73 protein-coding genes and 2 tRNA genes are annotated in these 94073 nt (G+C 60.1%); 41 read left to right on the top strand and 34 right to left on the bottom strand.

Features of this window, described 5'->3' with window-relative positions; genetic code table 11:
- Nucleotides 1-317: 317 nt before the first annotated feature.
- Nucleotides 318-391, bottom strand: a tRNA-Gln gene (locus NFR47_RS06570).
- A 135-nt stretch (nucleotides 392-526) separates the two neighbouring features.
- On the opposite strand from NFR47_RS06570, the gene NFR47_RS06575 reads away from it, so the two are divergent.
- On the top strand, nucleotides 527-1807 hold the full coding sequence (locus tag NFR47_RS06575; RefSeq protein ID WP_251214776.1) for an MFS transporter: 1281 nt from the start codon (nucleotides 527-529) through the stop codon (nucleotides 1805-1807).
- A gap of 580 nt (nucleotides 1808-2387) precedes the next feature.
- Here the strand turns inward: NFR47_RS06575 and NFR47_RS06580 are convergent.
- Together NFR47_RS06580 and NFR47_RS06585 are read right to left on the bottom strand one after the other, a co-directional pair.
- Nucleotides 2388-4514 (bottom strand): M3 family metallopeptidase, encoded by a 2127-nt coding sequence (locus NFR47_RS06580; RefSeq protein WP_251214777.1) that lies wholly within the window; start codon nucleotides 4512-4514, stop codon nucleotides 2388-2390.
- 230 nt (nucleotides 4515-4744) lie between these two features.
- Entirely contained in the window at nucleotides 4745-6889 is a 2145-nt protein-coding gene (locus tag NFR47_RS06585; RefSeq protein ID WP_251214778.1) for a M3 family metallopeptidase, read from the bottom strand.
- A gap of 107 nt (nucleotides 6890-6996) precedes the next feature.
- On the opposite strand from NFR47_RS06585, the gene NFR47_RS06590 reads away from it, so the two are divergent.
- From NFR47_RS06590 to NFR47_RS06620, 7 genes are all read left to right on the top strand, one after another.
- Complete coding sequence (locus tag NFR47_RS06590) at nucleotides 6997-7722, top strand: 16S rRNA (uracil(1498)-N(3))-methyltransferase (RefSeq protein ID WP_251214779.1); 726 nt, start codon at nucleotides 6997-6999, stop codon at nucleotides 7720-7722.
- A gap of 126 nt (nucleotides 7723-7848) precedes the next feature.
- Nucleotides 7849-9837, top strand: coding sequence for a proton-conducting transporter transmembrane domain-containing protein (locus NFR47_RS06595; protein ID WP_251214780.1), 1989 nt, complete (start codon nucleotides 7849-7851; stop codon nucleotides 9835-9837).
- Nucleotides 9838-9839: 2 nt separating this feature from the next.
- On the top strand, nucleotides 9840-10754 hold the full coding sequence (locus tag NFR47_RS06600) for a respiratory chain complex I subunit 1 family protein (RefSeq protein WP_251214781.1): 915 nt from the start codon (nucleotides 9840-9842) through the stop codon (nucleotides 10752-10754).
- The gene (locus NFR47_RS06605; protein ID WP_251214782.1) at nucleotides 10751-11380 is read left to right on the top strand and encodes a hypothetical protein; all 630 of its coding nucleotides are present in this window, start codon (nucleotides 10751-10753) and stop codon (nucleotides 11378-11380) included. The genes NFR47_RS06600 and NFR47_RS06605 overlap by 4 nt, the downstream gene beginning before the upstream one ends.
- Before the next feature lie 4 nt (nucleotides 11381-11384).
- The gene (locus NFR47_RS06610) at nucleotides 11385-12794 is read left to right on the top strand and encodes a complex I subunit 5 family protein (RefSeq protein ID WP_251214783.1); all 1410 of its coding nucleotides are present in this window, start codon (nucleotides 11385-11387) and stop codon (nucleotides 12792-12794) included.
- Nucleotides 12791-14320, top strand: coding sequence for a hydrogenase large subunit (locus tag NFR47_RS06615; RefSeq protein WP_251214784.1), 1530 nt, complete (start codon nucleotides 12791-12793; stop codon nucleotides 14318-14320). The genes NFR47_RS06610 and NFR47_RS06615 overlap by 4 nt, the downstream gene beginning before the upstream one ends.
- Nucleotides 14317-14652 (top strand): PAS domain-containing protein, encoded by a 336-nt coding sequence (locus tag NFR47_RS06620; protein WP_251214785.1) that lies wholly within the window; start codon nucleotides 14317-14319, stop codon nucleotides 14650-14652. The genes NFR47_RS06615 and NFR47_RS06620 overlap by 4 nt, the downstream gene beginning before the upstream one ends.
- 92 nt (nucleotides 14653-14744) lie before the next feature.
- Here NFR47_RS06620 and NFR47_RS06625 read toward each other — a convergent pair whose 3' ends face one another.
- Together NFR47_RS06625 and NFR47_RS06630 are read right to left on the bottom strand one after the other, a co-directional pair.
- Entirely contained in the window at nucleotides 14745-16592 is a 1848-nt protein-coding gene (locus NFR47_RS06625) for a pectinesterase family protein (RefSeq protein WP_251214786.1), read from the bottom strand.
- 215 nt (nucleotides 16593-16807) lie between these two features.
- Entirely contained in the window at nucleotides 16808-17812 is a 1005-nt protein-coding gene (locus tag NFR47_RS06630) for an ROK family protein (protein ID WP_251214787.1), read from the bottom strand.
- 179 nt (nucleotides 17813-17991) lie between these two features.
- Here NFR47_RS06630 and NFR47_RS06635 point away from each other — a divergent pair, with 179 nt between their 5' ends.
- From NFR47_RS06635 to NFR47_RS06655, 5 genes are all read left to right on the top strand, one after another.
- Entirely contained in the window at nucleotides 17992-18963 is a 972-nt protein-coding gene (locus NFR47_RS06635) for a polyprenyl synthetase family protein (protein WP_251214788.1), read from the top strand.
- Nucleotides 18964-19075: 112 nt separating this feature from the next.
- Nucleotides 19076-20326 carry a peptidase U32 family protein gene (locus NFR47_RS06640; protein WP_251214848.1) on the top strand — a complete coding sequence of 417 codons (1251 nt, stop codon included), beginning with the start codon at nucleotides 19076-19078 and terminating at the stop codon, nucleotides 20324-20326.
- A gap of 151 nt (nucleotides 20327-20477) precedes the next feature.
- The gene (gene secA, locus NFR47_RS06645) at nucleotides 20478-23771 is read left to right on the top strand and encodes a preprotein translocase subunit SecA (protein WP_251214789.1); all 3294 of its coding nucleotides are present in this window, start codon (nucleotides 20478-20480) and stop codon (nucleotides 23769-23771) included.
- A 1-nt stretch (nucleotide 23772) separates the two neighbouring features.
- Nucleotides 23773-24210: a deoxycytidylate deaminase gene (locus tag NFR47_RS06650; RefSeq protein WP_251214790.1), complete on the top strand. Its 438-nt coding sequence runs from the start codon at nucleotides 23773-23775 to the stop codon at nucleotides 24208-24210.
- Between the two features lie 14 nt (nucleotides 24211-24224).
- Entirely contained in the window at nucleotides 24225-24956 is a 732-nt protein-coding gene (locus NFR47_RS06655) for an SDR family NAD(P)-dependent oxidoreductase (RefSeq protein WP_251214791.1), read from the top strand.
- Nucleotides 24957-25032: 76 nt separating this feature from the next.
- Here the strand turns inward: NFR47_RS06655 and NFR47_RS06660 are convergent, their stop codons facing one another.
- Nucleotides 25033-25347 (bottom strand): winged helix-turn-helix transcriptional regulator, encoded by a 315-nt coding sequence (locus NFR47_RS06660; RefSeq protein ID WP_338022844.1) that lies wholly within the window; start codon nucleotides 25345-25347, stop codon nucleotides 25033-25035.
- Nucleotides 25348-25475: 128 nt separating this feature from the next.
- Between NFR47_RS06660 and NFR47_RS06665 the strand changes: the two genes are divergently transcribed.
- Entirely contained in the window at nucleotides 25476-26372 is an 897-nt protein-coding gene (locus tag NFR47_RS06665; protein ID WP_251214793.1) for a radical SAM protein, read from the top strand.
- 47 nt (nucleotides 26373-26419) lie between these two features.
- Here the strand turns inward: NFR47_RS06665 and NFR47_RS06670 are convergent, their stop codons facing one another.
- Both NFR47_RS06670 and NFR47_RS06675 read right to left on the bottom strand, forming a co-directional pair.
- Nucleotides 26420-26701: a winged helix-turn-helix domain-containing protein gene (locus NFR47_RS06670; RefSeq protein ID WP_251214794.1), complete on the bottom strand. Its 282-nt coding sequence runs from the start codon at nucleotides 26699-26701 to the stop codon at nucleotides 26420-26422.
- Nucleotides 26688-27404 carry an MFS transporter gene (locus tag NFR47_RS06675; RefSeq protein WP_251214795.1) on the bottom strand — a complete coding sequence of 239 codons (717 nt, stop codon included), beginning with the start codon at nucleotides 27402-27404 and terminating at the stop codon, nucleotides 26688-26690. The genes NFR47_RS06670 and NFR47_RS06675 overlap by 14 nt, the downstream gene beginning before the upstream one ends.
- Nucleotides 27405-28113: 709 nt before the next feature.
- On the opposite strand from NFR47_RS06675, the gene uvrB reads away from it, so the two are divergent.
- Nucleotides 28114-30156, top strand: coding sequence for an excinuclease ABC subunit UvrB (gene uvrB / locus NFR47_RS06680; RefSeq protein ID WP_251214796.1), 2043 nt, complete (start codon nucleotides 28114-28116; stop codon nucleotides 30154-30156).
- Between the two features lie 568 nt (nucleotides 30157-30724).
- Here the strand turns inward: uvrB and ispE are convergent.
- Complete coding sequence (gene ispE / locus NFR47_RS06685; RefSeq protein ID WP_251214797.1) at nucleotides 30725-31534, bottom strand: 4-(cytidine 5'-diphospho)-2-C-methyl-D-erythritol kinase; 810 nt, start codon at nucleotides 31532-31534, stop codon at nucleotides 30725-30727.
- Nucleotides 31535-31601: 67 nt separating this feature from the next.
- Here ispE and NFR47_RS06690 point away from each other — a divergent pair, with 67 nt between their 5' ends.
- The 5 genes from NFR47_RS06690 to NFR47_RS06710 are packed head-to-tail and all read left to right on the top strand — an operon-like array spanning nucleotide 31602 to nucleotide 35937.
- A complete protein-coding gene (locus NFR47_RS06690) occupies nucleotides 31602-32579 on the top strand; it encodes a GSCFA domain-containing protein (protein ID WP_251214798.1) in 978 nt (325 codons plus the stop codon).
- 37 nt (nucleotides 32580-32616) lie between these two features.
- Complete coding sequence (locus NFR47_RS06695; RefSeq protein WP_251214799.1) at nucleotides 32617-34176, top strand: alkaline phosphatase family protein; 1560 nt, start codon at nucleotides 32617-32619, stop codon at nucleotides 34174-34176.
- Between the two features lie 8 nt (nucleotides 34177-34184).
- Nucleotides 34185-34616, top strand: coding sequence for a SufE family protein (locus tag NFR47_RS06700; protein WP_251214800.1), 432 nt, complete (start codon nucleotides 34185-34187; stop codon nucleotides 34614-34616).
- Between the two features lie 3 nt (nucleotides 34617-34619).
- On the top strand, nucleotides 34620-34940 hold the full coding sequence (locus NFR47_RS06705) for an iron-sulfur cluster assembly protein (RefSeq protein WP_251214801.1): 321 nt from the start codon (nucleotides 34620-34622) through the stop codon (nucleotides 34938-34940).
- Nucleotide 34941: 1 nt separating this feature from the next.
- Nucleotides 34942-35937 carry a DUF2851 family protein gene (locus tag NFR47_RS06710; protein WP_251214802.1) on the top strand — a complete coding sequence of 332 codons (996 nt, stop codon included), beginning with the start codon at nucleotides 34942-34944 and terminating at the stop codon, nucleotides 35935-35937.
- Between the two features lie 104 nt (nucleotides 35938-36041).
- Here NFR47_RS06710 and rpiB read toward each other — a convergent pair whose 3' ends face one another.
- From rpiB to typA, 3 genes are all read right to left on the bottom strand, one after another.
- Nucleotides 36042-36476: a ribose 5-phosphate isomerase B gene (rpiB, locus tag NFR47_RS06715; protein ID WP_251214803.1), complete on the bottom strand. Its 435-nt coding sequence runs from the start codon at nucleotides 36474-36476 to the stop codon at nucleotides 36042-36044.
- Nucleotides 36477-36542: 66 nt separating this feature from the next.
- Nucleotides 36543-36857 carry a hypothetical protein gene (locus tag NFR47_RS06720; protein WP_251214804.1) on the bottom strand — a complete coding sequence of 105 codons (315 nt, stop codon included), beginning with the start codon at nucleotides 36855-36857 and terminating at the stop codon, nucleotides 36543-36545.
- Between the two features lie 10 nt (nucleotides 36858-36867).
- Nucleotides 36868-38670, bottom strand: a complete 1803-nt coding sequence (gene typA / locus NFR47_RS06725) for a translational GTPase TypA (RefSeq protein WP_251214805.1) — start codon at nucleotides 38668-38670, stop codon at nucleotides 36868-36870.
- Nucleotides 38671-38868: 198 nt separating this feature from the next.
- Between typA and aroB the strand changes: the two genes are divergently transcribed.
- A complete protein-coding gene (gene aroB / locus NFR47_RS06730) occupies nucleotides 38869-39888 on the top strand; it encodes a 3-dehydroquinate synthase (RefSeq protein WP_251214806.1) in 1020 nt (339 codons plus the stop codon).
- Between the two features lie 13 nt (nucleotides 39889-39901).
- Here the strand turns inward: aroB and NFR47_RS06735 are convergent, their stop codons facing one another.
- From NFR47_RS06735 to NFR47_RS06780, 10 genes are all read right to left on the bottom strand, one after another.
- A complete protein-coding gene (locus NFR47_RS06735) occupies nucleotides 39902-40618 on the bottom strand; it encodes a TapB family protein (RefSeq protein ID WP_251214807.1) in 717 nt (238 codons plus the stop codon).
- 95 nt (nucleotides 40619-40713) lie between these two features.
- Nucleotides 40714-41997, bottom strand: coding sequence for a malic enzyme-like NAD(P)-binding protein (locus NFR47_RS06740; protein WP_251214808.1), 1284 nt, complete (start codon nucleotides 41995-41997; stop codon nucleotides 40714-40716).
- Nucleotides 41998-42048: 51 nt separating this feature from the next.
- Nucleotides 42049-43056 carry a Holliday junction branch migration DNA helicase RuvB gene (gene ruvB, locus NFR47_RS06745; protein ID WP_251214809.1) on the bottom strand — a complete coding sequence of 336 codons (1008 nt, stop codon included), beginning with the start codon at nucleotides 43054-43056 and terminating at the stop codon, nucleotides 42049-42051.
- 31 nt (nucleotides 43057-43087) lie between these two features.
- Nucleotides 43088-43783, bottom strand: coding sequence for a NigD1/NigD2 family lipoprotein (locus NFR47_RS06750; protein WP_251214810.1), 696 nt, complete (start codon nucleotides 43781-43783; stop codon nucleotides 43088-43090).
- Nucleotides 43784-43926: 143 nt separating this feature from the next.
- Entirely contained in the window at nucleotides 43927-44415 is a 489-nt protein-coding gene (locus tag NFR47_RS06755; RefSeq protein ID WP_251214811.1) for a GtrA family protein, read from the bottom strand.
- Complete coding sequence (locus NFR47_RS06760) at nucleotides 44415-45398, bottom strand: SPOR domain-containing protein (protein WP_251214812.1); 984 nt, start codon at nucleotides 45396-45398, stop codon at nucleotides 44415-44417. Before NFR47_RS06760 ends, NFR47_RS06755 begins: the two co-directional genes overlap by 1 nt.
- The gene (gene lgt, locus NFR47_RS06765; protein ID WP_251214813.1) at nucleotides 45395-46258 is read right to left on the bottom strand and encodes a prolipoprotein diacylglyceryl transferase; all 864 of its coding nucleotides are present in this window, start codon (nucleotides 46256-46258) and stop codon (nucleotides 45395-45397) included. The genes NFR47_RS06760 and lgt overlap by 4 nt, the downstream gene beginning before the upstream one ends.
- A 15-nt stretch (nucleotides 46259-46273) precedes the next feature.
- A complete protein-coding gene (locus tag NFR47_RS06770; protein ID WP_251214814.1) occupies nucleotides 46274-47323 on the bottom strand; it encodes a sensor histidine kinase in 1050 nt (349 codons plus the stop codon).
- Nucleotides 47324-47328: 5 nt separating this feature from the next.
- Entirely contained in the window at nucleotides 47329-47922 is a 594-nt protein-coding gene (locus tag NFR47_RS06775; RefSeq protein ID WP_251214815.1) for a riboflavin synthase, read from the bottom strand.
- 5 nt (nucleotides 47923-47927) lie between these two features.
- Complete coding sequence (locus tag NFR47_RS06780; protein ID WP_251214816.1) at nucleotides 47928-48500, bottom strand: hypothetical protein; 573 nt, start codon at nucleotides 48498-48500, stop codon at nucleotides 47928-47930.
- 99 nt (nucleotides 48501-48599) lie between these two features.
- Here NFR47_RS06780 and NFR47_RS06785 point away from each other — a divergent pair.
- Nucleotides 48600-48671: transfer RNA gene (locus NFR47_RS06785), tRNA-Arg, on the top strand.
- Here NFR47_RS06785 and NFR47_RS06790 read toward each other — a convergent pair.
- The 3 genes from NFR47_RS06790 to NFR47_RS06800 form a co-directional block, all read right to left on the bottom strand.
- Complete coding sequence (locus tag NFR47_RS06790) at nucleotides 48669-48899, bottom strand: hypothetical protein (protein WP_251214817.1); 231 nt, start codon at nucleotides 48897-48899, stop codon at nucleotides 48669-48671. The genes NFR47_RS06785 and NFR47_RS06790 overlap by 3 nt on opposite strands.
- A gap of 197 nt (nucleotides 48900-49096) precedes the next feature.
- On the bottom strand, nucleotides 49097-50212 hold the full coding sequence (locus tag NFR47_RS06795) for a Wzz/FepE/Etk N-terminal domain-containing protein (RefSeq protein WP_420838565.1): 1116 nt from the start codon (nucleotides 50210-50212) through the stop codon (nucleotides 49097-49099).
- 2 nt (nucleotides 50213-50214) lie between these two features.
- Nucleotides 50215-52764, bottom strand: coding sequence for an SLBB domain-containing protein (locus tag NFR47_RS06800; RefSeq protein ID WP_251214819.1), 2550 nt, complete (start codon nucleotides 52762-52764; stop codon nucleotides 50215-50217).
- Between NFR47_RS06800 and NFR47_RS06805 the strand changes: the two genes are divergently transcribed.
- Nucleotides 52756-53103 (top strand): hypothetical protein, encoded by a 348-nt coding sequence (locus NFR47_RS06805; RefSeq protein WP_251214820.1) that lies wholly within the window; start codon nucleotides 52756-52758, stop codon nucleotides 53101-53103. The genes NFR47_RS06800 and NFR47_RS06805 overlap by 9 nt on opposite strands.
- A 361-nt stretch (nucleotides 53104-53464) precedes the next feature.
- Here the strand turns inward: NFR47_RS06805 and NFR47_RS06810 are convergent, their stop codons facing one another.
- The 4 genes from NFR47_RS06810 to lon all read right to left on the bottom strand — a co-directional run bounded on the left by NFR47_RS06810 (nucleotide 53465) and on the right by lon (nucleotide 58520).
- Nucleotides 53465-54430, bottom strand: coding sequence for a KpsF/GutQ family sugar-phosphate isomerase (locus NFR47_RS06810; protein WP_251214821.1), 966 nt, complete (start codon nucleotides 54428-54430; stop codon nucleotides 53465-53467).
- 12 nt (nucleotides 54431-54442) lie between these two features.
- Nucleotides 54443-55192 (bottom strand): 3-deoxy-8-phosphooctulonate synthase, encoded by a 750-nt coding sequence (kdsA, locus tag NFR47_RS06815; RefSeq protein ID WP_251214822.1) that lies wholly within the window; start codon nucleotides 55190-55192, stop codon nucleotides 54443-54445.
- Between the two features lie 57 nt (nucleotides 55193-55249).
- Nucleotides 55250-56014, bottom strand: a complete 765-nt coding sequence (gene kdsB, locus NFR47_RS06820; protein ID WP_251214823.1) for a 3-deoxy-manno-octulosonate cytidylyltransferase — start codon at nucleotides 56012-56014, stop codon at nucleotides 55250-55252.
- Between the two features lie 70 nt (nucleotides 56015-56084).
- Complete coding sequence (lon, locus tag NFR47_RS06825; protein WP_251214824.1) at nucleotides 56085-58520, bottom strand: endopeptidase La; 2436 nt, start codon at nucleotides 58518-58520, stop codon at nucleotides 56085-56087.
- 123 nt (nucleotides 58521-58643) lie between these two features.
- Between lon and NFR47_RS06830 the strand changes: the two genes are divergently transcribed.
- From NFR47_RS06830 to NFR47_RS06910, 17 genes are all read left to right on the top strand, one after another.
- Nucleotides 58644-61274 carry a valine--tRNA ligase gene (locus tag NFR47_RS06830; RefSeq protein WP_251214825.1) on the top strand — a complete coding sequence of 877 codons (2631 nt, stop codon included), beginning with the start codon at nucleotides 58644-58646 and terminating at the stop codon, nucleotides 61272-61274.
- 147 nt (nucleotides 61275-61421) lie between these two features.
- The gene (gene rnhA / locus NFR47_RS06835) at nucleotides 61422-61877 is read left to right on the top strand and encodes a ribonuclease HI (RefSeq protein ID WP_251214826.1); all 456 of its coding nucleotides are present in this window, start codon (nucleotides 61422-61424) and stop codon (nucleotides 61875-61877) included.
- A gap of 125 nt (nucleotides 61878-62002) precedes the next feature.
- On the top strand, nucleotides 62003-63832 hold the full coding sequence (locus NFR47_RS06840; protein ID WP_251214827.1) for an ABC transporter ATP-binding protein: 1830 nt from the start codon (nucleotides 62003-62005) through the stop codon (nucleotides 63830-63832).
- Nucleotides 63833-64046: 214 nt separating this feature from the next.
- On the top strand, nucleotides 64047-67442 hold the full coding sequence (ileS, locus tag NFR47_RS06845) for an isoleucine--tRNA ligase (RefSeq protein ID WP_251214828.1): 3396 nt from the start codon (nucleotides 64047-64049) through the stop codon (nucleotides 67440-67442).
- Nucleotides 67443-67522: 80 nt separating this feature from the next.
- Nucleotides 67523-67903, top strand: coding sequence for a TraR/DksA family transcriptional regulator (locus tag NFR47_RS06850; protein WP_251214829.1), 381 nt, complete (start codon nucleotides 67523-67525; stop codon nucleotides 67901-67903).
- A 224-nt stretch (nucleotides 67904-68127) separates the two neighbouring features.
- Nucleotides 68128-69957: a BamA/TamA family outer membrane protein gene (locus NFR47_RS06855; RefSeq protein WP_251214830.1), complete on the top strand. Its 1830-nt coding sequence runs from the start codon at nucleotides 68128-68130 to the stop codon at nucleotides 69955-69957.
- Between the two features lie 242 nt (nucleotides 69958-70199).
- Nucleotides 70200-71261 carry a ComEA family DNA-binding protein gene (locus NFR47_RS06860; RefSeq protein ID WP_251214831.1) on the top strand — a complete coding sequence of 354 codons (1062 nt, stop codon included), beginning with the start codon at nucleotides 70200-70202 and terminating at the stop codon, nucleotides 71259-71261.
- 181 nt (nucleotides 71262-71442) lie between these two features.
- Nucleotides 71443-71634: a 30S ribosomal protein S21 gene (gene rpsU, locus NFR47_RS06865; RefSeq protein WP_251214832.1), complete on the top strand. Its 192-nt coding sequence runs from the start codon at nucleotides 71443-71445 to the stop codon at nucleotides 71632-71634.
- Nucleotides 71635-71844: 210 nt separating this feature from the next.
- Entirely contained in the window at nucleotides 71845-74796 is a 2952-nt protein-coding gene (locus NFR47_RS06870) for a SusC/RagA family TonB-linked outer membrane protein (protein ID WP_251214833.1), read from the top strand.
- An 18-nt stretch (nucleotides 74797-74814) separates the two neighbouring features.
- Entirely contained in the window at nucleotides 74815-76350 is a 1536-nt protein-coding gene (locus NFR47_RS06875; RefSeq protein ID WP_251214834.1) for a RagB/SusD family nutrient uptake outer membrane protein, read from the top strand.
- 13 nt (nucleotides 76351-76363) lie between these two features.
- Nucleotides 76364-77278, top strand: a complete 915-nt coding sequence (locus tag NFR47_RS06880; RefSeq protein ID WP_251214835.1) for a DUF4984 domain-containing protein — start codon at nucleotides 76364-76366, stop codon at nucleotides 77276-77278.
- Between the two features lie 60 nt (nucleotides 77279-77338).
- A complete protein-coding gene (locus tag NFR47_RS06885; RefSeq protein WP_251214836.1) occupies nucleotides 77339-79357 on the top strand; it encodes a hypothetical protein in 2019 nt (672 codons plus the stop codon).
- Nucleotides 79358-79459: 102 nt separating this feature from the next.
- Complete coding sequence (locus NFR47_RS06890; RefSeq protein WP_251214837.1) at nucleotides 79460-82114, top strand: DUF4458 domain-containing protein; 2655 nt, start codon at nucleotides 79460-79462, stop codon at nucleotides 82112-82114.
- Nucleotides 82115-82128: 14 nt separating this feature from the next.
- Nucleotides 82129-83811 (top strand): BACON domain-containing protein, encoded by a 1683-nt coding sequence (locus NFR47_RS06895; RefSeq protein WP_251214838.1) that lies wholly within the window; start codon nucleotides 82129-82131, stop codon nucleotides 83809-83811.
- On the top strand, nucleotides 83811-85847 hold the full coding sequence (locus NFR47_RS06900) for a S8 family peptidase (protein ID WP_251214839.1): 2037 nt from the start codon (nucleotides 83811-83813) through the stop codon (nucleotides 85845-85847). The genes NFR47_RS06895 and NFR47_RS06900 overlap by 1 nt, the downstream gene beginning before the upstream one ends.
- A gap of 29 nt (nucleotides 85848-85876) precedes the next feature.
- Nucleotides 85877-86668, top strand: a complete 792-nt coding sequence (locus NFR47_RS06905) for a DUF1573 domain-containing protein (RefSeq protein WP_251214840.1) — start codon at nucleotides 85877-85879, stop codon at nucleotides 86666-86668.
- A 331-nt stretch (nucleotides 86669-86999) separates the two neighbouring features.
- Complete coding sequence (locus NFR47_RS06910; RefSeq protein WP_251214841.1) at nucleotides 87000-87446, top strand: lipocalin-like domain-containing protein; 447 nt, start codon at nucleotides 87000-87002, stop codon at nucleotides 87444-87446.
- Nucleotides 87447-87671: 225 nt separating this feature from the next.
- Here the strand turns inward: NFR47_RS06910 and NFR47_RS06915 are convergent, their stop codons facing one another.
- Nucleotides 87672-88322: a DUF1349 domain-containing protein gene (locus NFR47_RS06915; protein WP_251214842.1), complete on the bottom strand. Its 651-nt coding sequence runs from the start codon at nucleotides 88320-88322 to the stop codon at nucleotides 87672-87674.
- A 219-nt stretch (nucleotides 88323-88541) separates the two neighbouring features.
- On the opposite strand from NFR47_RS06915, the gene NFR47_RS06920 reads away from it, so the two are divergent.
- Entirely contained in the window at nucleotides 88542-89297 is a 756-nt protein-coding gene (locus tag NFR47_RS06920; RefSeq protein WP_251214843.1) for a response regulator transcription factor, read from the top strand.
- Nucleotides 89298-89367: 70 nt separating this feature from the next.
- Here NFR47_RS06920 and NFR47_RS06925 read toward each other — a convergent pair whose 3' ends face one another.
- The 4 genes from NFR47_RS06925 to rpsA form a co-directional block, all read right to left on the bottom strand.
- Nucleotides 89368-89883: a single-stranded DNA-binding protein gene (locus tag NFR47_RS06925; RefSeq protein ID WP_251214844.1), complete on the bottom strand. Its 516-nt coding sequence runs from the start codon at nucleotides 89881-89883 to the stop codon at nucleotides 89368-89370.
- Nucleotides 89884-89885: 2 nt separating this feature from the next.
- Nucleotides 89886-90692, bottom strand: a complete 807-nt coding sequence (locus NFR47_RS06930) for a purine-nucleoside phosphorylase (protein ID WP_251214845.1) — start codon at nucleotides 90690-90692, stop codon at nucleotides 89886-89888.
- Nucleotides 90676-91719, bottom strand: a complete 1044-nt coding sequence (gene lpxK / locus NFR47_RS06935) for a tetraacyldisaccharide 4'-kinase (RefSeq protein WP_251214846.1) — start codon at nucleotides 91717-91719, stop codon at nucleotides 90676-90678. Before lpxK ends, NFR47_RS06930 begins: the two co-directional genes overlap by 17 nt.
- Nucleotides 91720-92023: 304 nt before the next feature.
- Nucleotides 92024-93865: a 30S ribosomal protein S1 gene (gene rpsA / locus NFR47_RS06940; protein WP_251214847.1), complete on the bottom strand. Its 1842-nt coding sequence runs from the start codon at nucleotides 93863-93865 to the stop codon at nucleotides 92024-92026.
- Between the last annotated feature and the right edge of the window lie 208 nt (nucleotides 93866-94073).

Here is a 94073-nt window from a genome sequence, read left to right on the forward strand (position 1 = left end):
TCGGTCGTTCGCTGAGCGGGCACGGAAGACTTACGCTGTTCCGAACACCCGCTCCGGGCGCTCGCTCCCTCGACGAATGAAACCCCGCCATTTCCACGAGTGCGGGATTTCGCAAGAATCATTCGCGGGCCCGGCCGGGGCGGTCGCGCTGCAAGCGCGAGCCGGGCTCCGCGCAGAATTGTTCTGTCATTCTGAACGAAGTGAAGAATCTAATATCCACAGATGTTTCACTACGTTCAACATGACAAATACCCCATTATTCCCTATCCATTAGGAATAAAAAAAGAGAGACTTCCGTGGAAGTCTCTCTTTTTCTCTGGTTGAGCTACCAGGACTCGAACCTGGAATGACAGGACCAGAATCTGTTGTGTTACCATTACACCATAGCTCAATTTTTGTGAGTGCAAAAGTAGCACATTATTTTGCAACTGCAAAGAATTTGTCCGAAATTTTTCATATATTTGTTTTCACGCAGCTTTCCGCAAGCCGCACGCAACCCGAAAAATACTTATAAAACCAATAGCTCATGGGCATCAAATTCCGTCTCATCGTCATGAACTTCCTCCAGTACGCCATCTGGGGGGCCTACCTCACCTCTATGGGGTCTTACTTGGTCAGCGCCGACCTCTCGTCGCACATCGGCATCTTCTACGCCATGCAGGGTATTGTCTCGATCTTCATGCCCGCCGTCATCGGCATCGTCGCCGACCGTTGGATTCCCGCCCAGCGGCTCCTGGGCATGTGCCACCTGCTCGCCGCCGTCTTCATCGGGGCCGCAGGCTATTACGCCCATTCCGCGGGTGCCGGCGTGCAGTTCGGGCCGCTCTTCGCGCTCTATTCGTTCAGCGTCGCTTTCTACATGCCCACCATCGCGCTCTCCAATTCCGTGGCTTACAGCGTCCTCGAAAGCAAAGGATTCGATACCGTCAAGGCGTTCCCGCCCATCCGCGTGTGGGGAACCGTCGGTTTCATCTGTTCGATGCTCGTCTGCGACGCCGCCGGATTCCAGACCACTTACATGCAGTTCGTGCAGTGCGCCGTGCTGGGGTTGACACTCGCCGTCTACGCCATGACGCTGCCCAATTGCCCCGTCAGCCGCGGCAGCGAGAAGAAAAGCGTCGTCGAGGCGCTCGGGCTGCGGGCTTTCGCATTGTTCAAGCAGAAGAAAATGGCCTTGTTCTTCATCTTCTCCATGCTCCTCGGCGTGTCGCTGCAGATTACCAACGGGTTCGCCAATCCGTTCATCACGTCGTTCCGCGACGTGCCCGAGTTCGCGTCCACGTTCGGCGCCAACCATGCCAATGCCTTGATTTCGTTATCGCAGGTCTCCGAGACGCTCTGCATACTCTTGATTCCGTTCTGTCTCAAGCGTTTCGGCATCAAGAACGTCATGTTGATGGCCATGTTCGCCTGGGTGCTGCGCTTCGGGCTGTTCGGGCTCGGCAATCCCGGCGGCGGCGTATGGATGTTCATCCTCTCGATGATCGTCTACGGTGTGGCGTTCGACTTCTTCAACATCTCGGGTTCGCTCTTCGTCAACAACGAGACCGACACCGCCATTCGTTCTTCGGCGCAGGGACTTTTCATGATTATGACCAACGGCATCGGCGCCACCATCGGTACGCTCGGCGCACAGGCCGTCGTCGACCGTTTCGTTTATTCGCAGTCGTCGGTCGAAGCCATGACGGCCGGGTGGTCCGCTTCGTGGCTCATCTTCGCCGGATACGCCCTTTGCGTCGCCATCGTCTTCGCCTTGGTCTTCAAGTACAAGCACAATCCCGAAGCTATCGGAGAAATCGGCCATTAGTGCGGTTCCTTCCGAAACAGAGGTGCGCCGGGTCCTTTCCCCGGCGCACCTTATTTATTAGGTATCCATCCTATTCATAAAAGCAGCCCCGCAGATGCTGGACGCAGCGCACGGATTTGCCGCCTGCCCGCCACCCGTTGTTCAGCGGGTTCACAAGGCCCGACAAGAAGTCCAGAAAGCCCGCGTTCCGGTCGCCGGCCGCATAGGAGGATGACGACCAGCAGAGACCGCGGTCGCCGACTTCCGTCAAGGCTCCCGTCGCCGTGTGGCGCCAGCCCGCAGCAGGCGTGCATAGCGATCGCTCAGCTGAATATACCGAAGAGGCAAACCCGTTTCGGTTTCCGGCTCCGGCATAGACTGGATTCCACAACTGGCAGCGTGCTTTATCGTTTCAACAACCTGCTAAAACGTTTTAACATTCCGTAAAACACCGCCAGTGGACCGCTGAATCTGCCGACCGCACCGGCGGAAGCCGTGACCTCCGCCGTTCCGGGTCGTACAAGGCTGCAAAAAACCGCGCAGTCCGAAGACCGCGCGATTTTTGCCGAAGGGGACTATCCCCGACTGTGAACTGTGAAATTCAATTCGCTTTCTTCAATCCCATCTTCTCAATCAGCGCCCGGGTTTCGGGTTTGTGACCGCGGAAACGGACATACAGGTCCATCGGGTCCTCGGTGCCGCCCTTGGAGAGTACGTTGTCGCGGAACGAGCCCGAGACTTCGCGGTTGAAGATGCCTTTTTCCTTGAACAGCGAGAACGCGTCGGCTTCCAGCACCTCGGCCCATTTGTAGCCGTAGTAGCCCGCCGCATAGCCGCCCGAGAAGATATGGCTGAACGCCGGGGCCATCGCCGTGCCGTCGACAGCAGGCAGTACCTGCGTCGGAGCCATCGACGCCCGCTCGAAAGCCACCACATCGCCCTCGTAGGGTTCCGCAATCGTGTGCCATGCCATGTCGGTCATGCCGAACGACAGCTGGCGGACATTGCCGTAGGCCGCCAGGAAATTCTTCGCCGCCACGATGCTCTCCACGATTTCGGCCGGGATGGGTTCGCCCGTCCGGTAGTGTACGGCCCACAGGTCGAGGAATTCCTTTTCCGTCGCCCAGTTTTCCATGATTTGCGAGGGCAGTTCCACGAAATCGCGGTAGACGCTCGTGCCCGTCTGCGATTCGTAGCGTCCCTCGGCCAGCATGCCGTGCAGCGAGTGGCCGAATTCGTGGAGGAACGTCTCCACTTCGTCGAACGTCAGCAGCGAGGGTTTCTCCCCGGTGGGCTTCGTGAAATTCATCACCAGCGACACCAGCGGCCGCGTCTCCTCGCCGTCCACGATTTTCGTACCGCGGTATTCGGTCATCCACGCGCCCGAACGCTTCGACGCACGCGGGAAGAAGTCGAGGTAGAGCACCGCCATGAAGCGGCCTTTTTCGTCGGTCACGTCGTAGGCCGTCACATCCGGATGGTAGACGTCGATTTCCGGGTTGGGCGTGAAGTTCAGCCCGTAAAGTTTGTTCGCCAGCAGGAAGACCCCTTTCTTCACGTTTTCGAGTTGGAAATAGGGTTTCACCACTTCGTCGTTGAGCGCATATTCGGCATCGCGGTACTTCTGGCTGTAATAGCCCCAGTCCCACGGCATGAGCTCACCCTCGAAGCCGAGTTTCGCGGCATAGTCGCTGACCGTCCGGCACTCGCGGTCGGCATGTTCCTTGGTCGCCGCCAGCAGTTCTTCCAGGAACGCCTCGACCGTCGGGGTGTCCTTGGCCATGCGGCGTTCCAGCACGTAGTCGGCATAGCACTTGTAGCCCAGCAGGTTGGCTATCTTCAGACGCGTGTTGGCTATCTTTCTGACGATTTCCGTGTTGTCGTATTGGCCGCCCAGCGCGCGCGAGTTGTAGGCGCGCCAAAGTTTTTCCTTGAGCGCACGGTTCGACGAGTAGGTGACGAACGGCACATAGCTCGGTGCCTGCAAGGTCACGGTCCAGCCCTTTTCGCCGCGGGCCTTGGCGTCGGCCGCCATCCCCTCCTTGACGAAAGCAGGCAGTTCGGCCACCTGCTTCGGGTCGGTGATGTTGAGCGCGAACGCGTTGGTCGCCGCCAGCGCATTCTGCCCGAACTGAAGCGTCAGGGCCGAAAGTTCGGAGGTATACTGGCGGTAGAGTTCCTTGTCTGCGTCCGACAGCGCCGCGCCGTTGCGGGCGAAGCTCTTGTAGGTGTCTTCCAGCAGTTTCTTGTCGTCTTTCTTCAGGCAGCAGCCCGGGTGTTCGTAGACCGCCTTTACCCGCGCGAACAATTCGGGATTGAGCGAAATGTCGTTCGACAGCTCCGTCAGTTTGGGCTGCACGCGCAGGGCTATTTCCTGCATCTCGTCCGACGTGTCGGCGCTCAGCAGGTTGTAGAACACCCCCTCGATGCGGCCGAGGAGTTCGCCGCTCCGTTCCAGCGCCGCAATCGTGTTGCCGAACGTCGGCTTGGCCGGGTTGTTCACAATGGCGTCGATTTCGGCACGCTGGCACGCGATGGCCGCCTCGAACGCAGGTTCGTAGTGGGCGAGCTCGATTTTCGAGAACGGCGGCGTGGCATGGGGCGTCTCCCACTGGGCCAGCAGCGGGTTGGTGGTGTCCAGTTCGGGCAGCTGGGCCCGCGGAATCGAGTTGTCGGCGCATCCTGCCGCAAAAGCTGCAAGGGTCATTATCCAAAACGTTTTTTTCATCTTTTCAGCAATATTATTCGGATTTCTTCCATTTGTGTTTTCGAGACTCCATCTCTCCCAACGGGGCCCGCCGAGAGCGGGATCAATGAGAAAGGAAACAAGGGGAAACGCTGTCGACTATCCGTACAACAGATTCTTCACTTCGTTCAGAATGACAGAGGAAGTTCAGAATGACAGAGGAAACCTTTGTTGTGTACAAGAATGATTTTTAATTCTTAATTTTTCATTTTTCATTGCAAAGTCGGTACCGCCAGCGAATCGGCCGCAGGACGGGGCCGTTCCATCAAACCGCGGGCCACGAGCATCGCCGTCTTGTCGGGGTCCTTGCCGCGGAACGTACGGTAGAGGGTCATGCCGTCTTCCGAGCCGCCGCGCGACAGCAGCCGGCGGAAGCGTGCGGCGGTCTGCTTGTCGAACAGGTCGCCGCTCTCGCGGAAGGCCTCGAACGCATCCTTGTCCAGCACCTCGGCCCACGTATAGAAATAATAGCCCGCCGAGTAGCCGCCGTCGAAGATGTGGCTGAAGTAGGGGTAGCGGTAGCGGGGTTCGATTTGCGGAATCAGCCCGCGCTTTTCGTTGAGCGCCCGGCGCTCGAATTCCGCCGCGTCGAACGGCTCGTACTCCTCGACCGAATGGATGTCCATGTCCGAGAGCGACGCGGCAATCAGCTCGGTCGTCTGGAACCCTTGGTTGAAAAGCGAGCTGCGGCGCATCTTCTCGACCAGGTGCTGCGGCATCACTTCGTCGCTGCGGTAGTGTACGGCATAGTGGCGCAGCATCTCGGGCTCGAAAGCCCAGTTTTCCATCACCTGCGAGGGCAGTTCCACGAAATCGCCCTCCACTTCGGTCAGCCCGCGGTACTTCACGTCGTGGAACAGGAAGTGCAGCGCATGGCCGAATTCGTGGAAAAGGGTCGCCGCTTCGTCCATCGTCAGCAGGGCCGGGGTGCTGCGCGTCGGGCGGGTGAAGTTCGCCACAATGGAGACCACGGGCGCGATGCGCTTGCCCTCGTCGTCGTAGCTCTGTTCCACATAGTTGCCGCACCACGCGCCCTGGCTCTTGCCCTCGCGGGGAAAGTAGTCGAAATAGAGCACCCCGAGGTGCGATTCGTCGGCATCGAGCACTTCGTAGGCCGTCACCTCCGGATGATAGACCGGCACGGCGATGGGGCGGAACGTGATTCCGTAGAGCCTGTTGGCCAGGAAGAAGACGCCCGTCTGCACGTTCGCCAGCGAGAAATAGGGGGTCAGCATCTCCTCGTCGAGCGCATAGTTTTTCTTGCGCAGTTTCTCAGCATAGTACCACCAGTCCCACGAAGCGAACGTCTCCCCGGGATAGTCGGCCTTGAACAGGGTCTCCATTTCGGCCAGTTCCTCCCGGGCCTTTTTCAGCGCCGGGGTCCATATCTCGTCGAGCAGTCCGTAGACCGCCGCCGGGGTCCCGGCCATCTCCCCGTCGGTCACATAGGCCGCATAGGAGGGATAGCCCAGCAGGTGCGCCTTTTCGGTCCGCAGGCGGATGAAGTCGTTGATAAGTTGGTTGTTGTCGTGTTCATCGCCGTTGCTGCCGCGGTTCAGATAGGCTTTGTAGGCCTGTTCGCGCAGGTCGCGGCGCTTCGAGTAGGTCAGCAGCGGAATCAGGCTGGGTTTGTGGAGCGTGAAGACGTACTTGCCGCCGCGGCCCAGTTCCTGCGCCTTGTCGCGCGCCAGCTCGCGGGCGTTGTTCGGAATCCCTTCGAGGTCTTCGGCCGTGAGTTCAAGCACGAACTTGTTGTTCTCGGCCAGCAGGTTGGCGCTGAACTTCACCGACACGAGGGCCAGTTCTTCGTTGATGGCCTTGAGCCGCGCTTTCTCTTCCTCGCCGAGCAGCGCGCCCGAGCGGACGAACGCGCGGTAGGTCTCTTCCAGCAGGCGAGTTTCGTCGGCTCCCAGCCCGAATTCGGCACGGCGGTCGTAGACCGCCTTGACCTTGGCGAAAAGCCGTTCGTTCATCCCTATCTTGTCGTCGTGGGCCGTCAGCAGCGGCATCGCCTGCTCTTGCAGCGCGCGCAGCTGTTCGCTGCTTTCGGCCTCGCACAGCATGCCGAACACCAGCCCCACCTGTTCGAGCATCCGCCCCGAACGGTCGTAGGCCGCGATTACGTTCTCGAACGTCGGTTCGTCGTGGTTCGAGACGATGGCGTCGATTTCGGCGTCGTGCAGCGACATCGCACGCTCGAAAGCGGGCATGAAGTGCTCGGGCCGGATTTTGTCGAAAGGCGGTACGCCGTAGGGCGTCTCCCAGGCGGAGAAAAAGGGATTCTCCGCCGTCTTGTTTTGCGTGTTGCACGATGCGGACATAAGCAGGATGAATGTGAAGAAGAGCATGCGTTTCATCGGGTCGGAAGTTTTATGCGTTTTTTCGTTCCTTATTACCTATATAATGTATACCTTTGCGGCCGCGCGCGGTTATGCGTGCCAAATATACGAAATCCGACAGAGCCATGCAACTTTTTTACGATCCCGATTTCGTTCCGCCCCTCCACACGCTCGGCGAGGAGGAGTCGCGCCATTGCGTGCGGGTGCTGCGGCTCGCCGAGGGCGACTCTCTCCACCTGACCGACGGGCGGGGTACGCTCTACCGCTGCCGCATCGTCAGCGCCGACCCGCGCCGCTGCACGGTCGAGGCGGTCGAAACGGTGCACGATTTCGAGCCCCTGCCCTACCGGCTCGTCATGGGCGTCGCGCCGACCAAGAACGCCGACCGCTTCGAGTGGTTCCTCGAAAAGGCCACCGAGGTGGGGGTCACGGCCATCGTGCCGCTCGAAACCGACCACAGCGAGCGGCGGGTCTTCCGGCCGCAGCGGGGCGAAAAGGTCATCACGGCGGCCATCAAGCAGTCGCTCAAGGCGTTCCGGCCCGAGCTTCGGCCCCTCGCACCCCTGCGGGAGGTGCTCGAAGCGCCGTTCGAGGGGCGCAGGTTCATCGCCCACTGCGACCAGGCCCGCAGCCAAGCAGGCAAACGGTATCTGCCCGCGGCGCTGCATCCCGGCGAAGCGGCCTTGGTGCTCATCGGTCCCGAGGGCGATTTCTCGCCCCGCGAAATCGACGCCGCAATAGCCTGCGGGTTCGAGGAGATCACCCTCGGCACCCAGCGCCTGCGCACCGAAACCGCCGCCCTCACGGCCGTGGTCATGGCGTCGGTAGTCAATACAATTCACAATTCATAATTAAGAATTCACAATTGAATGATTTCAACCGGACGCTTTCTCTGCCATATTTGAAAAGACGAGCAGCAATTATGAATTGTGAATTCTGAATTATGCATTGAATAACAAACTTTCACCTCGCAACAGATGTTCTTCCTCTACACCCTTTTCGCCCTCGCAGGCATCGCGGCGGCCATCTGCGCCGCCCCGCTCCGGACCAAGGTCTGGACGGCGCTGGCTTTCACCGCTGCCGGAGCCGTCGCGCTCTCGGCCTGCGCCGTGGGCGTGTTGGCCGGCGGTGAGCCCCGGCCGCTCTGGGCATTCGACAGCTTGGTGCTGGGGCGCGACAGCGGGTCGCTCGACCCCCTGTCGGCGTTCTTCGTGCTCCTCATCGCTATTGGCGCCGTGGCCGCCGTGCTCTATTCGCGCGGTTATCTGAGCCACGCCCTCGACCGCAAGTCCCCGGCCCACGTCTCGCTCCACTATACCGCTCTGACCGTCATGTCGCTCTCCATGTTGGGCGTCGTGGCTTCCGACGGCGGCTATTCGTTCCTCTTCTTCTGGGAGTTGATGACCGTCGCTTCGTTCATCCTGATTCTTTTCGACGCCGAGCGGCGCGAGGTCCGGCGCGCGGCCTTGTCGTACCTCATCATGATGCACATCGGGTTCGTGCTGCTCGTCGTCGGGTTCGTCCGGCTCCACGCCGCCACCGGGTCGGCATCGTTCGCCGCGCTGGTTCCCTACTTCGCCGAACATCGGTTTCTGCCGCTCTTTCTGGTCTTCCTCGCCGGGTTCGGCATGAAGGCCGGGCTTTTCCCCATGCACGTCTGGCTGCCCGAAGCGCACCCTGCCGCTCCGTCGCACGTCTCGGCGCTGATGTCGGGCGTCATGATAAAAACGGGTGTCTATGGCATTCTGCGCGTCGTGGCCGCTCTCGATACCTCTGCCGCGCTCCACACCGCGGGAGTGATCGTCCTCGTCGCCGGTATCGCCACCGGGCTGTGGGGCGTCATCCTCGCCGCTTCGCAGAACGATGTCAAGCGCCTGCTGGCCTATTCGTCCATCGAGAACGTCGGCGTCATCCTCATCGGTGCGGGCGTCGCGCTCCTCGGCAAGGCGTCGGGGCACCCCTCCGTCGCCCTCTGCGGCATGGCCGGAGCGCTGCTCCACACCCTCAACCACTCGTTCTTCAAGTCGCTGCTGTTCTTCGGCGCGGGCAACGTGCTGACGCAGACCCACACCACTTCGCTCGACGCGCTGGGCGGGCTCGCCAAGCACATGCCCCTCACGGCCCTGCTCTTTCTGGTCGGCGCCGCCGCCATCTGCGCCCTGCCGCCCCTCAACGGATTCGTTTCCGAGTTGTTGATTTACCTCGGGCTGTTCAAGGGCATCGCCGCAGGCGGCAGCGTCCTCGCATCGGTGGCCGGAGTGGTCGCGCTGGCCCTTATCGGCGGCATCGTCGTGCTCGCCTTCACCAAGCTCTACGGCACCGTCTTTCTCGGTTCGCCCCGCACCCACGAGGTGGCCGAAGCCGCCGAGGCCGACAGCTTCCGCATCGCCGCCATGGCCCTGCCGCTCGCAGGCATCCTTTTCGTGGGTTTCTTCCCCGCGACCGCCGTGGGTATCGTCGGCCGTGCCGCCGGGTTCTTCCTCGCCGCACCGCCCGCCGTCTCCGATTTTCTCCTCTCGCCCGTCCTCTCGGCCGTAGGCCGCACGGCGTGGCTGCTCGTCGGGGTCATCGGCCTGCTGGCATGGCTCCGCGCCCGCACCCTGCGCGGCCGGACCGTCGCACAGGGGCCTACCTGGGGCTGCGGCTTCACTTCGCCCAACGTGCGGATGCAGTACACGGGCGAATCCTTTTCCGAGGGACTGCAATCCATCGTTCCGTCGCTCACCCAGCAGAAAGGCGAGGGCGACGCCGTGGCCAAAAGCGAGATTTTCCCCTCCGCCCACCGCTACGACATCCGCCGCAAGGACCGCATCGACCGGCTTTTCGCCGCCTGGTGGGTCGAAGCCCTGCGGCTGCTGAACCAGCGCGCCATGCGCCTGCGCACGGGTAAAATCAACAGTTATATCCTCTTCGCGCTGGCGTTCCTCGTGTTGGTATTCCTCTTGTCCGTTCTTCATCTGCTCTGACCATGACCTTGCTCAATACTTTTCTGCTCTTGGCGGTCGCGCTCGCCACGCCGGGCCTTATCAACCGCATCCGGGCCCGGCTCGCAGGCCGCCGCGGCATCCGTTTCATGCAGCACCTCTACGACCTGCGCCTGCGTCTGCGCAAGGGGGCTGTCTATTCGTCCACGACTACCGCGCTGTTCCGCACCGCGCCGTCGGTCTACCTGGGGGCGGCCATCGTCGCCGCGCTGACGATTCCCGTCGGCGACCTGAGGCCCCTGCTCGCGTTCGAGGGCGACCTCGTCTGCATGGCCTACACGCTCGCCCTCGGGCGCTTCGCCCTGATTCTCGCCGCCATGGACACAGGCAGTGCGTTCGAGGGCATGGGCGCCAGCCGCGAGGCGCTCTACGGCGCGTTGGTCGAGCCCGCGCTGATGCTTGCAGGCGGTACGCTCGCCCTCCTGACGGGCTGCACGTCGTTCGCCCGCATCTTCGACCCCGCCGTCATGCCCGGCGCGCAGTTCGTCATCGTCCTGCTGCTCACGGCCTACGTCCTCGTCAAAATCGTCTTCACCGAGAGCGGCCGCGTGCCCGTCGACGACCCGCGCACCCACCTCGAACTGACCATGATCCACGAAGTCATGTGTCTGGACTACTGCGGCGTCGACCTGGCGATGATCAAGATGGCCGGCTGGCTCAAAACGGCCCTCTTCTCGCTCCTGGCCGCCGACACGCTCGCCGCGGCGTTCTGCCTGCGCTGGTGGATAGCTGCTCCGCTGGCCCTCCTGCTGACCGGGGTTTCGGTCGGCGTGGTCGAATCGACGCAGGCGCGCAACAAACTCGTCCGCAACACCACTTTCATACTCACCGTCGCAGCGCTGGCCGCGCTGGCTTTCTTCACGGCCTACCTGCTGCAACTCAACATCGGACTGGCATGATTCTCCCGCTCGTAATCCTCTACGTCGTTTCGCTCGTCTACCTCTCCATCACCGAGCGGTTCCGCAACTTCGCGTCCATCATGATGCTGCAAGGGTGGCTGCTGTTCGCCATCGCCCTGCTGCGGCTGCACACCATCGCGCCCGCCGAGCTCGGGTTCATAGCCCTGGAAACCTTGATTTTCAAGGCTATAGTCGTCCCAGCCATCTTGTTCCGCATCATCCGCAAAACCAAAATCAACCGCGTCCGCACGTCGGGCACCTCGCAGTTCCACGCCCTGCTGCTCTCGCTCGCGGCGCTCGTCGTCAGCGCATCGGTGACCTATTACATCGCCGATTCGACCGTCGACCTCGTCTTCTTCGGCGTGGCGCTCTACGCCCTGCTGAGCGGGTTGATTCTCATCGTCCTGCGGCAGCGGCTGTTCTCGCATCTGGTCGGGTTCCTCGTCATCGAGAACGGCGTGTTCCTCTTTTCCACGGCCATCGGGGTCGAAATGCCGTTCCTTATCGGCATCGCCATCCTGCTCGACATCCTCATGTCGGTGCTCATGTTAGGGGTCTTCTTCACCAAGATCGACGGCAAGATCCACGCCGACGACGCCGACGCCCTCACCCACGTAAAAGACTGACGCCATGACCATTCCCATACTCACGTTTCTGCTTTCGGGGCTCGCCGCCGCTTCGGCGCTGGCAGCCCGCAGCCGCCGCGCCGTCCACTTCGCAGGGCTCGTCTTCTACCTCGTCCAGGCCGCTTTCGCCGCGTGGCTCTTCGCCGCCGGAGGTTACGGTTCGGCGGTCGGGACGCTCTTCGCGTTCGACGCCGCAGGGTCGTTGTTCTACCTGTTGCTCGTCGTCGTTTCGTTCTGGGTCTTCCACCATTCCGAGACTTACCTCTCCGAGTGCGACCTGCGGCAGACCCGCACCTACTTCGCCCTCGTGATGCTGCTCACCGTGGCCATCGCGGGCGCTTACTTCGCCGCCAACATGGCCGTGACCTGGATTTTCCTCGAAGCCACCACCCTCTGTTCGGCAGGCATCATCTACCACCGCCGCACGGCGCAGACGCTCGAAGCGGCCTGGAAATACGTCTTCGTCTGCTCCACGGGCATCGCCATGGCCTACCTCGGCATCCTGCTGCTGGCCGCCGCCACCAAGTGCGAGTCGCTCTCCTACGGGGCGGTCGCCGCCGTCGCCGCGCAGGGCAATCCGCTCTACCTCAAAATCGCGTTCCTGCTCATCCTCTGCGGTTACAGCTGCAAGATGGAGCTTTTCCCGCTCTACACCGTGGGCGTCGACGCCAATTTCGCCGCTCCGGCTCCCGCCGCCGCGCTGATTTCGACCGGGCTCGTCAACGCCGGCTTCCTGGCCATCCTGCGCGTCTACCGCCTGTTGGCCGGAACCGAAGTCTTCGGGTGGGCGAAGTCCGTGCTGCTGTTGGTGGGCGTCCTGTCGCTCGCCATTGGGGCCCTGTTCCTGCGCCGCACCAACAACTACAAGCGCTTCCTCTCCTACTCCACGGTCGAGAACATGGGCATCGCCGCCATCGGACTGGGCATCGGCGGCGCCGGGGTCTGGGCCGCCGTCTTCCATGTAGTCTGCCACACCTTCGTCAAGAGCAGTCTTTTCCTCCAGATGGGGGTCGTGCGACAGGTCTACAACGGCTACCGCATCAACCGCATCGGCGACTACATCCGCATCAACCGCGTCGGGGCCGTCGGACTGCTCGTCGGCATGGTCGTCGTGATGGCCTTTCCGCCCTCGCCGCTCTTCATCTCGGAGCTGATGATTCTGCGCGAAAGCATCGCCGCCGGCAAATGGTGGCTCGTGGGGTGCATGCTGCTGCTCCTTTGTATCGTCATCTATTCGTTCTGCCTGCGCATGCTGCGGCTCTGCTACCAGCCCAACCAGGACGAGCTGCACCCCTCCAAGGCCGACAAGGCCCTTTCGTGGTCGGCTCTCCTGCTGCTGCTGGCTGCCGTGGTGCTGGGGCTCTGGCAGCCCGAAGCACTGCGCACGCTCATCGACCAAATCGCCCTCCTATGAACTGGCTTATAACCGACAACACCGCTCCGGCCGCAGCCCTCGGCAAGATTCCCGAGGTGAGCTATGCCGACTTTTATAACGACCTGGCCGCCAAACTCGCCGACGTGCGCTACCACGTGGCCCATTATTTCGCCCTGCCGTCCGGCGACCGCCTGCGTTTCTTCTGCCTGCTGCTCGATGACAACACGGGGCAGGTGCTCCTCGCTTCGCACGCGATGGGGTATCACGACGAAACGGCATTGCCGTCGCTCACGGCCCTGCACCCGGCGCTCCATCCTTTCGAGCGCGACATCGCCGAACGCTACGGCGTGCGGTTCGACAGCATGCCGTGGCCCAAGCCGCTGCGTTTTCCGTTCGACCGCTTCGACCGCAGCAGTTCGATGGACAACTATCCGTTCTACACCATGAAGGGCGGTTCGCTCCACGAAGTCAACGTCGGGCCCATCCACGCGGGCATCATCGAGCCCGGAGCATTCCGCTTCATCTGCAACGGCGAGCAGGTGCTCCACCTCGAAATCGCCTTGGGCTACCAGCACCGCGGCATCGAACATCTGTTCGAGCACACCGACAACCTCCTGCGCCGGATGTGCCTGGCCGAGACGGTCGCGGGCGACAGCGCCGTAGCACACGCCACCGCTTTCGCCGAGGCCGTCGAAAAGCTCACCAAGCGCGAGCGGCCCGCCGAGCTGGAGCGCGAACGCACCGTAGCCCTCGAACTCGAACGCATGGCCATGCAGATTGCCGACACGGGCGCCCTTTCGATGGACGTCGGCTACCAGCTGGGACAGGTGGCCTGCGAAGCGCTGCGCACCCTCACCATCAACACCACGCAAGCGTGGTGCGGCAACCGGTTCGGCAAAGGGCTCGTCCGGCCCCACGGCACCGACCACCCGCTCACCCCCGAAAAGGCCCGCATGATTCGCCGCAACGTCGGCGAAATCGCCCGCCGCTACGCCGAGGTGTGCCGCGACATCGAGTCGTCGCCCACCCTTTTGGCGCGGTTCGAGCAGTGCGGCATCGTGCCGCGCGAGGAGATGCAGCGCATCGGCGGCGTGGGCCAGGCCGCCCGCGCCAGCGGCCTCGCGCGCGACATCCGCACCTCCCACCCGTGGGCTTCGTTCGCCAAGTGCCTGCACCACCGGAGCATCGTCCAGCAGCAAGGCGACGTCATGGCCCGCCTGACGGAGCGCTGCCGCGAAGCGGCCCAGTCGGCCGGCTACATCGACCGCCTGCTGGAACTCTACGAACAGAAATACGCCGCAGGGCCCACCCCCTGCCCGGCTCCCGACTACACCGCCGCGCTGGCCCCGTCGTCGCTTTCGTTCGGGCTGGTCGAGGGCTGGCGCGGCGAGACCTGCCACGTCGCCGTCACCGACCCCGAGGGGCGCATCGCCGCCGTCCGCATCAAGGACCCGAGCCTCCACAACTGGCTGGCTCTCGCGCTGGCCGTGCGCGGCGAGGGGATTTCCGATTTCCCCATCTGCAACAAGAGTTTCAACCTCTCCTACTGCGGTCACGACCTATGACAACCCCGGATTTCAGCCGTTGGAACGACGAACTCGACTGCGCCGTCACCGTGTGCGACACCGAAGGCGTCGTCCTCTATCAGAACCGGCGTTCGCGCGAGGTCAACGGCGATGTGCAGGGCCGCTCGCTCATCCCCTGCCACAACGAACGGTCGCAGGCCATCATCCGCCGGCTTCTGGACGAGGGCGGCCGCAACGTCTACACCATCCAGAAGCGCGGCGTGCGCAAGCTGATCTACCAGACCGCCTGGCGTCAGAACGGCGTCGTAGGCGGATTGGTGGAGTATTCGATGGAGCTTCCCGACCCGATGCCGCACTACGTTCGGGAATGATTCCGAAAGATTCTTCGCTCCGCTCAGAATGACAATGAAAGCGGGGAATAATCGGCCGATTATTCCCCGCTCTTGCTATTGGGCACTCCTCGTTACTCCGTCCACTGGGCTTTCTTGGTGTAGCCGCTCAGCACCGTCGCGCGGTCCTTGTAGTGGCTTTCCACATCTGCGGCCGTCAGTCTATAAGCACACGACAGACGCGACGTCAGATCGTAGGCGCCGCCGCTGAGCGTCGTGGTGCCGTACTCCTTCAGTCCGTGCTCGGCCGTCATGGGCGACGGCGTGAACTTCAGTTCGTCGTTCTTGTACCAGCCCTCCTTGGCAATATGGCCGTCCATCTTGCAGTCGACGAACGTCACATTGTCGTTGCTCTTGTCCTCGCCGTGACGCGCCAGCCACGAGGAACCCGCGCTCACTCCAGCGTCCTTGGTCAGCCGGCAGCCCAGGAAGACGAATCCTTTGCGGTAACCGTTTGCCTGGTTGACACGCGCGTTGACAATGTAGGCGCCGCTGTTCATCACCCGGATTTCGCACTGCTCGAACAGGGCCGCCGTGGCACCGCCCCAGATGAAGTCGACGTCGCCCGCCACCAAGCAGTTGTAGAACCAGCAGTAACCTTTCAGATTGAGCGTATCCTGATAGCCCAGGAACTTGCAGTTCACGGCCACCAGCCCGCAGTCGCCGCTGTTGTCGTTGTTGTAGAGCGCTTCGGCCTGCGCACCGGCGCCGCGGGTGTTTTCGAGCGTCAGATTCTCGAAGCGCAGGTTGTCGCACGATTCCACGAGCATCACCCCGCGGCCTCCGGCGTAGCCTATCGCGTCGCCGACCTTGGGCTTGTCGGCATCGTTGCCCGCCACGCTGGTCGAACCGCCGACACCGCCGTTGAGGTCGTCGCCGTTGCAATAGAAAATCCGCACGTCGTCGGGTCCGGCACCCATACCCTTGAGCGTGATGTTGTTGTTATAGCGCATGAACAGCTGTTCCTCGTATTGGCCCGGCAGAATCCGGATTTCGAGCGCCGCATCCTTGCCCAGCCCGTAGCCGTAGTCGAGCGCGGCCTGCACCGTGCGGAAATCGGCATTCTCAGCGCCCACGGTAACCACGGCGCCCCGCGGCTTGGCCTTGGTCGAGAAGCTCCACTCCTTGGCCGCGATTCCGGCGAATCCCTCGGCCGTCAGAGCGCCCTTGTCGATGGTCACATAGTACTCCGTGCCGTACTCCAACACGTCGTAGTGGGGACGAATCGTCACGGTGTTGCCGTCGAGCGTCACAGGTTCGTAGTTGACGATACGGTAGCGCTTCAGCCCCTTGGGACCTATCACGTCGTGCATCGTATTGATGATTTGGTTTTTCTCCATCCGTTCGTGGCCCTTGGCCACTTCCGCCATGTCGATGCGGTCTACCTCCGTATCGTCGTCGGCCCGGAAAATCCGGATTTCACCGCTCGTGCCCAGCGTCGGGGCAGCCTCGAATTCGAGCGTCAGATAAGCGTCCTTGAACGCCCCCGCACCTACCGGGGAGACCGTACACGGACCCAAATCGCCGGGTTCCGGTTCTTCCGGTTCGCCGGGCGTCCCGGTCGTCCGCACCAAGATGACGGTGCGCTCCGCCGCGTCCAACGCCAGGCGGCCGCTTCCGAGCTGCTGGATATGGAATTCGGTGTCGCCGATTCGCAGCGACGCATGCTGCACGTCATAAACATAGGCCACCGCTTCGGCACGGCCTATGGTCACCTCCGTATCGGTGAAAACCCAGAACGTGCCCACGCGGTCGGCATCGGGCGTGTCGCCCTCGATCCACGAGAGGGTTTTCCAGCTGCCCGTCAGCTCAACGGGCTCCGTGAGGGGGGGGGTAGCAGGGTCGTCCTTATCGGCGCACGAGACTGCGCCCGCACCGACGAACAACGACAAAAGCAAGGTCAGAAGTTTGAAACGTTTCATGGTTAAATAAGTATTGAATTAGGTTGTCCGATATGGGTTTCGGTTATCGGTTTACAAAATTAAACCCGGCCCGCTCTCCCGACTTGGACAAATTATTAAAAGGCAGGGATTTTTTCTCCGCACGACCCGTCAATTACCCGCCGTATCAGTTCCGTCTCCAACCAAAAAAGGGCGGGACGCCCTGCGCGCCCCGCCCCGACCGGAAATCCGGCCTTTTATTTCACCAGCTCCTGCCAAATCAGCGCCGAAGCGCCGAGGATGGCGGCGTTCTTGCTCTGAATGCCGCTCGGGAGCAGTTTGACCTTGTTCTTGAAGGTGAACATCATGTTCTCCTCCATGTACCACTGCGTAGGCTCGAAAATCAGCTTGCCCGCTTTCGACAGACCGCCGAACAGGAAAATCGCTTCGGGCGAAGTGATGGTCACCACGTCGGCCAGCGCCCGGCCCAGCATTTCGCCCGTGTAGCGGAACGCCTCCTTGGCCACGGCGTCGCCCTGCTCGGCCGCCACCGAAATCATCGAAGCGTCGAGGTCGGTGAACGCGATGTCGCGCAGCTTGCTCGGCTCGCTCATCGTAGCCATGAGCTCGAAAACCGTGCGCTTGATACCCGTGGCCGACACGTAGGCTTCCAGACAGCCGCGGCGCCCGCAGCCGCACTGACGGCCGTTGCGCTCGACGCACACATGGCCGAACTCTCCGGCAAAACCGTCGTGGCCGTAAATCATCTCGCCGTTGGAGACGAACCCCGACCCCAGGCCCGTGCCGAGCGTAATCATGACGAAATCGCGCATGCCCCGGGCATTGCCGTAGACCATCTCGCCGATAGTCGCGGCGTTCGCATCGTTGGTCATCAGCGTGCGCGCCCCGTTGAAGCACTTGGCAATATCGTCGACCAGCGGGAACACGCGGCGGCTCTCGTCGGGGTTCTTCTCGCCCTCGCGGAACTTCCACAGGTTGGCCGGATTCTCGATCGTGCCGCGGTGGTAGTTGGCGTTGGGGGCTCCGATGCCGATGCCCGTGAGCTCGTACTCGAACGACAGGCTGTCGGCCAGCGCCCGCATCGCTTCGCAGAGGTCGCGCACGTAGGCGGGATAGTCGTCGAAATAAGGATATTTTTTAGTTGAAATGACCGATTCGGCGTAGAGGTCGCCCTGCTCGTCGACAAGTCCGAAAGCCGTGTTGATGCCCCCGATGTCGATTCCGATAGCCAGTTTTTTCATGGGAAAGATAAGATTGTGTTTGGATTTGCTATTTCAAAGGTAAGCAAAAATTCGGGAACTTCAAACTTTTTCGCTATTTTTGGAGCCGATTATGAACGTTTTCGATAAGCCGAGGGCAGAGACCGCTGGCGGGCTTTGCCGAGGCGAGAAAACCTGCATGTAAATGAACCTACGGAAACATGTACACGAACGAGCAGCTGCAAACCCTTATCGAGAATTACCTGGCGCAGACCGAGTTTCCCGCCGAACCGGAACTCCTCTACGCCCCCATCGCCTATTCGCTCTCCGGCGGGGGCAAGCGCCTGCGCCCCATGCTGGTGCTGCTGGCGCACGCCGTTTTCGCCGACAACGTCCAGCAGGCCCTCCCGGCCGCAGGGGCCGTCGAGGTGTTCCACAACTTCACCCTGCTGCACGACGACATCATGGACAACGCCGCCATCCGCCGCGGCAAACCCTCGGTCTTCGCCAAGTGGGGGCAGAACGTGGCCATTCTCTCAGGCGACGCCATGCTGATCTACGCCTACCGGCTGCTGTGCGGACTGCCCGCCGACAAGCTCCCGCAGGTGCTTGCCACGTTCGACGACATGGCGCTCGAAGTATGCGAGGGACAGCAGTACGACATGGATTTCGAGAAGAAGCAGAAAGTTTCGGTCGTCGAATACATGCACATGATCGAACTGAAGACCTCCGCCCTGCTCGCCGGGTCGGTGCTCATCGGGGCCCTGCTGGGCGGCGCTTCGGAGAACGACTGCCGCAAGCTCCGGCGTTTCGCCATCGAGCTGGGGCTCGCGTTCCAGCTGCAGGACGACCTGCTGGACAGCTACGGCGACGAACGCCTGGGCAAGGCCATCGGCGGCGACATCCTGGAGGGCAAGAAAACCTATCTGATGGTCACGGCCATGAGCCGCGCCGACGAAGCCACGCGCAACGAGCTGCGCAGCCTGCTGGCCGACAGCAAGATGCCGGCCGAGCGGAAAATCGCCGCCGTGAAAGCCATCTACGACCGGCTCGACGTGCCCCATCTGACCGAACAGCAAATCGAACTGCGTTTCGAGCGGGCGCTGGCCCAGCTGGAGACCCTTTCGGCCGACCCGGCCCGCACCGCGCCCCTGCGCGAATTCGCCGCCGGACTGATGGGCAGAAACAAATAATTTATAATTAAAAATTCATAATTCACAATCAGAAGCCTGCAATTAAAACGTTTTAGCAAAGTCCGTCCCGCTAAATCATGAATTCTGAATTGTGAATTCCACATTGAACGCAATGCTGCGCAGCGACATCGAAATCATGGCCCCGGTAGGCTCCTACGAGGCCCTGGCGGCCGCCATCCAGGCGGGCGCCGACTCGGTCTACTTCGGCATCGGACAGCTCAACATGCGGTCGGCCTCGGCGGCCAACTTCACCCCCGACGACCTGGCCCGCATCGTCGCCATCGCCCATGAAGCAGGGCTGAAAGCCTATCTGACGGTCAACACCGTCGTCTACGAGGAAGAGATAGCCACCGTCCACGAGGTCATCGACCGCGCCAAGGCCGAGGGGGTCGATGCCATCATCGCCACCGACATGGCCGCCATCCTCTATGCCCGCCGCGTGGGGGTCGAGGTCCACATTTCGACCCAGAGCAACATCTCTAACTCCGAAGCCGTCAAGTTCTTTTCGCAGTGGGCCGACACGGTGGTGCTGGCGCGCGAACTGACGCTGGAGCAGGTGGCGCGCATCCACCGCGAAATCGCCGAGAACGACATCCGCGGCCCGCGGGGCGAGCTGGTCGAAATCGAAATGTTCGCCCACGGAGCGCTCTGCATGTCGATTTCGGGCAAGTGCTACCTTTCGCTCTACGAAACGGGCTGCTCGGCCAACCGCGGCGCCTGCCGCCAGCTGTGCCGCCGCAAATATACCGTCACCGACCAGGAGACCGGGGCGGCGCTGGACGTCGACGGGCAATACGTACTCTCGCCCAAGGACCTCTGCACCATCGACTTCCTCGACCGCTTCGTCGCCGCGGGGGTCCGGGTCCTCAAAATCGAAGGACGCGCCCGGGGCGCCGAATACGTCAAGCGCGTGGTCGAGTGCTACAACCGGGCCCTGCGCGCCATCGAAGCAGGAACTTATACGCCCGAATTCGCCGCCGGGCTCAAGGAGCGGCTGCAAACGGTTTTCAACCGCGGATTCTGGGAGGGCTACTACGCCGGGCGCCCCGTCGCCGAACACAGCACCCACTACGGTTCGGCCGCCACACGGCGCAAGGTCTATGTGGGCAAGGTGACGAACTTCTTCAAGAAACTCTCCGTGGCCGAAGTCCTTGTCGAAGCGGCCCCGCTGCATGCAGGCGAAGAAATCTTCTTCATGGGACCGACTACGGGCGTAGCCGAACAGCGGCTCGACGAACTCCACGGCCCCGACGGCACGCCCGTGCCCTCCGTCGTGCAGGGACAACTGTGCGCCATCCATACGCCCGGACTGATCCGCCGCGGCGACCGGCTCTACAAGTTCGAGAAGTCCGCCGAAGACTGACAATCAGAGAGTAACATAATTTTCCACCTGTCTGCCGACCTCCGCAACCGAAGTTGGCACAAAATTGCCTGTGCCTGCTTGGCGGTTTGAAAAGAAATCACTACTTTTGTAAGATTTCGTACTCCGGAAACTTCCGCAAACAGAACAACCTATGGATATAGTTGCCAGTCTTATCAAGATGGTCTTCGGCTCGAAAGCCGACAAGGACCGCAAGGAAATCGAGCCTTACATTCAGAAAATCAAGGCCGTATACCCCGAAATCGAGGCACTCTCGAACGACGGGCTGCGCGCCCGCAGCGAGGAGCTGAAGCGCCGCATCGCCGACTACATCGCCGCTGACGAAGCCCGCATCGCCGAACTGCGCGCCCAGCTTGAAAAACCAGAGACGACGCTCGGCGAAAAGGAGAAGATTTCCAAGGAAATCGACGAACTGACCAAGCGCATCGACGACCGCATCGAAGAGAAGCTCGACGAGATTCTGCCCGAAGCGTTCGCCATCATGAAAGACACGGCGCGCCGCTTCGCCCAGAACGAGACGGTCGAGGTGACGGCCAACGACTTCGACCGCGAACTGGCCGCAACGAAAGATTTCGTGCGCATCGAGGGTGACAAGGCCGTCTATGCGACCCACTGGCTTGCGGGCGGCAACGACGTGAAGTGGGACATGATCCACTACGACGTGCAGCTCTTCGGCGGCGTGGTGCTCCACAAGGGCAAAATCGCCGAGATGGCCACGGGCGAGGGCAAGACCCTTGTCGCGACGCTCCCCGTGTTCCTCAACGCGCTGGCCAAGAAAGGCGTGCACTTAGTGACGGTCAACAACTACCTGGCCAAGCGAGACAGCGAATGGATGGGCCCCATGTACGAGTTCCACGGCCTGTCGGTGGCCTGCATCGACGACACGCAGCCCAACTCCGACGCCCGCCGCGACGCCTACATGGCCGACATCACTTTCGGCACCAACAACGAATACGGCTTCGACTACCTGCGCGACAACATGGCTTCGTCGCCCAAAGACCTCGTGCAGCGCAAGCACCACTTCGCCATTGTCGACGAGGTCGACTCGGTGCTCATCGACGACGCCCGCACGCCGCTCATCATCTCGGGCCCCGTGCCCAAGGGCGAGGACCAGCTCTTCGAGCAGTACCGCCCGGCCATCGAAAACCTCTACAACCTCCAGAAGAACCTGGTCACGGCGCTGCTGGCCGAAGCGCGCCAGCTTATCGCCGAGGGCAAGAACGACGAAGGCGGCGTGAAGCTCTACCGCACGCACAAGGGACTGCCCAAGTACAAGCCGCTCATCAAATACCTCTCGGAACAGGGCATCAAGGCGCTGATGCAGAAGACCGAAAACGTCTACATGCAGGACAACAACCGCCGCATGCCCGAGATCACGGACGACCTCTACTTCGTCATCGACGAGAAACTCAACTCCGTGGAACTCACCGACAAAGGCCACGAAGCGCTCTCGAAATACTTCAACGAAGACGGGTTCTTCGTCCTGCCCGACATCGGGTCGGAGGTCGCCGAGTTGGAAAAGAGCGACCTCACGGCCGAGGAGCGGGCGCAGAAGCGCGACGCGGTCATCAACGACTACTCGGTCAAGTCGGAACGCGTCCACACCGTCCACCAGCTTCTGAAAGCCTACGCCATGTTCGAGAAGGACATCGAATATGTGGTGATGGACAACAAGGTGAAGATCGTCGACGAACAGACGGGCCGCATTCTCGAAGGGCGTCGCTACTCCGACGGCCTGCACCAGGCTATCGAAGCCAAGGAACATGTCAAGGTCGAAGCCGCGACGCAGACCTTTGCGACCATCACGCTGCAGAACTACTTCCGCATGTACCACAAGCTGGGCGGCATGACGGGTACGGCCGAGACCGAAGCCTCGGAATTCTGGTCGATCTACAAACTCGACGTCGTAGTCATCCCCACGAACCGCCCGGTCATCCGCGACGACCGTGAGGACCTGATCTACAAGACCAAACGCGAAAAATACAACGCCGTCATCGAAGAAATCGTGCGGCTCGTCGGCGAGGGCCGCCCGGTGCTGGTCGGCACCACCTCGGTCGAGATTTCGGAGCTGCTGAGCCGCATGCTCAAACTCCGCGGCATCAAACACAACGTACTGAACGCCAAACAACACCAGTTAGAAGCCCAGGTCGTGGCCGAAGCCGGACGCGCCGGGCAGGTGACCATCGCCACCAACATGGCGGGCCGCGGTACCGACATCAAGCTCACGCCCGAAGTCAAGCAGGCCGGAGGTCTGGCCATCATCGGCACCGAACGCCACGAAAGCCGCCGTGTCGACCGCCAGCTGCGCGGACGCGCCGGACGCCAGGGCGACCCGGGTTCGTCGCAGTTCTTCGTCTCGCTCGAAGACGATCTGATGCGTCTGTTCGGCTCGGGCCGCATCGCCGCCATGATGGACCGCATGGGGCTCAAGGAGGGCGAAGTAATCCAGGCAGGCATGATGACGCGCGCCATCGAACGGGCCCAGAAAAAGGTCGAGGAGAACAACTTCGGCATCCGCAAGCGCCTGCTGGAGTACGACGACGTGATGAACTCGCAGCGCGAAGTCATCTACACGCGCCGCCGCCACGCCCTCTACGGCGAGCGGGTCGAAATCGACCTCAACAACATCATGTACGACTTCGCCGACAACTTCGTGGAGACGCACGAAGGCTGCGACTTCGAGGACTTCCGGTTCGAGCTGATCCGCGAAATATCGGTCGAACCGACCTTCGATGCGCAGACCTACGAAGACGCGAAGCCCGCCCAGCTGGCCGAACTGCTCGTCGCCGACATCCGCGCCGCCTACGAACGCCGCGCCAAGGCCGTGGCCGACACGGTGCGGCCCGTCATGCAGCGCATCTACGAGGACAAGAAAGACCAGCTCGACAGCAACATCTATTTCCCCATCACCGACGGCCACTTGGGCTACAACGTGCCGGTCAACCTGCGCCGCTGCAAGGAGAGCGACGGGGCCGAAATCTACAAGGTCTTCTCCAAGGTGGTCATGTTCACCACCATCGACGACGCATGGCGCGAACACCTGCGCGAGATGGACGACCTGCGCCAGAGCGTGCAGAACGCCACCTACGAACAGAAGGACCCGCTGCTGATCTACAAGTTCGAGTCGTTCGGGCTTTTCTCCAAGATGCTCATCGAGGTCAACCGCGACGTGCTGGCCGTGCTGAACAAGGCTTATATTCCGACACGCGACCAGAACGCCGAAGCCGTGCAGCGCGAGCGTCAGCAGCGCGCCAAGGTCGACGTCAACAAGTTGCAGGCCTCGCGCATGCAGGCCGCCGCACAGGCCGGACAGGGCGAGAAGCAGAAGCCCATGCCCGTCCACGTCGAGAAAAAGGTGGGCCGCAACGACCCCTGCCCCTGCGGTTCGGGCAAGAAGTACAAGAACTGCCACGGAAAAGGGATGTAAGGTGGGTTACAACGAAGAAAAACAGCGGCAGCTGGACATGCGCTACCTGCGCATGGCGCGCATCTGGGCCGAGAATTCCTATTGCGTGCGGCGCAAGGTCGGGGCGCTGATCGTCAAGGACAAGATGATTATCTCCGACGGCTACAACGGCACCCCCTCGGGTTTCGAGAACATCTGCGAGGACGAGGAGGGCAGGACCAAGCCCTATGTCCTCCACGCCGAAGCCAACGCCATCACCAAGGTGGCCAAGAGCGCCAACAACTGCGACGGCTCAACACTCTACATCACCGCCGCACCGTGTCTCGAATGCTCGAAGCTCATCATCCAGGCCGGTATCCGGCGCGTCGTTTACAGCGAGGATTACCGTTCGGAGGAGGGGTTGAACCTGCTGCGCAAGGTCGGCATCGAATGCGTACAGTATTCCGCCGACACACTTTGACAAATTCCGCATCCATGAAGCGTATCGTCATCGTCGGGGCTACCTCGGGGCTGGGGCAGGAAGTGGCCCGGCTCTGCATCGGCGCAGGCTGGCGCGTGGGAGCCGCAGGCCGGAATGCCGAGGCCCTCGCACAGCTCAAGGCACTGGCACCCGCCCAGGTCGAAACCGCAGTCATCGACGTCACACGCGACGATGCCCCGCAGCAGCTCGCCGAGCTGGCCGGGCGTTTGGGCGGCATGGACATCTACTTCCACACCTCCGGCATCGGCAAGCGCAACACCGAACTGACGCCCGACATCGAGCTGGCCACGCTCCGCACGAACGGCGAAGGCTTCGTGCGTATGGTGACTGCCGCGTTCGGCTGGTTCCGCGCACACGGAGGCGGTCATATCGCCGTCGTCAGTTCGGTCGCAGGCACCCGCGGGCTGGGTTCGGCCCCGGCCTACTCTGCCACCAAGCGGATGCAGAACACCTACATCGACGCCCTCGCGCAGCTCGCGCGCATGGAAAAGCTGCCCATCCGTTTCACCGACATCCGCCCCGGATTCGTTGCTACACCGTTGCTTTCGGGCGACGACTATCCGCTGCTCATGCAGCCCGGACCGGTCGCCCGGCGCATTTTCCGCGCCATCCGGCAGCGCAGGCGCCGCATTGTCATCGACAGGCGTTATGCCGTGCTCGTATTTTTCTGGAAGTTGATTCCCGCCTGGCTGTGGGAGCGGCTTCCGGTTCGCAAAAACGCCTGATTTCCGTTGGACGGAAGATAGAAAAACGAGATGTGCCGGAGTGCATCTCGTTTTCAGTTGTGCGGCGGGTCCGGATTCAGCCGTTCTTCTCAGCCCATTCGAGCAGCTGCCGCAGCAGCGGCACCAGCGAACCGCCTTTCGGCGTCAGCGCATACTCCACCCGCGGCGGCACCTCGGGGTAGACCGTGCGGGCCACCAAGCCCGCCTGCTCCAGGTCGCGCACCGTGGCGGCCAGCATCCGTTCCGAGATTCCGCCCGGCACGGCCCGCGTCAGGGAACTGAAACGCAACACGCCCCGTTCGTCCAAGGTCAGCAGGACCAGCAATGCCCAGCGGCTGCCGAAACGCTCGAACAGCGCGCATGCAGGCGACAATGCAGAATTGTTTTCCATTTTTTTCATCCATACAACCGCTTCGGATTCAGCGAAACTATCCTCCGCGTAAGTAGCTGACACGCAGGTGCGTTCTTGTTTCGCACGCCGAATCGGTCTATCTTGCAGCCTACAAAATTACAAAAATTATGACCGACTTGGTACAACAGCATTTCACGGGCACCGTCTGGCGCCCGCCCTACGAAGCCCATTCCGTCCTGTTGCAGGCGACGGTCGGCTGCACGCACCACGCCTGCAAATTCTGTTCGCTCTACGGCGACCTGCGTTTCCGCCTTTCGCCCCCGGAGGAAATCGAGGCCGACCTGCGAAGCATCGCACGCTGCCAGCCGCGCGCCCGGCGTCTCTTTCTGGTCGGTGCCAACCCTTTCGTGCTGAGTTTCAACCGTCTCGTAACGTTGGCCGACCGCATCCGCGACTTCCTGCCCAGAGTGCAGACCATCGGCATGTTCGCCCGGGTGACGGACATCGCTACCAAGAGCGATGCCGAGCTGCGCGAACTGCGTGCCCGCGGCATCACGGGGCTGACCATCGGCACCGAAACGGGCGACGAACCCTCCCTCGCATTCATGCACAAGGGCCACACGGCGGCCGACACGCTGACGCAGTGCCGGCGGCTCGACGCGGCGGGCATCGAATACTATTTCACCTACATGACGGGGCTGGCGGGCGCCGGAAACGGACTGCGGGCGGCCGATGCAACGGCGGCGCTTTTCAACCGCCTGCATCCTTATATCATAGGCATCGTCTCGCTGACGCTCTTTCCCGAAGCTCCGCTGGCCGCCGACGTCGCCGCCGGGCGGTTCGTCGAAGCCGGAGAGCGGGAGCGACTCGAAGAACTCCGCGCATTCATCGCCGCCCTCACCGTTCCCGCCACCTTGATGGGCCACACCGTGTCGAACACCGTGCCGCTGCTCGGGCGCCTGCCCGAAGACCGTGCCCGCCTGCTCCGCGAACTCGACGACGCCCTGGCCCGTTTCGACGAATCGGACCTCGCCGCCTACCGCCGCGGCATCGGCCACCTGTGACCGCGGCACAAAAAAGCGCTTCCGACGGTCCGGAGCGCTTTTTCAAACTACATGTTCAGGTATTCCTTCAAGGTCTCCACATACTCCTCGAAAGCCCGGCGCCCGGCCGCGGTCACCCGGCAGAGCGTCCGCGTCTTCTTGCCGACGAATCCTTTTTCCACCTCGATATACCCGGCTGCCGAGAGCTTGTCGAGCTGGACGCTGAGGTTTCCGGCGGTGGCGCCGGTCTTTTCACGGAGATAGACGAAGTCCGCTTCGGCAAGGTTCATCAGCACGGACATGACCGCCAGCCGCAGCTGCGAATGAAGCAGCGGGTCAAGCTCTTTCATTGCCTTTGCGCGCCAGCCGCCGCATTTCCAGACCGGGAATGATCATCATCAGCACGAAACAATGGATAAAGCACGGCATGACCCACGTCATCGAGAGCTTCACCCCGGAAAAGATGCAGCCCAGCAGCACCATGCCGAAAGCGACGCTGAGGATTCCTCCGGCCACCATGCTGCGGATTTTCAGAGCTGCGCCCGAACCGATGATGCCGAACCCCACCACGAACAGCGCATAAAAGAACATGACCAGCCACGGCGAATTGCCCGTTGTCAGATGGAGAATCGCGCAAACGACGACCCCGGCCGCACCGAGAATCCCGACCGACTTCCAGATGGCGGCGCAGAGCTTGTCGGTATAGGAGAGGCAGCCGCGGCTGCTTTGCTTCACGGCCAACCTGCGATTGAAAAACCAACCGAAGGCCATCAGCGCCCACAGGCCGTTGAATGCAGGATTGCCGGTCGCGGAAACCGCTGCCCATACTACGGTGGCGATGGTCGCCGTGAGGATGCCCCAGTTCAAAAGAATATTGCCGTCGCCGACCTCGAAACGGCTTTTGGTCTCGGAAATCATGCGGGCTATCAGCTCGATGCTCTCCTTTTCGTTGAGTTTCCCGCCTTGGCTGAGTTCACAATCTTCCCTTTCGGGCAGGTTTTCCCCGCCTTGGCAAAGCCCGGACGAATTCGGCTTATCAAAACGTCCATCCATAACAATAATTTTTAATCGGTTTGCAATATAAACTTCACTCGGAAAAGAAAAGAGCAAACCCGCGCGACGCTGCTCCTGCCTAATCTGTATTGCAAATATAAATCGGTTTATTTAATAAACCAAATATTCCGGCAACTTTTTTCATGCGGATGTCCGTTCCTCGCCAGAATAGCAACGGCATAAGAATGAGTTCATAGGGCACAATCCTCCCTTGCGACCGCTCCGGAACGGCTTTTGCCGCTCACACATCAAAAATATCATCCCGAAGTGTCAGTTGCAGCCACTCGAACAGGCGAAATGGTTGTTCCGCAAAGTACAAGAAAAAAGAGAACTGCGAGTTGCTCGCAAAAGTTTCAGGGCCGGAATAGATTCTTCGTCAAGGCGATGCCTTTCCTCAGAATGACAACTTGTTTTAGATTCTTCGTCGGTCTTGCGACCTCCTCAGAATGACAGAAGGGGAGGGCTCTTCAGAATGACAGAGGAAAGGCCACAGAATAACGGGAGGTGCTCGGAATGACAGAGGAAAGACACCTCGGAATGACAGAGGGGAAGAGCTCGGAATAACAAGAGAGACCCTCGGAATAACAAAGCGGATGCTTGAAATAACAAAATGGGAACAGCCCTGCGATGAAGAAACAAAAGAGCGCTTTTCTGCCCGGCGACGAAGAATCGCTATTGTGAATTGTGAATTATGAATTAATTTTGCCCTATGGATTTCCAACTCGTATCGGACTACGCCCCCACGGGCGACCAGCCGGAGGCCATCGCGCAGCTGCTCGGGGCCATCCGCGACGGGTCGCAGCACAACACGCTGCTGGGCATCACCGGTTCGGGCAAGACGTTCACGGTGGCCAACGTCATCGCCGGGCTCAACCGCCCGACGCTCGTACTGAGCCACAACAAGACCCTCGCGGCGCAACTCTACGGCGAATTCCGCAACTTCTTCCCCCACAACGCCGTCGAGTACTTCGTATCGTACTACGACTATTACCAGCCCGAAGCCTATCTGCCGGCGTCGGACACCTATATAGAAAAGGACCTTTCGATCAACGACGAAATCGAGAAGATGCGGCTTCAGACCGTGGCCACGCTCCTCTCCGGGCGCCGCGACGTCATCGTCGTGTCGAGCGTCTCGTGTCTCTACGGCGCGGGCAACCCCGCCGACTTCCACGCCACGGCCATCCACATCGAAGTCGGCCAGACGGTCAACTACAAACAGTTCCTTTACAAGCTCGTCGAAGCGCTCTACACCCGTACCGAGCGCGGGCTGGAGCCCGCCACATTCCGCGTCAACGGCGATACGGTCGACATCATGGCGGCGTTCGGCGAGTTCGGCAACCAGTGTTTCCGGGTCATGTTCTTCGACGACGAGGTGGAGGCCATCTACGCCATCGACCCCGTATCCGGCCAGCGCATCCACGCGCTCGATTCGCTGACGCTCTACCCCACCAGCCTGTTCGTCACCACCAAGGAGCGCATCGCCGCGGCCGTGCAGCAGATTTACCTCGACCTCGGCAAGCAAATCGAGGTCTTCGAGCACGAGGGGCGCACGATGGAGGCGCAGCGCATCAAACAGCGGGTCGAGTACGACGTCGAAATGATTAAGGAACTGGGCTACTGCCCCGGCATCGAGAACTATTCGCGCTACTTCGACGGGCGCGCCGCGGGGACCCGGCCGTTCTGCCTGCTGGACTATTTTCCGCAGGATTATCTGATGGTCGTCGACGAAAGCCACGTCACCATTCCGCAGGTACACGCCATGTTCGGCGGTGACCGCGCGCGCAAGGAGAACCTGGTCGAATACGGCTTCCGGCTCCCGGCGGCCAAGGACAACCGGCCGCTGACATTCAACGAGTTCGAGCAATTGCAGGGCACGACCATCTACGTCAGCGCCACCCCCGCCGACTGGGAGCTGGCCAAAAGCGAGGGGGTCATCGTCGAACAGCTGATTCGTCCCACGGGGCTGGTCGACCCGCCGCTGGAAGTGCGTGTGACGCTCAACCAGATCGACGACCTCATCGAGGAAATCGACAAACGGGTCAAGAACGACGACAAGGTGCTGGTCACGACCATCACCAAGCGCATGGCCGAGGAGCTCTCCAAATATTTCGACCGCGTGGGGGTCCGCAACCGCTACATCCATTCGGACGTCGATACGCTCGAACGCATCCAGATTCTGGACGACCTGCGCGCCGGCATGTTCGACGTGCTGGTCGGGGTCAACCTCCTGCGCGAGGGGCTCGACCTGCCGGAAGTGGCCCTGGTCGCCATTCTCGACGCCGACAAGGAAGGCTTCCTGCGCAACGTGCGTTCGCTCACCCAGATTGCCGGGCGCGCCGCGCGCCATTCGCAGGGCCATGTCATCCTCTACGCCGACACCTGCACCGAATCCATGCGCACGACCATCGCGCAGAGCAACCGCCGCCGCGAAATCCAAGTGCGCTACAACATGGAGCACGGCATTCTGCCCCACCAAGCCCGACGAAGCGGCACGGGACAGAGCGCGCTGCTGGCTACCAAAGCCGCCGCCGAAAGCACCGCCTACCCGTTGGAAGAAAAGCGCTACATGATAGCCGCCGACGTCGAGAAACCTTTCAACGCCGACACGGAACCCTCCCTCGACCAGCAGATCGACCGCGCCCGCGAGGATATGGAACGCGCCGCCAAGTCGCTCGACTTCCTCGCCGCCGCCCGTTTCCGCGACCGCATGTACGAACTGCAGAAGCTCCGCGACGGAAAATCCAAGAAATAAAAGCAGCCCGCAGATGCTGGACGCAGCGCACGGAGAAGGCGTTCGCCCGGTTGCTGTTGTCCAAGGGGTTCACGAGACCCGAGTGGAACCACATGAGCCCCGCGTTGCGGTTGCCTGCGTAGTTGGACGACGAAGACCAAACGTGGCCGCGCTCGCCGACGTAGCCCAAGGCTCCCGTCGAATTGGCGCGGTAGCCCGCAGCAGGCGGTCGGAGCAATCGCTGGAATGAATGGCAAAAAAAATGAATAATGAATAGTTAATAAGGAATAATCGGCAAAGACATAAGAGAACCAATTATTCACTATTCATTCTTAATTATTCATTAAACTAAGTTTTCTGCCAGACTGGGATGAATAACTGACGGCGTATTGAAACGTTTTCGATAAGCCGAGTGCAAAGCCAAGTTTACCTGAGCTATGCCGAGGCGAGAAAACCTGCCTGAAAAGGAACGTTTTAGCGGTTTGTTAAAACGTTTTAACATCCGGTAACCGCCGCCAGCGGAGTGCTGAATCTGCCTTGCCGCGCTGGCGGGAGCCGTAACCCACCGCCACTCCGGGCCCGGCTGCTTTTATTCCATCGGATAAATATAAGACGTGCGCAGCGCCGCGGCCTTCTGCGGGTCGTCGAAAAGCCCGAACACCGCCGAGCCGCTGCCCGACATCGAAGCGTAGAGCGCCCCGGCGGCCAACAGCTCCTCCTTGGCGGCCCGGACGGACGGATGGGCCGCGAAGACCGTCGGCTCGAAATCGTTGATCACCAGCCCCTGCCACTCGCTCACGGGCCGCCGAAGCCGTTCGGAGAGCGGCACCGCAGGCACCCGCGGCGTCACTCCGGCGTAGGCTTCGCGGGTCGAAACGCCCTCGGAGGGCTTCACGATGGCCAGCCACAACCCCTGCAAATCGAGGGCGACGGGCGACATGATTTCCCCGCGTCCGGTGCATAGCTGCGGAACGTTCCGCACGAAGAACGCCGTATCGCTGCCCAGCGCGGCAGCGCAGGCAATCAGTTCCTCCTCCGGCAGCCGGAGCCCGAACAGCTCGTCGAGCGCCAGCACGACCGCCGTAGCGTCGGACGAACCGCCGCCCAACCCGGCACCGAACGGCACCCGCTTGTCGAGCCGGATTTCCACCCCGTCGACCCCATAGCGCTTCCGCATCAGCCGGAAAGCCTTGATACACAGATTGTCTTCGGGGTCGCAGTCCACCGCCAGCCCTTCGGCCCGGAACCCGACGCCCGGAACCTCGCGGCGCGTCACCTCCACCTCGTCGGCCAGTCCCCTGACCGGGACCATGACCGTCTCCAGCTCGTGGTAGCCGTCATCGCGGCGGCGCAGCACGTCGAGCCCCAGATTTATCTTGCAGTTCGCACGCAGAATCATACTGCAAATTAAAAATTAAAAATCAGAAATTAAAAATTTTCGGCCGAATTTCCCCTACCTTTGCCCCATGAAATTCCGCACCGAAATCAACGTCGCGCCGCTGGGTCTCGGGCTCGGCTACGCCGACACCGTGCTGCTGTTCGGCTCGTGCTTCGCCGACGAAATGCGCCGCCGGATGCAGGAGCTGAAGTTTCGCGCCGAGGGCAACTTCACCGGGACGCTCTTCAACCCTGCGTCGGTCGCCGCCCTGCTGCGCCGCGCACAGGACCCGGCACCCGCCACCCTCGCCGAACTCCGGCAGGACGCCGACGGCTGGTGGTTCCACTACGACGCCAACACTTTGCTGAGCGGCCCCGACCCGGCCGCGGTTCTCGGGCGTTACAACGACGCGCTCGACCGCCTGCGCAGGCTCCTGCCCGCCGCCCGCTGTCTTGTCGTCACTTTCGGCACGGCGTGGGTCTACCGGCTCAAGGAGAGCGGCCGCGTCGTCGCCAACTGCCACAAGCAACCTCAGACACTTTTCGACCGTACACGGCTCTCGGTCGAAGAAATCGCAGCCGAATGGTCGCAGCTCCTCGCCGGGCCGCTGGCCAACAAAGAAGTCGTCTTCACGGTCAGCCCGGTGCGCCACCTCGGCGACGGCGCGGAGGGCAATTCGCTCAGCAAAGCTACCCTGCGGGTTGCTGTCGGCGAACTGACCGAACGGTTCGGCCATGCGCACTATTTCCCCGCCTGCGAACTGCTCGCCGACGACCTGCGCGACTACCGTTTCTATGCCGACGACCTGGTCCACCCCTCGCCGCAGGCGGTCGGCTACATCTGGGAGAAGTTCGCCGGAGCAGCCCTCTCGGACGAAGCGCAGGCACTCCTGCCCGAAGTGGAACGCCTTGTGACCCAATCCCTCCACCGTCCCCGCCGCACCGACAGCGACGCGTGGCAGGAACTATGCCGCCGGACCGTCGGGCGGATGGAGGCCCTGCGACGAAGCGCCGGAATCGACTTTTCGCAGGAAATAGCCCGTCTGAACAGCGGAAATTCCCGTTAAATTTCGTAACTTCGGCCTTTCGGAACGACATCGAACGATGAAAAAACTGCTTCTGCTTCTTTTGGGGGCGCTCTGCTCCCTACCCATACAGGCGGCCCGCCCGCGGCTGATCGTCCAGATCGTCGTGGGGTCGATGCGCGCCGAGGACCTCGACCGCTACGCCGGCCACTTCGGCGAAGGCGGGTTCAAGCGGCTTGCCGAAGGGGGCGTCCGCTACGCCGGGGCGCGCTACGATTTCCAGCAAACCACCACGCCCGTGGCGCTGGCCACCCTCACCACCGGAGCCATGCCCTCGACCCACGGGGTCATCGGCTCGCGCTGGCACGACTACACCGACAACAAGACCGTCTGGCTGACCGAAGGGCGCCAGGGCCCCGGACCCTACCAACTCATCGCCCCCACGCTCGGCGAAGCACTGCTGCGCTGCCTGCCCGGCAGCCGCTGCGTGACCGTTGCTGCCGAAGCCGAATCGGCCGTCGTCATGGGCGGCCGCACCGGACAAGTCTACTGGCTCGACCCGCAGCACGCCGGCTGGGCCACCTCCTACCACTATGCGCCCGAACTCCCCGAATGGATCGCCCGCACCAACCGCGAACGCTACAACCTCGCGCTGCTCGCCCCCGAGTGGCGGATGCTCTACGACCGCAACAGCTACCGCAACACCCGCCACTGGGACATTCTCCCGCTGGGCCGCGGCCGCAAGGACGCCGCATCGTCGGGCGCGCGGCGCCTCACGCCCGACAACGACTACGAACGGCTGCTCTACACCCCGGCAGGCAATACGGCGGTGCTGGCTTTCGCCAAGCAGGCCATCGCCCAATGCAAGCTCGGCAGCGACGCGACGCCCGACCTGCTGAACATCTGTCTCGACGCATCGCGCCGCATCGCGGAGGTCTACGGCCCCGAATCGGTCGAGGTGGAAGACATGTACTGCCGGCTCGACCGCGACCTGGCCGACTTTCTGACCTACCTCTTCGCGCAGACCGACGAGCAGGAAGTGCTGGTCGTGCTGACCTCCGACCACGGCACGAGCCCGTCCTACGACCTGGCCGCCCCGGCCGCCGACCGCTTCAATGCACGGCAGTTCGAGGTCATTGTCAACGGCTTTCTCAACGTCCGCTACGGCGTGGGCGACTGGGTCTGCGACTACAATGAAAACTGCATCTGGCTTAATCACAATCTGATATACGAACGCGGGCTGAACCTGGCCGACGTGCAGAACGAAGTGGCGATTTTCGCCATGCAGTTCGGCGGCGTGTCGCACGCGCTGGCTGCCACGGCCATGCGGACCAGCTACTTCGGCAGCGGCTACGCCCGGCGGCTGCAAAACAGCTTCTACCCCCGCCGCTCGGGCGACGTGGTGCTCAACCTGATGCCCGGCTGGATCGAGGAACGCAACCGCTGCCACTCCTCGTCGGGCTCGATGTACGGCTACGACACCGAAGTGCCCCTGCTTTTCTACGGCGCCGGGATTCCGCCGCAGCGCATCCGCCGCCCGGTCGACATGACCTGTGTGGCCCCCACCGTGGCACGATTGCTGGAAATTTCCGAGCCCGCCGCTTCCGAGGGCGAGGTGCTGGAAGAAATCGCAGAATAAACGAGACTATGGACAAAATACAAGACCAAATCATCGAAGAATTTTCGGTTTTCGACGACTGGCTCGACCGCTACGACTATCTGATCGGGCTGGGCGAAGGGCTTCCGGCCATCGCCCCGGAACACCGGACCGAACAATACCAGATCGCGGGCTGCCAGTCGCGGGTGTGGGTCGATGCCCGGCTCGACGACCAAGGGCGCGTGCACTTCGCGGCCGACAGCGACGCCATCATCACCAAGGGCATCATCGCCCTGCTGGTACGCGTGCTGAACGGCCGCACGCCGCAGGAGATTCTCGACACCGAACTCTACTTCATCGACGCCATCGGGCTGAGCGCCAACCTCTCGCCCACGCGGGCCAACGGCCTTGCGGCGATGGTCAAGCAGATGCGGCTCTACGCCCTGGCCTACGCCAACCGGACCGAACCCCGAAACGACTGAACCATGACACCCGAAGAGATATTGAAAGTCGAGCAGGAGATAGTCCTGACGCTCAAAAACATCTACGACCCCGAAATTCCGGTCAACATCTACGACCTGGGGCTTATCTACGAAATCGACTACACGCCCGACGGCACGGCCGAAATCCGCATGACCCTCACGGCGCCCAACTGCCCGATGGCCGACATGCTGGTCGAGGACGTCAACGTCCAGGTGGGCAAGGTTCCGGGAGTGAAGTCGGTCAACGTCGTACTGACGTTCGACCCCGTGTGGGACCGCAGCATGATGTCGGAAGAAGCGCTTCTGGAACTCAACATGCTGTAGGATGGCGCCACGCATTGCGGAAGCCTTGGAACGGCTGCAGGCGGGCGCCTGCAAATATGCCTGCGGCGGTTATCTGACGGGGCTGGAGCCGCTCGCGCGCCACGAAGTCTGCACGGCGCTGGTCTTCGACCGGCTCGGGCGCAAGATGCGCATGGTCGGCGAACTCCACGCCGCGGCGGGCGAGAACTGGAACGAAACGTTCTACCGGCTCTATTTCCGCACCTTGGGCGACCGGCTCAACCTCAGGGCCTACCTGCGGCTGGCCGGACTGGTACCCTACAAGGCCATCCTGCGCGAACGGCTGACGCCCCATGCCGTCGAAGCACTGCTGCTGGGAGCGTCGGGGCTGCTGGCACTCTGCCCCGACGACGAATACACCTCGGACCTCCGCGCGACGTTCGCCCATCTGAGCGCCAAATACGGCATCGACGCGATGCAGCCCGGCGAATGGACGCTCGACGGGCTGCGTCCCGCCAACCACCCGGTGCTGCGGCTGGCGCAGGCCGCGGCATTCTTCGCGCAGGACCAGTTCGTCATGGCGCGGACCCTGGCCTGCCGCACGGAAGCCGACATCCGCAAACTTTTCTGCATCGACGCCCCCGACTACTGGCAGAAACATTGCGCGGCGAACGAGGGGCCCCGACGTCTCGGCGCGTTCAAGGCCCATATCATTGGCATCAACTTGGTGGCGATCCTCCAATTCGCCTACGGCAGCTATACGGGCAAGGAAGCCATGCGCGACAATGCGCTGACGCTGCTGGAACAATTGCCCGCCGAGGAAAACCGCTATGTCTCGGCCTGGAGCAACCGCGGATTCAACCCCCGCAACGCATTCGAGACGCAGGCGCTGCTGCAACTGGCCACCGAATTCTGCATGCCGGGCGCCAACGACCCCGGCCCTGCCGCCCGCCGCTCCGAACCGCCCCGCTGCAACGTCTGCCCCGTCGGGCGGCGGATTCTTCATGCCGTCCGGCAGTCGCTTCCTACGGAAGTGTAGGTCCGAACAAAGAAACGTCGGCCACCTAACAAACAATCGGCCCTGCGCCCGCAAAAAAACAATCGGCCCCTTTGGAGCCGACTGCACGATTTTTCATCCGGAAACTACCTGCAAGCCATCTTCCCGATGCGCCGCTCGTGACGCCCGCCCTCGAACGGTGTGCGGAGGAAAAGGTCGAGCATGGCCACGGCCTCGTCGTTGCTGATGAACCGCGCCGGGAAAACGATGACGTTGGCGTCGTTGTGCTGGCGCGTCAGCGTTGCCACCTCCGTATTCCAGCACAGCGCGGCCCGGATGCCCTGATGCTTGTTGAGCGTCATGGCCATCCCCTCGCCGGAACCGCACAACCCGATGCCGCGCTCCAATTCACCCTTTTCGATGGCTTCGGCCAACGGGTGACCGAAATCGGCGTAGTCGACGCTCTCGGGCGAATGGGTGCCGAAGTCGAGCACCTCGTAACCCATGGCGTCGAGGTAACCGACCAAAAACTCCTTCATCTCGTAACCCGCATGGTCGCAGGCGATTCCTATTTTTTTCATGGTTTTCGGTTTTGGTACGAACTACTGCAAAAAACGTTCATTTCAAACAAATTTCCTACGCCTTAGCTACAAGAAACGCTCGGCGACGGCAATCAACAAGCCGAACAACAGCGCATTGAACAGCACCACGGGAGCGGCCTTGCGCTCCTTTCCAGCGAAGGTAAGCACCACCGGAAGCGCCATCATCAGCGTCACGGCCATGCCGTCGGCCCACCAAGGCAGATAAGGCAGGTCGCTGTAAAAGATGATGACAGCGGCGAACAGATAAGTACAGAACGCCGAGAGACACGAGCGGAACGAAAGCCGCCGCGCGACCATCGGGATGACGTCGAGTGCGCCTGCCACGGCGCCGACGCAAAGCGAAAGCATGAAAGTTGTCATAGGTTCGGGTCTATTTGGAGGCTCGTTTGCGGTCGACTTCGTGCAACAGAATCTTGCGCAGGCGCATGGCGTGCGGCGTGACCTCCACGTATTCGTCCTCCTTGATGTATTCGAGCGCCTCTTCGAGCGTGAAGACCTTGGGCGGCACGATGACGGCCTTGTCGTCGGAGCCCGAAGCGCGCATGTTCGTAAGTTGTTTCGACTTGGTCACGTTGACCGTGATGTCGTTCTGGCGCGTATGTTCGCCGATGACCTGCCCCTCGTAGACCTGGTCCATCGGGCTGATGAAGAAACGCCCGCGGTCCTGCAACTTGTCGATCGAATAAGCGTAGGCCGTGCCCGTCTCGCCCGAGATGATCGAACCGTTGGTGCGCATCTCGATTTCGCCGATCCACGGCTCGAAGCCCTTCAGCCGGTGGGTCATGATGGCCTCGCCCGCCGTTGCGGTCAGCATGTTGGAACGCAGGCCGATGATGCCGCGCGAGGGAATCGAGAATTCCAGCCGCACGCGGTCGCCGTTGGCTTCCATGTTCGTCAAGGTGCCCTTGCGCTTGGTCGCCAACTCGATGACCGTGCCCGAATGTTCCTCGGGGCAGTCGACGGTCATCTCCTCGATGGGCTCGCACTTCTTGCCGTCGATTTCCTTGACGATGACCCGCGGCTGTCCCACCTGCAACTCGTAGCCCTCGCGGCGCATGGTCTCGATGAGCACCGAGAGGTGCAGCACGCCGCGGCCGAAGACGTTGAAGCTGTCGGCCGACGGTCCGGGCGTCACGCGCAGCGCGAGATTCTTCTCCAGCTCGCGGTCGAGCCGGTCCTTGATATGGCGCGAAGTGACGAACTTGCCGTCCTTACCGAAGAACGGCGAATTATTGATGGTGAAAAGCATCGACATCGTAGGCTCGTCGATGGCGATGGGGGGCAGCGGTTCGGGGTTCTCGTAGTCGCAGACGGTGTCGCCGATCTCGAAACCCTCGATGCCCGTGATGGCGCAGATTTCGCCGCACGGCACTTCGTCGACCTTCTTTTTGCCGAGCCCCTCGAAAATCATCAGCTCCTTGATTTTGGTCTTCTGCATCGTCGCGCCGTCGCGTTTGGCGAGCGTCACGTTCTGCCCGGCCCGCAGCGAACCGCGCGTCACCTTGCCCACGGCTATGCGGCCTGTGTAGGCCGAATATTCGAGCGAGGTGACCAGCATCTGCGGCGTTCCCCCGACGATGGCCGGTTCGGGAATCTCGTCGATGATGGCGTCCAGCAGCGGCACGAGCGAATCGGTCGGCTCGTTCCACTTGTGCGACATCCAGCCCTGCTTGGCCGAGCCGTAAATCGTCTTGTAATCGAGCTGCTCCTCCGTGGCGTCGAGCGAGAACATCAGGTCAAAGACCTGCTCGTTGACCACCTCGGGGCGGCAGTTGGGCTTGTCGACCTTGTTGACCACCACGATGGGCTTCTTGCCCAGCGCGAGCGCCTTCTGCAGCACGAACCGCGTCTGCGGCATCGTACCCTCGAACGCGTCGACGAGCAGCAGCACCCCGTCGCACATGTTGAGCACGCGCTCCACCTCGCCGCCGAAATCGGCGTGGCCCGGGGTGTCGATGATGTTGATTTTGTAGTCCTTATAGAGGACCGAAACGTTCTTGGAGAGAATCGTGATGCCCCGTTCGCGTTCCAGGTCGTTGTTGTCGAGTATGAGTTCGCCGCTCTGTTTGGCGTTGTCGCGCAGGATGTTGCCTGCCAGAATCATCTTGTCGACGAGCGTGGTTTTGCCATGGTCGACGTGGGCGATGATGGCGATGTTGCGCAGTTTCTGCATGGAATGGATTTTTATTCCGCAAAGGTAGGAAAAACAGAATTAAGAATGGAAAAAATCGGGAACTAAAAATTCGGGCGCCGAATTTCGCTTCCGCCCGAACACCCCATTCGTCCGGCCGTTTGCGCTACGCTCCGGTGTTGCAGATAAGCGCGAATTGTCCTACATTTGTGCATCGCTATCATTCCGATTCGAGAACCCATGAAACCCGCGTTCACCATCCGCCAGCAGAGCCCCATCTATGTCGGCCCGACGGCCGACCTGCTGCCGGGGCTGCTGCCCGAGGGGCGGGTCGTCGTCGTGTGCGATGCCACCATCGACCGGCTCTACGGCCCGCTGTTCCAGAGCCACGACCGCATGCTCATCGGTTCGGGCGAGAGTATCAAGACCTTGCAGACGGTCGAGACGCTCTACCGCCGGTTCATCGAAGCGGGCGTCGACCGCCGGACCTTCATCCTGGCCGTCGGAGGGGGCATCGTCACCGACGTTGCCGGATTCGCCGCTTCGACCTACATGCGCGGTCTGTCGTTCGGATTCGTGCCCACGACCCTGCTGGGGCAGGTCGACGCAGCCGTCGGCGGCAAGAACGGCGTCAACGTCGACGGCTACAAGAACATGGCCGGAACCTTCACCCAGCCGCGCTTCGTCATCTGCGACCCCGCCCTGCTCCGGTCATTGCCCGACCGCGAATTCCGCGCCGGGCTCGCCGAGGTGGTCAAAACCGCCGTCATCGAGGATGCCGGGCTCTTCGCGCGGCTGGAGAGCACGTCGTTCGGCGCCCTGCGCACCGACACCGACTTGCTTTCCGACGCGATTTCGGCTTCGATTCGTGTCAAGGCGGGCATCGTCGAGCGCGACGAACGCGAAACGGGCGAACGGCGCAAGCTCAACTTAGGCCATACCCTTGCCCACGCCATCGAGAAATGCTCCGCCCGGATGAACCACGGCGAAGCGGTGGCCGTCGGTACGGCCATGATTGCCGACGTCGCCGTGAAGCTGGGGCTGCTCTCGCCCACCGACCGCGACCGTATCGTGGCCCTGCTGCTCGCCCTCGGGTTCGAGCTGACCCCTCCCGTCGACGTCCGGCGCCTTTTGAAAGAGGTAGGCAAGGACAAGAAAAGCGAGGACGGCCTGCTCCGCATCGTCCTGCCCGTCGGCATCGGCGACTGCATCGTGCGGCCGATACCGGTCGAAGAGTTCGCGGCGCTGGTTCTGCCATAAAACGCAGCGGCACCTATCGCTGCGGGCGAAGCACGGAAATCAGCTCGGAACGGCTTTCCAATTTACCCCTTTTGTTCAGTTTCTCGGCGCGGACGCTGCCGATGCCCGGTGCATACCATGTTCTGGTCTGCGCCGCAGCTCCGACCACCGACCATTTGACATGGACCGTCTCGGTCAGACACACCGTTTCGTATGTCCCGGCCGGCACGGTCGTCGTATCCTGCGCCACGACCCGGCGATCGGCAATACGTATCGACACCTGAGTCCTGAATCCGTTTTCGGTGCGGATGTGCAATGTCATCGCCAACTCGGGAAGCAGCTGGCCGGCATGCAGGACGGCAGGTATGAGATATTTGTCGCCCCGACATTCGACCGAAGCCTTCCAATCGTCTCCGGAAACCATATCGAGCCAGTCGTCCGGACGCAGACAGATTCCCTCGGCACTCACGACAAGCCGGTCGGTCTGCAACGCGCTGCGTCCTTCGGCGGGTTCGACCGGCCGACGGTCCGCATCCAACATGACGGTGCGGGTCTCGACGATGAGCCCGTCGGGACCGGATTCGCTCGCAACAACGACCGTCTGCGTGTAACCCGTCAACGCGCCCCGGGAATCGTAGTCGGCATATTCGAGCTGCGTTCCTACTTCGGTGCAGGCAAGCGGAAGCGACTGGGCGCCGGCGGATGCCGCAGCACCGAAGCCGGCGAAAACAAGGCAAAGGATTTTCTTCATGGGACTCGGAAATCGGAACCTTGCAAATATAAGCAAACTTTCCGACCCTGCATCCCTTCGCCTCGATTTGAGGGTACGGAAACCCGCCACCCACGCTACATCGGATTCATCCGGCGCAACGCTTCGGCATAGGCATCCCAATCGTCGACAGGCTGCCGGGCCACGCCCGATTCGACGGCCGCCCGGGCCACGGCGGTCGAGACCGTACAGAGCAGCCGCGGGTCGAGCGGCTTGGGTATCAGATACTCGCGGCCGAATTCGAGCCTTTCGAGCCCATAGGCGCGCAGCACGCTCTCCGACACCGGACGGCGGGCCAGGTCGGCCAGCGCGCGGGCCGCGGCCAGCTTCATGGCGTCGTTGATTTGCGTAGCCCGCACGTCGAGCGCCCCGCGGAACAGAAACGGGAACCCCAGCACGTTATTGACCTGGTTGGGATAGTCCGACCGCCCTGTGGCGAAGATGATGTCGGGACGCGAACGCATCGCCGCATCGTAGGCGATTTCGGGGTCGGGGTTGGCCAGCGCGAGCACCATGGGATTTTCGGCCATCGTGCGGACCATCGAAGGTGTCAGCACATCGGCGACCGAGACCCCCACGAAGAGGTCGGCGCCGTGCAGCGCTTCGGCCAGCGAGGCCAGCCGCCGCGACGTGGCGAACTCCTCCTTTTGCGGAGTGAGCCCCTCGCGGTAACGGGTGACGACACCCCGGCTGTCGCACAGCACGATCTGGCCGCGCGGAATGCCGAGCGTCAGGAACATACGCGCGCAGGCGATGGCCGCAGCGCCCGCGCCGTTGACCACCACCCGCAATTCAGCCACCTCCTTGCCTGCGATTTTCGCCCCGTTGATGACCGCCGCCGAGACGATGATGGCCGTGCCGTGCTGGTCGTCGTGAATCACGGGAATATCCAGCTCCTCACGCAAACGGCGGTCTATCTCGAAGCACTCGGGCGCCTTGATGTCCTCCAGGTTGATGCCCCCGAAAGTCGGGGCGATGGCCTTGACCACGCCGATGATTTTTTCGGGGTCGGTCTCGTCGACCTCGATGTCGAACGCGTCGATTCCGGCGAAGCGCTTGAACAACATGCTCTTGCCCTCCATGACGGGCTTGGCCGCCAGCGGCCCGATATTGCCCAGCCCAAGCACCGCCGACCCGTTGGAGACGACGGCCACCAAATTGCCCTTGCCCGTGTAACGGTAGGCATCGGCCGGGTCGGCCGCAATGGCGCGCGCCGGAGCCGCCACGCCGGGCGAATAGGCCAGCGCCAGGTCCTGCTGGGTCTGTGCGGGTTTGGTGGGTTCTATCCCTATTTTGCCGGGACGCCCCTCGCTGTGATAGCGAAGGGCATCCGAATCGAGTGTATCGAACTGTCGTGCCATCTCTGCATCGGTTTTCGACGCAGAACGATGCAATTATTACGCCGCGGCCGTTCAGAACAGCGACCCCTCGCCGCCGCCGGGCGACCTGAAACCCAGATGACTGTAAGCCAGCTCGGTAGCCTCCCGGCCCCGGGGCGTGCGCTTGAGAAATCCCTCCTTGATGAGGAACGGTTCGTAGACTTCCTCGACCGTTCCGGCTTCCTCGCCCACGGCCGTGGCAATGGTGTTCAACCCCACAGGGCCGCCGCCGAATTTCTCGATGATCGTGCCCAGAATCTTGTTGTCCATGCGGTCCAGCCCGCGCGAGTCGATATTCAGCGCTGCGAGTGCGAAGCGAGTGATTTCCAGGTCGATATGACCCTCGCCCTTGACCATGGCGAAATCGCGCACCCGGCGCAGCAACGCATTGGCGATGCGGGGCGTGCCGCGCGAACGCAGCGCCACCTCGTGGGCGGCATCGTCGTCTATCGAGACGTCGAGAATGCGGGCCGAGCGGCGGACTATCCCTGCCAGTACGGGCGCATCGTAATATTCCAAGTGGCACTGTATGCCGAAGCGCGCCCGCAGGGGCGAGGTCAGCAGACCGCTGCGGGTCGTAGCACCGACAAGCGTAAAGGGTGCCAGCTCGATCTGAATCGACCGCGCCGAAGGCCCCTTGTCCAACACGATGTCTATCTTGTAGTCCTCCATCGCCGAATAGAGGTACTCCTCCACGATGGGGCTCAGCCGATGGATTTCGTCGATGAACAGCACGTCGCCCGGACTGAGGTTGGTGAGCAGACCCGCCAGGTCGCCCGGCTTGTCGAGCACCGGACCCGAAGTAACCCGCAGCTGCGCCCCCATCTCGTTGGCGATGATGTTGGCCAGCGTAGTCTTGCCCAACCCCGGAGGGCCGTGCAGGAGCACGTGGTCGAGCGAATCGCCCCGCATGAGCGCCGCCTTGATGAAGACGCGCAGATTCTCGACGATCTTGTCCTGCCCCGAGAAGTTTTCAAGCTCCTGGGGGCGGATTTTGTTCTCGAATTCGAGGTCGCTCTCGGTATTGCGTACGACAGACATCGGTATTAAGAAAAGAAAGTAACCGCGTGCGTCAGAACGTTTTCTCCGTCTCCGAAGTCATGCGGTCGAGCTTGAAGTAATCGACGTCGGAACCGTCCTTGTAACGGATACGGATGCCCTTTTTCCCGCCGAGCAGCTCTTCGAGGTCCTGCATGTCGAACGACACGTAGCTCTCATAGAGGTTCCACTGGGCATCGCCGCCGTTGTCGTGGCGCAGTTCGACGTCCAGATATTCTCCGTCGGTCTCGGCCGCCTCGCTGACCTTGTTGACGATCATCGCGAACTTGTGTTTCGAGGCGTCCGAAGCGGCATAGCGGACAACGAGCGTCGTCCAGCTGCCCAACAGACGGCCGTCGCGAACCAGCACGGCATCGTCCTTCAACTCTTCGAGCTCCGTTTCGCTGGTCACCACACGCGCAACCGACGAATAGATATTGGCAATGCCGTAAAGCGCCACGTTGTAATCGTAGCCGGGCGCGGGATTTTCCAGCACGTTGAACGTTATCAGCGCCCGCTGTCCGTCCTTGGCCACATACGAGCCGACGCGGCTCTTGTCGCCGGGATAGACCCGCTTGTCGGTGTCGGTCACAAAATAATAATCGCTCGTCGACAGCGTACGGACCGTCACGAAGCTCATGTTGCCCGGCTGGTCCACCTTGGTGTCGTTGCACGACGACAGCCCCGCCGCCGCAACCGCTGCAAGCAGCAGCAAACCGATTTTTTTCATCTGTTTGAGTTTTTCAATATATGGTTTTTTCATCTTACAAACGTGCGAAGACAAAAATACGGTATTTATCGTTCAAAAAAAATAGCGGCCCGCATTTTCTTTCGGACAGCGCCCGAAGCGCCGGACGGTCAAGGACCCCGCACTTACTCCCGTGCATGCCGAAAGGTGAAATACTTGGCGGCGAGATAGCTGTATACGGTCGTCATGCAGGTCGTGAGGATTTTGGCCGGAGTGGGCCAGACGCCGCAGAACTCGACGAAGAATTTCAGCCCCGCGTAAGTCAGCACCACCGAGCCCCCCACCGAGAGCGCATAGCGGAACAACTGCGTGCGGGTCCGCAGGGGCGACTGACGGAACGCCACATGGCGGTTGAGCCAGAAGCCGACAAAGAACGTCAGCGGGAACGTCAGCGCCAGCGCCGCAATATGGGGCGAGAGCACGGCAAAGCCCAGGCCGACAAACCGATGGGCGATGATGTAATTGTAAACCAGGAAGTAACACGCCGGGTCGAACAACCCGTAGGTCAACCCTCCGCAAGCCGCATAGCGGAACGTCTGGCGCGGCACCACGGCCGCCACCGGCCCGATGTAGAAGCGGTCTATCGCCCGCCCGATGGCTTCGGCCGGCCGCATCAGCGGGCGGTATAGATCCACGCGTCGCGCCAGCGGACCCGGTGGTCGCGCACGAAGCGCCGGCAGGCTTCCGGGTCGGCCGACTGGAACGGCGAGACCATCAGCTTGCTGCCGAAACGGAAGACCGCGCATTGCAGCGCCGGGTCCTGGCGGTTGATTTCCTCCGCCGTGCGGTCGGCGTTCTCGGGCGAAGCGAAGACCCCGGCCACGACATAATGATGACCCGACACCAGCGAGGCCGGAGCCTGCGCGGTCCCAAGCAGCCCCGGGGCAGGCGCGGCAGGAGCCGCCGTCGGTTCGGGCGTCGGATTCTGACCGACAGCAGGTGCTATCGGCCGGCCGTCGTCCGGAGCGGAGGTCGTCCGGTTATCGGCAGGCTCCGAAACAGCGGGCTGTCCCGCCACCGCCGAATCGTCGCCCAGCGCGGGAGCTGCGACCTCGGAAGCCGCGGGTTCGTATTGTTCTTCGTCCGGATTCAACCCGAAACGTTCCAGGAAAGCAGGCTTCTGCACGAACATCATATAACCGATGCCCAACGCCGCCACAATAGCCAGCAGGCCGACCCACACCGCCCAGTCGCGGCCGCCCGACCTCATCTTGACCGGGGCATGGCCCTGCGGGTTGAGCAGCAGGTCGAATTCTTCGTCGGGCGTGAAGTTGCGGAACCGCAGCTCGCCCACCCCGTCGATAGTCAGCGTATTCTCGCCCAGCACGTTATCGAGCCAGCGGTCGTAAATCGACTGCGCCCGGTCCACGTCGCAGCGGGCCGCTCCGGCGATTTCGTCCACCAACGACGCACCCCGCTCCTGCGGCGTGAAAAGCACCACGCGGCACGGCGGTTCGACCATCCGCTTCGACACACGGCGGGCGCCCCGCTGGTCGGTATAGAGGGAGCCGACGCCCGGCAGAAAAAGTTCGCATCCCGCCGCCAGGCGGTTGCCTATCAGACGGTTGACCTGTTCGGTCATCGGATTCTCGTTCATCGCTTCTGTTTTTTGGTCGTTGCGGCGGGCACGGGGGCCGGAACCTCGGCCGGACGGGTCATGCCGCGCCATATCATATACACGCCCAGCACGATAAAGGGTATGCTGAGCCACTGGCCCATGTCGAGCGCCCACCCTATCTCGAACGCCTCCTGCTCGGTCTTGATGAACTCGATCAGGAAGCGCGTGAGGAATATCCCCTCCAAGCCGATGCCGAACAGCACGCCGGGCCTGCGGCGCGCGAGGTCGCGGCCGAAGTAGAGCCAGCACAGCACACCGAAAGTGGCCAGGTAGCACAGCGCTTCGTAAATCTGCGTCGGGTGGACCGCCGCCGGAGCGAATTCATGCAGCCACTTGTACGACCGCACGAACTCGAAGCCCCACGGCAGGGTCGTCGCCATACCGAAGATTTCCGAGTTGAACAGGTTGCCTAAACGCACGAACGCACCGCCGATACCGACGGCGATCATGATACGGTCCAGCGACCAGATGTAGGGCAGCTTGTTCTTGCGCGAAAAGAGCCACAGCCCGATCAGCAGGCCGATGGCAGCGCCGTGGCTGGCCAATCCGCCGTCGCGGAATCCGGTAATGATGGTCCACGGGGCGCGCAGGTATTCCATCGTATCGTAGAACAGGCAATGACCCAGCCGCGCACCGATGATGGTGGCCAGCGTACCGTAGACGAAGATGGACTCCGACACCTTTTCGGGCAATCCCTCGCGCTTGCAGAAGCAGTCGAAAAGTTTGGCGCCGACGAAAATCGCCAGCACCCACATGAGCCCGTAGTAGCGGATGTCGAGCGACCCGATGCTGAAAAGCACGGGGTCGAAGTTCCAGACGATGCTGAGCGGTCGTATCATTTGTCGGGATAGGGTTTACTTGATTTCCTGCAAGGGTACTTTCTTGAGCGTGAACGAGAAAGTGCTGCCCACGCCCGGCTCGCTGCGCACGCTGATGCGCTCGCCGTGGGCCTCGACGATGTGCTTCACGATGGCCAGACCGAGCCCTGTGCCGCCCTGCTCGCGCGAACGGCCCTTGTCGGTGCGGTAGAAACGCTCGAAGACGCGCGGCAGGTCCTCCTTGCCGATGCCCTGTCCGTTGTCCTCGATTTCGACGAGTATCTTGTCCAACATGTCGCGGAAGCGCAGACGGGTCGTCCCGCCCTCCTTGCCGTAGCGTATCGAATTGATAATCAGATTGACGAACACTTGGCCGATGAAATGCTTGTCGGCCAGCACCCAGAACTGCGACGGCAGGTTCTCCGCTCCCTTGACCGAAATCTTGATGCCTTTCCTGTCGGCCTCCATCTCGGCCTGCTCGGCGATTTCCTTGGCCAGCGCCACCACGTCGAACTTCTCCATGTCGAGCCGGTTCATGTTGCTTTCGAGCTTGGAAATCGTGTCGAGGTCGTTGACTATGTTTATCAGCCGGTCGATGCTCTTTTCGGCCCGTTCGAGGAACTTGCGGTTGATGAGTTCGTCCTCCAGCCCTCCGTCCAGCAGGGTCGAAATATAACCCTGGATATTGAAAATCGGCGTCTTCAACTCGTGCGCCACGTTGCCCAGGTATTGTTTGCGGAAGTGTTCCGCTTCCTTGAGCCGGGCGATTTCCTTGTCGTTGGTATCGGCCCACGCCGTGAGCTCCTCGCCGATGTTCTCGACCCGCTTGTCGCGCAGTTCCGAGAAGATTTCGTTGGTATGGACGTCGCGCGACAGCACGATCGAATAGATGGGCTTGAGCTTGTAGGCCACATACTTGCGGATGATGAAGAGCGCCGCGAGCGCCATTACGACGAACACCCCGCCGGCCACGCTCAGCGTCAGCCACCACACCGCGCGGAACAGCCACATGCCCACCGCAACGATGACCGCCGCCAGCAGCGCTATCCACAGCGAAGCCCCTTCCTTGGTCTTGATATTTACCATAAAAACTACCTATATTGCTCCATCAGCCGGGCGATGTACTTGCCCACAATGTCGAATTCCAGGTTGACCACCGAACCCGTTTCCAGGCGGCAGAAATTGGTGTGCTCCATCGTGTAGGGGATGATGGCCACCCGGAAACTGCCCGCTTTCGAGTCGCAGACCGTCAGGCTCACGCCGTTCACCGCCACCGAACCCTTCTCGACCGTGCAAAGCCCGCCGCCCTGGGGTTCGTACTCGAACGTGAAGTACCAGCTACCGTCGGCGTCTTCCTTGGCCGTGCACCGGGCCGTCTGGTCCACATGCCCCTGCACGATATGGCCGTCCAACAGCGCATCGGGCTTCATGGACCGTTCGAGGTTGACCAGGTCGCCGACCTTGAGCAACCCCAAATTACTCCGGTCGAGGGTCTCTTTCATAGCCGTCACCGTGTAGGTGTCGCCCTCGATGCCCACGACCGTCAGACATACGCCGTTATGGGCTATGCTCTGGTCGATTTTCAACTCCTGCGCGAAGTCCGCGCGGAGTGTGAAGTCCCGGTTCTGACGGTCCGTGCGGATTCCTACGACTTCCGCCGTCCGCTCCACGATGCCTGAAAACATCCCTGCTACCTGTTGATTATCAACTTGCCATTCACTTTGTAGACCGCCATTATGTCGCTGACATTGAGAATCATATCATCGAACTTCTCCTTATCTCCCGGCACCAGGCGGAACTGTGCCTCGTTCTCCGTGGCACGAACTATACGCAAAGTTACAATTTTTCGGCTGACAATCACATATTCTCCACCCGGAATAATTGCATCCAGGTCAATATTTTTCAGCAGCACCACCGTACCCGGAGGCACCAGCGCACCCATGGCACGCCCTTCGTAGACCATCGCCAGGTCGCACTGGGCCACCCGGGGAACAATCATATCGTCGTCAGGCCGAAGACGTTCGAGGTCGGAGATTCCCTGCTCCACGTCCACGTCGTAAAACGGAATCCGCGTCCCCTGCGGCCGATCTTCCGCCAGCATCTTGCCCTCGCCTGTGAGCAGCCACAGCAGGTCGATCTGCGGAAATTTCGTTACGATCCGCCGCGCCACGTCGCGCGAAATACCGTTGTTGCCCCGCTTGATCTGGTAGAGGTTTTCGCCCCGCGCCAAACCGATATGGCGGGCAAAATAGTTGGTGGACATGTGCGCCCACTTGATTACGGCCTCGAGCCGCTGCCAATTATTCTGCTTTTCTCGCATTTCGGTTTCAAAGTTAAAAAAAATTCGTATATTTGCACTCCCGGTCCCGTAGTTCAATGGATAGAATATAAGATTCCGGTTCTTACGATATGGGTTCGATTCCCGTCGGGACTACTTCGGCAGGCACTGCGCAAGCGGTGCCTGTCTTTTTTTTGCGATGCCCGTGCCTTTCGTCGCATTGAGTTCGTTTTTCGTCGTTATCCTTTCTCCACGGCCGTTTTCCGGCGGACGACTGCGCTGCAACCTTCTCCCCGCCGCACGTTCCGGCGCGCTTACAATAGGACAAAAATAATAACAAAATTCTTGACGGCAACAAAAAATAACATTTTTAAGCCTTTTCATAGCAGATTCGGGTTTCAGTGACTTTTCCACGCTCGCCCAAGGCACACCTTGCGCCTTTGCGAAGACTTTGCCACTCCGGGTGTGTCGGCTGTCTTTTATCCGTGTTGTTCCGCGATACCTATATTATATATAAGGACACAAAAAAGTGTGCGGCGTCATCGAAACCCCGCACACTATCCATCGACGCCCCGCAAAGGCTACTCCTCCTGCGGGCTCTTTTCGTTGAAATTACGGACGAAATCGCGGACACCGAGAATCCACCCCGAAGCCAGCACGCCGCCCAGGAAAATGAATCCCACCAGTATCAGCATCTTCGAGGGCTTCGCCGCCCGCAGCGGCACCGTCGCAGGCTGTACCACCGCATAGACCGGCGTGCTCTCCTGCACCTTGGCCTTGGCCAACTGAAGCTGCTGGGCCATCTGGTTATAGACGTTGTAAGCCAGCGTCACTTCGTTTTGCAGCCGCTCCTGTTCGGTCCGCACCGAACGCCGCACCACATTCTGGTTGGCGTCCATATAGCGGGCGTAACGTTGCTGCGCGTGGTAGTACTTCTGCTGCGCTTCGTCGAAAAGTTGCTGCGTGAACGCCAGGTCGAGCCGCGCCTTGTTCGTGCGGTAGTCGGTCACGTAGTTCTGCAAATTGCGCATCACCGTATCGGCCAGCGTCGCCGAAATCAGCGGGTCCTGCATCGTCACCGAGAGGGTCACCAGCGACGTTTTCTTGTCGATGACCACGACCACGCGCTTCGCGAGATTCTCCGCCACCCTGCTTTGGTCGGGCGTCAGCCGGAACGGGTCCACCGGACCCTCTGTTTCCGCATCGCCGCGCAGCCGCTCAGCCACCCAGCCCAGCGCCTTAAACGGAGCCGAAAGCACCGCGCTCCACCACGGCGCACGCTGGTGGTCGAGCAGATAGTCGTAGAGGTCGGTCCGCAGCTTGCCGTTCCTGGTCTCCACCACCACCGGGAAAAGTTCCGTCACGAACGGCAGCGATTCCACGATTTCGGGGTATACGTCGGGATTGATGGCGTCCGCATCGGTCATGTTGCCCATGTTGATTCCCGCCAGGCTCGCCAGCGAACTCAACCCGCCCAGCGACCCTTTGCCCGACGAGGTTTCGGGCGCCAGCACAGTCTCCGTAGTGTACTCCTTGGGAATGCTGAATCCGATCACCAGCCCTGCGAGCGCCGCCATGGCGCACCAGCGCACGATGAGTTTGCGTTCGGCCCACAGCTTCCGGGCCACGGCCAGCAGGTCGATCTGTTCGTCGTCCGGCCGTGCGGGTATTTCCTGCATGTCGTTTTTCATCTTCAAAATTACTTCGCCAGGTTGGCTATCGTCGCGGCCATCGTGCCCAGCGACGCGGCCGAGGTGGCAAGGCCCATTATCTGCGTCACGCCCAACGGAGTGCGCTCGCGCTTGCGGGGCACGATGATTTCGCAGCCCGGTTCGATGCGGTTCTTCTTGCGCGAAATCGTGCCGTTCATGTAAATGATATAGGTCCGGCAGCGCTTGGCCCGGTTGGCATAGCCGCCCGCCTGGTCGATATAGTCCTTGTATTTCTTGCCCTGCGAGTAGAGCACCGTATTGGGGCGCATGACTTCGCCCATGATGCGTACCGTGCTCACATATTCCGGCACGAACAACTCGTCGCCCTCACGCAGGACCATGTCGTAGTCCGAACCCGGATTGGCCAGCGCCTTGTCCAGCTCGATACCCACCGTGTAGGTTTCGTTCTGACGCAGTTTCTCCACCGACACCGAATCGGTCCCGCCGTCGAGCTGGGCCATGCGGATCACATCTTCCAGCACGGCCTTTTCCTCCTTGTTCATCCGGCGGATCAACCGGCCGCCGCGCACATAGGCATCGCGGGTCACACCCCCGGCCCGGTTCACCAGGTCCGAGATGCGTTCGTTCTTGTGCAGCAGTGCATAGCCGCCCGAGAAGACCACCTCGCCCGACACCGAGACCATGCGCTGCTCCTGGTAGCCCGGGCTCTTGCGCACGGCCACCACGTCGAACGGTTCCAGCACGAACCGCTCCTCGCCGTCGACCACGAATCCGTCCTTGAGCGAGAAGGTGTAGACCTTGCCCAATTGGTTGTCGGCCGTCGTGCTCTTGGGGTCCTTCAGCCGGCGGGCCACTTCCACACGCACCACCGAAGCTCCGTCGAGCAGGCCGCCCGCTTGCAGAATGAGGTCTTCGAGCGTCATGTTCTCGACATAGGGATAGGTGCCCGGCCGGGCCACCTGTCCGTTGATGGTGAAGTCGCCCATCTCCGTCAGGTCATGACGGCTCGGGATGACCAGCACGTCGTTGCGCTGCAGCACCACGTCGGGCGAAGTGCCCGCCACGATGCCCGCCAGGTCGACCGAGACCATCCGCAGCAGCAGGTCGTCGCATTCGCGGTAGAGGAGCGCCCGGGCCAGGAACGCATCGTCCTTGAGCCCCTCGGCGCGGGCCACTAACTGCCCCACGGTATTCATGTCGTCGCTCAGTTCATACATCCCGGGGCGATAGACCGCACCGCGCACTTCCACCCGGTTGGCGAATCGGTCCAGCACCGGGTCGGCTTCGATCACGTCGCCGTCTTTAAGCACGAACGTATCGAACTTGGCGGCCGGAACGCTGAAAAATTCGTGTTCGCGGCCCGAACGGCGCGTCACCCGCACTTCGCGGTCGTAGGCGTCGCCCGCAAATCCGCCCGCATAGCCGAGCAGCTGCTGCATCGTCTCGCCCTCCCTGAGCTCGTAGAGCATCGGGCGTTTGAACGAACCCTTCACCTCGACCATCGTCCGGTAGGGATGCACCAAGATGACATCGCCCTCCTCCAGCCGCAAATCCTTGTCCGACCGGCCCGAGAACAGATAGTCGTAGAGGTCCAACACCGCGTGGCGGCGGCCGCCGCGCAAGATTTCGACGTTGCGGAGCGTACCGATGTCGGTCACGCCGCCCGCCCGGTAGAGGGCATGGAACAGCGACGCGAACGACGAGAGCCGATAGGTGCCCGGCACCTCCACTTCGCCCATGACATTGATAAGTATCGTGCGTATCTGGCCCAGCGTCACACGCACCTGCGAAGCGGGTTCCTCGCCCGAAATCCCCGCATACTTGCGGGCGATGGCTCCGCGGATGCGGCGCTCGGCTTCGGCGACGGTCAGTCCGTTCAGATAGACCGGACCTATCTCCTCCACCATGATGCTCCCCTCGGGCGAAATCAAGGCGTTCACCGTGTCTTCGTTGGCACCCCATACCTCGACGATCACTTCGTCGCCCGGGCCCAGGCGATAGTCTTTCGGCGTAGCCATGTTGCCGTTGGGCTCGAAAGTGAGGGTCCGGCCCGTGAACACGCTCCGGCCGAAAACCCGGCGGCGGCCCACGGTATCGCGGATTTCACCGTAATAACCGGGATTCATCTGCCCATAGGGGCCGTTCATCGTGGGAGCGGCCATGCCGTTCTGCATGGGCATCTGCCCCGCCACCGCGGCCGCATCGCCCGTCACGCCGTTCGGCTGGCTGTCGGTTCCCCGGCCCGTGGCCGCGGTTCCCTCGCCGTCCGATACGTCGCGGAAGACGTCGCTGCGCGACGAAGTGCTGTAAGCCGACCGTCCCTTGGCCGACTGCGAGCCTTTGGCTCCCGTGGCCGACATGTCCAGTTCGCCTTGTTCGTACTGCGTTTTGAGCCGCAGAAGCTGCTGCTGCGTAGCTCCGCGCAACAGCAGCTCCCGGCCCAGCTGCTGCTGGTTCTTGCCCGAGGAGACACCCTGCTGCACATACTCGATGATCTGCTCGTCGGTCATCTGCGCCTGCACGGGTCCGCACAGGGCCACCAGCGCCGCCAGAACAATCAGAAACTTATGGTTCATCGTCCGAATGATTTTTTTCGTGTCGTACCGCAACGTCCCGGCGGCGCATCCGCACCCCGGAACGCACGTATTCCGAATTTCACAAAAATAGGTCAATTTCTCTTTCCGGCCAAATATTTCCCCACAATTTGCGACCCGGCGCCCTTCGGGGAAACGTTTCTGCCGTTCCTACCCGGAGAACCCGCCCTCAAAAAGATAAAAAGCAGCCGCAGATGCTGGACGCAGCGCACGGAGAGGGCGTTCGCCCGGTTCGCGGTGTTCAAGGGGTTCACCTCGCCCGAACCGAATGCCAAGTGGCTGGCGTTCGGATTGCCGGCAGCGAAAGACGACGAACCGTAGTAGGCGCCCCACGTGCCGACGTTAGTCAAGGCTCCCGACGAGGGGTGGCGTAGACCCGCAGCAACAGCCATAAAGAGCAATCGCTGGAATGAATGACAGAAAAATGAATAATGAACAGTTAATCCGGTATACGAAAACAGCAATTATTCACTATTCATTGTTAATTATTCATTAAACTAAGTTTTCTGTCAGACTGGGGTACACAGCCGACGGCAGTTAAAACGTTTCAGCATGTTGCTAAAACGTTTTAGCGCTCCGGTGGAAATTCCGAAGCGCCACTGCGCCGGCGGATTGCTGAATCTGCGGCCGCACTGGCGGGAACCGTAATCCACCGCCACTCCGGACCGAAGCTGCCTTTTATCTATAACTTGATGTCGTAAATCTGAATCACGCCCTGCAACTTTCCGGCGTCGTCGGTCACCAGCAGCGAAGTCACCTTGTTGCCGGTCATCATCTTCTCGGCTTCGATGAGCTTCTCGGACGCGGCGATGGTCTTGGGGTTCGGCGTCGCGATGTCGGCCGCCACGATTCCGAAGAAGTCGGCACGGCGGCGCTCCATGGCGCGGCGCACATCGCCGTCGGTGACGATTCCTTCGATGCGGTCGCCGTCGCACACCACGATCAGCCCCAGGCCGCCTTTCGAGATGGCGTGTATCATCTCGACCGCCGGGCAGTCAGGCGCCACCACCGGCAAGTCATGCGAACGCATCACGTTACCCACGGTCATGAGCAGCCGCCGGCCCAGGCTGCCGCCCGGGTGCAGGCGCGCGAAGTCCACGCTCGTGAAACCGCGCATGCGCATCAACGACACGGCCAGCGCATCGCCCATGGCAATCTGCGCCGTGGTCGAAGTCGTGGGCGCCAGGTGCAGGATGCAGGCCTCCTCTTTCACGCCGACGTCCAGATGCACGTCCGAATTTTTGGCCAGCGCCGATTCGGGATTGCCCGTCATCGAAATCAGCTTGTTGCCGTTGGCGTGGATGAACGGCACGATTTTGAGTATCTCGTCCGTCTCGCCCGAATAGGAGAGCGCCACCACCACGTCGTCGGGCGAAATCATCCCCAAGTCGCCGTGGAACGCTTCGCCCGGATGCAGAAAGAAACTCGGGGTTCCGGTCGAAGCCAGCGTCGCCGCGATTTTGCGGCCCACCAGCCCCGATTTGCCCATACCCGTGACGATGCACTTGCCGCGGCAGGCCAGGACTGTCTCCACGGCGCGCGCGAATTCGTCGCCCAAAGTCTCCTCCATGCGGCCCAAGGCCAGCATTTCGGTGTGAATCGCCTTGCGGGCGGCTTCCAGGATTTGCGTTTTTTGGGATTCGCTCATAACTCCTAAAATTTACAGCAGGCTTTCTATCAGGGATTCCAGGTCGTCGAGCCGCAACATGTTGGGGCCGTCGCTCTTGGCATGGTCGGGGTCGGGATGCACCTCGAAGAAGTAACCGTTCGCACCGAACGCCTTGGCCGCACGGGCCATCGCAGGCACGAACTCGCGGTTGCCGCCCGTGGTGCCGTTGGCGGCCCCGGGGCGCTGGACCGAGTGGGTGCAGTCCATGATGACCGTCGGGGCGATTTGCAACATGTCGGGGATGTTCCGGAAGTCGACCACCAAGTTATTGTAACCGAAGCTGTTGCCCCGCTCGGTAAGCCAGATTTCCGGTGCGCCCGATTCGCGCGCCTTGTCGTAGGGATAGCGCATGTCGGCGCCCGACAGGAACTGCGCTTTCTTGATATTCACCGTCTTGCCCGTCTTCGCCGCGGCGACCAACAAATCGGTCTGACGGCACAGGAACGCCGGAATTTGCAGCACGTCGACCACTTGGCCCGCAGGCGCGGCCTGCCACGCTTCGTGGATGTCGGTCAGCAGGTGCAACCCCCACTTCGACCGCACGTCGGCGAGCATTTGCAACCCCCTGTCGATGCCCGGCCCGCGGAACGACCCCAGCGACGTGCGGTTGGCCTTGTCGAACGAAGCCTTGAAGATAATCTCCGTACCCAACCGGCGGTTGATGGCCGCCAGGCGTTCGGCCACGGCGTCGAGCAATTCGGCCGATTCGATGACGCAGGGACCAGCGATGAACTTTGTCATAGGTTAAAGGTTAAAATTGAAAGGTGAAAGGCATCCCGGCCTTTCACTTTTCACCTGTCACTTTTCACTTTGAAGAAATTTTTCGGCCCGCGCGAGGTCCTCGGGGGTGTCGATGCCGATGGTTTCCAACTCGGAAATCCCCACGCCTATCCGGTAACCGTTTTCGAGCCAGCGAAGCTGTTCGAGCGATTCGGCCTGTTCGAGCGGCGACTGCGGCAGCGCTGTCACGGCCCGCAGCACTTCGGTCCGGAAAGCATAGAGACCGATGTGTTTATAATAGGTATGGCGCGAGAGCCATTCTTCGCGCGGCACGCCCCGCAGGTAGGGAATCACCGAACGCGAAAAGTAGAGCGCCCGCATCTGCGCGTCGACCACGACCTTGGGCGAATTGGGATTCTCCAGCGCAGCCAGTCCGTCGGCCGCCGCAAAGGGTTTCACCAGCGTCGCGATGTCGGTCGCCGGGTCGTCGAAACAGCGTTTCACGGTCTCGATCTGCGCCGGGTGGATGAAAGGCTCGTCGCCCTGCACGTTCACCACCACGTCGTATTCCCGGCCTTCGCGCGCGCAGACCTTCTCGTAGGCTTCCCGGCAGCGGTCCGTGCCGCTCCGGTGGTCGGGCGAGGTCATTTCGACCTTGCCGCCGAACGCCAGCACGGCATCGCGGATACGCTCGTCGTCCGTAGCGACCACGGCGTCGTCCAACACTCCGGCGACCTGCTCGTACACGCGCTGAACGACGGGCTTACCGCCCAGCAGGGCCAGCGGTTTGCCCGGGAAGCGCGTCGAAGCATAACGCGCAGGAATGACTGCTAAAAAATTCATAATTCAGAATTCACGATTCAGAATTGCGGCTTTTCCATGGCTCCGGCGAATGCCTTTCACCTTTCACTTTTCACCTTGGTTCCAGCGCCAGGTCCAGCACCTCGTCGTTGCTGCGGACATAGTGGAACGTCAGCCCCTCGATGTACTCGGGCTTGATGTCGGCGATTTCCTTGCGGTTTTCCTCCGAGAGAATCAGCGTTTCGATACCGGCGCGCTTGGCGGCCAGAATCTTCTCCTTGATACCGCCCACGGGCATTACCCGACCGCGGAGCGTCGTCTCGCCCGTCATCGCCACCCGCTCGCGGACCTTGCGGCCCGTGTAGGTCGAGACGATGGAGGTGACCATCGTGATACCCGCCGAAGGTCCGTCCTTGGGGATGGCACCCTCGGGCACGTGGATGTTGATGTCGTTCTTCTCGAAGACGGCCGGGTCGATGCCCAGCTCCTTATAATGGGCCATGACCCACTCGTGGGCGATGGTCGCCGATTCCTTCATCACGTCGCCCAGGTTGCCCGTCAGGCTCACCTTGCCCTTGCCGGGCGTCAGGCACGACTCGATGTAGAGGATGTCGCCGCCCACTTCGGTCCACGCCAGTCCTGTCACCACGCCCGTCAGCCCGCTGACGTCGTACTCCTCGCGCAGGAACTTCGGGATGCCCAGCATCTTCTCGACATCGGCTTCCGTGAGCTGAGGTGCGAACGCCTCCTCGAAAGCAATCTGCTTGGCCCGCGCGCGGGCAATCTTGGCCAGTTGTTTGTCGAGCGTGCGGACGCCCGCTTCGCGCGTGTAGCCCGTGATGATTTTCTCCACCAGCTCGGGGCTCAGTATCAACTCCTGCTCGCGGATTCCGTGCGCTTCGCACTGCTTGGGCAGCAGGTGTTCGAGCGCGATGCGGACCTTCTCCTCGGGCAGATAGCCCGGGATGTTGATCATCTCCATGCGGTCGCGCAGCGCCGGGGCGATGTTGGCGATGTTGTTGGCCGTGGCGATGAACAACACTTTCGAGAGGTCGTACTCCATGTCGAGGTAGTTGTCATGGAACGTGGTGTTCTGCTCGGGGTCGAGCACTTCCAGCAAGGCGCTCGACGGGTCGCCGTGGTTCGAGGCCGTCACCTTGTCGACCTCGTCGAGGATAATGACGGGATTCGACGAACCGCAACGACGGATGGTCTGGATAATCCGGCCCGGCATCGCGCCGATGTAGGTGCGGCGGTGTCCGCGGATTTCCGACTCGTCGTGCAGACCTCCCAGCGAAATGCGGCCGAACTTGCGGTCCAAGGCGGCGGCCACCGACTTGCCCAACGAGGTCTTGCCCACACCCGGAGGGCCGTACAGACAGAGTATCGGCGACTTGAGGTCGCCCTTGAGCTTGATGACGGCCAAGTGTTCCAGGATGCGCTCCTTGACTTCGTCGAGCCCGAAATGGTCGTGGTCGAGCTGCTCGCGGGCGCACCGCATGTCGAGGTTGTCGGAGGTGAGGGTGTTCCACGGCAGCTCCAGCAACAGCTGCAGATAATTCATCTGGACCGAGTATTCGGCGACCGAGGGGCTCAGCCGCTCGATTTTCTGCAACTCTTTCTCGAAAGTCTCGGCCACTTCGCGGGGCCAGTTCTTCTTCTTGGCCGTTTCGCGCATCTTGTCCACATCGGCGTCCGAACCGTCGCCCAGCTCGTCCTGGATGGTGCGCATCTGCTGCTGGAGATAATAGTCGCGCTGCTGCTTGTCGATCTCCTGCTTCACACGCTCCTGAATCTGGTTCTTCAGGTCGACGAGCTGCTGCTCGCGGATGAGGATTTCGAGCAGCTTGCGGGCCCGGGCCAACAGGCCGGGAGCTTCGAGCAACGACTGGCGGTCTTCGTCCGTGAGCTCCATGTTGGAGCAGATGAAGTTGATGATGCCGCGGCGCGAGTCGATGTTCTTGATGGCGAACGCCGCCTCCTTGGGCATCGTCGGCGAGACGTTGATGATGTTGAGCGCCACGTCGCGAATCGAATCGACCAACGCCTCGAACTCGATGGTCGTCATGTCGGGCGGAGTGTCGCGCAGGGCCGTCACCCGGGCCTTGAAATAAGGCTCGGTGGCCACGTACTCGCAGATTTCGATCTTCTCCAACCCGTTCAGTATCACGGTCAGATTGCCGTTGGGCATCTCGAGTATCTTGATGATGCGCGCCGCCGTACCGACCTTGTACATGTCCGAGGGCGAAGGGTCCTCCACCTCGCTCTCGCGCTGGAGCACGGCGCCCAGGATACCGCCCTCGGCGTTGACCGCCCGCACGAGCGATATGCTCTTGTCGCGGCCCACCGTAATGGGCGTGATGGCCCCCGGAAAGAGCACCGACGAACGCAGCGTCAGAATCGGAATGACCTCCGGAACTTCGGTTTCCTCCTGCGGCTCGTCGCCGCCTGTCACAATGGGGATGACCTTGTGCTTGCCGTCGAAAATTTCGGGAAAGAGGCCGGCATCGTCCGCCTCGCCCGTCAGGTTCTTATCTTTTTCGTCCATGATTCCGTTGTTTCGTATGTGTATATCGGTGCAAAGGTAACGATTTTTTACGAATATTTATTTCATTTTAACGGATTCTTAATAACTTTGCGCTTCCCGATAACACTGTCAAATATCCGCATCATGCAAATCGCAGACAAATACGCCCCGCAGCAAATCGAGGCCAAATGGTACGACTACTGGACCGCCCGCCGGCTATTCCACTCGGAGCCCGATGCCCGCGAACCCTATACGATTGTCATCCCCCCGCCCAACGTCACGGGCATGCTCCACATGGGCCACATGCTCAACAACACACTGCAGGATGTGCTGGTCCGTCGCGCGCGCATGTTGGGCAAGAACGCCTGCTGGGTGCCGGGCATGGACCACGCGTCGATTGCCACCGAAGCCAAGGTCGTAGCCATGCTCCACGAGCAGGGGATCGAGAAATCGTCGCTCACGCGCGAGGAATTCCTCAAGCACGCCTGGGAGTGGAAAGAAAAGTACGGCGGTGTCATCCTCAAGCAGCTGCGCAAGTTAGGCGCCTCGTGCGACTGGGAACGCACCTGCTTCACGATGGACGACGCCCGCACCGAGAGCGTCCTGCGGGTCTTCTGCGACCTCTACGAAAAAGGCAAGATTTACCGCGGCGTACGCATGGTCAACTGGGACCCCTCGGCCAAGACGGCCCTTTCGGACGAAGAGGTGGTTTTCAAGGAATCGCACGGCAAGCTCTACTACCTGCGCTATAAAGTGGAGGGTACGGACAAGCATATCATCGTGGCCACGACGCGTCCCGAGACCATTCTGGGCGACACGGCCCTATGCGTCAACCCCGACGACAAGCGCTACGCATGGCTGCCGGCCGACGCGAGGGTCGTTGTCCCGCTCGTAGGCCGCTCGATTCCCGTCATCCGCGACACCTACGTCGACATCGAATTCGGCACGGGCGCGCTGAAAGTCACCCCGGCCCACGACGTCAACGACTACATGCTCGGCGAAAAATACGGACTGGAAACCATCGACATCTTCAACGACGACGGCACCATCAACGACAAGGTGGGCATGTACGTCGGCGAGGAGCGTTTCGACGTGCGTCGCAAAATCGAGGGCGACCTCGCCGCGGCGGGCCTGCTTGAAAAGACCGAAGACTACACCAACAACGTAGGATACTCCGAACGCACGGGCGTGGCCATCGAACCCAAGCTCTCGATGCAGTGGTTCCTCTCGATGTCCGAACTGGCGAAACCCGCCACCAAAGCCGTTTTGGAGGACGCTATCCGCTTCGTACCCGAGAAATACAAGAACACCTACCGCCACTGGATGGAGAACATCAAGGACTGGTGCATCTCGCGCCAGCTGTGGTGGGGCCAGCGCATCCCGGCCTACTACCTGCCCAAGGGCGGTTTCGTCGTGGCGCTCACGCCCGAAGAAGCGCTCGAAAAGGCGCGCGCCAAATCGGGCGACGCATCGCTGCAACTCAGCGACCTGCGGCAGGACGACGACGTGCTGGACACGTGGTTCTCGTCGTGGCTGTGGCCCATTTCGGTGTTCGACGGCATCCGCAACCCCGACAACGCCGAAATCAACTATTACTACCCCACCAATGACCTGGTGACGGGCCCCGACATCATCTTCTTCTGGGTGGCCCGCATGATTATGGCGGGCTACGAATACCGCGGCGACAAACCGTTCGCCAACGTCTACTTCACAGGCATCGTGCGCGACAAAATCGGCCGCAAGATGTCCAAACAGCTGGGCAACTCGCCCGACCCGCTCGACCTGATCGACAAGTACGGCGCCGACGGCGTGCGGCTGGCGATGCTGATGTCCTCGTCGGCGGGCAACGACGTGATGTTCGACGAAGCGCTCTGCGAACAGGGCCGCAACTTCGGCAACAAGATATGGAACGCCTACCGCCTGGTCAACGGCTGGACGGCCGACGAAACTGCCCCGCAGAGCGAGAACAACCGCCTTGCCGCCCAATGGTTCCGGCAAGTGCTCGGCCGCACGCTCCGCGAAGTGGCCGACGACTTCCGCTCGTACCGCATTTCGGAAGCCTGCACCACGGTTTACCGCCTTTTCTGGGACGACTTCAGCGCCCAGTACCTCGAAATGGTCAAGCCCGCGTTCGGACAGCCCGTCGACCGCCGCACGCTGGACGAGACGCGCGGGTTCTTCGACGCCCTGATGCGGATGCTCCACCCCTACATGCCGTTCATCACGGAGGAGATATGGCAGGACCTCGCGCCCCGTGCCGAGGGCGAATCCATCTGCGTGGCTCCGATGCCCGAAGCCGAAGCCGCCGACAGCGCCCTGCTGGCCCGCTTCGAGCTGGTCCGCGAAATCGTCTCGGCCGTGCGCAACATCCGCAATCAGAAGAACCTGCCGCAGAAAGAACAACTGACGCTGCAAGTCATCGCCGACGACAACTACCCGGCCGAATATGCCCCCGTACTGATGAAGATGGCCAACCTTTCGGCCATCGAAACCGTCGCCGGGAAAGACCCGGCCGCGGCGGCGTTCATCGTCAAGACGACGCAGTACTTCGTACCGCTGGCCGGGATGATCGACGCCGACGCCGAACGCAAGAAACTCACCGACGACCTGGCCTACTACGAAGGATTCCTCTCGTCGGTGATGAAAAAGCTCTCCAACGAACGGTTCGTCAGCTCCGCGCCCGAAAAGGTCGTTGCCAACGAACGCGCCAAGCAGGCCGACGCCGAAGCGAAGATCGCGGCTATCAAGGAACAACTGAAAGCCTTGGGCAATTAAGAATTAAAAATGAAAAATTAAGAATTTTGCGATTAAGCGAAAGCAGAGACTGCCTGCAAGCTCCGCCCATGCAGCGAGTAAAGGAAACAAACGCATCGAAGAAACGATTTTTAATTCTTCATTCTTAATTTTTCATTGATTGGAATTGTGCCGACAATTACAATATATACCGACGGCTCGTCGCTCGGCAATCCCGGGCCGGGAGGCTATGGCGTCGTCATGATTTCGGGACCCCACCGCAAGGAGATGTCGCAGGGGTTCCGGCTCACGACCAACAACCGCATGGAACTGCTGGCCGTGTGCGTCGCCCTCGAAGCCCTAAAATTCCCGGGGTCCGAAGTCACCGTCTTCTCCGACTCGCGCTATGTGGTCGACGCCGTCGCGAAAGGCTGGGTCTTCGGGTGGGAGAAGAAAGGGTTCGCCAACAAGAAGAACCCCGACCTCTGGATGCGGTTCCTGCGCGTCTTCCGCCGCCACCGCGTCCGTTTCGTCTGGGTCAAGGGCCACGCCGAGACGGCCGAGAACAACCGCTGCGACATGCTGGCCGTCGCCGCCGCCAACGGCACCGATCTGCCCGACGACGCGGGCTATCTGCCCGAATAGCAAACCGAAGCGATAATCCCACGGATTCCGTACCCGGCGCCGGACCCTCCATTGCGGCCCGAACGCGGCATTTGCTTTTGCGCTTGGCTTTTCGTACCTTCGCGTCGGCTTAAACATTCGTCTGCATGTTCAAAACATACCTCCGGCTCCTGGGTTTCGCCCGGCCCATCGGGCGCTACGCCGTCCCCTACTTCTTCTACTCGCTGCTCTACGCGCTGTTCAATTCCTGCACGTTCCTGCTCATCATACCCATCCTCAACACCATGTTCCGGCCCGACTTCACGTTCCGGACCGTCGAGAAGCTGCCGCCCCTGACCTTCGACGCGGCCTACCTCGAAACCCTGTTCAACTACGGCTATTCGCACATTTTCAACGAATACCGCATCGAGAACGTGCTGATTCTGCTGGCCGCCATCGCCATCGTGTCGAGCCTGCTGAGCAATCTGTTCCGCTACCTGGGCGCATGGACCGTCGAGAAACTCCGCACCACGACCCTCCAACGCATCCGCAACGAGATGTTCACGCGCGTGGTCGACATGCACGCCGCCTACTTCAGCGACCAGCGCAAGGGCGACATCATTTCCAAAATCACCTCCGACGTCAACGTCGTGCAGTTCTGCATAACCAACACCTTGCAGGTGGCGTTCCGCGAACCGTTCCTTATCATCTTCTACCTCATCATGATGGTCGGCATTTCGTGGGAGCTGTCGCTTTTTTCGCTTTTCTACCTCCCCATCGTCGCCCTGCTGATAGGCAGCATCGTCAAGCGGCTGCGCCACCCCGCGCTCACGAACCAACAACGCATGGGCGAACTGGTCTCGGCCCTCGACGAATCGCTCGCAGGCATCAAGGTCATCAAGAGCTACAACGCCACCGGCTACGTCAAACGCAAGTTCTACGAACTCAATGCCGACCTCTCGCGCATCACGCTGTCGATGGCCCGGCGCCAGCAGCTGGCTTCGCCCATGAGCGAATTTCTCGGCATCACGGCCGTCGGCATCATGCTTGTGTTCGGCGGCGCACTCGTCGTGCGGGGGGCGCTCAACCCCGGCGGATTCATCGCCTTCATCGCCATGTTCTCGCAGATTACGCGTCCGGTCCGCACCTTCATCGACCAGTTCGCCAACATCAACCAAGGCATCGCCGCGGGCGAACGCATATTCTCCATCATCGACACCCGCAGCGAAATCGAAGACAAACCCGAAGCCCTCACGCTCAACGGTCTGAAAGAGAAAATCGAATTCCGCGACACCCATTTCTCCTACGACGGCAGCCGCGAGGTCATCGACGGCGTGTCGTTCGAGATCCGGCGCGGCGAGACCGTCGCGCTGGTGGGTCCCTCGGGCGGCGGCAAATCGACCCTCAGCGAACTGATTCCCCGCTTCTACGACCCCACGGCAGGCGACGTGCTGATCGACGGCGTATCGCTGCGCGACTACTCGCAGGAGAGCCTCCGCGCCCACATGAGCGTCGTCTCGCAGGACACGGTCCTGTTCAACGACACCATCGAGGGCAACATCGCCATGGGACGCCCCGGCGCCACGCACGAAGAAATCGTCGAAGCGGCCCGCATCGCCAACGCCGACGACTTCATCCTCGAAGCCCCCGAGGGCTACGCGACCAACATCGGCGACCGCGGCGCCAAACTCTCCGGCGGACAGCGCCAGCGGCTCTCCATCGCCCGCGCCGTGCTGAAGAACCCCGATATTCTTATCCTCGACGAAGCGACTTCGGCCCTCGACACCGAGAGCGAAAAGCTCGTGCAGGAAGCCCTCAACAAACTGCTCGTCGGGCGCACCTCCATCGTCATCGCCCATCGGCTTTCGACTATCCACAACGCCGACCGCATCGTTGTCATCGACCACGGGCGTGTCGCCGAACAAGGCACCCATGCCGAACTGATGGCCAAAGGCGGCATCTACGCGAAACTTATCGAAATGCAGTCGTTCGAGTAAATTCACAATGCACAATTCAGAATTCACAATTATTCAAGGAGGGTCATGCTCTCCTTTTTTTTGTACCGACTTTTGCGATGCTTGCGAAACGTTTGTCATCCGAAAAGAACGCGAATCTATCGCCCGCTCCGACAAGAAATTGTGAATTGTGCATTGTGAATTCTGAATTCCTTTTCCTATCTTTGCATTTTCGAGCAAAACAGCAACACGCGATATGAAGTTCAAGGAGTACAAGGGTCTCGACCTGGCAGGGCTGGCCGCCGAGGTCCTGGGCGAATGGGACGCCCGCGACACATTCCACAAAAGCATCTCCACGCGCGAGGGGCATCCTACGTTCGTCTTCTACGAAGGTCCCCCGTCGGCCAACGGCCTGCCGGGCATCCACCACGTCATGGCCCGCACGATCAAGGACGTATTCTGCCGCTACAAGACGCAGCAGGGCTACCTCGTCCACCGCAAGGCCGGGTGGGACACCCACGGACTTCCCGTCGAACTGGGCGTCGAGAAGAAATTAGGCATCACCAAGGAAGACATCGGGCGCAAGATTTCCATCGAGGAATACAACCGCACTTGCCGCGAAGCCGTCATGGAGTTCACGGGCGTGTGGGAGAACCTCACCCGCAAGATGGGCTACTGGGTCAACATGGACCACCCCTACATCACCTACGACAACAAGTACATCGAAACCCTTTGGTGGCTTCTCAAACAGCTGTTCGACAAAGGGCTGCTTTACAAGGGCTACACCATTCAGCCCTATTCGCCCGCAGCAGGCACCGGGCTTTCGACCCACGAACTGAACCAGCCCGGGTGCTACCGCGACGTCAAGGACACGACCTGCACGGCCCAGTTCGCCGTCGTCCGCGACAAGCTGAGCGAAAAACTCTTCGGCAACGACGACTGCCCGCTCTACTTCCTGGCCTGGACCACCACTCCGTGGACCCTGCCCTCCAACACCGCGCTTGCCGTCGGTCCGTCGGTCGAATACGTCAAGGTGCTGTGCACCAACCCCTATACCGAGACGCAGCAAGCCGTCATTCTCGCCCGCGACCTCGTCCCCGCCTACTTCACCAAGAAGATGGAGGGCACCTACGAAGTCACCGGACAGAGCTGGCGCGGCGACGAACTCGTCGGCATCCGCTACGAACAGCTGATTCCGTGGGTCCGCCCCGACGGCGATGCGTTCCGCGTCATCGCGGGCGACTACGTCACCACCTCCGACGGTACGGGCATCGTACACATCGCCCCCACGTTCGGTGCCGACGACGCACGCGTGGCCCGCGCCGCTGACATTCCGCCGCTGTTCATGGTCGACAAGGCCGGCAAGAACCAGCCGATGGTCGACAGGCAGGGCCGCTTCTTCCTCCTCGAAGACCTCGACCCCGAATTCGTCCGCACGCACATCGACCGGAAGCACTACGCCGAATATGCCGGCCGCTATGTCAAGAACGCTTACGACGACAAACTCACCGACGCCGATTCGACCCTCGACATCGACCTTTCCGTCATGCTCAAGGCCGAAAACAAGGTCTTCAAAATCGAGAAGCACACCCACTCCTACCCCCACTGCTGGCGTACCGACAAACCCGTGCTTTACTACCCGCTCGACTCGTGGTTCATCCGCACCACGGCCCTGCGCGACCGGATGATCGAACTGAACAAGACCATCCGCTGGCGTCCCGAATCCACCGGGTCGGGGCGTTTCGGCAAGTGGCTCGAAGGGCTGGTCGACTGGAACCTGTCGCGCTCGCGCTTCTGGGGCACGCCGCTGCCCGTATGGGCCACGGAGGACCACGCCGAACTGAAGTGCATCGGTTCGGTCGCCGAACTGATGGCCGAAATCGACAAGGCCATCGCCGCAGGGCTGATGCAGGAAAACCCCTACAAGAATTTCAAGGTCGGCGACATGTCGGCCGAAAACTATTCGACGGCCAACATCGACCTCCACCGTCCCTACGTCGACCAAATCGTGCTTGTCGCGCCCGACGGACGGCCCATGTACCGCGAACCCGACCTCATCGACGTGTGGTTCGATTCGGGCGCGATGCCCTATGCGCAGGTCCACTACCCGTTCGAGCACAAGGAAGAATTCGGCCAGGTCTACCCCGCCGACTTCATCGCCGAGGGAGTCGACCAGACGCGCGGCTGGTTCTTCACGCTGCACGCCATCGCTTCGATGCTCTTCGATTCGGTTGCGTTCAAGAACATCATCTCCAACGGGCTGGTACTCGACAAGAACGGCAACAAGATGTCCAAGCGACTGGGCAACGCCGTCGACCCATTCGAGATTCTCGACACCTACGGCGCCGACGCCACGCGCTGGTACATGATTTCCAACTCGCAGCCGTGGGACAACCTCAAGTTCGACCGCGAAGGGGTGGACGAAGTGCGCCGCAAGTTCTTCGGCACGCTCTACAACACCTATTCGTTCTTCGCCCTCTATGCCAACGTCGACGGCTTCACCGGCCGCGAAGAGACGATACCCGTCGAGAAACGGCCCGAAATCGACCGCTGGATCATTTCGCTCCTGAACACGCTTGTCGCCGACGTCACCCGCTGCCTGGAGGACTACGACCCGACGCCGGCAGCACGCGCCATCCAGGAGTTCGTCTGCGAGAACCTCTCCAACTGGTACGTGCGGCTGAACCGCAAACGTTTCTGGGGCGGTGAAATGACCGCCAACAAACTGGCCGCCTACCAGACGCTCTACACCTGCCTGGAAACCGTGGCCTTGCTCGCCGCACCGTTCGCACCGTTCATCGCCGACCGGATTTTCTGCGACCTGAACGCTGTCAGCGGCCGCCACAGCGACAAATCGGTCCACCTCGCGGCATTCCCCAAAGCCAGCCCCGCCGACATCGACGCCGAGCTGGAGGAGACGATGGCACTGGCCCAGCAACTCTCGTCGATGGTCCTGGCACTGCGCCGCAAGGTCTCCATCAAGGTGCGTCAGCCGCTGCAAAAAATCGTCGTACCCGTCCTCGACCCCGCCATGGCCGCCCATATCGAAGCGGTCCGCGAACTGGTCATGGGCGAAGTCAACGTCAAGGAAATCGAACTTATCCAAAACACCGCAGGCGTCATCACCAAGCGTATCAAACCCAATTTCAAGACCCTCGGGCCCCGCTACGGCAAGTACATGAAACAGATTGCCGCCATGACCGCGGAATTCACGCAGGAACAGATCGCCGCCATCGAGACCTCGCCCGAAACGGTGCTCGACATGGGCGGCGAACGCATCGGCGTCACCGCGGCCGACTTCGAGATTTCGTCGGAGGACATGCCCGGGTGGCTCGTTGCGTCCGAAGGCAAGCTGACCGTGGCGCTCGACATCACGCTCACCGACGACCTGCGCGCCGAGGGCGTGGCACGCGAGTTGATAAACCGCATCCAGAATATCCGCAAGGATTCGGGATTCGAGGTCACCGACCGCATCCGGGTCGAAATCGCCGACTGCGAGTTGGTGGCCGACGCCGTGGCCCGGCACGCGGGATACATCGCCTCGCAGACGCTGGCCGTGGAGGTCCGCACCGCCGCCGAACCCGCGGGAGCCGTTGTCGCCGATGCCGAAATCGACGAACAGCCCCTGCGCATCGCCGTGACCCGAGTGTAGGCGGATGCAGTTTCGGTGCGAAATGCTTGCATTATCGGAATATAATGCTTAATTTTACACTAAACCTAACGCGAAAAGCCATGGCAGACGAAAGAAGCAGATACAGCGACGCCGAATTGGAGGAGTTCAAACAGGTAATCCTCAAGAAGTTGGAAAACGCACGGGCCGACTACGAGCTTCTGCGCGCCACCATCACCCACACGGCCGACAACGACACGGAAGACACTTCGCCCACCTACAAGGTACTCGAAGAAGGCGCCGCCACCCTCTCCAAGGAGGAGAACGGACGGCTGGCCACCCACCAGATGAAGTTCATCCGCAACCTCGAAATGGCCTTGGTCCGCATCGAGAACAAGACCTACGGCATCTGCAAGACCACCGGGAAACTGATTCCCAAGGAACGGCTGATGAAAGTTCCCCACGCCACCGAGTGTATCGAGGCCAAGGAAAGCCGCCGCTGAGCCGCAGGCCCCTGTCTTAGGAAATTCCTTGGTCGGGAACTCTGGTCCATATTTGCCGCGCTTTTGCGCGGCTTTTTTTGTTACGTCGGGCTCTTCTTGGTACCGCCGGTATGCCCGCTATCAACTCTCCGGCGGCCTTTGAAACCCCGTCCGGCGCGGCTTGGCATACGATTTTCAAGGAAAAAATCGTTATATTCGCGGAATATTATACCATTTTTCGACCCATGTCCGGCCGGCTGTGCATCTTGTTGTTCGTGCTTGCGGCAGTGCTGCCCCTCACCCGGGCGACAGCCGCATGGCCCGGCACATACCACCCCGACCGCATCCCGCGCGACAGCCTGTCGAAAATCAGCGAACAGCGCAACCAACGCCTCTATGACAGCATCCGCGTGAAATCGAGCCGCCGCGCCGTGCCACGTCTGCTTTACGGCTGGTTCTTCGTGCGGCCGCGCACCGACACGGCGCAAAACGGCCGCGTGCTCGACGAAAACCGCGCGCTGGCCGCCTACGCAGGCAAAACCATCGGCGACATCCACGTCGAACGGCAGCAGGTGTTCCGCTCCGACGGCAACTGGCTCCGGCGCACCGGCAACAAGCTCCACGCCCTGACCGAAGAACGCGTCGTGCGCCGCGACCTGCTTTTCAAATCGGGCGACACGTTCGACCCGCAGCTTATCGTCCGCACCAAACAACTGCTGCGCTCGCGCCGCTACATCTCGGGCGTAGAAATCGCCGTGCGCCCCGACACGCTCGACACCACGCGTGTCGACCTGCTTATCCGCACCCGCGACAGCTGGACGATCACCGTCGACGGCGGCGCCTATTCGGAGGGCCGCACGATGGTGGCGCTCGAAGACGCCAACATTCTCGGCACGGGCAACATGCTCAAGGTCAAGACCAACTTCAGCCGCCGCGACTTCTCCTACGGCGGCAACGAAGTGGAGTACGAAATTCCCAACGTGCTGGGAACGTTCTTCACGGCGGAATTCGCCGCAGGGCGCGCATTCTACAACTCGACCCTCGATGCGAAGCTGTGCAAGGAATTTCTGCGGCCCACGGACTACGAAGCGGGCGTGAGCTACAACAATCTGAAGTTCAAGGAGTACATGATCGAACAGGACACGTCGCTGCTGGTACGCGCCCGCAATTTCGATGCGTGGGGCGGCTACTCGCACTTCCTGCCCTCGGTCTCGTCGAGCGTATACCTCACGGGCCGCTACAACCACCGCCGTTTCCTCCTGCGCCCGAACGACGTGACCGCCAACCATCACCCGTCGCTGCACGGCCACGACGCGGCGCTTTTCGGAGCGGGCATCTACCGCGAAAAATTCCTCACGGCCAACATGATATACGGATTCGGCTCGGACGAGTATCTGGCGACGGGCTACAAGGCCGAAATCGTCAGCGGCTACTCGTGGGGCGAATTCAACGACGAAGTCTACCTCGGTCTGAGTTACCGCACCGGCGGATTCCGGCGAGCGGGCTACATCATGGGGGGCCTCACCTTGGGCAGCTACATCGAACCCCTCACCGGCAAATGGAACCACAGCGCCGTCGACATCGACCTGCGGTGGTTCTCCCACCTGTTCATTGCCGGACGCAGCCGCCTGCGCCAATTCCTGATGCTCAACTACACCCACGGCTGGAACCGCGGCACGGGCAACGACGAAAGCATCCGCTTCACGCGCCGCAACGGCTTACAGGCGCTCAAGGAACGGGTTCTGGGCACCAACCGCGCGGTGCTGAACACCGAAACGGTGCTCTTCACCCCGTGGCAGCCGCTGGGTTTCCGCATCGCCTTTTTCGGATTCGCCGACCTGGGGCTGATCGGCTACTCGCCCAACGCGTTCAAGAACGACTTCTTCGCGTCGCTCGGCGGCGGCATCCGCATCAAGAACGAACGGCTTATCTTCAGCACCGTACAGATTCGGCTGGGCGTTGCGTTCAACAAGAACGGACTTGCCGACAGCGAATATTTCCGGCTGTCGAATTCCACCCGCCTGGAACAATACCGCTATCGCCCCACCCGCCCCGAAATCGTAGGGTTCGAGTAAGCGTCAGCCGATACGCTGCACCTCGGTCGATTGCTGTCCCTGCGTATAGCGCTGTTTATGACCGCCGTTCGTCCCCCGCAGCAGGTCGTGCCCGAACAGCGAGAACTGCAACCGCCCTATATTGCGCGATTCCGACCTACGGGACGGCGACACGAAAATAAACCACGAACCGGGAAAAAATTTTGCAGAACGGCGCGAACGCACTAATTTTGTAAAGAAGACGCGAAAATTTACCAAGAGAAATGAAACCGCTGTTCACGGAGAGGGAGATACGAGGAGTGGCGATATTCCTGCCGCTGGCACTGCTGGCACTGGGAGTGGCTCTGCTTGCGCGCCCGAGAACGGACGCGGGCGCGGCACGGGAAGCGGAAACGAACCAACGCCACGCAACCCGGCGGGACACGCTGCGCCCGAAACCTTTCGACCCGAACACAGTGACTTACGAACAACTGCGCGAAATGGGCCTGACGCAAACCGAAGCGGCGAGCCTGGTCCGCTACCGCTCCTATGACAAGATATTCCGCATACCGGAAGACGTGGCGGCATGCTACGGAATCGACGATTCGCTCTACCGGGTGCTGAAACCCCACATCCGCATAGCCCGCCGCTACACCACTGCGCCGCAGGGATACCGCCCGGGCCGGATGGTGGCGGAACCGCTGCCGCCGGAACAATTCCGCATAGACACGGTGAGCGCCCGCTACCTGGAAGCCATCGGCGCGCTGACGCGCCAACAAGCCCGGACCTTCGTGAAGTGGCGCGACACCCACCCCATCTGCGACATGGCGGAACTGCGCAAATGCTATGCAGTGAGCGATTCGGTAGCGACGGCGCTGGAACCCTACATCATTTTCAGCGAACGCGAACCGGCCGCCCCGCGCTATCCGATCGAGCTGAACGACGCGGATTCGGCGACCCTGCTGCTGGTAAACGGCATCGGCGAAAAGACCGCGGGCCGGATTGTCCGCTACCGCGAACGCCTGGGCGGCTACTGGCGGACGGAACAGCTGACCGAAGTGGAAGGCGTGACGGAGAGCAACTACGAAAAGATTTCGGCACAAATTTGCTGCGACAGTTGCAGAATTCGGAAAATTCATATTAACTTTGCGCCCGCTTCGGAGTTGCAGCGGCATCCCTATCTGACGCCGCAGCTGCTACGGAGAATACTCAAAACAAGGCAGTTGAAAGGAGGTTGGAGCACCCCGGAAGCATTTAACGAAGACAACAGACTCAAACCCGGAGAAGCCGCGAGGCTGGCTCCCTACTTGAGTTTTGCGCCTCCCGGCGGTGACGACGACGAGTAAACGACCGACGAAAGGGACGCGGAGGAACGCAGATTCCCCGGCCCGAAGAACCCCACGGCGGAAAGCCCGCGAAAAAACAAAAGAACGAAAGTTCTCGATAAACCGAGAGCAGAGCCGAATTTATTCGGGCTATGCCGAGGCGAGAAAAGGTAAAAAAAATTGAACTAAAAAAGCGAATATCATGATTATCATGCAGGTAAAAGAGGGCGAAAACATCGAACGCGCCCTGAAGAAATTCAAACGCAAATACGAACGCACGGGCGTACTGAAGGAACTGCGCCGCCGCCAGTATTTCACCAAGCCGTCGGTACAGAAGCGCGAGGCGATGATGCACGCCGTCTATGTAGCCCACATGGACCGCGACGACGACTAAAAACCGCATGCGCAACAACGCAAAGGGACCCTTGCAAGGGTCCCTTTTTCGTTACGAAAACGTCCCGAAACCAAAGAAATTCCTTACAATATGATATGGCAACGAAGAACCCGGAGCAAAAACTGAAAGCGAAAGCCCGGACGGAATATTTGGAAAACTCGAATATATTTCATTTCTTTGCAACCTAACTATGTTCTAAGAATCGCACTAATGCAAAAAACCAAACTTTTACTCACGGTTCTTGCTCTTGCACTGTGCTTCGGCCCGGTAACGGCCGCCGCGCAGGGGGGGGGTAAAATCCAGGTGAGCGGCACGGTCACTGCGGCCGAGGACAAACAGCCTCTGATCGGAGTGAACGTGATCGCAGGAGTCACGACGGGCGTCTCGACGCTTATCGACGGCACCTACACCATTTCCGTGCCCGCAGGAACCCGACTGCTGTTCCAGTACATCGGCTACAAGGACGTAGAATTCGTGGTACCCGGCGGAAGCCCGGCCGTCCGCTACGACGTAGCGATGGAAAACGATTCGCAGGCTCTTGAAGACGTGGTGGTGATCGCCTACGGCGTCCGCAAGAAAGGCACGGTAGCGGGCTCGGTCGCGACCATCAAGGCCGAGAACATCGAAAACACGCCGACGGCGGCTTTCGACCAAGCGCTGCAAGGCCAGGTACCGGGTCTGTCGGTGATGGCCGTATCGGGCGAACCGAGCGAATCGACGATCATGAAAATCCGCGGCGTGAACTCGATAAACTCGGGCACGGCACCGCTCTATATTCTTGACGGCGTAGCGATTTCGAGCGCCGACTTCAACACGGTCAATCCGGCCGACATCGAATCGCTGTCGGTACTCAAGGACGCCTCGTCGACCTCGATCTACGGCGCCCGCGCCGCGAACGGCGTAATCGTCATCACGACCAAACGCGGCCGCATGGCCGACCATCCGACCATCAACTACCGGATGCAACTGGGTTTCTCGCAGATAAACCAGCAAAACTGGAATATCATGAACACCGAGGAACGCATCCGCTATGAAAAGGAAATCGGCCAGACGGCGGGCAAGAACTACGACCTGCTGAGCAAGACCGACATAAACTGGCTGGATGCGGTCTACAACAATGCGGCACTGCTCCAGAACTACGAACTCTCGGTATCGGGCGCCACGGAAAAGACCAACTACTATGTTTCGGGCGGCTACTACAACCAGGAAGGTACGGCCATCGGCTCGGGATTCGAGCGCTACTCGATACGTGCGAACGTAGAACAGCGCGCGGCGAAGTGGCTGAAAATCGGCACCAACACGGCACTGAACTACCAGGAAATACAACGTGCCGACGACGGGGTGATGACCTTGGTGACGCCGATTTCGGCGGCGCAGTTCATGATGCCCTACTGGAACCCCTACCGCAAAGACGGCTCGGTGGCCTCCATCGAAGACGGCAGCTGGAAAGGCCAGGGCCAGAACCCGCTGGAATGGACGGCGAACAACCCGCTGACATTCAAGAAATACAAAATATTCTCGTCGCTCTTTGCCGAAGCGACCATCATCGAAGGACTGACCGTCCGCTCGCAATTCGGCATCGACTACTCCCACACGACGGGATTCGGCGTATCGTACCCCGAATACTCGCCCAATCTGAACGACGGCACGGCGCAGCGCAGCTCGACCGACGGACTGAACCTCCAAATCACCAACACGATCAACTACGCACTGAAGCTGAACGACAAACACTCGTTCAACTTCCTGCTGGGACACGAGGGAATCAACTACCACTACGAAGATTTCTCGCTGATAGCCAAAGGCCAGACGAACAACAAACTGACCAACATCAGCAACGCGACGCGAGTGACGAGCTGGAACGACATGACGGACGACGACTACGGCTACCTGTCGTTCTTCGCCCGTGCGGAATACAACTATGACAACCGCTACATGGTCGAACTGGCGGCCCGTACCGACGCCTCGTCGCGCTTCGGCAAGGACAACCGCTGGGGCCGCTTCTGGTCGGTGGGCTTCATGTGGAACATGCGCAACGAACGCTTCATGGACAACGTGGGCCACTGGCTGACGAACGCCCAAATCCAATTCTCGACCGGAACCTCGGGCAACTCGGCCATACCCAACTACGAACATCTGGCCCTTATCGGCGGCGGTGCGAACTACGCGGGCAATGCGGGCGTAGCGCCCATCCAACAAAGCACCGACGGACTGAAGTGGGAAAAACCCTGGACGACGAACCTGGGTCTGCACTTCGGATTCTGGAACCGCTTGGAAGTAGACCTCGAACTCTACAACAAGAAGACCACGGACATGCTGATGGAAGTACCCCAGTCGTACTCGGACAACGGCTACGGATTCCGCTGGGACAACGTGGGCGGCATGGTGAACCGAGGTGTGGAACTTACCCTCTCGGGAACGCTGATTGCCCACAAAGACTTCCTGTGGACGGCCAACGCGACGGTCTCTTACACGAAGAACAAAATCACGGAACTCTACAACGGAGTACGGGAATACGAACTCGCCAACACGAGCAAGAAACTGGTGGTGGGCCACGACGTAGGCGAATTCTACATCAACCGCTTTGCGGGTGTGAACCCTGCGAACGGCGACGCCCTGTGGTACACGAAAGACGGCGCGCTGACGACCGAACTGCGCGACGAAGACAAGGTGATGATCGGCAAGAGCATGTATGCCCCGTGGGAAGGCGGCTTCGGCACGTCGCTCTCGTGGAAAGGGCTCTCGCTGACGGCCCAGTTCAGCTGGGTGGCCGACCGCTGGATGATCAACAACGACCGCTACTTCAACGAATCGAACGGCCGCTTTGCGTCGAACAACCAGTCGCGCCGCCTGCTGGAACGCTGGAAAAAACCGGGCGACGTGACCGACATCCCGCGCCACGGAGTATACACCGAATTCGACTCGCGCCTGCTGGAAGATGCGTCGTTCCTGCGACTGAAGAACCTGATGCTGAGCTACTCGCTGCCGAAGAACCTGCTACAGAAGACGCGCGTACTGAACGGAGTGAGAATCTATGCGCAGGCGCAGAACCTCTTCACCTTCACGAAATTCTCGGGTCTGGACCCCGAAAGCCCGTCGAACATCTACATCGCCCAGTACCCTGCGGCGCGCCAGTTCACGTTCGGGCTCGACCTAACTTTCTAAACAGCGGACCACAAGATAATGAAAAGAATAGAACACCATATCAAAATCTGCTTCGCGGCGTTCGCTCTGCTGATGGGTGCGGTCTCCTGCCTGGACAAGTTTCCGGGGCAGTCGATACCCGAAAACGGCGGGATGCAGAACTACAACGATGCCGAACAGCACGTGGTCGGCATCTACTCCAGTCTGAAGAGCGCGGCCCTCTACACGGGCTATCTGACGCTGCTGCCGGACATCCAGAGCGACCTGGTATATGCGGTGGAAGGCAACAGCAACATCTACGGCAACCACTACCTGTGGACCGTGCGCTCGACCAACTCCGAAATCGAAGCGGTCTACGGCTCGCTCTACACGACCATCGGCGACTGCAACTTCTATCTGGACCGCATCGACGCGGTGAAAGCCAAGGAAACCGACGACGAGAAACTCGACGAACTGGACATCTACACGGGCGAAGTGTACGCCATCCGTGCGCTCTGCTACTCGGAACTGCTGAAATGCTTCTGCAAAGCCTACGACCCGGCGACGGCCGAAAATGAACTGGGAGTGGTACTCCGCACGAAATACTTCGAGAAAGAACCCGTGCGCCGTGCATCGCTCTACGATTCGTATGCGCTTGTGCTGGAAGACCTGGCGAAAGCCGAAGCCCTGCTCTCCGATGAAGAAAAGAACAACGAAGCCAACTCGATCTACTTCACCCTTGCGGCGGCCCAAGCGCTCCATGCACGTGTGGCCCTCTACATGCAGGACTGGGAGACGGCCATCGAATACTCGTCGAAACTTATCGACGAACACAACTTCACGCTGGCCAATGCGAAAACCGCCATCACGTCGGACGGCTTGACACAGTTCGACTACATGTGGTTCTACGACAAAAGCCCCGAAGTGATTTTCCGCATAGATCTTCTCGTAACCGACAAGACGGGCGACCTGGGTGCAGCGTTTCTGAACTTCACCCGCGACTACCGCTACTTCTACCCGGACTTCGCTCCGGCGCAATGGGTACTCAGCGCCTACGGCCAAAACGACCTGCGCTATGCGAGCTACTTTGCCGACAAGAGCAACGGCATTGTCATCGGCTATGGCAACGGCATGAAATCGCCGGTGCTGGTGAAGTACTACGGCAACCGGACATTCGTCCAAAGCAACATATTCCACCGCTGCATGCCCAAACCCTTCCGGCTGGCGGAACAATATCTGATTCGTGCGGAAGCCTACTGCAATCTGCCGACGCCCAACTACTCGGCGGCGAGCAAGGACCTGACGACTCTGAGCCAGAGCCGCCACCAGACAGGCGGCACGCTGAACGTCACGCAGGCCAACTGGAAAGAACAGATATCCAACGAACGGGTGCGCGAACTCTACATGGAGGGATTCCGCCTGCACGACCTCAAACGCTGGAAGATGGGCTTCGAGCGCAAGAAACAGAGCTACGCGATGGAAGAAGGAAGCACGCTGAAAATCGAGGGCGACGACCCGCGCATGGTCTGGCCGATTCCGCAGCACGAACTGGACGCCCCGGGCTCGGAAATCCTGCCCAACGAAAGCAACAAATAAAAGAAGACGAAACATGAAACGAATCATAACGGTCATATCGGCTGCCACGCTCCTTGCTGCACTCGTACCGGGCTGCAACCAGGAACGCACGACCTACTCCGACGCCGAATATGTGATGTTCGCCGACACGATGTCGCTGCACATGATACCCGACGATGCGGAACACTACTTTGCGGTGCAAGTAGCCTCGACGAAGTCGTGCGACTACGACCGCACGTTCGGCGTAGAGGTAATCGACAAGGGCAGCAAAGCCATCGAAGGGCTACACTACCGACTGAAGAGCAACACGATAACCATACCGGCGGGCAAGCTGGCGACGGAAATCCTGGTCCACGGCAACTATGCGGCGCTAGAAATCGCCGACACGGTGAACTTCAACCTGCGCCTGGTGATGCCGGAACAACTGGAATGGGAATTCTACGGCAACGGCACGAACGTGAAGATGGTCAAGAGCTGCCCCTTTGCATTGGAAAACTACACGGGCTGGTGTGTGGTCACCTCGACGTTCCTGCAAGACTACCCGGGAGTGGACAACAAGAGCATACAGAGACTGATCCGCACAGAAAAACACCCGACGGAAGAAAACCTTGTCATTCTGCATGACTGGCTGTTCAACGGCTACGACGTAACTCTGCGCTTCGACCCCACGGATCCTGCCGAACCGAAAGTGTCGATGGATTCGGACCAGGTGATCTCCGACGAAGCATCGGTATTCGGAATCATCCGCGGCGACAACAAAATCCTGACGGAAAGCGCCCAGAACTATGTATCGTACTACAGCGCGTGCGAAAACTTCGCAGCGCTCTGGTCCCACATGTATGTGGAGAACCTGGGTACGCCTGTGGGCTCGGTAGGCAACTTCTACACGATACTGGAATGGGTCAGCGACGAAGAAGCGGACCGTCTGCAACGAGAAGAAGGCATGTAATACGGGAAACGGCGAAAAGCGTTCTCTTTAATTATAGCGTTTAACGAAAAGTCAAAAATCATGAAAAAGAACTTTTTGCATTGGGCGATGCTTCTGACCGCAGGTCTGAGCCTTGCACTGGTGTCCTGCTCGGAGACGGGTGAAGACGGCCCCGCAGGAACCCCCGTATTCCCCGAAGCCATAGAAACCGCGATCATACCCGGCGAAAGCCATACCCTCGCATTCGAGGCCAACATGAAATGGGAAGTCTCGATTCCGGAAAACGCGTCCCAATCGTTCTACATTGCGGACGGCGAACACAAGGTGCTGACGCAATACGGCGAAGCCGGAAAGGCGGAAGTGACTATCGGAACCTATGAAATAGAGAACTTCGACGACGCACCCAAGTGCGAAGTGACGCTGACCATGGGCGGCCAGTCGAAAGTAATTGCGACGCTGAGCATCGAACAACAAGAACGCGCCTTGACGCTCTACACGAGCAAGATGGAAGGCGGCAGCTTTGTTTATGCTTCGGAAGGAGAACTGGGCTACATATACAATGAAACCCCGGCGCAGACCATCGAACTGGCATGGCCGTCGGGGCTCTCGGGCTACATGTACCCGATTCTGGTGGAAGCCAACTTCGCATGGCGCCTGGCCGAGAAATCGGAATGGCTGTCCGAAGCCGACTACAAAGGCGAAGCCGGCGAACAAGTGGAAATCCTGCTGAAAGCCGACCCGACGAAATACCCGCTGGACGGTGACCAGGAAGGCAAATTCGTATTGTGCGCCCGCAACAACCCGGACCTGAAATACGCCTACACGGTCAAGATACCCGCCTGCCGCAACCACTACGAAATGACGGGATTCGTGGCCGAAAGCCGCTTCAACGCCAAAGGCAAGTTCTTCAGCGCGGGCAGCAGCTCGGCAGGAGCTTGGGTCGACGGCGGAGCGCACGGCGACATTGTAAGCGTGGAAGAACCGGTAATTTTCAAGTTTGCCAAAATAACGGAAATGGGCGGCAACAGCTATCTGGAAGCAGACGCATCGCAGACAACGTGGCTCAAAATCGAAAGCACCGTATCGGATGCGAACAACGTACTCAAAGAACGCCGCTACACGATTACGGTAACGGAAAACGCAGGCGATGCCCGCGAAGCCGTGATTGTAGCTCTGCCCGCCTCGGTCGCCGAAGGCCTCCAAGCCTGGAAGCTTGCCGACATGGACATCAAGGAAGAATACCAGCCGTACATTATGACGCGGGTGAACCAAGGTGCGAAACCCGACCTTGTATCGGCGGTGAACCCGGAGGGTATGACCGAAGTAGGCGCGGAACTGAAAAGACTTTCGCCCGACGAATATGGCTGGATAATGACGGAATTCAAAGTTAACGATGGTTTCCAACTGACCTACACCAAGGGATGGTCGAATGAAGATTCCAAGTTGGAACTGGCTCAGGAATACACCGCATACAAAGCCTACGACTACAATCGGAAAGAAATGTCGCAAGCAGATTCGTGGCTGGCGGTACGCCAGGCCAACGACGGCTTTGTTATCGACATGACCCCCTCGAAAGACAAATGCGGAGCTCAGTCGCAGGCAGATGAACAACTGGCCCATGTAGGCTACATTGTCTTTGAAAATGCGGAGGGTGCATTCGTAATGATTCGCTGCATCTACGACGAAAACGCCAGCATCGGCGGAGACGACGGAGCAATCAAGGTAGAATTCCAATACCCGCAGTATGCCCCGATGATAGACGAATCGTCGCTCGAACTGCTGACCTCGGGCCCGCTTTTCGAGGAATACAACCCGGGCAACGGAGCACCGGTATATCACCTGACGTTCCGCAAACTCACTGCGACGATGTCGGCACTGAAAGGACTGCCGGAAAAAGGCAGCTCGAACGCCGACGAATGGCTGAACTACGAACCGGGCGACGGAACGACGATCATCTCGATGGACGCCACGAAACTCCCGGAAGGCCAGAAGACGATGACCAACAGCATTGTGTTCTACAATGCGTCGTGGCAGACGGCAGTAGTACTTGTCTGCACGCTTGACCTGACGAACTACGATTCGGGAGAAGACGAGGAATAACGCCCGAACCCGACCTGCGAAACGAAGGCCCCGTCCCACGGGGCGGGGCCTTTATACCGAAAGAACGATAATTAACAGAGAACACAGCACAAGGTTTTGAACATGAAACTTTTCAAACTCATCCTGCTTGCGACGGCGACGTGCATGGCGATGACCCTGCTGGGCGGATGCTCCGAAGACGGCACCGACAACCGGGAACTCGACTACGGCCATGTACAGTTCAAACTCTACAAGGAGGTCTCCTACGAAAAAACGACGCTGGCGGGCCGTGCGGTACAAACGCAGCTGGACTACCTGTCGGACGCGACGAAAGTGACGGTACGTCTGGACTACAACGGCACCATGCTTGCCCAGACCCTGACGCTGGATGCGGCGGACAAGGACGCGGCGGAATACGGCCTGCGAAGCACCAAACTCAAACTACTGACGGGAAATTACCGGGTAGTGGCGTTCTCGCTCTATGACAAGCACGACGAACTGCTCTACAACGGCCTGCCGCAACAGAACGAACTGACCGTGGCAGCGGGCGGACTGACGACCCACGACCTGACGGTGAACGTGACGCCGCGCGGCAAAGTACGCGTCACGCTGCTGAAAGACATGTCGGACTTTGTCCGGACCCGCGCCGGCAACGTAAACCGCCAATACACGTTCGACGAAATCAAACACACGGACCTGACGGTACAGAACACCGAAACGAACGACCTGACGACGTTCGAGAAACTGCCGATGGAATTTGCCATCCACTTCGACGAACAGAACGAAGCAAACGGCACGTTCGGCTACCAGACCTCGTCGAGCAAATGCGACTCGCTGCTGTCGCTGCCTGCGGGCGAATACCGCATAGTCTCGTATGTGACCTACGACAAGAACAAGACCGTCCTTGAGACGAACGCCCGGCCTGCCGCGGCGAACTTCACGGTGGAAGACAACGAAACGACCGAAATCAAAGCCAAAATCGCGCTCTACGAAAGCGACGAATATATCAAGGACTACTACGCACTGAAGGCCATTTGGGAAGCCCTCGACGGCCCGCGCTGGTCCTATGCGGGCGAAAGCTACAACCCGGGAGCCAACTGGGACTTCAACAAGGACCCCGACCTGTGGGGCGCCCAACCGGGCGTGCAGCTCCACGACAACGGCCGCGTAGCGCGTCTGGACCTGAGCGGATTCGGATTCCGCGGCGACATGCCTGCGGCCATCGGCCAACTGACGGAAATGATCGAACTCTACTTAGGTACGCAGAACGACAAAAACTACTATGACCCGACGGAAGACCTGGCGACGAGCATGGCGAACCGTGCGCGCAACCGGATGGCCAACCACAAGGCATACTACGAAAAACACCACCCGGCGACGCAGATGTCGTGGCCCTGTGCCCTTGCCCTGCGCGAACACGACATCCACACGCCCTCGACGGCACTCTATGACGAGGGCTACACGGAAAACCAGATATTCGACACCCAGGGCAACCAACTCAACATCCGCCCGGCGGCCAACCTCCACGGCAAAATCTGCAACGGTCTCAAATCGCTGCCCAAGGAGATCGGCAACCTGAAGAAACTGGAAATCCTCAACATAGCCAACAGCGAAATCAAGGAACTGCCGGCCGAAATGGTCCAGCTGGAGAGCTGCACCGACCTGGAACTCTACAACTGCCCGAAGATGGAACAATTCCCGCAAGTGCTGGCCGAAATGCCGAAACTTGTGTCGCTGAACATCTCGGAAAACAAACAATGGAGCGAACACGACCCGGACGGACTGGCCGCGGGCCTGGAAGCGATAGGCAACGGAAAATCGCAGAACGTACTGCAACTCTTCTACTGCCGCAACAACAACGTGACGGCCATACCGGACTCGTTCCGCAATCTGAAGAAACTGGGCGCGCTGGACATGTGCGAAAACAAAATCAGCAAACTGCCCGCGGGAGGTCTGGGAGAAGTGGCCCCGACGGAGATACGCCTGGACCACAACCTGATCGAAGAATTCCCGACGACGAACGGAAAATTCTGCCCGATGGAAGACATGGAGACCTTCTCGGCGACCTACAACAAACTGAAGGTATTCCCCAACATCTTCTCCTCGAAAGGCAAGTATGTGATAAAGACCGTAGACTTCTCCTACAACGAAATCGAAAAACTGCCGGACGACTTCAACGGAATTCTGGTCAACACGCTGACGCTGGCGAACAACAAGATAAAGGTATTCCCCAAGGAACTGCTGAGCGGAACGAACTCCTATGTGAGCTACATCATCCTGCGCGGAAACGGCATGACCGAGATACCGGAAGGCTCGTTCAAAGGCGAATTCGCGGCCTCGCTGGCCTCGCTGGACCTGACCTACAACCGACTGAAGGAACTGCCGAAGGACTTCACGGCCGAAGATCTGCCCTATCTGTACGGAGTGGACCTGTCGTACAACGCCTTTGCGTCGTTCCCCTACAAACCGCTCAACTCATCGGGACTGACGGTATTCGCCGTACGCGGACAACGCGACGACAACGGAGCCCGCTGCCTGCGCGAATGGCCGACGGGAATCTACAAACACACGGGACTGCGAGGGCTGTTTCTGGGGTCGAACGACCTGCGCAAGGTAGACGACAAGATTTCGTATCTGATCTACAACCTTGACATCAGCGACAACCCGAACATAGTATTCGATGCGTCGGACATCTGCATCTACTGGCGGAACGGAGCCTACATGCTTGTGTACGACAAGACGCAGAAGATCATCAACTGCGACGAAATGCTGCAATAAACAGAGCGACGAACATGAAACATCTGACATACATAAGCATCCTGCTCGGAACGATGGCCATGGCCGCCTGTACCGACGACAAGACGAACGCCCCGTTCGGACCGGACAGCAAGGAAATAACCATCGGAGCCGACGGAGGAACCCGCACGGTCCGCATAGCGTCGGACGATGCGTGGATCGCCACGACCGACGCGCCGTGGATCACCGTATCGCCTGCCAACGGCCGCGGAACAACGACCTGCCAACTGCTCATCGACTCGGCGCTGGTGGAGACGCCGCGCCAGGGCGTCATCCGCTTTCAGAACCAACAATCGCGCGACAACCAGGAAATAACGGTGAAGCAAGACGGCTACGCCTATGCCATCACGCTGGAAGAACCGGAAATATCGGTCGAAAACTTCGCGACGCTGGACGAACGCTACTTCGACGTGAAGGTGAAAACCAACGTAGACTTCAATGTAGCCATCCCCGACACGACGGGCTGGCTCCAATATGACAGCTACAAGGTGAACATCGACCGCGGAATCCGCCCGCGCGAAGTGACCGTACGCTTCAAATGGAACATCAGCTCGATTCCGAGAATCCGCAAAGCCGAAATCTCGTTCCTGCCGAAAGGGAACGTGACGCTCGACCAACAGGACAAACTGCGCGTAGAACAGAAAGCGGCGGAGAAAATCAAAGAAAACACCCGCGAAGGCGACTCGGTGGCGCTGCTGGGCGTAAACCGCTCGCTGAACTCGTGGCGCAACGTATGGGACGCCTCCGAAAGCATGGACAACTGGGAAGGCGTGGTCCTGTGGGAAGAAAACATGGAAGGCTACACTCCTGAAAAAGCCGGACGTGTAAAATCGGCCTCTTTCTCGTTCTTCACCACCAAGGAAGGCATACCGTTTGAAATACAATACCTGACGGCGGCCGAAGAAATCACCTTCTTCAGCAACTCCAACACCCACATGCTGAGCCTGAACACGGGCGATGCGATTACGAAACTGCCGCAACTCAAACGCCTGACCATCTCGGGCTACGGATTGACGGAGCTGCACCCGGACTTCAAGAACCTGAAGAGCCTTGAATATCTGGACCTGAGCAGCAACTCCTTCCAGAAACTGCCCTCGATACTGACGAAAGAAAACATGCCCAAGCTGCATACGCTGATCATGAACGCCAATCAACGCAGCTTGGTTTATGACCTGAGCAACTCGGTGACGACCGACATCGGAGGTCTGATCGAAGAACCGGGATTCCCGCGCCATCTGCTTGAATGGGAACTCGACACGCTGAGGCTGTCGGTAAACTACCTGCAAGGCTCGCTCCCGTCGTTCGGCACGGTCGACGCGCCACAGAACGGCTGGACGGAATTCTACACGGAAGCCGACATCGACAACTCGGCCAACGACAAAGGTGTGGACACGCTGCCGAGAAGCCTGATAGGCACTCCGAAAGTGATGGCCCGCACGAAATTCTTTGCCATCAACCTGAACCGCATGACCGGAGAACTGCCCTACTGGCTGCTCTACCACCCGGCGCTGAACTGGTGGGTGCCTGAAATCCTGATATTCAACCAGGAAGGAATCGACGCGAACGGCCGGACCGCCGGATTCAGCAACGAACCGGTCAACATGAACTACTACTATGATTTCTACCCGACGAAAACCCGGCCCTCGGACGAACGGGAAGAAACAAACACGACACGATGATGAAAAACACGCTATACGGAATGATGGCGGGCCTGCTGCTGGTGCTGGCGGCCTGCACGACCGACCCGCATACGGACCCGAACACGCAAGGCCCGGGAACACAACCGACGACGGCGGGCGAACTGCTGGTCAAATTCGACCCCTATGTGAGCGAAATCCTGGAACGCGCGACGGCGAAAACCCGCAACGGCGAAGCCGCGACGCGCTCGGGAATCCTCACGGTAGACGAAGTGCTGGAGCTCGCGGGCGGCTATGAAATCGAACGCGTATTCCCGGTGAACGCACGCACCGAAGCCAAGACCCGGAATGCGGGCCTGCATCTGTGGTACGTAATCCGCTTCGACGGCGACCGCACGGAGAAAGAAGTGGCGGAACAACTCGCGCAACTGGGCGAAGTGCAGAAAGTGAGCCTGAACCACACGATCAAACGAGCCTACGACGCCAAGAAAAAAGCCAAGCCGCTGGACCTTGAAACCCTCCGCGCGATGGCGCTGAAGACCCGGGCGGCGGACTTCCCCTACAACGACCCGCAGCTGCCGGCCCAATGGCACCTGATAAACCATGGCGACCTGTTCCAGAAAGACGGCGTGAGCAAGTCGATAGCGGGAGCCGACGTACAATGCGAAGAAGCGTGGGATCTCTCGACGGGCGACCCGTCGATCATCGTCGCGATACTGGACGAAGGAGTATGTCTGACCCACCCCGACTTGAAAGACAACCTGTGGGTGAACGAAGACGAAATCGAAAACTCCAACGAAGACAACGACGGCAACGGCTATGCGGGAGACCGCCACGGCTACAACTTTGTGACCGGCTCGGGCCGCATCACGTGGGACGACGCCTATGACACGGGCCACGGCTCGCATGTGGCGGGCGTAATAGCGGCCCGGAACAACAACGGCGAAGGCATCAGCTCGATAGCGGGCGGCACGGCCGAAAAACCGGGCGTGAAAATCATGAGCTGCCAGATATTCTCGGGCAACACGGAACCCAACGCCCTGGCGACGGTACGCGCAATCAAATACGCCGCCGACAACGGAGCCGTCATCCTGCAATGCAGCTGGGGCTACACCTCGGGCCTTGCCAACGGCTACGAATGGCAGCCGGCCTTCACGACCGAAGAACAATGGGCCGAAAACCGCCCCCTGGAACAAGAAGCCCTGGACTACTTCGTCCACAACGCGGGCTCGCCCAACGGCCCCATCGACGGAGGTCTGGCGATTTTTGCAGGCGGCAACGAAACCGCCCCGATGGCGGGATTCCCGGGAGCGGCCGAAATGTGTATCGCCGTATCGGCCACGGCGGCCGACTATACCCCGGCCGTTTACACGAACTACGGCCCCGGCACCACGATAGCAGCCCCGGGCGGCGACCAAGACTACTACTATGAATACGGCGAGGGCGCAGACCGCGGAAAAACGGGCAGCGTACTGTCGGCGCTTCCCTACACCGTGAGCGAAAGCGGCTACGGCTACATGGAAGGCACCTCGATGGCCTGCCCCCATGTGTCGGGCGTAGCGGCGCTGGGCCTGTCGTATGCGTTCCAACTGCGCAAACATTTCACGGCCGAAGAATTCAAGCAGCTGCTCTACGAAACGGTGACCCCCATCGACCAATACATGACGGGCCGCAAGCTCTACTGCCGCTACACGACGGACTTGGGCACGGTACACCCCAGCCAAATGCTACTCTCGGACTACCACAAACAAATGGGAGCCGGGCAAGTGAACGCCACGAAACTGCTGAACGCGATTAGAGGCAAAGGCACGCAGGTGAAGTTCCCCAACCTTTATGTACCGCTGGACGGAAACGTGACGGTGACACCGGGCAACTACTTCATAAACGGCGAACAACTGACCTACACGGTGACCATCGACGACACGACGGTGGCGACGGCGACCGCAGAGGGCAACAAACTGGTTGTCAAAGGAACGAAAGCAGGCGCGACGACGGCGAAGATTGCTACGTCGAACGACGAAACGCAGACTTTCCGCATCACGGTCCGCAAGGGCGCGAACGGCAACGGCTGGCTCTAAAAACGAAGATGCTCCGGAACGGCCGCATAATGTATCTGTGTCTGGCGACACTCTGGCTGGCACTGCCGACGCAGCTGCAAGCCCAATGGGTGACGCACCTTACGCGGGAAAAACTGGACAGCCTGACGAACCCGGCAACGGCGGCGGGCGGCGAGACGATGCGCTTCGACACGCGCCGAATCGAAACGCCCGAACTGCACGAAGACGGCGCGCCGACGACCTACACCTACCGCTGGCGCAACGACGGAAAAGAGCCGCTGGTGGTGACGCGGATACAGACGAGCTGCGGCTGCGCGAAAGCGAAGCACGACAAACGCCCCGTACCGGCGGGCGGGCAAGGCGAAATAAAAGTAACCTACCACCCCAAAGGCCACCCGGGCGACTTCCAACGGAAGATATTCGTCTACACGCAACTTTCGGACACCCGGCCGACGGCCGTACTGGAACTGACGGGCCATGTGGAACCCTCGGCGCTGCCGACCCACGACTATGCCCATGCGATGGGCCCGCTGCTGCTGAAGCAACGGACGGTGCGGCTGGCGGGAGACCGGAAACAGACGGAACGGATAGAATGTCTCAATGCGGGCGAAAAACCGCAGAGACCGAGAGCCGACGGAGGACTGCTGCCGAAATACCTGACGTTCGGATGCGAACCGGAAATACTGGAACCCGGCAAAACGGGAGACCTGGTAATCCGGCTCGACCCGGAACAAGCCCCGAAAACGCTGCCGGAACGGATTCCGATACTGCTTGAGGGACTGACGCTGCCGCCGAGCCAACGGATGCTTGAAGTAAGAATCGGAACGGGCACGGCGGAGTGAGCCGCGGGAAAGCGGTATCGAATGCCGACGAACCGAAACGGGAATGAAACCGGAAACAGATTCTTCGCTTCGCTCAGAATGACAAGGCTTTGAGCGACGAGACTTGCTCGAAATGGGAGACATGCGAATGAACAGCAGTCGAAGCAGGAAGAAGACGTTCAGACGAAGTTTGGTGCAGAAAGACAGCATAGAATGACGAAACTCTGCCCGAAATGGCAAGGCTTCGTTTTGAATGACGACCCTCCGACGGGCAATCAGGCACCCTACCGAGCAACCGGACTTCGGCCCCGGGCAAAAGGAAACGACAAAAACAAAAACAGATAGAAGACAAATGAAAAATCTTTGGAAAATCGCCCTCCTCTCGCTGGCACTGACCATCTGCGGAGCCTGCAACGATGACGACGAGGCAGACACCCCGCTGACACCCAATGCCAACAACATAGCAGGAACGTGGCAACTGACGCAATTCGACGGCGCGACGCTGGCCGAAGGGAGTTACATCTATATCGAATTCATCCGCAAGGATATGAAGTTCAAGATGTATGACAATTTGGACGCTTTCCAATTGCGCGTGCGAACGGGCGAATTCAACATCCTGGAAGAAGAAGGCCAAGGCACGGTTATCCGCGGCAAATACGACCACGCTGTGGGCGACTGGCAACATGTCTACCGAATCGACGAATTCACGGCCGAACGGATGGTCTGGACGGCGATGGACGACCCGCAAGATGTATCGGTATACGAACGGTGCGCGGGAATACCGGAAGACCTGGAATAACAAACGTCAACCGTCCATATACAAAACTTCATCCGGCATTTAAGAGGAAGCTCTCAACAAAATGCCGGATGAAGTTTTGACTATTTTACTTGGACTATTACTCTGATTCAGGCTATCAATTCTACGTGATTGCCCTCCGGGGCGGCAATGGCACTTTTATAGTACCCGTCGTCCGTGAAATCTCGGTTTGCTCAAGATAGTGTAACCGTCCACCGCTCTTAATCGCTACTTGCTGTTTCCCTCCAGCCATTGAGCCCTGCGCAAATCGGGCAAATGCCTGATCGAAAAACTCTCGAAATCAGCGTCGAAGCCGTCGCCGTCGGGGCTGGCTCCCATTACCCCGACCATGACAGGGCGATTGTCCTGCAACCAAGCGTTGCGCATCATTGCGTACTCCTTGTCATCAAAAGAATAGGAAATTTCCACCGCATCGAGCCTACGGACAGCCTTTATCCATACGAACGGCACGGACTTGTCCAAAGGTATGATGCTCCAATCGCTTGTGCGATGAGTTACCACGGTGCTGAGGTTGTATTGCCCGTCCACGAACTCGATACCCGCCTTGATATAATTCTCGTGGTCGATACGCAACATCAGCCCCGACTGGTCGAAACGGGTCTTATAGTCACCCGATATTTTCACCTTGACCTCAAACTCCCCGCCGCGCAAGGTGTACAAAAACGGGGCATCGTCCACGGTAAACCCATAATGGGATATGCGCCAGTAATCGGTTCGGGGAGTGACACGCATCGAAAGCGAACCCTCTTCGATTTCCCATTGTTCCGGCTCATTGAACCACTGCATTTTTTCCAATGACTGCGCCATGCAGGCGGCCGAAGCGGCAATCATCGCTCCGCACAAAAACAACTTTTTCATTTTCAAATATTTAATAACATCCGGAGGACCCGGCAGGAATTTCCGACAACCAACGAACCGGCCGGAATATCTATGTTCACGACGCTTTCAACCCGGGCTTCGGACGGCATTTTACGCTTCGCTTATGACAAATAACCATTTCCAATATTTATCTTTGCAAAGCTAAAGTATTGTTGCATACCATGCAATGATTACAAATAACCATTTTATTGCCGGCGAATGGACCCCAAAGATAGATTGAACAAGGAATTTTCCGCCCAGAACTTTGCGGCAAAACACCCCTATGCGGAGATGCTGGACCGATACAAGGAAATGGCTCGCAACTATGCGCGCATGGAAAATGCCGTTGCCGTATTGAGCGATTTACGCACCGATGCAAGCTACATCTATTACGGCGGATTTTCACGAATGCTGAGAACGGGCAAATGCGAAAAAGAAGGCGAAGTACCTTCCATCTGGGAAGAGGAAATCTTCAAACTTATTCATCCAGATGACCTGGCCGACAAACACTTGCAAGAACTCCGCTTTTTCCATTTTGTCAAACGCCAGCCCAAAAAGAAACGCAGCGACTATTATTTGACAAGCAAACTCCGCATGAAAAACGATACGAATAACTATATACCCGTACTGCATCGAATGTTCTATGTCCCTGCACCCTCCGACGAGACTTTGTGGCTGGCTTTATGCCTTTATAGCCCTCTGCCATTCGACATTCCATCCAAATGTCTGATAATCAATCCTGTCAATGGACAGACGACCGAACTGGGCAAACAACATGACACAAAAATACTGTCCGTCAGAGAAAAACAAGTTTTGAACCTCATAGACAAAGGTTCGACGAGCAAAGAAATAGCCGGAACACTCTCTATCAGCATCCATACGGTCAGCCGGCATCGACAAGGGATTTTAGCCAAATTACAGGTGAAGAACTCCATCGAAGCCTGTCGGATAGCAAAAGATTTGAAACTGATATGACAGGCCGACAAAAAAAGGAAAGACTTCGCTGAAAGTCTTTCCTTAATATATAGGTATAAGCGCAACCGAATCAGAACGGCAAATCGTCGGGATCGTCGGCAGGCATGGACGGAGCCGGAGCAGGCTGGGGCTGAGGTGCGGCCTGCGGAGCGGCGGACTGAACCGGAGCCGTTGCGGCGGGAGCGGCCTGCGACTGAGTGTAGGGTGCGGACGCGGGAGCCTGCCCGTAAGAAGCGCTGTCGGAAGCGGAATTGTCGCTGCGCCGCCCGAGCAGATTCATGGTATCGGCGAGAATCTCGGTAGTGAACCGCTTGTTATTGTCCTTGTCCATCCAATCGCGGGTACGCAAACGCCCCTCGATATAAATCTGCGACCCCTTGTGGACGTAACGGTCGACGACGTCGGCCAAACCGCGCCACAAAGTGACGGTATGCCACTCGGTATGCTCGCGCGTCTCGTTGGCCTGGCGGTCGAAGAGCCGCTCGGTAGTGGCGAGCCGCAAACGGGCGACCTTGACACCGCCCTCCGTAGTACGGACCTCGGGGTCCATACCGACGTTACCGATAAGAATGACCTTATTGACCATGGCTACAACTCTTTAATCATACGACGGAACAACAACTGCATCTTGACCCCGGCCTTCTTGCCCTGCAACTGCACGTCCTCGTGGTCGCCGATCTCGTCGGAGAGCCCGCAATTGGTGATGACGGAGACGCCGAAGACGGGGATGGACATGTGCCGGGCGACGATGACTTCGGGCACGGTGGACATACCGGCAGCATCGCCGCCGATGGCCTTGAAATAACGATACTCGGCCTGGGTCTCGAACGTAGGACCCGTGCCGCCGACGTAGACGCCGTACTGGAGCTTGATACCCTCCTGCTCGGCGATGGCGGTGGCGCGGGCGATGAGCCCCTTGTCGTAACAATTGTGCATATCGGGAAAACGCGGCCCGAGCTCGGCGAGGTTAGGCCCGATGAGAGGGTTGGGCATGAGGTTGATATGGTCGGTGATGACCATCAAATCGCCGACGCGGAACGAAGTGTTGATACCGCCGGAAGCGTTGGAGACGAACAACACGCGGATACCCAACTGCTGCATGACGCGCACGGGAAAAGTGACCTGCTGCATGGAATACCCCTCGTAAAAATGGAACCTGCCCTGCATGGCGACGACGCGCCGCCCCTCGAGCAAGCCGAAAATCATCCGCCCCTTGTGTCCCTCGACCGTAGAGACGGGAAAACCGGGAATCTGCTTGTAATCGAGCGAAAACCGAGCGTCGATCTGCTCGGCGAAATCCCCGAGTCCGGTACCCAGAATAATCCCTGCCTCGGGCTGGAACCCGGAAGTCTGCTCCCGGATCCAAGCGGCTGTCTGTTTAATTTCCTCGAACATCTTCTTCTAACTTTTGGAGAAAATCCGTTGCCGAATCCTCTATGAATGAAATATTGATGGGCTGGTAATAAAGGGCGCAACGCACCTCGGACGGAATCTTGGCCCGGTTGACCAACTTGACGGCGTCTTTCTCGGTGGTGACGATGACGGAGCCGGGATGCTTGGCGAGCAACGACGCGAGCAACCGGATGTCGCGGACACGATAGACATGGTGGTCGTCGAGCGTGACCTCGGCGACGACCTTATAACGCTCGTGGAGCGTCTTGAGGAACGGCTCGGGGTTGCCGATACCCGACAAAGCAATAACCTTGCAACCCTGCGCCAAAGGCTCGCGCGAAGCCTCGTCGGCGAAAAGGGGCTGGGGAATGAAACTCTCGAAACGGGTATAATAGACCTGCTGGTAAGCGATCTGAATCAAGACCTTACGCAAGATACGCCTGTCGATGGGCGCCATCTTCTCGGGACACTTGGTAACGATGAAATAATGGGCCCGGTAAATCTGAGACGGCAAATCGCGCAGAGAACCGACGGGCAACATCCTATCGTGCTGGATAGGCCGCGTAGCGTCGATCATGAGGACGTTGATTTTAGGCTCGACGTAACGATGCTGGAACCCGTCGTCCATGACGATGAGGTCGACCTCGGGATGCTCGGAACGAATCCGCCGGATGGCCTCGGACCGCTTCTCGCAGACCACGACGACCGTATCGGGAAACTTGAGCTTGATCTGGAGCGGCTCGTCGCCGACCTCGCGGTAATGCGACGAAAGCGAAACCTCGCGGTAACCCTTGGTTTTACGCCCGTACCCGCGCGAGAGGAGCGCGATATTATGCTTCTGGGACATGTAGGCGATAATCATCTCGGCCATAGGGGTCTTGCCGGTACCGCCGACGGTGATGTTGCCGATGCAGATGATGGGGATGTCGAACCGCTCGCTTTTGAGGAAGCCCCAGTCGAAGAGGCGGTGACGGAATGTCACCCCCATCTTGTAGAAAAAGGCTATCGGAGCAAGCAACGCTTTCGACATGGCAATCAACCGCAAGTATATGGAATTCCCAAAGATAACGAAATTTTTCGACCCTCCAAAATAAAACACGAAAAACCCCGAACACGAGGGAAAACACGCCCGACCGAGAGACCGCGCCGGACCACGGGGCGGGCATGACGAAAAAAAACGGCACAAAGCGTTCCAAACGGGAATTTCGGAGCGGAAAGGAACATATCCGAACCCGGATACAGGAGGAAACAAATCGGGGAAAGGGAGGAACTACACAACGAAAAAGCCGCCCGCTTTTCGCGGACGGCCTACAAACAGACAAGAACTGCGGGAACTACTCCTCGGCAGTCTCCTCTTTCTTGGACTTCTTGGCGGGAGCCTTCTTGGCCTCGGCGGCCTCCATAGCGCTCTTGAGAGCGGCGAGACCGGCGATGTCACCGAGCGTAGTTTTCTCGACAGAAGCGTTGATCTTCTTGACGGTCGACTTGGTAGCGTCGGCAGCGGCACGCTTTTCAGCCTTCTCGGCAGCGGCCTCGGCCTTACGCACATCGTCGTAAGTACGCAAGTGCGACAGAGTGATACGCTTCGTAGCCTTGGAGAACTCAAGAATCTTGAACTCGATCTTGTCGCCGACCTTCGGCACGGAACCGTCCTCCTTGGTGAGCTGACGCGTGGGGCAGAAACCCTCGACGTTCTCGTCGAGCGAAACGACAGCACCCTTGTCGGTCATCTCGGTGATGGTACCCTCGTGTACGGAATCGAGCGGGAACTTGCTTTCGATACCGGCCCAGGGATTCTCCTCCAACTGCTTGTGGCCCAACGACAGACGACGGTTGTCCTTGTCGATTTCGAGCACAACGACCTCGATGTCGGCACCCACCTGCGTGAACTCGCCGGGATGCTTGACCTTCTTGGTCCAAGAGAGGTCGGAAATATGGATCAGACCGTCGATGCCCTCCTCGATTTCGACGAAGACGCCGAAATTGGTGAAGTTACGCACCTTGGCCGTGGTCTTGGTACCGACGGGATACTTGGTCTCGATTTCAGCCCACGGATCGGCCGAAAGCTGCTTGATACCGAGCGACATCTTGCGCTCGTCGCGGTCGAGCGTGAGGATGACGGCCTCGACCTCGTCGCCGACCTTCATGAACTCCTGAGCCGAACGCAGGTGCTGGCTCCACGACATTTCGGAAACGTGGATGAGACCCTCGACACCGGTGGCAATCTCGACGAAAGCACCGTAATCGGCCATGACAACGACCTTACCCTTGACCTTGTCGCCGACCTTGAGGTTCTGGTCGAGCGCTTCCCAAGGATGGGGCGTAAGCTGCTTGAGACCCAAGGCGATGCGCTTCTTGGCATCGTCGAAGTCGAGGATGACGACCTGAATCTTCTGGTCGAGAGCGACGACCTCTTCGGGATGGCTGACGCGGCCCCACGAAAGGTCGGTGATGTGGATCAGACCGTCGACACCGCCCAAATCGACGAAGACGCCGTAGGAAGTGATGTTCTTGACCGTACCCTCGAGAATCTGACCCTTTTCGAGCTTGGACATGATGACCTGCTTCTGGGCCTCGAGCTCGGCCTCGATGAGCGCCTTATGCGACACGACGACGTTGCGGAACTCCTGGTTGATTTTGACGACCTTGAACTCCATGGTCTTGTCGACGTAGACATCGTAATCGCGGATGGGCTTGACGTCGATTTGCGAACCGGGCAGGAACGCCTCGATACCGAAGACATCGACGATCATACCGCCCTTGGTGCGGCACTTGATGTAACCTTTGATGATTTCGTCGTTCTCCAACGCCTCGTTGACGCGGTCCCACGACTTGAGCTGGCGCGCCTTCTTATGCGAAAGGGCCAGCTGACCGTTGCGGTCCTCGGCGGATTCGACGTAAACCTCGATTTTGTCACCGACCTTGAGGTCGGGATTGTAACGGAACTCGGAGACGGGGATGATAGCCTCGCTCTTGTAACCGACGTTGACGATGACCTCGCGCTTGGAAAGGCCCGTCACCGTACCCTCGACGACCTCGCCCACGTTGACGTTGGACAAAGTCTTGTCATAAGCCGCAGCGATTTCGTCCTTGGACTGGCTGTAAACACCCAAATCGTTCTCGAATGCGTTCCAATCGAAATTCTCGTTGGCGACCACGTTGTTGTTTGCTTCCATAGATGGAATGATGTGCGATACAATCGCTCGTTAAAAGGTTGATAATGTTATACATCCGCCGCTACGCGCACAAAGCGCCCGCGCGAAATGCCTGCAAAGATACGAAAAGCCGAGCGCAATGCCAAATTTATTTTGAGCATTGCCGAGGCGAAGTATCTTCGGCAAAGCCAAAATACGAAAAGCCGAGCGCAATGCCAAATTTATTTGA

It is taken from the genome of Alistipes muris (assembly GCF_943193205.1).
Classification (GTDB): Bacteria; Bacteroidota; Bacteroidia; order Bacteroidales; family Rikenellaceae; genus Alistipes; species Alistipes muris.

What these genes read in the sequence shown, in the direction of transcription:
- NFR47_RS06575 (WP_251214776.1), top strand. Translation starts at nt 527, where the DNA reads ATGGGCATCAAATTCCGTCTCATCGTCATGAACTTCCTCCAGTACGCC.
- NFR47_RS06580 (WP_251214777.1), bottom strand. Translation starts at nt 4,514, where the DNA reads ATGAAAAAAACGTTTTGGATAATGACCCTTGCAGCTTTTGCGGCAGGA.
- NFR47_RS06585 (WP_251214778.1), bottom strand. Translation starts at nt 6,889, where the DNA reads ATGAAACGCATGCTCTTCTTCACATTCATCCTGCTTATGTCCGCATCG.
- NFR47_RS06590 (WP_251214779.1), top strand. Translation starts at nt 6,997, where the DNA reads ATGCAACTTTTTTACGATCCCGATTTCGTTCCGCCCCTCCACACGCTC.
- NFR47_RS06595 (WP_251214780.1), top strand. Translation starts at nt 7,849, where the DNA reads ATGTTCTTCCTCTACACCCTTTTCGCCCTCGCAGGCATCGCGGCGGCC.
- NFR47_RS06600 (WP_251214781.1), top strand. Translation starts at nt 9,840, where the DNA reads ATGACCTTGCTCAATACTTTTCTGCTCTTGGCGGTCGCGCTCGCCACG.
- NFR47_RS06605 (WP_251214782.1), top strand. Translation starts at nt 10,751, where the DNA reads ATGATTCTCCCGCTCGTAATCCTCTACGTCGTTTCGCTCGTCTACCTC.
- NFR47_RS06610 (WP_251214783.1), top strand. Translation starts at nt 11,385, where the DNA reads ATGACCATTCCCATACTCACGTTTCTGCTTTCGGGGCTCGCCGCCGCT.
- NFR47_RS06615 (WP_251214784.1), top strand. Translation starts at nt 12,791, where the DNA reads ATGAACTGGCTTATAACCGACAACACCGCTCCGGCCGCAGCCCTCGGC.
- NFR47_RS06620 (WP_251214785.1), top strand. Translation starts at nt 14,317, where the DNA reads ATGACAACCCCGGATTTCAGCCGTTGGAACGACGAACTCGACTGCGCC.
- NFR47_RS06625 (WP_251214786.1), bottom strand. Translation starts at nt 16,592, where the DNA reads ATGAAACGTTTCAAACTTCTGACCTTGCTTTTGTCGTTGTTCGTCGGT.
- NFR47_RS06630 (WP_251214787.1), bottom strand. Translation starts at nt 17,812, where the DNA reads ATGAAAAAACTGGCTATCGGAATCGACATCGGGGGCATCAACACGGCT.
- NFR47_RS06635 (WP_251214788.1), top strand. Translation starts at nt 17,992, where the DNA reads ATGTACACGAACGAGCAGCTGCAAACCCTTATCGAGAATTACCTGGCG.
- NFR47_RS06640 (WP_251214848.1), top strand. Translation starts at nt 19,076, where the DNA reads ATGCTGCGCAGCGACATCGAAATCATGGCCCCGGTAGGCTCCTACGAG.
- secA (WP_251214789.1), top strand. Translation starts at nt 20,478, where the DNA reads ATGGATATAGTTGCCAGTCTTATCAAGATGGTCTTCGGCTCGAAAGCC.
- NFR47_RS06655 (WP_251214791.1), top strand. Translation starts at nt 24,225, where the DNA reads ATGAAGCGTATCGTCATCGTCGGGGCTACCTCGGGGCTGGGGCAGGAA.
- NFR47_RS06660 (WP_338022844.1), bottom strand. Translation starts at nt 25,347, where the DNA reads ATGGAAAACAATTCTGCATTGTCGCCTGCATGCGCGCTGTTCGAGCGT.
- NFR47_RS06665 (WP_251214793.1), top strand. Translation starts at nt 25,476, where the DNA reads ATGACCGACTTGGTACAACAGCATTTCACGGGCACCGTCTGGCGCCCG.
- NFR47_RS06670 (WP_251214794.1), bottom strand. Translation starts at nt 26,701, where the DNA reads ATGAAAGAGCTTGACCCGCTGCTTCATTCGCAGCTGCGGCTGGCGGTC.
- NFR47_RS06675 (WP_251214795.1), bottom strand. Translation starts at nt 27,404, where the DNA reads ATGGATGGACGTTTTGATAAGCCGAATTCGTCCGGGCTTTGCCAAGGC.
- uvrB (WP_251214796.1), top strand. Translation starts at nt 28,114, where the DNA reads ATGGATTTCCAACTCGTATCGGACTACGCCCCCACGGGCGACCAGCCG.
- ispE (WP_251214797.1), bottom strand. Translation starts at nt 31,534, where the DNA reads ATGATTCTGCGTGCGAACTGCAAGATAAATCTGGGGCTCGACGTGCTG.
- NFR47_RS06690 (WP_251214798.1), top strand. Translation starts at nt 31,602, where the DNA reads ATGAAATTCCGCACCGAAATCAACGTCGCGCCGCTGGGTCTCGGGCTC.
- NFR47_RS06695 (WP_251214799.1), top strand. Translation starts at nt 32,617, where the DNA reads ATGAAAAAACTGCTTCTGCTTCTTTTGGGGGCGCTCTGCTCCCTACCC.
- NFR47_RS06700 (WP_251214800.1), top strand. Translation starts at nt 34,185, where the DNA reads ATGGACAAAATACAAGACCAAATCATCGAAGAATTTTCGGTTTTCGAC.
- NFR47_RS06705 (WP_251214801.1), top strand. Translation starts at nt 34,620, where the DNA reads ATGACACCCGAAGAGATATTGAAAGTCGAGCAGGAGATAGTCCTGACG.
- NFR47_RS06710 (WP_251214802.1), top strand. Translation starts at nt 34,942, where the DNA reads ATGGCGCCACGCATTGCGGAAGCCTTGGAACGGCTGCAGGCGGGCGCC.
- rpiB (WP_251214803.1), bottom strand. Translation starts at nt 36,476, where the DNA reads ATGAAAAAAATAGGAATCGCCTGCGACCATGCGGGTTACGAGATGAAG.
- NFR47_RS06720 (WP_251214804.1), bottom strand. Translation starts at nt 36,857, where the DNA reads ATGACAACTTTCATGCTTTCGCTTTGCGTCGGCGCCGTGGCAGGCGCA.
- typA (WP_251214805.1), bottom strand. Translation starts at nt 38,670, where the DNA reads ATGCAGAAACTGCGCAACATCGCCATCATCGCCCACGTCGACCATGGC.
- aroB (WP_251214806.1), top strand. Translation starts at nt 38,869, where the DNA reads ATGAAACCCGCGTTCACCATCCGCCAGCAGAGCCCCATCTATGTCGGC.
- NFR47_RS06735 (WP_251214807.1), bottom strand. Translation starts at nt 40,618, where the DNA reads ATGAAGAAAATCCTTTGCCTTGTTTTCGCCGGCTTCGGTGCTGCGGCA.
- NFR47_RS06740 (WP_251214808.1), bottom strand. Translation starts at nt 41,997, where the DNA reads ATGGCACGACAGTTCGATACACTCGATTCGGATGCCCTTCGCTATCAC.
- ruvB (WP_251214809.1), bottom strand. Translation starts at nt 43,056, where the DNA reads ATGTCTGTCGTACGCAATACCGAGAGCGACCTCGAATTCGAGAACAAA.
- NFR47_RS06750 (WP_251214810.1), bottom strand. Translation starts at nt 43,783, where the DNA reads ATGAAAAAAATCGGTTTGCTGCTGCTTGCAGCGGTTGCGGCGGCGGGG.
- NFR47_RS06755 (WP_251214811.1), bottom strand. Translation starts at nt 44,415, where the DNA reads ATGCGGCCGGCCGAAGCCATCGGGCGGGCGATAGACCGCTTCTACATC.
- NFR47_RS06760 (WP_251214812.1), bottom strand. Translation starts at nt 45,398, where the DNA reads ATGAACGAGAATCCGATGACCGAACAGGTCAACCGTCTGATAGGCAAC.
- lgt (WP_251214813.1), bottom strand. Translation starts at nt 46,258, where the DNA reads ATGATACGACCGCTCAGCATCGTCTGGAACTTCGACCCCGTGCTTTTC.
- NFR47_RS06770 (WP_251214814.1), bottom strand. Translation starts at nt 47,323, where the DNA reads ATGGTAAATATCAAGACCAAGGAAGGGGCTTCGCTGTGGATAGCGCTG.
- NFR47_RS06775 (WP_251214815.1), bottom strand. Translation starts at nt 47,922, where the DNA reads ATGTTTTCAGGCATCGTGGAGCGGACGGCGGAAGTCGTAGGAATCCGC.
- NFR47_RS06780 (WP_251214816.1), bottom strand. Translation starts at nt 48,500, where the DNA reads ATGTCCACCAACTATTTTGCCCGCCATATCGGTTTGGCGCGGGGCGAA.
- NFR47_RS06790 (WP_251214817.1), bottom strand. Translation starts at nt 48,899, where the DNA reads ATGAAAAGGCTTAAAAATGTTATTTTTTGTTGCCGTCAAGAATTTTGT.
- NFR47_RS06805 (WP_251214820.1), top strand. Translation starts at nt 52,756, where the DNA reads ATGGTTCATCGTCCGAATGATTTTTTTCGTGTCGTACCGCAACGTCCC.
- NFR47_RS06800 (WP_251214819.1), bottom strand. Translation starts at nt 52,764, where the DNA reads ATGAACCATAAGTTTCTGATTGTTCTGGCGGCGCTGGTGGCCCTGTGC.
- NFR47_RS06810 (WP_251214821.1), bottom strand. Translation starts at nt 54,430, where the DNA reads ATGAGCGAATCCCAAAAAACGCAAATCCTGGAAGCCGCCCGCAAGGCG.
- kdsA (WP_251214822.1), bottom strand. Translation starts at nt 55,192, where the DNA reads ATGACAAAGTTCATCGCTGGTCCCTGCGTCATCGAATCGGCCGAATTG.
- kdsB (WP_251214823.1), bottom strand. Translation starts at nt 56,014, where the DNA reads ATGAATTTTTTAGCAGTCATTCCTGCGCGTTATGCTTCGACGCGCTTC.
- lon (WP_251214824.1), bottom strand. Translation starts at nt 58,520, where the DNA reads ATGGACGAAAAAGATAAGAACCTGACGGGCGAGGCGGACGATGCCGGC.
- NFR47_RS06830 (WP_251214825.1), top strand. Translation starts at nt 58,644, where the DNA reads ATGCAAATCGCAGACAAATACGCCCCGCAGCAAATCGAGGCCAAATGG.
- NFR47_RS06840 (WP_251214827.1), top strand. Translation starts at nt 62,003, where the DNA reads ATGTTCAAAACATACCTCCGGCTCCTGGGTTTCGCCCGGCCCATCGGG.
- ileS (WP_251214828.1), top strand. Translation starts at nt 64,047, where the DNA reads ATGAAGTTCAAGGAGTACAAGGGTCTCGACCTGGCAGGGCTGGCCGCC.
- NFR47_RS06850 (WP_251214829.1), top strand. Translation starts at nt 67,523, where the DNA reads ATGGCAGACGAAAGAAGCAGATACAGCGACGCCGAATTGGAGGAGTTC.
- NFR47_RS06855 (WP_251214830.1), top strand. Translation starts at nt 68,128, where the DNA reads ATGTCCGGCCGGCTGTGCATCTTGTTGTTCGTGCTTGCGGCAGTGCTG.
- NFR47_RS06860 (WP_251214831.1), top strand. Translation starts at nt 70,200, where the DNA reads ATGAAACCGCTGTTCACGGAGAGGGAGATACGAGGAGTGGCGATATTC.
- rpsU (WP_251214832.1), top strand. Translation starts at nt 71,443, where the DNA reads ATGATTATCATGCAGGTAAAAGAGGGCGAAAACATCGAACGCGCCCTG.
- NFR47_RS06870 (WP_251214833.1), top strand. Translation starts at nt 71,845, where the DNA reads ATGCAAAAAACCAAACTTTTACTCACGGTTCTTGCTCTTGCACTGTGC.
- NFR47_RS06875 (WP_251214834.1), top strand. Translation starts at nt 74,815, where the DNA reads ATGAAAAGAATAGAACACCATATCAAAATCTGCTTCGCGGCGTTCGCT.
- NFR47_RS06880 (WP_251214835.1), top strand. Translation starts at nt 76,364, where the DNA reads ATGAAACGAATCATAACGGTCATATCGGCTGCCACGCTCCTTGCTGCA.
- NFR47_RS06885 (WP_251214836.1), top strand. Translation starts at nt 77,339, where the DNA reads ATGAAAAAGAACTTTTTGCATTGGGCGATGCTTCTGACCGCAGGTCTG.
- NFR47_RS06890 (WP_251214837.1), top strand. Translation starts at nt 79,460, where the DNA reads ATGAAACTTTTCAAACTCATCCTGCTTGCGACGGCGACGTGCATGGCG.
- NFR47_RS06895 (WP_251214838.1), top strand. Translation starts at nt 82,129, where the DNA reads ATGAAACATCTGACATACATAAGCATCCTGCTCGGAACGATGGCCATG.
- NFR47_RS06900 (WP_251214839.1), top strand. Translation starts at nt 83,811, where the DNA reads ATGAAAAACACGCTATACGGAATGATGGCGGGCCTGCTGCTGGTGCTG.
- NFR47_RS06905 (WP_251214840.1), top strand. Translation starts at nt 85,877, where the DNA reads ATGTATCTGTGTCTGGCGACACTCTGGCTGGCACTGCCGACGCAGCTG.
- NFR47_RS06910 (WP_251214841.1), top strand. Translation starts at nt 87,000, where the DNA reads ATGAAAAATCTTTGGAAAATCGCCCTCCTCTCGCTGGCACTGACCATC.
- NFR47_RS06915 (WP_251214842.1), bottom strand. Translation starts at nt 88,322, where the DNA reads ATGAAAAAGTTGTTTTTGTGCGGAGCGATGATTGCCGCTTCGGCCGCC.
- NFR47_RS06920 (WP_251214843.1), top strand. Translation starts at nt 88,542, where the DNA reads ATGGACCCCAAAGATAGATTGAACAAGGAATTTTCCGCCCAGAACTTT.
- NFR47_RS06925 (WP_251214844.1), bottom strand. Translation starts at nt 89,883, where the DNA reads ATGGTCAATAAGGTCATTCTTATCGGTAACGTCGGTATGGACCCCGAG.
- NFR47_RS06930 (WP_251214845.1), bottom strand. Translation starts at nt 90,692, where the DNA reads ATGTTCGAGGAAATTAAACAGACAGCCGCTTGGATCCGGGAGCAGACT.
- lpxK (WP_251214846.1), bottom strand. Translation starts at nt 91,719, where the DNA reads ATGTCGAAAGCGTTGCTTGCTCCGATAGCCTTTTTCTACAAGATGGGG.
- rpsA (WP_251214847.1), bottom strand. Translation starts at nt 93,865, where the DNA reads ATGGAAGCAAACAACAACGTGGTCGCCAACGAGAATTTCGATTGGAAC.